General features: G+C 33.9%; 115 protein-coding genes, 1 tRNA gene and 2 pseudogenes. 39 read left to right on the forward strand and 79 right to left on the reverse strand.

Annotation, left to right across the window (positions count from 1 at the left end; all coding sequences use genetic code 11):
• Positions 1-465: 465 nt before the first annotated feature.
• From COL05_RS12695 to COL05_RS12765, 19 genes are all read right to left on the reverse strand, one after another.
• Positions 466-747, reverse strand: a complete 282-nt coding sequence (locus tag COL05_RS12695) for a hypothetical protein (RefSeq protein ID WP_098668861.1) — start codon at positions 745-747, stop codon at positions 466-468.
• A gap of 519 nt (positions 748-1,266) precedes the next feature.
• Positions 1,267-1,758 (reverse strand): dUTP diphosphatase, encoded by a 492-nt coding sequence (gene dut, locus COL05_RS12700; protein WP_098668862.1) that lies wholly within the window; start codon positions 1,756-1,758, stop codon positions 1,267-1,269.
• A gap of 12 nt (positions 1,759-1,770) precedes the next feature.
• Positions 1,771-1,938, reverse strand: coding sequence for a hypothetical protein (locus COL05_RS31305; RefSeq protein WP_180233447.1), 168 nt, complete (start codon positions 1,936-1,938; stop codon positions 1,771-1,773).
• Positions 1,939-2,005: 67 nt separating this feature from the next.
• Positions 2,006-2,134, reverse strand: a complete 129-nt coding sequence (locus COL05_RS12705) for a Fur-regulated basic protein FbpA (protein ID WP_087955511.1) — start codon at positions 2,132-2,134, stop codon at positions 2,006-2,008.
• 8 nt (positions 2,135-2,142) lie between these two features.
• Positions 2,143-2,541: a hypothetical protein gene (locus COL05_RS12710; RefSeq protein WP_098668863.1), complete on the reverse strand. Its 399-nt coding sequence runs from the start codon at positions 2,539-2,541 to the stop codon at positions 2,143-2,145.
• Between the two features lie 10 nt (positions 2,542-2,551).
• Positions 2,552-2,815, reverse strand: a complete 264-nt coding sequence (locus COL05_RS12715; RefSeq protein WP_098668864.1) for a hypothetical protein — start codon at positions 2,813-2,815, stop codon at positions 2,552-2,554.
• Positions 2,812-3,057 (reverse strand): helix-turn-helix domain containing protein, encoded by a 246-nt coding sequence (locus COL05_RS12720; RefSeq protein ID WP_142337470.1) that lies wholly within the window; start codon positions 3,055-3,057, stop codon positions 2,812-2,814. Before COL05_RS12720 ends, COL05_RS12715 begins: the two co-directional genes overlap by 4 nt.
• Positions 3,014-3,277 carry a hypothetical protein gene (locus COL05_RS12725; protein WP_098668866.1) on the reverse strand — a complete coding sequence of 88 codons (264 nt, stop codon included), beginning with the start codon at positions 3,275-3,277 and terminating at the stop codon, positions 3,014-3,016. The genes COL05_RS12720 and COL05_RS12725 overlap by 44 nt, the downstream gene beginning before the upstream one ends.
• Positions 3,278-3,291: 14 nt before the next feature.
• Positions 3,292-4,050, reverse strand: coding sequence for an ATP-binding protein (locus COL05_RS12730; RefSeq protein WP_098668867.1), 759 nt, complete (start codon positions 4,048-4,050; stop codon positions 3,292-3,294).
• Positions 4,034-4,873, reverse strand: a complete 840-nt coding sequence (locus COL05_RS12735) for a replication protein (RefSeq protein WP_098668868.1) — start codon at positions 4,871-4,873, stop codon at positions 4,034-4,036. Before COL05_RS12735 ends, COL05_RS12730 begins: the two co-directional genes overlap by 17 nt.
• Positions 4,874-5,095: a hypothetical protein gene (locus COL05_RS12740; RefSeq protein ID WP_087955518.1), complete on the reverse strand. Its 222-nt coding sequence runs from the start codon at positions 5,093-5,095 to the stop codon at positions 4,874-4,876. It abuts the gene before it with no gap.
• Entirely contained in the window at positions 5,095-5,283 is a 189-nt protein-coding gene (locus tag COL05_RS31310; protein ID WP_180233446.1) for a hypothetical protein, read from the reverse strand. The genes COL05_RS12740 and COL05_RS31310 overlap by 1 nt, the downstream gene beginning before the upstream one ends.
• A 3-nt stretch (positions 5,284-5,286) precedes the next feature.
• On the reverse strand, positions 5,287-5,913 hold the full coding sequence (locus COL05_RS12745) for a Sak single strand annealing protein (protein WP_098668869.1): 627 nt from the start codon (positions 5,911-5,913) through the stop codon (positions 5,287-5,289).
• 17 nt (positions 5,914-5,930) lie between these two features.
• Positions 5,931-6,107, reverse strand: coding sequence for a hypothetical protein (locus COL05_RS31315; protein WP_180233448.1), 177 nt, complete (start codon positions 6,105-6,107; stop codon positions 5,931-5,933).
• Position 6,108: 1 nt separating this feature from the next.
• A complete protein-coding gene (locus COL05_RS12750) occupies positions 6,109-6,213 on the reverse strand; it encodes an NUMOD4 domain-containing protein (protein ID WP_098668870.1) in 105 nt (34 codons plus the stop codon).
• Positions 6,210-6,404: a hypothetical protein gene (locus COL05_RS12755; protein WP_098668871.1), complete on the reverse strand. Its 195-nt coding sequence runs from the start codon at positions 6,402-6,404 to the stop codon at positions 6,210-6,212. Before COL05_RS12755 ends, COL05_RS12750 begins: the two co-directional genes overlap by 4 nt.
• 512 nt (positions 6,405-6,916) lie before the next feature.
• Positions 6,917-7,054: a hypothetical protein gene (locus COL05_RS31320; protein WP_001985777.1), complete on the reverse strand. Its 138-nt coding sequence runs from the start codon at positions 7,052-7,054 to the stop codon at positions 6,917-6,919.
• Between the two features lie 116 nt (positions 7,055-7,170).
• Positions 7,171-7,941, reverse strand: a complete 771-nt coding sequence (locus tag COL05_RS12760) for a BRO family protein (RefSeq protein ID WP_098668872.1) — start codon at positions 7,939-7,941, stop codon at positions 7,171-7,173.
• A 40-nt stretch (positions 7,942-7,981) separates the two neighbouring features.
• Complete coding sequence (locus tag COL05_RS12765) at positions 7,982-8,203, reverse strand: helix-turn-helix transcriptional regulator (RefSeq protein ID WP_006097390.1); 222 nt, start codon at positions 8,201-8,203, stop codon at positions 7,982-7,984.
• 130 nt (positions 8,204-8,333) lie between these two features.
• Here COL05_RS12765 and COL05_RS12770 point away from each other — a divergent pair, with 130 nt between their 5' ends.
• The gene (locus tag COL05_RS12770) at positions 8,334-8,684 is read left to right on the forward strand and encodes a helix-turn-helix domain-containing protein (protein ID WP_063222591.1); all 351 of its coding nucleotides are present in this window, start codon (positions 8,334-8,336) and stop codon (positions 8,682-8,684) included.
• Positions 8,685-8,694: 10 nt separating this feature from the next.
• Here the strand turns inward: COL05_RS12770 and COL05_RS31325 are convergent, their stop codons facing one another.
• The 3 genes from COL05_RS31325 to COL05_RS12780 all read right to left on the reverse strand — a co-directional run bounded on the left by COL05_RS31325 (position 8,695) and on the right by COL05_RS12780 (position 9,985).
• Positions 8,695-8,844, reverse strand: a complete 150-nt coding sequence (locus COL05_RS31325) for a hypothetical protein (protein WP_180233449.1) — start codon at positions 8,842-8,844, stop codon at positions 8,695-8,697.
• 187 nt (positions 8,845-9,031) lie between these two features.
• Entirely contained in the window at positions 9,032-9,262 is a 231-nt protein-coding gene (locus tag COL05_RS12775) for a hypothetical protein (protein ID WP_000110136.1), read from the reverse strand.
• 81 nt (positions 9,263-9,343) lie between these two features.
• Positions 9,344-9,985, reverse strand: a complete 642-nt coding sequence (locus COL05_RS12780; RefSeq protein WP_098668873.1) for a sigma-70 family RNA polymerase sigma factor — start codon at positions 9,983-9,985, stop codon at positions 9,344-9,346.
• A 195-nt stretch (positions 9,986-10,180) separates the two neighbouring features.
• Between COL05_RS12780 and COL05_RS12785 the strand changes: the two genes are divergently transcribed.
• A complete protein-coding gene (locus tag COL05_RS12785; protein WP_098668874.1) occupies positions 10,181-11,062 on the forward strand; it encodes a S8 family peptidase in 882 nt (293 codons plus the stop codon).
• A gap of 14 nt (positions 11,063-11,076) precedes the next feature.
• Positions 11,077-11,229 carry a YvrJ family protein gene (locus COL05_RS12790; RefSeq protein ID WP_000187390.1) on the forward strand — a complete coding sequence of 51 codons (153 nt, stop codon included), beginning with the start codon at positions 11,077-11,079 and terminating at the stop codon, positions 11,227-11,229.
• A 37-nt stretch (positions 11,230-11,266) separates the two neighbouring features.
• On the opposite strand, the gene COL05_RS12795 is transcribed toward COL05_RS12790, so the two are convergent.
• From COL05_RS12795 to COL05_RS12815, 5 genes are all read right to left on the reverse strand, one after another.
• Complete coding sequence (locus tag COL05_RS12795; protein ID WP_098668875.1) at positions 11,267-11,578, reverse strand: hypothetical protein; 312 nt, start codon at positions 11,576-11,578, stop codon at positions 11,267-11,269.
• 19 nt (positions 11,579-11,597) lie between these two features.
• On the reverse strand, positions 11,598-11,954 hold the full coding sequence (locus COL05_RS12800) for a hypothetical protein (RefSeq protein WP_257152565.1): 357 nt from the start codon (positions 11,952-11,954) through the stop codon (positions 11,598-11,600).
• A gap of 47 nt (positions 11,955-12,001) precedes the next feature.
• Entirely contained in the window at positions 12,002-12,214 is a 213-nt protein-coding gene (locus COL05_RS12805) for a helix-turn-helix transcriptional regulator (protein ID WP_000708736.1), read from the reverse strand.
• A gap of 160 nt (positions 12,215-12,374) precedes the next feature.
• On the reverse strand, positions 12,375-13,043 hold the full coding sequence (locus COL05_RS12810) for a phospholipase A2 family protein (protein WP_087955529.1): 669 nt from the start codon (positions 13,041-13,043) through the stop codon (positions 12,375-12,377).
• Between the two features lie 98 nt (positions 13,044-13,141).
• Positions 13,142-13,215, reverse strand: a tRNA-Cys gene (locus COL05_RS12815).
• A 461-nt stretch (positions 13,216-13,676) separates the two neighbouring features.
• Between COL05_RS12815 and COL05_RS12820 the strand changes: the two genes are divergently transcribed.
• The 5 genes from COL05_RS12820 (at position 13,677) to COL05_RS12840 (ending at position 16,364) form a co-directional block, all read left to right on the forward strand.
• A complete protein-coding gene (locus COL05_RS12820; protein ID WP_098668876.1) occupies positions 13,677-13,943 on the forward strand; it encodes a glutaredoxin family protein in 267 nt (88 codons plus the stop codon).
• A gap of 14 nt (positions 13,944-13,957) precedes the next feature.
• On the forward strand, positions 13,958-14,173 hold the full coding sequence (locus tag COL05_RS12825; protein ID WP_098668877.1) for a hypothetical protein: 216 nt from the start codon (positions 13,958-13,960) through the stop codon (positions 14,171-14,173).
• 167 nt (positions 14,174-14,340) lie between these two features.
• Positions 14,341-14,646 carry a DUF4429 domain-containing protein gene (locus COL05_RS12830; protein WP_098668878.1) on the forward strand — a complete coding sequence of 102 codons (306 nt, stop codon included), beginning with the start codon at positions 14,341-14,343 and terminating at the stop codon, positions 14,644-14,646.
• An 18-nt stretch (positions 14,647-14,664) separates the two neighbouring features.
• Complete coding sequence (locus tag COL05_RS12835) at positions 14,665-15,141, forward strand: stress protein (protein WP_098668879.1); 477 nt, start codon at positions 14,665-14,667, stop codon at positions 15,139-15,141.
• A 50-nt stretch (positions 15,142-15,191) separates the two neighbouring features.
• A complete protein-coding gene (locus tag COL05_RS12840; protein ID WP_098668880.1) occupies positions 15,192-16,364 on the forward strand; it encodes an FRG domain-containing protein in 1,173 nt (390 codons plus the stop codon).
• A 373-nt stretch (positions 16,365-16,737) separates the two neighbouring features.
• Here the strand turns inward: COL05_RS12840 and COL05_RS12845 are convergent, their stop codons facing one another.
• Positions 16,738-17,694, reverse strand: a complete 957-nt coding sequence (locus COL05_RS12845) for a bacteriophage abortive infection AbiH family protein (RefSeq protein WP_257152566.1) — start codon at positions 17,692-17,694, stop codon at positions 16,738-16,740.
• 302 nt (positions 17,695-17,996) lie between these two features.
• Between COL05_RS12845 and COL05_RS12850 the strand changes: the two genes are divergently transcribed.
• The 8 genes from COL05_RS12850 to COL05_RS12895 all read left to right on the forward strand — a co-directional run bounded on the left by COL05_RS12850 (position 17,997) and on the right by COL05_RS12895 (position 27,259).
• Positions 17,997-18,515, forward strand: a complete 519-nt coding sequence (locus tag COL05_RS12850) for a hypothetical protein (protein ID WP_098668882.1) — start codon at positions 17,997-17,999, stop codon at positions 18,513-18,515.
• Between the two features lie 28 nt (positions 18,516-18,543).
• The gene (locus tag COL05_RS12855) at positions 18,544-19,458 is read left to right on the forward strand and encodes a hypothetical protein (protein WP_098668883.1); all 915 of its coding nucleotides are present in this window, start codon (positions 18,544-18,546) and stop codon (positions 19,456-19,458) included.
• Positions 19,459-19,751: 293 nt separating this feature from the next.
• Positions 19,752-19,961, forward strand: a complete 210-nt coding sequence (locus tag COL05_RS31855; RefSeq protein WP_097821257.1) for a hypothetical protein — start codon at positions 19,752-19,754, stop codon at positions 19,959-19,961.
• A 510-nt stretch (positions 19,962-20,471) separates the two neighbouring features.
• The gene (locus COL05_RS12870; RefSeq protein ID WP_098668884.1) at positions 20,472-20,726 is read left to right on the forward strand and encodes a hypothetical protein; all 255 of its coding nucleotides are present in this window, start codon (positions 20,472-20,474) and stop codon (positions 20,724-20,726) included.
• 270 nt (positions 20,727-20,996) lie between these two features.
• Positions 20,997-21,428: a GIY-YIG nuclease family protein gene (locus COL05_RS12875; protein ID WP_098668885.1), complete on the forward strand. Its 432-nt coding sequence runs from the start codon at positions 20,997-20,999 to the stop codon at positions 21,426-21,428.
• A gap of 47 nt (positions 21,429-21,475) precedes the next feature.
• Complete coding sequence (locus tag COL05_RS12880; protein WP_098668886.1) at positions 21,476-23,983, forward strand: BsuBI/PstI family type II restriction endonuclease; 2,508 nt, start codon at positions 21,476-21,478, stop codon at positions 23,981-23,983.
• Between the two features lie 105 nt (positions 23,984-24,088).
• Entirely contained in the window at positions 24,089-26,074 is a 1,986-nt protein-coding gene (locus COL05_RS12885) for an AAA family ATPase (RefSeq protein WP_098668887.1), read from the forward strand.
• Between the two features lie 705 nt (positions 26,075-26,779).
• Positions 26,780-27,259: a hypothetical protein gene (locus COL05_RS12895; protein WP_098668889.1), complete on the forward strand. Its 480-nt coding sequence runs from the start codon at positions 26,780-26,782 to the stop codon at positions 27,257-27,259.
• Positions 27,260-27,368: 109 nt separating this feature from the next.
• On the opposite strand, the gene COL05_RS12900 is transcribed toward COL05_RS12895, so the two are convergent.
• On the reverse strand, positions 27,369-28,451 hold the full coding sequence (locus COL05_RS12900; RefSeq protein WP_098668890.1) for an MrcB family domain-containing protein: 1,083 nt from the start codon (positions 28,449-28,451) through the stop codon (positions 27,369-27,371).
• 240 nt (positions 28,452-28,691) lie between these two features.
• Between COL05_RS12900 and COL05_RS12905 the strand changes: the two genes are divergently transcribed.
• On the forward strand, positions 28,692-29,081 hold the full coding sequence (locus COL05_RS12905; RefSeq protein ID WP_098668891.1) for a hypothetical protein: 390 nt from the start codon (positions 28,692-28,694) through the stop codon (positions 29,079-29,081).
• Positions 29,082-29,204: 123 nt separating this feature from the next.
• Here COL05_RS12905 and COL05_RS12910 read toward each other — a convergent pair whose 3' ends face one another.
• The 3 genes from COL05_RS12910 to COL05_RS12920 form a co-directional block, all read right to left on the reverse strand.
• Positions 29,205-29,648 (reverse strand): hypothetical protein, encoded by a 444-nt coding sequence (locus COL05_RS12910; protein ID WP_098668892.1) that lies wholly within the window; start codon positions 29,646-29,648, stop codon positions 29,205-29,207.
• Positions 29,649-30,015: 367 nt separating this feature from the next.
• Positions 30,016-30,384 (reverse strand): hypothetical protein, encoded by a 369-nt coding sequence (locus tag COL05_RS12915; RefSeq protein ID WP_098668893.1) that lies wholly within the window; start codon positions 30,382-30,384, stop codon positions 30,016-30,018.
• A 2-nt stretch (positions 30,385-30,386) separates the two neighbouring features.
• Entirely contained in the window at positions 30,387-32,156 is a 1,770-nt protein-coding gene (locus COL05_RS12920; RefSeq protein ID WP_098668894.1) for an ATP-binding protein, read from the reverse strand.
• 656 nt (positions 32,157-32,812) lie between these two features.
• Between COL05_RS12920 and COL05_RS12925 the strand changes: the two genes are divergently transcribed.
• The 3 genes from COL05_RS12925 (at position 32,813) to COL05_RS12935 (ending at position 35,350) form a co-directional block, all read left to right on the forward strand.
• Complete coding sequence (locus COL05_RS12925; RefSeq protein WP_373605320.1) at positions 32,813-33,559, forward strand: ribonuclease; 747 nt, start codon at positions 32,813-32,815, stop codon at positions 33,557-33,559.
• 55 nt (positions 33,560-33,614) lie between these two features.
• Complete coding sequence (locus COL05_RS12930; RefSeq protein ID WP_098254246.1) at positions 33,615-34,532, forward strand: hypothetical protein; 918 nt, start codon at positions 33,615-33,617, stop codon at positions 34,530-34,532.
• 266 nt (positions 34,533-34,798) lie between these two features.
• Positions 34,799-35,350 (forward strand): hypothetical protein, encoded by a 552-nt coding sequence (locus COL05_RS12935; protein ID WP_098668895.1) that lies wholly within the window; start codon positions 34,799-34,801, stop codon positions 35,348-35,350.
• A 65-nt stretch (positions 35,351-35,415) separates the two neighbouring features.
• Here COL05_RS12935 and COL05_RS12940 read toward each other — a convergent pair whose 3' ends face one another.
• The 4 genes from COL05_RS12940 to COL05_RS12955 all read right to left on the reverse strand — a co-directional run bounded on the left by COL05_RS12940 (position 35,416) and on the right by COL05_RS12955 (position 37,573).
• Positions 35,416-36,171: a hypothetical protein gene (locus COL05_RS12940; protein ID WP_257152567.1), complete on the reverse strand. Its 756-nt coding sequence runs from the start codon at positions 36,169-36,171 to the stop codon at positions 35,416-35,418.
• A 339-nt stretch (positions 36,172-36,510) separates the two neighbouring features.
• On the reverse strand, positions 36,511-36,711 hold the full coding sequence (locus COL05_RS12945) for a hypothetical protein (RefSeq protein ID WP_098668896.1): 201 nt from the start codon (positions 36,709-36,711) through the stop codon (positions 36,511-36,513).
• An 85-nt stretch (positions 36,712-36,796) separates the two neighbouring features.
• The gene (locus COL05_RS12950; RefSeq protein WP_000420155.1) at positions 36,797-36,997 is read right to left on the reverse strand and encodes a hypothetical protein; all 201 of its coding nucleotides are present in this window, start codon (positions 36,995-36,997) and stop codon (positions 36,797-36,799) included.
• 231 nt (positions 36,998-37,228) lie between these two features.
• Positions 37,229-37,573, reverse strand: a complete 345-nt coding sequence (locus tag COL05_RS12955; RefSeq protein WP_098668897.1) for a hypothetical protein — start codon at positions 37,571-37,573, stop codon at positions 37,229-37,231.
• Positions 37,574-37,867: 294 nt separating this feature from the next.
• Between COL05_RS12955 and COL05_RS12960 the strand changes: the two genes are divergently transcribed.
• Entirely contained in the window at positions 37,868-38,701 is an 834-nt protein-coding gene (locus tag COL05_RS12960; RefSeq protein WP_098668898.1) for a membrane lipoprotein lipid attachment site-containing protein, read from the forward strand.
• 205 nt (positions 38,702-38,906) lie between these two features.
• On the opposite strand, the gene COL05_RS31330 is transcribed toward COL05_RS12960, so the two are convergent.
• The gene (locus tag COL05_RS31330) at positions 38,907-39,071 is read right to left on the reverse strand and encodes a hypothetical protein (protein ID WP_000377658.1); all 165 of its coding nucleotides are present in this window, start codon (positions 39,069-39,071) and stop codon (positions 38,907-38,909) included.
• 677 nt (positions 39,072-39,748) lie between these two features.
• Between COL05_RS31330 and COL05_RS12965 the strand changes: the two genes are divergently transcribed.
• Positions 39,749-40,210, forward strand: coding sequence for a coiled-coil domain-containing protein (locus COL05_RS12965; RefSeq protein ID WP_098668899.1), 462 nt, complete (start codon positions 39,749-39,751; stop codon positions 40,208-40,210).
• A 198-nt stretch (positions 40,211-40,408) separates the two neighbouring features.
• Here the strand turns inward: COL05_RS12965 and COL05_RS12970 are convergent, their stop codons facing one another.
• From COL05_RS12970 to COL05_RS12995, 6 genes and pseudogenes are all read right to left on the reverse strand, one after another.
• Positions 40,409-40,678, reverse strand: a complete 270-nt coding sequence (locus COL05_RS12970) for an LCI fold-containing protein (protein WP_098668900.1) — start codon at positions 40,676-40,678, stop codon at positions 40,409-40,411.
• Positions 40,679-41,057: 379 nt separating this feature from the next.
• The gene (locus COL05_RS12975) at positions 41,058-41,261 is read right to left on the reverse strand and encodes a hypothetical protein (protein ID WP_098668901.1); all 204 of its coding nucleotides are present in this window, start codon (positions 41,259-41,261) and stop codon (positions 41,058-41,060) included.
• A gap of 66 nt (positions 41,262-41,327) precedes the next feature.
• Positions 41,328-41,515: pseudogene (locus tag COL05_RS31860) on the reverse strand (hypothetical protein).
• A 371-nt stretch (positions 41,516-41,886) separates the two neighbouring features.
• Positions 41,887-42,366, reverse strand: a complete 480-nt coding sequence (locus tag COL05_RS12985) for a CPBP family glutamic-type intramembrane protease (RefSeq protein WP_098320399.1) — start codon at positions 42,364-42,366, stop codon at positions 41,887-41,889.
• 33 nt (positions 42,367-42,399) lie between these two features.
• Positions 42,400-43,713 carry a putative HlyD family type I secretion protein gene (locus tag COL05_RS12990; RefSeq protein WP_098668902.1) on the reverse strand — a complete coding sequence of 438 codons (1,314 nt, stop codon included), beginning with the start codon at positions 43,711-43,713 and terminating at the stop codon, positions 42,400-42,402.
• Positions 43,706-45,922, reverse strand: coding sequence for a peptidase domain-containing ABC transporter (locus COL05_RS12995; RefSeq protein ID WP_098668903.1), 2,217 nt, complete (start codon positions 45,920-45,922; stop codon positions 43,706-43,708). The genes COL05_RS12990 and COL05_RS12995 overlap by 8 nt, the downstream gene beginning before the upstream one ends.
• Before the next feature lie 187 nt (positions 45,923-46,109).
• Between COL05_RS12995 and COL05_RS13000 the strand changes: the two genes are divergently transcribed.
• The 3 genes from COL05_RS13000 (at position 46,110) to COL05_RS31340 (ending at position 47,108) form a co-directional block, all read left to right on the forward strand.
• Positions 46,110-46,301 (forward strand): hypothetical protein, encoded by a 192-nt coding sequence (locus COL05_RS13000; protein ID WP_072193171.1) that lies wholly within the window; start codon positions 46,110-46,112, stop codon positions 46,299-46,301.
• A 98-nt stretch (positions 46,302-46,399) separates the two neighbouring features.
• Entirely contained in the window at positions 46,400-46,576 is a 177-nt protein-coding gene (locus COL05_RS31335; protein ID WP_000421056.1) for a hypothetical protein, read from the forward strand.
• A gap of 376 nt (positions 46,577-46,952) precedes the next feature.
• Positions 46,953-47,108, forward strand: coding sequence for a hypothetical protein (locus tag COL05_RS31340; RefSeq protein WP_180233450.1), 156 nt, complete (start codon positions 46,953-46,955; stop codon positions 47,106-47,108).
• Positions 47,109-47,467: 359 nt separating this feature from the next.
• Here the strand turns inward: COL05_RS31340 and COL05_RS13005 are convergent, their stop codons facing one another.
• Complete coding sequence (locus COL05_RS13005) at positions 47,468-48,055, reverse strand: GNAT family N-acetyltransferase (RefSeq protein ID WP_098668904.1); 588 nt, start codon at positions 48,053-48,055, stop codon at positions 47,468-47,470.
• 1,663 nt (positions 48,056-49,718) lie between these two features.
• Here COL05_RS13005 and COL05_RS13010 point away from each other — a divergent pair.
• From COL05_RS13010 to COL05_RS13025, 4 genes are all read left to right on the forward strand, one after another.
• Positions 49,719-50,549, forward strand: a complete 831-nt coding sequence (locus tag COL05_RS13010; RefSeq protein WP_098668905.1) for a ParA family protein — start codon at positions 49,719-49,721, stop codon at positions 50,547-50,549.
• 14 nt (positions 50,550-50,563) lie between these two features.
• A complete protein-coding gene (locus COL05_RS13015; RefSeq protein ID WP_000030444.1) occupies positions 50,564-50,965 on the forward strand; it encodes a hypothetical protein in 402 nt (133 codons plus the stop codon).
• 33 nt (positions 50,966-50,998) lie between these two features.
• Positions 50,999-51,271 (forward strand): hypothetical protein, encoded by a 273-nt coding sequence (locus tag COL05_RS13020; protein WP_098668906.1) that lies wholly within the window; start codon positions 50,999-51,001, stop codon positions 51,269-51,271.
• A 346-nt stretch (positions 51,272-51,617) separates the two neighbouring features.
• A complete protein-coding gene (locus COL05_RS13025) occupies positions 51,618-51,971 on the forward strand; it encodes a hypothetical protein (RefSeq protein ID WP_098668907.1) in 354 nt (117 codons plus the stop codon).
• 263 nt (positions 51,972-52,234) lie between these two features.
• Here COL05_RS13025 and COL05_RS13030 read toward each other — a convergent pair whose 3' ends face one another.
• The 4 genes and pseudogenes from COL05_RS13030 to COL05_RS32320 form a co-directional block, all read right to left on the reverse strand.
• Positions 52,235-52,825: a DUF3967 domain-containing protein gene (locus tag COL05_RS13030; protein ID WP_098668908.1), complete on the reverse strand. Its 591-nt coding sequence runs from the start codon at positions 52,823-52,825 to the stop codon at positions 52,235-52,237.
• Between the two features lie 129 nt (positions 52,826-52,954).
• The gene (locus COL05_RS13035) at positions 52,955-53,260 is read right to left on the reverse strand and encodes a barstar family protein (protein WP_098668909.1); all 306 of its coding nucleotides are present in this window, start codon (positions 53,258-53,260) and stop codon (positions 52,955-52,957) included.
• A 224-nt stretch (positions 53,261-53,484) separates the two neighbouring features.
• Positions 53,485-53,802, reverse strand: coding sequence for a hypothetical protein (locus COL05_RS13040; protein WP_098668910.1), 318 nt, complete (start codon positions 53,800-53,802; stop codon positions 53,485-53,487).
• Positions 53,803-53,989: 187 nt separating this feature from the next.
• Positions 53,990-54,190 (reverse strand): annotated as a pseudogene (locus COL05_RS32320) (hypothetical protein); the annotation flags it as partial.
• 107 nt (positions 54,191-54,297) lie between these two features.
• Between COL05_RS32320 and COL05_RS13045 the strand changes: the two are divergent.
• The 4 genes from COL05_RS13045 to COL05_RS13060 all read left to right on the forward strand — a co-directional run bounded on the left by COL05_RS13045 (position 54,298) and on the right by COL05_RS13060 (position 57,799).
• Positions 54,298-55,563 carry a Y-family DNA polymerase gene (locus COL05_RS13045; protein ID WP_098668911.1) on the forward strand — a complete coding sequence of 422 codons (1,266 nt, stop codon included), beginning with the start codon at positions 54,298-54,300 and terminating at the stop codon, positions 55,561-55,563.
• Positions 55,560-55,901, forward strand: a complete 342-nt coding sequence (locus COL05_RS13050) for a YolD-like family protein (protein WP_098668912.1) — start codon at positions 55,560-55,562, stop codon at positions 55,899-55,901. Before COL05_RS13045 ends, COL05_RS13050 begins: the two co-directional genes overlap by 4 nt.
• Positions 55,902-56,071: 170 nt before the next feature.
• Positions 56,072-57,481, forward strand: coding sequence for a WXG100 family type VII secretion target (locus tag COL05_RS13055; RefSeq protein ID WP_098668941.1), 1,410 nt, complete (start codon positions 56,072-56,074; stop codon positions 57,479-57,481).
• An 18-nt stretch (positions 57,482-57,499) separates the two neighbouring features.
• On the forward strand, positions 57,500-57,799 hold the full coding sequence (locus COL05_RS13060; RefSeq protein WP_098668913.1) for a contact-dependent growth inhibition system immunity protein: 300 nt from the start codon (positions 57,500-57,502) through the stop codon (positions 57,797-57,799).
• 88 nt (positions 57,800-57,887) lie between these two features.
• Here the strand turns inward: COL05_RS13060 and COL05_RS13065 are convergent, their stop codons facing one another.
• The 24 genes from COL05_RS13065 to COL05_RS13180 form a co-directional block, all read right to left on the reverse strand.
• Positions 57,888-58,673, reverse strand: coding sequence for an N-acetylmuramoyl-L-alanine amidase (locus tag COL05_RS13065; protein WP_098668914.1), 786 nt, complete (start codon positions 58,671-58,673; stop codon positions 57,888-57,890).
• On the reverse strand, positions 58,673-58,879 hold the full coding sequence (locus COL05_RS13070; RefSeq protein ID WP_098668915.1) for a hypothetical protein: 207 nt from the start codon (positions 58,877-58,879) through the stop codon (positions 58,673-58,675). The genes COL05_RS13065 and COL05_RS13070 overlap by 1 nt, the downstream gene beginning before the upstream one ends.
• A 1-nt stretch (position 58,880) precedes the next feature.
• Positions 58,881-59,114 (reverse strand): hemolysin XhlA family protein, encoded by a 234-nt coding sequence (locus tag COL05_RS13075; RefSeq protein ID WP_087996047.1) that lies wholly within the window; start codon positions 59,112-59,114, stop codon positions 58,881-58,883.
• Between the two features lie 40 nt (positions 59,115-59,154).
• Positions 59,155-59,826 (reverse strand): hypothetical protein, encoded by a 672-nt coding sequence (locus COL05_RS13080; protein WP_098668916.1) that lies wholly within the window; start codon positions 59,824-59,826, stop codon positions 59,155-59,157.
• 12 nt (positions 59,827-59,838) lie between these two features.
• Positions 59,839-61,188 (reverse strand): BppU family phage baseplate upper protein, encoded by a 1,350-nt coding sequence (locus COL05_RS13085; protein WP_257152568.1) that lies wholly within the window; start codon positions 61,186-61,188, stop codon positions 59,839-59,841.
• Between the two features lie 15 nt (positions 61,189-61,203).
• Complete coding sequence (locus COL05_RS13090) at positions 61,204-61,473, reverse strand: AbrB/MazE/SpoVT family DNA-binding domain-containing protein (protein ID WP_098668917.1); 270 nt, start codon at positions 61,471-61,473, stop codon at positions 61,204-61,206.
• 9 nt (positions 61,474-61,482) lie between these two features.
• Positions 61,483-63,423 (reverse strand): phage tail protein, encoded by a 1,941-nt coding sequence (locus COL05_RS13095; RefSeq protein ID WP_098668918.1) that lies wholly within the window; start codon positions 63,421-63,423, stop codon positions 61,483-61,485.
• A gap of 11 nt (positions 63,424-63,434) precedes the next feature.
• Complete coding sequence (locus tag COL05_RS13100) at positions 63,435-64,316, reverse strand: phage tail domain-containing protein (protein WP_098668919.1); 882 nt, start codon at positions 64,314-64,316, stop codon at positions 63,435-63,437.
• Positions 64,316-67,042 carry a phage tail protein gene (locus COL05_RS13105; protein WP_098668920.1) on the reverse strand — a complete coding sequence of 909 codons (2,727 nt, stop codon included), beginning with the start codon at positions 67,040-67,042 and terminating at the stop codon, positions 64,316-64,318. The genes COL05_RS13100 and COL05_RS13105 overlap by 1 nt, the downstream gene beginning before the upstream one ends.
• 15 nt (positions 67,043-67,057) lie before the next feature.
• A complete protein-coding gene (locus COL05_RS13110) occupies positions 67,058-67,318 on the reverse strand; it encodes a hypothetical protein (protein ID WP_098668921.1) in 261 nt (86 codons plus the stop codon).
• Between the two features lie 77 nt (positions 67,319-67,395).
• On the reverse strand, positions 67,396-67,812 hold the full coding sequence (locus COL05_RS13115; RefSeq protein ID WP_001985784.1) for a tail assembly chaperone: 417 nt from the start codon (positions 67,810-67,812) through the stop codon (positions 67,396-67,398).
• Positions 67,813-67,877: 65 nt separating this feature from the next.
• Complete coding sequence (locus COL05_RS13120) at positions 67,878-68,342, reverse strand: phage major tail protein, TP901-1 family (RefSeq protein ID WP_098668922.1); 465 nt, start codon at positions 68,340-68,342, stop codon at positions 67,878-67,880.
• A gap of 14 nt (positions 68,343-68,356) precedes the next feature.
• Positions 68,357-68,758 carry a phage tail terminator family protein gene (locus COL05_RS13125; RefSeq protein ID WP_098668923.1) on the reverse strand — a complete coding sequence of 134 codons (402 nt, stop codon included), beginning with the start codon at positions 68,756-68,758 and terminating at the stop codon, positions 68,357-68,359.
• Positions 68,759-68,760: 2 nt separating this feature from the next.
• Positions 68,761-69,252, reverse strand: a complete 492-nt coding sequence (locus COL05_RS13130) for an HK97 gp10 family phage protein (protein WP_098201923.1) — start codon at positions 69,250-69,252, stop codon at positions 68,761-68,763.
• Entirely contained in the window at positions 69,237-69,617 is a 381-nt protein-coding gene (locus COL05_RS13135; protein ID WP_098668924.1) for a DUF3599 family protein, read from the reverse strand. The genes COL05_RS13130 and COL05_RS13135 overlap by 16 nt, the downstream gene beginning before the upstream one ends.
• The gene (gene yqbG, locus COL05_RS13140) at positions 69,617-70,006 is read right to left on the reverse strand and encodes a protein YqbG (RefSeq protein ID WP_098668925.1); all 390 of its coding nucleotides are present in this window, start codon (positions 70,004-70,006) and stop codon (positions 69,617-69,619) included. Before yqbG ends, COL05_RS13135 begins: the two co-directional genes overlap by 1 nt.
• 5 nt (positions 70,007-70,011) lie before the next feature.
• The gene (locus COL05_RS13145; RefSeq protein ID WP_098668926.1) at positions 70,012-70,179 is read right to left on the reverse strand and encodes a YqbF domain-containing protein; all 168 of its coding nucleotides are present in this window, start codon (positions 70,177-70,179) and stop codon (positions 70,012-70,014) included.
• 6 nt (positions 70,180-70,185) lie between these two features.
• Positions 70,186-71,115, reverse strand: a complete 930-nt coding sequence (locus COL05_RS13150) for a phage major capsid protein (RefSeq protein WP_098573746.1) — start codon at positions 71,113-71,115, stop codon at positions 70,186-70,188.
• Positions 71,116-71,136: 21 nt separating this feature from the next.
• Complete coding sequence (locus COL05_RS13155) at positions 71,137-72,147, reverse strand: XkdF-like putative serine protease domain-containing protein (protein WP_098668927.1); 1,011 nt, start codon at positions 72,145-72,147, stop codon at positions 71,137-71,139.
• Between the two features lie 46 nt (positions 72,148-72,193).
• Positions 72,194-73,120: a phage minor head protein gene (locus COL05_RS13160; protein WP_098668928.1), complete on the reverse strand. Its 927-nt coding sequence runs from the start codon at positions 73,118-73,120 to the stop codon at positions 72,194-72,196.
• On the reverse strand, positions 73,107-74,645 hold the full coding sequence (locus tag COL05_RS13165; protein WP_098668929.1) for a phage portal protein: 1,539 nt from the start codon (positions 74,643-74,645) through the stop codon (positions 73,107-73,109). The genes COL05_RS13160 and COL05_RS13165 overlap by 14 nt, the downstream gene beginning before the upstream one ends.
• The gene (locus COL05_RS13170; protein ID WP_098668930.1) at positions 74,645-75,961 is read right to left on the reverse strand and encodes a PBSX family phage terminase large subunit; all 1,317 of its coding nucleotides are present in this window, start codon (positions 75,959-75,961) and stop codon (positions 74,645-74,647) included. Before COL05_RS13170 ends, COL05_RS13165 begins: the two co-directional genes overlap by 1 nt.
• The gene (gene terS / locus COL05_RS13175) at positions 75,933-76,730 is read right to left on the reverse strand and encodes a phage terminase small subunit (protein WP_098668931.1); all 798 of its coding nucleotides are present in this window, start codon (positions 76,728-76,730) and stop codon (positions 75,933-75,935) included. The genes COL05_RS13170 and terS overlap by 29 nt, the downstream gene beginning before the upstream one ends.
• A gap of 145 nt (positions 76,731-76,875) precedes the next feature.
• Positions 76,876-77,388 carry a hypothetical protein gene (locus COL05_RS13180; protein WP_098668932.1) on the reverse strand — a complete coding sequence of 171 codons (513 nt, stop codon included), beginning with the start codon at positions 77,386-77,388 and terminating at the stop codon, positions 76,876-76,878.
• 445 nt (positions 77,389-77,833) lie between these two features.
• Between COL05_RS13180 and COL05_RS31865 the strand changes: the two genes are divergently transcribed.
• Positions 77,834-78,031 (forward strand): hypothetical protein, encoded by a 198-nt coding sequence (locus COL05_RS31865; protein WP_098668933.1) that lies wholly within the window; start codon positions 77,834-77,836, stop codon positions 78,029-78,031.
• Between the two features lie 18 nt (positions 78,032-78,049).
• The gene (locus COL05_RS13190; RefSeq protein WP_098668934.1) at positions 78,050-78,268 is read left to right on the forward strand and encodes a hypothetical protein; all 219 of its coding nucleotides are present in this window, start codon (positions 78,050-78,052) and stop codon (positions 78,266-78,268) included.
• A 156-nt stretch (positions 78,269-78,424) separates the two neighbouring features.
• Here the strand turns inward: COL05_RS13190 and COL05_RS13195 are convergent, their stop codons facing one another.
• From COL05_RS13195 to COL05_RS13205, 3 genes are all read right to left on the reverse strand, one after another.
• Positions 78,425-78,658 (reverse strand): hypothetical protein, encoded by a 234-nt coding sequence (locus tag COL05_RS13195; protein ID WP_098476713.1) that lies wholly within the window; start codon positions 78,656-78,658, stop codon positions 78,425-78,427.
• Positions 78,659-78,764: 106 nt separating this feature from the next.
• On the reverse strand, positions 78,765-79,079 hold the full coding sequence (locus tag COL05_RS13200; RefSeq protein WP_098668935.1) for a hypothetical protein: 315 nt from the start codon (positions 79,077-79,079) through the stop codon (positions 78,765-78,767).
• Between the two features lie 74 nt (positions 79,080-79,153).
• Positions 79,154-79,717: a recombinase family protein gene (locus tag COL05_RS13205; protein WP_098668936.1), complete on the reverse strand. Its 564-nt coding sequence runs from the start codon at positions 79,715-79,717 to the stop codon at positions 79,154-79,156.
• A 243-nt stretch (positions 79,718-79,960) separates the two neighbouring features.
• Here COL05_RS13205 and COL05_RS31345 point away from each other — a divergent pair, with 243 nt between their 5' ends.
• Positions 79,961-80,116, forward strand: coding sequence for a hypothetical protein (locus COL05_RS31345; protein ID WP_180233451.1), 156 nt, complete (start codon positions 79,961-79,963; stop codon positions 80,114-80,116).
• 144 nt (positions 80,117-80,260) lie between these two features.
• Here COL05_RS31345 and COL05_RS13210 read toward each other — a convergent pair whose 3' ends face one another.
• Positions 80,261-80,467 (reverse strand): hypothetical protein, encoded by a 207-nt coding sequence (locus COL05_RS13210; RefSeq protein WP_098668937.1) that lies wholly within the window; start codon positions 80,465-80,467, stop codon positions 80,261-80,263.
• A gap of 269 nt (positions 80,468-80,736) precedes the next feature.
• Here COL05_RS13210 and COL05_RS13215 point away from each other — a divergent pair, with 269 nt between their 5' ends.
• Together COL05_RS13215 and COL05_RS13220 are read left to right on the forward strand one after the other, a co-directional pair.
• Positions 80,737-80,874: a DUF3956 domain-containing protein gene (locus COL05_RS13215; protein WP_080377444.1), complete on the forward strand. Its 138-nt coding sequence runs from the start codon at positions 80,737-80,739 to the stop codon at positions 80,872-80,874.
• A gap of 278 nt (positions 80,875-81,152) precedes the next feature.
• Positions 81,153-81,359, forward strand: coding sequence for a hypothetical protein (locus tag COL05_RS13220; RefSeq protein ID WP_098668938.1), 207 nt, complete (start codon positions 81,153-81,155; stop codon positions 81,357-81,359).
• Positions 81,360-82,347: 988 nt separating this feature from the next.
• Here the strand turns inward: COL05_RS13220 and COL05_RS31350 are convergent.
• From COL05_RS31350 to COL05_RS13230, 3 genes are all read right to left on the reverse strand, one after another.
• Positions 82,348-82,509, reverse strand: a complete 162-nt coding sequence (locus COL05_RS31350) for a hypothetical protein (RefSeq protein WP_180233452.1) — start codon at positions 82,507-82,509, stop codon at positions 82,348-82,350.
• A 13-nt stretch (positions 82,510-82,522) separates the two neighbouring features.
• Entirely contained in the window at positions 82,523-82,906 is a 384-nt protein-coding gene (locus COL05_RS13225) for an ArpU family phage packaging/lysis transcriptional regulator (RefSeq protein ID WP_074619649.1), read from the reverse strand.
• Positions 82,907-83,044: 138 nt separating this feature from the next.
• Positions 83,045-83,674 carry a Holliday junction resolvase RecU gene (locus COL05_RS13230; protein WP_098668939.1) on the reverse strand — a complete coding sequence of 210 codons (630 nt, stop codon included), beginning with the start codon at positions 83,672-83,674 and terminating at the stop codon, positions 83,045-83,047.
• A gap of 101 nt (positions 83,675-83,775) precedes the next feature.
• On the opposite strand from COL05_RS13230, the gene COL05_RS31355 reads away from it, so the two are divergent.
• Positions 83,776-83,940: a hypothetical protein gene (locus COL05_RS31355; protein ID WP_001985786.1), complete on the forward strand. Its 165-nt coding sequence runs from the start codon at positions 83,776-83,778 to the stop codon at positions 83,938-83,940.
• Positions 83,941-84,384 lie beyond the last annotated feature (444 nt).

Consider the following 84,384-nt stretch of genomic DNA (forward strand, 5'->3'; position numbering starts at 1 on the left):
TATTATCAGTGTTTTTAACATTAACTTTGATCGTTGGCTATGCATTAAGTTAAATGTCATTCTTTGTGAATAAAACTAAATATTCCGTCAATAATATAGATAGGCGATAGCCTGAACCTATTTAATGAAGTCCCTAGCCTTTCTCCTAGTTCCCCCTTGGAGATGAGCAGTTAGCTTTTGCTAGCTGCTCTTTATTTGTACAAGGTACTCAATTAGCTTGGCACACATATACTATCCTGAATTCCTTTCTTTATGAATTGAAATAGTCATTACAAAATGAATCTCGTCACGAGAGCACTTTACTAAGTGCTCTTTTTTAGTTTGAAACTAAAACAAAATGAAATTTTTACCATAAAGGTAATTATTAAATATTTTATGCCCATACATTATAATGGAATAGTTATTGTATATTGGCATTAAGAGGAGCCACCTGATTAAGAGCTTCTCTTTTTTTATACAATAGCATTATTGTAATCTCCCTTTATATATCTTCTGGATCTCCAATTCACTGAATCCCTCATACACCGTAAACACTTCTGGAAACTGACTCAAGCACATGTCGATGATCATGTCGTCAGTTGTTCTAACGAAGAAGTATTTGACCTCACCCATGTAATCGTTGTGTAGGTAATAACTCCCAATCTCGTAATGATAGCCATTAGCTTCCAAGACTTCATACAGCTTACTCTTTGTTTCATCTATATCAAATATTGATAACTGCCCTTCGATCTCAACCTGTTCAATCATTTCTCCATTCCCCTTTCAAATAAAATGGCATTTTGTTAGTTCTACTACACCAACCATGTATAGACAACTATATATTAAGGTGTTAAAATATTATTATGATTCTTATATAGAGTCGTATACGACCTTTTCTTTATTCATGGGGCTCTTACATAGTAGTAAGGGCCATTTTTTATATAAATAGTTTGTTTATATATCAATTTGAATATATAGTTGTAAAAATTATTAGTTGAGTGTTAAAATTCCCTATATGCTCCTTAGGGAGTTCTTATGTAATTAACAAGAGTCTAATATTCTCGATTCTTAGCCCCTTGGAGCGCCCTCCAAGGGGCTGCAACAATTAAAATAACTTTTTTGTTCACTTTTTTGATACATTTATGAAACATTCATGTGTTATCTTCAATACGTTCTATTCTATTTATTATGTCGTGTGAGATATACCAAGTCTTGAAACCCTAGACCCCCTAACCCTAGGGTGATTTTATGTAATTACTAGTTTTCATCAACCCGATAACTTAGTAATTACATCCACAGGCTCAACTCTCTCCCTTTTGAGAATTGAGCCTTTTTTTTAATCCCCGTTGATCCGAAGCCACAGCTTCCTCTTTTGCTCTCAGACAGCTCGTCCACCTCAACGAAATTAGCTGTTTCCACTGGCGCTATGACACCTTGAGCAATACGAGTACCCTTTTCAATTACACTAGCTTGCATGTTTACTGCTTTAGGTATTTCGATGTTATCGACTAGTACTCCAACTTCTCCACGGTATCCACTATCCACCGTTCCAAGTACCACTCGTAACTTTGTATTACGCGTCATACCGCTACGCGGTCTCACCTGAATCTCATATCCTGACGGAATCTCAAAAGCCAATCCGGTGTGTACAATCTTTGTTTCACCCGGCCATATAATCGTGTCCTCTGCTGCTACAAGATCAAAACCACTATCCCCTGGCCTTGCGTATTTCGGTAATTCCACATCTTTCAATCTTTTAATTTTCACTCTTAAATTCATTTTCTCGACCCCTTATAAATAACCTTTCAATTCCTCTTTCCGATTCTTCAGCCCTTCCAAAGAACGCTTTGTTTTCCGCTTCTCGCTATCCAATCCAACCAAGTGATATTCCATCTTACGAATCTCACTTTCAATTACTTCGAGTTCACTTTGCACCTGCACCACGATTTCTTTTTTCATTACTTACCTCCCTTTGATTCGCTAATTAACTTAGTGATTTCGAATACACCATTCTCCATTGGTTGCATTACTTATCATCTCCTTTCAATAACTGTCTTAGTTCCTCGCATGACCCTTCATATAAATCACGGCCATCCGGTAATTTAAATACATGCCTATCAATCAACCGTTCTATTAACTTGTCTTGCTCACTCATGTTGCCTCCTAGCTAATTTGTATCTTCTTATACTTACGTGTTGGTTTTGTAGCAGCTTCGTATGGATCCATCTTCCTTTTAACTCTCTGGTAAAAGGTCTTATTGCTAATCCCATTCGATTCCGCTAAAGGAATGTACTTTTCGAATCCTTTTGCCGTGGTAGCTGCTTCGTATGGCGTCATGCCGTTACGTTTTCGTCTATAAAAGGTGGATTCACTAACCCCATTTTTCTCAGCTAATTTCAGTAATTTTTTATTCTTTTCATTTCCTTCCCAGCTCGTACCGACTGGTGTCGTTATAGCGCGTTCTAAACTCCAATCCAGCTCTTTCATTCGTTGGTCTACATACTTCTTATTAACACCAATTTCAGCAGCCTTTGCATAATCCTTTAATGTTGGCTTCTCCATTTGCTCCCTCCTAATCCAGTGACATAATTTCGTCTCGTGTACGATTAGAAATAGTTATCCTAATCTTCTGAACACCTTTACCATGTTCTTTCACCGTCATGCTCCATGCTTCGCCTTTCGTTTCAACATCGAACCAGTCTATTTTTTGTCGTTCATCCTGATCATAAAAGTGAACTTCATACGTTATGACGTTATGCTGTAAGAACCTATCAGCCGTGCTTGTTGCCGTATAATTAAAACTGCCTACTACATCCTCCAGTGTTAGTTGTTTCATGCCCCTAACCCCATTGGACGAGATTTGATTTTATTCTTATCAGCCTGATCTATAATCAATGCAGCGATTTCTAATTGGTGTCTTCCTAACTCTTTTGCGATTTCAAGGATTCCTTTGTTTTCCTTCCACATTTCTTGTAATCGAATTACTTCGCTTTCATCAAACACCAGGTCCAATTCTTCTAGAGCAATATATAAGTTACGACGCGATTTCTTCATGTACTTCCCCTGTTGCAATGCCATTGTGTAATTTTCCTTCTCCAAACCCGTTCCAAGTCTTGGCATCCCATTTCCCCTCCAGTTGTAATTGGTGAATTTCTCTTAGTTCCGCCATAACAGCATGACGCTTTCTATCTACCTCTTCAGGCGTTTGATTCGCCGCTTCGCAAATACATGACGCGAATTGATACATACCCGTTCCAATGTTGTTCTGAATTACTCCCGTTCCGTTACATGCACACATCTTAATTCCCCCTTTTAAAATGGCAATGCCTTTCTTCTGTAATCCTTTGTATCTTTGAAAACCAGCGCTTTAAAATTATTGAAAATACGCGATACAATCCGTTCATCATATGCGCCCTCTAGACGTTCCCCTGTGAGGTTTGTTGTGAAAATAGTAGATTTACCTTGCCTTCCATCGAAAACATCGAATAACACCCTATTAATGAAGTTTGTCGCTTTTGTATTCGCATCTAATGCCCCTAACTCTGCTCCTAAATCATCGACTATTAATACTTCTGCTCTTACTAAACTCCTTATAATTGCATCTTCAGTTAATGTGGAATCTTTACTGAAAGTACTTTTAATCTTCCGTAGTAATTCGCCAACTGTGACAAAGACAACTGACTTTCCTGCTCCTGCGAGTTGATCCGCTATAGCGTAAGCAAGATGTGTTTTCCCTGCTCCACAATTCCCGGCCATAATCGTGTTAAACACTTTCCCATTGAGATAATCCGTTACGATGACCTTGGCGAGTTCAAGGTTCTTTGCTCCTTCATCGCTAGTAGGTTTGTAATTATCAAAATTAGCTTTCTTGATGTTGCTATCAGCAATCATGCTCTGTTGGTGGAACATGAATTTCTTCTCATTCGCTTTATCTGCATCGTATTTTGCTTGCTCTTGCTGCTGAAGCTTCTTACTTTCGTTTTCTAGGAAGCATCGAGGGCAAACAACTTGTCCACCAAACTTCATCTTATTCATGCCGTGTGTATCACACACATCAGAATCCATAGTCATATTCACCTTTTTGGCTATATCGGTTGGTATTGCTGCCGCTGCTCTCTGCATTGTTTTTCGCTCCCTTTTTAGAATTCATTTGAATAGTTAGTTGATCGAATTTCTCACGTAGCTTTTTAGGAGATAAGATATTACCTTGCCAGAATGAATCCGCTTGGCACCAATCAATAACATCTTTAATCTCTTGTAATTCACGATTATCCTTTTCACGCATTAACCTAAAGTCATTAGCCCAAGAATCAAAGTTAGGCTCTTTTTGTTTAGGGTTATTACCCTTAATTTTTTCAAAAAGATACTTAGCCCCGTTAGTGTCGCAAGTTTCAAACTTGTGACGAGAAGGTTTTTCTTTTGTAGTAATCTTTGTTGTAGTCTCTGTAGTAATCTCTGTTAAAGAATTAACTCTTTCGGTAAGTTCCATTTCACCCAAAGGGGGATTTGGATTTTCCCCAAAGGTCAAAATGGATTTTACCCTTTGGGTAACTTCGGAAATATTCAACTTAATATGATTAGTAGGGGCACCATTGAATTTGAATTTTTGAACTTCCACTAGTCCTTTACTTATGAGGATTTTAATAGCCCTGTCATATTGCTTGGGTGTGATGCGAATTTCTTCTTTCCAATCCTCACGGCTTTTAGCTAACCAAAACTCTCCGTTCTTCTTAACTCGCAATTTACTTTTCCCCTGTTCGTTAGGTATGTACCAATAAACGATTTGACCTAACAAAATTCCAGCAATTAAATCTTCAGTTATATCAACATAAGCGAGTCGCACCATATATCCGCTTCTTGCAAATGTTTCTAGTTGAAATATGTTGCTACTCATTTAGTTCACCTTCTTCATCCAACATTCATAACTCACTAGATCTTCCATTCCTGTAAACCTAACCTTATCTTTACCTCTGAATTTACCTTCATGATAAAACGTTTTTTCCGCTCTATATACTCGCTTAATTGGTGTTACGTAGTCATAACCCCTTGCTTCTAAATCACGAACTGCCGTTAACATTTCCTTCATTGATCCACGTCTTACTGGAACTTGAAACATCACGCATTCTCCCTTTCGCATACCGCTATATCGCCTTGAATTTTGATGATTTTATACCCTGGGTAGCGATCGGGAGTAATGTACTTAATCGCCTTTGCTTTTACTTCTTTTTCATTTCGTGCGTCCTTCCTCACCCACGCCGGAAGGACGACTTTCGATTGATTTTTATCTAACATAGGTTTTTTCACTCCTTAGTTTATTTGCTCTACCGCTTCAATCTTTTCTTTAGCCTCAGCGATTTCTTTTTCAGCTTGTTTAACCCAATTCGTTAATTTTTTTAGTACATCTTCAGCTTGCTTTAACGTTAATTCAGCTAATTCTTTGATGCTTAGATGTCCTTTAATCGTGTCTTCGTCTACTTTCCGAAGATTAGCTAGTTTTTTAATGTTTAATTTAATCACACCGACTTGTTGAGCGGTTATCATTTCTTCTTGTACTTCCGGTAGGTCTTCGCCCGCATAGATGTATAATCCCAAGCCGTGAAGCGCTATTGCCTTTACTAAGCAACGTTGAATACTTGTGTTAATATCAAAGCTATTTGGCTCAGCAATTGGCTTGTTTTGATTGTTAAGTATTGGGTGAATCTGGCTTAATGGTAATCCCTGTACAGTTACTTCAACCTCTACAAAATAACCACAATCCGTTTTAAGGAAAGGTGCCCCATTGAATCGCTTTACTTCCCATGTTGCTGTTGGATCTACCTCACGAAGTTTTTTAACTGCCCAAGCCCATGATAAGTAATTAAAGCGGCCTTTCTTTTCGACATGTTCCGAACAATCTATTTGCGCCAATTTAGAAAAGTAATTTTCAGTTGTCATAAGAATCTCCCTCTCTTTTAAAATGGTGCTACTTCTGTTTGTTTACTAGCTTCATACACTTCAGTAAGTACCTGTAACCCGTATTCATAAGCCACAACCACTGATACAGCATTAGGCTCTTTACTTTTCTTATATCGTTCAACTAAACTCTTCATAATTTGAATTTCAGCTTCAATCTTGTTTTGTAGGCACATATCATTCACCTGCTACTTTCTCTGTAGAATAAGACTTTACATTACCTTTATTTGAAATCTCATAATGACCTTCGTAACCAGTAATCGGTTTCCATTGTTCTTTCATTCTCCAGCCACCATCTTTCTTGCGTGTCTTTCTAAAAATCCTGAGGAGCACTCCTCACAAATGAGTGATCCTTCGAATTTGTAATAAGTCATCCCAAAGTACAGCTCACCATCACAGTCTTCGCAGTAATCCATGAAGTCTCTAGCTGATGAATCGTGATAATTCCCATAAGTAATTGGATTTTCAATCATTTCCATATTCCTCCTTATTTACTAATAGAAACAAAATATGTTATAATGTAGGTAAGGATATTTATTTTGTTTCTCTAAAACCGTCCTATTGGTGGGGGCGGTTTTTTATTTCTCAACTGAATAAACAGAATTTTCAATTTTCTATCTGTCATTTCCATTGAGTTATTGATAAAATAAAATCAACCTGTTGAAACACCCTTATTGGATACCTGTGCCTCCCCGTACAGGTATTTTTAATGCTAGTTTTTAACTAGCAGATGCATTGTTCTCACCCTTTCTGATGCTTCGCGCATAGGGATATCCAGGAACCTTTCAATAAGGTGGGAGCTATCATTAGATTCCCGAATATTTCGACAAGAAAAGGCTTGTCCATGTTCATAAATTCGTAAAATCTTTATATTAAGTTTTAATAAAATTCATGTTAAACTAATTACATTCCAAGAAGTTCTTGTGGAATCGACATTTAGATTTAAATCCCTTAACACTGCCCTGCATCCTCTGTAGGGTTTTTCTTATTTAGCTAGAGTTATAAACTCCTTATGCATTTCCTCAACCTTATCTGCGCTGTTATGTATCCCTTTAGCTCTTAAATCTTTTATGATCCACAAGAGTTTCTTTTGTTCGTATTCATCTCGCTGTTGTTTATCCATTACTTTTCACCCTTCATAAACCTTTTATCTATACGTTCCATCACATAAGCGAATCCGCCTAACGCTGCGAAAAATACAGCAACCATACATAAAGAAAACATGCTTTCTTCTTGCATCTACACCGCCTCCTGTTTCTGTTCTTTCTTCAATCGATCTATGATGTAGGCTTGTCCTTTTGGTGTTACGTATGTTGTTGTCCATGTGAATGGTTCTCCGCTTGGCTTCTGTTTAACACCTTGTGCGATTTCAAAATATCCTTTTTCAACTGCTGATTGAGTTGGTTCAGTAGAACGTTTGAACATTAAATTCCATTCTCTAAGTTTTGCGAATAACTGACGTTGCCCAATTTTGATATTGTGTTTAGCTGCCAATTTAGCAACTTCACTTACTTTCAGAGATTCATTTGATTGCATACACGCTTCAGCGAATATTACTAGCGGTTGTTGCTGTACGATTTGTTGTTGCGCTACTGTAAGTTTTTCTCTCTCTTCTTTTAATTTAATGAGAAGACCAATCATGAAGTCCGGATCAGTTACCGCTTTTTCTAACGCTTGTTCTGTCATGTACGCTCCATGTTTACGGATTGTTGGGAGAACCTCTTCGAATACCCATTTTTCAAATTGTTCCGCTTGTGAAAGTTTTGATTTAACGATTAAGCGATATAAATTGGATTCATTAATGAACTTTTTTCTTTGTTTTCCACTATTAGTAGGGACTAACGTTTCGTTCATCCCTTCAGATTTACAATGATCTTTAATTGCTTTGTGTGGATTTGAATAACCTAACGCTTTAGCGACATCTATTGCCGGAAAGTATTCTTTTCCATCTTTAATAAGTATTCCTAAGTTTCCGAACATACTGTGTGAGAATTTTTTGAGTTCATCCATTTGGTTTACTCCCCTTCATTTTATAAACCCTAGGTTTACTTTAATTGTTAAAAAAAAGTTCTTTAGGATTTTCCTCAAGAGCTATTGCGATTTTTAGCGCCAAATCTATTTTTAATGTTCTTTTGTTGTTTTCGATATACCAGTAGTGCATTTTAGTGATTCCGACTTTATTGGCAACGTCTTGGCAAGACATTCCTTTTTCTAGTCGTTTTTGTTTTAACTGATGCAAGTTATTTCCTCCCTTCGTTGCCTGTAATTTCATTATAAGTAAACCTAAGGTTTATTTCAAGTAATTTTTCAAAAAAACTATACTGATTTTCAACTTGTGGTAAACACTATGTTTACTTTATACTTTATTTATCGCAAACACTTTATAAAAGGGGGCGCTAATATTGATTGGGGAAAAGATTAAAGAACTTAGGAAAAATAATAAGATAACGCAAGAGCAACTTGGTAATGCTATTGGTGTATCTAAAATGGCTATTTCTTATTTTGAAAAGGGAAAAAAGTCACCTGGGCGAGAATCATTAGAAAAAATTGCTGATTATTTCAATGTAACTACAGATTATTTGTTAGGAAGATCGGAAGATCCTGAATTGAGCGAAGAAGAAAACAAGATTGTTACTGAAGAAGGTAAGAACATAATGGCTTTAATTGAAAGTCTTCCAGAAGATGAGAGAAAGAAAGCCTGGGAACAATTAGAGATGTATGTTACTTATATGCAAAATAAAAAGAATGGCTAATCAAAGAAGACTACTTTACATGACAGTCTTCTTTTTTATGTATTTGGCTTTTCTTATAAGATTCATCTAGACATATTTTTAAAATATCTTCTGCTTTAATCGGATTACCATGTTTTAGCCCCAATTTTACTGCTTCCCTAACTAATTGCTCTTTTTTCATATCTACTTCCCCCTATATCCTCTAGAAATATATAGACGTTCTTAAAATGTTGAATTTTTGTTGTTTGGGTCAAAATGTTGCCATTTCCTTTAGAGCAGAAATGACACTATCAATTGGATAGTGTCATTTTTTATATTTACATAAATCAATATCCGTCCGGATCAATCATGTATAGAGTTGTTCTTTATTATATAATTACTTCCTTTTTAAAGATTTCTCGTTCAATAAATTCGAAGAATCCTGGTGGCTCTTCATCTAACATTTTATAGGCTTTTTCAACGATTACCATCTTTAATTCTTGCATTAAATCTTCTCTTTCTTTAAAAATAGTTTGTTGAACATGTTTCAATATTTTTAACTCTAATTGATCAATAATAGCTTGTACCTCTGCTTGCTTTTGAATGTTTTCTACGGACATAAACATCTCTCTCCTTTATATTTAATTATCCTTTAGAAGTACGTCCTCATCTTATAACTGATATATTGTAATGATTTTTCATTACAGCGAATTCTTTAGCTGTTTTAATGTTTTTTTGACCCAGTAACCTACGTTTTGCTCTGTTTCTCCCAATATTTCAGCAATCTGCCTATTTGTAAGCATCTTTTCATAACGGTAGTAGAGAATCATTCGTTGCTTATCCGTCAATGCGCGCATCGCTTTATCCAATTTCTCGTTTTCTACAGGAATAACATTTCCTTTCCCCACTCCTTCAACAACAACTGCCTCAGGTCTTTTTCCTTCGCAATCTTGTAAACTCCCAATTGTTTCAATCGCAGAAAAATCTCCTTCTAAAGCATTCTTATCAAAAATTAGCATTTGTTTTTTATTTCTATTTCTCTGTCTCTTATCGAAATCAATAGCACGGCCACGAATTAAAACAGAGCAATACCTCAGGACACGATTTATTCTATAAAATTCTTTTGATGTTTGATTAAGTAAATTGATGTTTTTTTGAGAAGGGTTTTTAAAAGCTTCTTTCATTATTTCTTCATGCTTTTTATCTTTTAAAAACTCTTGAATAATGGGGTTTTCTAATATTAAGGGTAGTTTCTTTCTTATTTCTTGTATGTACTCTAATTGCTTTTTCTCTTCGTCGTGATGATAGTTATTATCGGAATTTGAGTGAGTATGTTTCCCCATAAAAAAACCTCCTTTTTTCCATAAATTATATAAATATAAGAAAAAAATAAAAATAAATAAGAACAAGTGTTCTAATTATCTCCCAAATTAGTGCGAAAATCTAGTACTTTTTACAAAATAAAACAATGTTTATTTTGTAAATTCTTTTTAGTTTTTTGATACTTCTTTCTCTAATAAAAGTGAGGAGGTGTCTATATGAAAAGTACACAAGCTGATACTAAAATAAACGATGGAATAGACTTCATAAATGCTAAAAGGTATTGGGAAATTGGTCATTATGGGCAAGATACAGTTATTGCTGTAATTGACACAGGTTGTGACATTAACCATGAAGAGTTAAAAGACAACATTATCGGCACATTCAATTTTACAGATGATGATAACGGTAAAATTAACATAGCGACGGACTATACAGGACACGGTACGCATGTATCTGGAATTATAGCGGCTACTAACAAAAAACATTCTATCGGTATAGCTCCAAAAGCAAAGCTTTTAATTATTAAAGCCATTGGAAATACAAGTATTTCAACTCATAAACACTTAATTAAAGCTATTCGCTTTGCAACTGCTTGGAGAGGCAAAAATGGTGAAAGAGTAGATATAATGAATCTCTCTTTAGGCACAAAAAGTGATGTTCCAGAGTTAAGGAAGGCAGTTGACGAGGCATTACAAGAAAATATATTTGTGGTAGTTGCTGCAGGGAACTACGGAGATGGATCAGAACTAACCGATGAAATTCTTTATCCTGGATACTACGAGGAAGTTATTCAAGTTGGTGCTGTTGGAAAGAACCTTGTTCCCACACACATGAGCAATACAAACCAGAATATTGATTTTTTAAGTCTTGGAGAGTCCGTTTACTCAACCTACCCTCAAAATAACTATATAAGGCTCACAGGTACATCAGTTGCAACACCACACATCACAGGAGCAATCTCTTTAATCCTGTCCTATTTCAAAGCAAAGCATTTGTCATTTTCCCAAAACATTATTTATCAATATCTTCTTTCACACTCTTTTTTATTAAAAGGTTACACCAATAAAACCCAAGGAAATGGAGTTCTGAAACTATAAGGAGGTGCTAAGCTATGACCCCATTTGAAATGTTTAGCGCATCAATAGGCAATTTTGGATTTCCTATCGTGATTTCTATTTATCTTTTAATTAGGTTCGAAAAAAGGATTGAGGTATTAACGATTGCAATTAACGAATTAAAGCAAGTCGCAGAAAAAGACAAATAAAAAAGCATCAGTCATTTTGACTGGTGCTTTTAGATAATTAAACTCCAAAGAATAAAATTGCAACTACATTATAAGCAATTGGTACTAAGAACATTACAATATTAAGAATAATTCCCCATAAAGACCATGTATCTTTGTTCATTCGATAACCTACAAACCCTATTATTGCACCAATTGGAGCAATAATAAAAGGCATAATAATAGGCAATCCCTGTATTTTTTCTAACGGTACTAATCCAGTTAAGAAATTTATTACAAGTGCTGCTAAAATTACTGCAATAGCTATTGAAATTCCACCTAAAATACTGCTTTTTCCTTGTTTTTTTAATTCTACGTTGCTATTTGTCATTTTTAATTCCTCCACTTCATTATTCAAAGAACAGAAAATATAATTTCATACTGTAATAAATTACAATATTTAAGAAGACGATCAATGCTAGCGCATATACTGGATTAAACATCTCGATTCCAAACGTACCATAAAAGAAGAACAATAATGCCAAGAGGCCCATATTCGACCAACAAGTTATATAGCCTACTTTATACTTAATCATTTGATCCCTTTCGTCTTCTTCCTCTTCCTTTAACCACTTTTTACCCTTTTTGATTTGTATTGCATTAACTATTGTTAATACGATCCAAAAAATTGTGATTAATGGTAAGAACCACGATAATATTCCCGGCTCTCCAGCCTCCATTTTCCATATATTAAAAGTGGCTTCCATCAATAAAATACTAATTACTATTTTAATTAAAAAATTGTAAAGGTAATTCAATCCTTCTTCACCTCTGTAAATATGTCCTCAACTGCGCAATTAAAGGTTTTAGCTATTCTCATGGCTAAACCAACACTAGGCTCATACTTTTCTCTTTCAAGAGAAGCTATCGTTATTCTTTTTGTACCTACCCTTTCAGCTAACTCTGTTTGAGTTAAACCAGCAATTTCCCTATGTTCTTTTACCTTATTTGTGGTATAAATTTTCATTTCATTCAGTACCCCTCATTCCAATTAGAATAGCTGAATGTATAGTATTCTATACTTTCTGTGTATAGAATACTATACATTAGTTAGATATGTAAAGGGAATAATTGAAAATTACCATAAAAAAAGGCAAACCCTTAATAGGTTCACCTTTTTATCTTTCTTATTTAAATGGGTTACAAGGTTGTTTACGGAACCAAAGGCTAATTGTAATCGCCCACTCAGAACCTGCCTTTACATGTGGAGCTAAGCAATTCTGAAGGTTTTTATCACAAGAGCAAGCAAAATATCCGCGTGAACTGTAGCAACCATCATGTGTTTTACAACAAGCATCTACTTTAGAAATTGGAGCTTTTGGACCTGAACATCCTGGGCCACACCAGTTTCCATAGATACACGGTAACTGACTAACAACTTCTTCGCGCTCGGTATCTGTTTCTGGTAGTTCGCGATTTTCTAAACCTTTAAGTTCTTCTAAAAATTCATCGTCAATTTCTGTTTCAAGCGTTTTGATTACTTCGTCTTCGATAATATCATAGCCTTTAAGAACTTTTTTACCTTCTTTTTCAACAATAACACTACCTGAAACCAATTCTTCATTATCAAGTTTTGTATAAATCACTTTAATTGTATCTTCCATGTTACCTAAAATAACTACTTGAATCGAGACATCACCTTGTTCAAATTTAAATCCTTTACGATTATTAAGATCATAAGCACCAACGAATTGAGTCATTTTTTGAACCATTTGCTTTGCAGCAATCGTATTAATTTGAGCATTATCCAATAAAGTTTCTTGCTCTTCTATTGATAAAGTTTGTAATTGTGCCATTAACAAACCACTCCTTAATATTATTTTGGAGGCAGTACCTGGATTCGAACCAGGAACAAGCGAAGCATGTGTCTTTCAAAAGACTTACTGCCCTAATATGGAGATGGCAGCCGGATTCGAACCGGCGATAAAGGTTTTGCAGACCTTTGCCTTACCTCTTGGCTATGCCATCATATTAAGATTTCGTTACCTTACATTTGTAATAGAGAGGTGAGTCCCTAAAAACTAAAAAGAAATTTTAAATTTTTTATTTTTTGAATGGCAGCAGCTAAATTTGCATCAGCAATTAAAGTTTTGGGACATTTACCTTACCTCTTCCTATGCCATCATTTCAGTATTTCATTGCCTTACGTTTGTAATAGAGAAGTAAGTCCACAAAAACTAAAAAGAGTGTAAAAAAAGAAATTCGCACCTCATAGGTACGAATTTCTTTTTTTACTTTGAGAAACTGTAGGAACTCTATATTAAGTCAACTTCTTCATCACGTTCACCCAGACTTTCTTTATACCTTCATATTTAATAGGACCGTAGGTTATACGAAATTTAACACAGAAAAAAATTTATATTTCTTTTTACTTTTTTAAATCTTATTTCTCTACTACTTACGAGAAGAAAAAAGCGGAGGTATTGATTATGAAGAAAAATTATGGAGTTACTGTCTTTACTATGCCCCACTGTCCGGCTTGTATTAATTTAAAGAAATGGCTTACTAAAGAGAATATTACCTTTACTGAAAAAGATATCATTAAAGATTTACAGGCTCAAAAAGAATTTGAAGACCAAGGCTTAAAATATACCCCAACCATTTTTATTGAAAATGGCGAAGAAACTCATAAGTTTATTGGATCACCTATTAAAGAACTTGAAAAAATCTTACTATTAGAATCTAGTTCACAATAAATGAGGTTACAATCATGGATATTATTGAAGAAAAAGTTAAGAAATATAATCAAGTTAAAATTGATTTAATGAAAATTGCTCAATGTATCGACTATTGCAATGAAGATGAAAGAGAAATTTATCAAGACATTGCTCTAAACTACTCAAAACACCTTAAATGCATACAGGAATCAATCGAGAAAATCTATGGTATAGATCTTTGTAATTGTTGCACTTTACCAAAAGGATAAGTAAAATTATCCCTATTCTATAGAGGCTAATTTTTCACATATTTTCACCATTCTTACCAATGAGGGCTGCGGCTCTCTTTTTTATTTTCATTCGACAAAATATGACAATATAGTTGTAACTGAATTTGTTATGATTTCTATAAATATTATATTTGGGGGATATAAGGATGAAGGAATTTAAAGCTTATAACGGCGTTTTAATCATTGATAATGAGAAAATTACAATTAAACCTTCAAAAGTATTAGGTATGACTAAAAGGGTTATGGAAATTTATTACGAGGATATTAAAAAGATAGAGTTTGAAAAACCGAAATTACTTACTAATGGTTATCTTCGTTTCGATTTGATTAGTAGATCTGGCGCAAAAAGAACTAAATTGGAAGTGACAAGAGAAGAAAACGCTATATTTTTCACGAAGAAACAAATGAAAGATATAGAAGCAGCTAAGAAACTAATTGAAAGTCATTTATAATAAAAGGGGATTTTATTTATGGAAGCTACAGCACAAAAGAAAAAGATCATAGAATATGTCGGTTGGGGATTAGGAATAATTATTGGTTCCGTTCTTCTTTTCTTTGCACTATTATGGTTTATTAACGGTCAATCACCTGCCACAGTGTTTAAAACGGTCACAGTTGATGAAATAATAGCTGAATTCAATAAAGAAGGTTTAGATGCTAAAGACCCTACAGAATTACCTCAAAAAGAATTTGGTAACACTCGTGAGGAAGGTAAGAGGTTTCTTGTACCACATCTAGGTAAAGACCAAGGTGGACGCATTTATAAGTTTAAAAATAAAGAAGATCTTGAAAAAGCAAAGAAATACTATGATGAGCTAGGAAACAACGCTCCGATACTTTTCTCACATACATACGCTAAAGGGAAATATCTTTTACAGATGAATGGACAAATGAAAGATGATGAGTTTTATAACTATAAAATTATTATGGATAATCTAGTGAAGTAGGCAGCGGCACTCTAAGGAGTGCTTTTATCATTTTAACTTTGGAGGTCATTATGACAAATACAGAATTACACTTGAAACGTGAAACATCAGGACTTCATACACCTGCTGTAACTGAAATAAAGAACTTAGCTAAGTATATAGATTTATTCTCTAGTGGGGAATTTACAAATTATTTATTTAGGGGAGAGCCAACCAATTATGACGAAACCTTTTCTTCTGGGCTAAGAGGTGTAACACACCCTGGTCATGCACCAAAACAAGGGGTTAAAGGTGAGAAGACCTTTCTTAATATGAAAAAAGATTTTAAAAAAGAAGTTTGGCACAAATTAACACCTGATGAACGTACCCATTTTTCTGCCTTTTCTCAACATCATGGGATTCCAACAAACCTCATTGATGTAACTACATCACCATTAGTAGCACTATATTTCGCATGTCAAGATTATAAAAATCCGAAAGATGCAAAGACAGATCCGCTCGATGAAGAAAGAGGATTTGTGTATTTATTTAAAGATCAATTTGTAGACATTACAAATATTTTAACCGAATTTGAAGACGAAAATATACTAGAAATTTTTGCGACTTTTGAAAATGACATGTTCTTATATATGTATAATTTATTTTACAAATTCAATAGAGAACACCCTAAACAATTTTATCGATACTTCAAAAAACTGTATATTGATTTCCATGCATTCTTAAAGTCCCCCCCTTTATCTATTCCTTTAATAGATGTAAATAAGTTCCCTCCTTACGAAGAAGGTAGGTATGAACTTAAATTCTTTGAAAATTGGACAGACTTACTAGAATTTGATACGCAATTATTAAATTTCGATAAAAAGATAAAAAATCTTTCTTATCCGGTATTTATCTACACAGCATATCTGCAAATGATATTAGCAAATATGCATTATAATCCAGAGGCAGTAGACAAGAGCGCATGTCTAAATCTATTTCCTAACTTTAAATACGCTCCAATATTGACTTTTGAACGAGGACGTAACCAACAGGGATTATTTATATATCAAAATTATCTTCAGAGTGGTGAATTTATAAAGGACCCTTATATTGAAGGTATACAAAGGATTGTGCCCGATAAAGTAGTTGTCATTAACAACAAAGAAAAAATTCTTGAAGAACTTGATTTTATGGGGATTAACGAAAAATTCATCTATGGAGATTATGACCATATTGCTTCTTACATAAGAAACAAACGTCGGTAAAATATAGATTTTGTTCACATTCACGATACATTTATTAAACATTCCTATGTTACGTTATATAAGTCCTTTTTTAGATCATTTTCATTCTGTCAAAAAGTCCCAGTCCCCTCTAGGGCTTTTTACGTTTAAATAAAGAGGTAACGTATTTCTCAATAACTTACATTACTTAACATGGTAAAATAATATTTGGATCAGCGTCCAATACATATTATTAAAATTAAAGTGGTTCAAGTCGGAGGAAGGCACCTTAGGGTGTCTTTTTTATGGTAAGATATCAATATTTTCTTTATCTCGATTAGTGAGATTTTACGACATCCAAAGAGCTTATGTTGATATTAAACAAAAAGAATGCAATTTTTAATCTGCATTCTTTTTATTCATCCTCATATTCTTCATTTTCTTTCATAGAAAATATATCAAATTCCCCTTTAAATCCTGCTTCTCTGATTTTCCTTTTATATTCTTCTTCTGTTTCATCATATCTATAATCGAATAAATACCACGTGCATTTTTCAGTATTACAAGCCTCACAAATTCGTCTTATATATATTAGATCTACTTCCGAGAAAGAAAATCCTATAGAATAAATCTCTTGCACTGAAGATAAATCATCAAAGAAAAATTCAGCTGAATCGAGAGCGCTATTCGTATCCTTTTTTAAAAGTCTATGTATTTTTTCCAAACTCTCCGTAGCACCAATATGTAAACTTTCATATTCATCCCTTACATGACCATGACCAAAAAGCATCTTAGAATCACAGCTGTATTGTGCACCATGAATATGACAAACATTATCTTCATTAGCGTCATATATATCTTCTAGTACACATGTATAATTAAACGTAAGGAAATAGTCATCTTCGTTGTCAATTAACGTCTTAAAATTTTCAATTGGAATAGTATCAGATATATCAATTGATCTAACCCAATCAACGAGAAACTTATGAAACTTTAACATAACGCGATAAAAAGCATCTGAAGTGTCTTCATGTCTATATACATTTCTATATAACTCTCTATCATCATCTAAATCAAACATGTCTTCTTGATCACTAAGGTAATCTTCAAACGGCAAATGTGCTAAACTACTCTCAACATTCCACCAGTGTTCATCTTCCACTTGATCAATTGCGTTCCTAATAAACGCTACTGCGTCAGTATCGTCCACATCAATTCCATCATCTGTATGTTCAATTGAAACATCAAAGGTAGGTTGTAACTTTCTAGCTCTTGGATAAGTTTCCAAAAGATATTGATGGAAATCCTCATAACTTGTGGGAAGTTTATGAGCTAGATCAAAACCATTTCCTAAAATAAATAATTTACTCAAAAAATCTCTCCTCCTATATTCCTTCATATTTTATTTTTTAGGATATAAAACATTCATCGCTTCTACAGTGAATAGCCATTCTCTCCCTTAACAGAGACTTAACATACGCACAGATACATACTACTATAACCACTAAAACAATTCATAATAAAATGAGATATTTCACAAATTGGATTATTAAAAAAGGTACGTTTTACTAGCAGGAGATTACAAAATTAAATAAAGTAAAGGGGGTATTTAACTATCTACCAGGAATATCCCGTTATATAATTGTTTAGAACAATGAAACAGGAGGGATTAAAGTGAGAAAGATTGATTTAGTAACAAAACTATTAGATTTAGAAACATCAATAATGCAAGGATTAAAGCCAATTTCCGATGCTGGATTAGATGGCATTTATGAAATCTTTACTATGTTAGAAGTTGAAGATGCTGTCAATGTGTTATTAAAAGGTGTCTTTAAAGAATTATACTTAGAAAATGTTACACCTTACTGTGAAGGTTCAGAAACCGAAAAAGAGTTTACAGAACGACTAATTCACATCAAACATGATCTGGCAGATGATATTTCTCCAGCTGAAAAGTTAGAATTAATTTCCTTTCTGTTAGATATGGAACGAGAAAGATATTTAACATATATAGAGTTCTCAGATTTAGGGGTTTCCTTTGACATCTATCCTACTATGGATGCTTTATATGATTTTATTAATCAACTAATTAGTGTAGATGTGGGGGATTCACTTCATTGCTATACTAATGGTGAAATTTCCAAACAAGAAATTTTAGATTTTATATCTGATAAGTGGGCGAAAAAAATCTAATACAAAATTATATAATAAGAGGTGTGAAATGTCTGATGATCTAAAAGATAATACAAATCATAAAAATGATTGCAAAAAATTCGAGGTTAGTGAATTAATTTTTTTAATTTTTATTTTTGCTATAGTATCACCCTTCTTCGGTTTGTTGTTAGTTAAAATATTCCAATTTGATTTTGATAAATTAGGTACTTATGGAGACTTCCTTGGTGGTTCAACTGTTCCATTTTTAACTGTTGTTACAATATTATTCATTTATAGAACTTATAATCTTCAACAAGAACAACTTAACACACAACAAAGGGAGTTATCTTTACTTCAAAAAGAAATGGAAAGCACAAAGGAAACATTACAAGAACAAAGTAAAACCGCTAGGATGCAAAGATTTGAAAACTCATTCTTTATCCAAATTAATGAGTTAAGAAAATCAAAAGAAGAAATTGCAAACTATTTCTTTTCTCTTGATCTCCCTTATACATTTAATGAGTACATGGAAATAATTCGAGGTAAAATTGATAAGGCTATGGGGGATTCTATTGAAGAAAATGCCGAAATACTTTTTAGAGAAAAGGAAAATGAAAAGTATTATAAATTATATGGTAATCTCTTATCCCTTGCTATCGACAATAGTGGCATATATCAAAATAAGTTAATCCCTCCTTTCTTTCGTAGCGTTGATCGTAGCATGCAAATTATTTATGAATACAAAAAGAGTATGGATAATTGGGAGTTAACTTTTTATTTAGAGTATTTATATGATGAAATTGGTAGCGAAGCTATAAACATCATACTGTATGACATATGTATTAATAAGTATATGATATCATTTGCTAGAGAATTAAATTTTGATAATTATGCTAATAAACATTATCAAGATGCTAGAAGAAGCGATTTTGATTTTATTAAATACTTATTGTATGAAAATTCCGATTTAGATATCACATAATCATCCGATCTATTGTTGCTTTGAAATAAAGTTTGTTCAATGTGTTACTGCGAATATTGATTGTACAAGTAGGAAGGCCGTCAGGAAAATTGATTTAGCGTTATAAACCCGCATCTTCCTGACCCAATCTCAATGAACAATATAACTTAATATGGTAAAACAATATTTGGAGAAGGTTCAAAACATATTATTAAAATTAAAGTGGTTCAAGTCGGAGAAAGGCACCTTTAGGTGTCTTTTTTGTTGTAGACAAAACAATATAAATTGTATTATAAAAATAAAAGGAAAGGTAAGTGAATATCATAATTAATTTTGAACCGTTTAATCCAACTATAAATGACATCGCAATCAAGCTTGCTATGGTATTGTTTATACCGCTATTCTTAGCATTGATTATCAAAGTGATACTTATGAAATTTATGAAAGAATCAATTGCTGGCAGACTAGCATATCTATCTTGTCTATTTTTTATGTACTATGTATTTAAATTTGTTACAGAGTAGAAATGCACCACATAGTGTCTTTTCTTTATTAAACATATGTTGTATTATTCAAATAAAAAGATTTAAATTAGAAAGGAATATATTATGGATTTTCAAATAAATATACCAAGCCCCTTCCAAACAATTCCTGAGAATGCAGTGATTATTTTTTGATTTTTATCTTGTTAGGTGCAGGATTATTAATTTTCTCAAATTGGATACAAGGTGTAATTCCTTATCAGACTAAACAATATATTAAAATTGGTTTCATGGTACTGATACTTGTATTTATCATTGTAGCAATTAAAAAACCTGAATATATTATAGCTTTATTTTAAAAGTAGTTATGAGGGTATTCTTTCTTTATAAGATAACGTCAAGGAAAAATAAATTTACTATGCTAAGCCGACAACTTTTTTAATAGAACTGAACAGGTCAGTTTTTTGTTCCCTTTCGACATAATATGACAATATAGTTATAATCAGATTTGATATGATTAATTTGAAGTTTTACATTCAGGAGGGAAATGGAATGGGAGCGAAAACATTTAATAATTCTATTGAAAAACTAGCAGAAGAAATTGCAAACAAAGAAGTTAAATTCAAAACAACTGTACCAATTGAGCTTCGAGATACAGAAAATTCAATCGCTATTCTCTTATCTAAAGAACAATCAATCGAGTTGGCACATATGCTAATTAATGGAAATATGTTATTTGAGAAAGACCGTATTGTTCTTACTATCCAAAAACACTCGCAACGTAGCATGTCTGTTACAAGTTATTAGAAAGTAACACCATCAAGAATACTTAAATAGGATTCCAATACATACTATTACAATTAAAATGGTTCAACTCAGAAAAAAGACACCTTAGGGTGTCTTTTTTTATTATAAACAGTAGTTTTAAATAATAAATATGTTCAATACTTAGGAGAAATAAAGAAATTTTTTATTTTATTTAACATCTTTTTAGCTCGTTGACAATTTAAAGTTAATGAATTAATATATCAGTTACTAATATATCAGTTACTGATATATTTTTTGTGGAGGGAATGTATGGAAGCTATACAAAATCAATTGTCAATAGGGAAAAACTACATAAAGAAAATCCTGAAACGCGATAAAATTGAGTTTTATGGTCTAAAACCAAGTCAACTTCCTATCGCCCCAGGTGTGTATATTATAAGAGATAAGATTGATGACACAGTTCTATATGTTGGAAGAACTTTAAATTTACAAAGACGGATTTATACAAATCATTTACAAGGAAATTTAAGCACAGCACGTTTAAAGAAATATCTGATTGAAGATTCTTCTAGAAGTGAAGTAGTTGATTTAAACAGTGCTAAAGAATTTTTAAAAAATCAGTGTTACGTTCAATTTATTATTGTAGAAAATGATTATAAATTACGTGGTAAACTAGAATGTTTGTTTACATTTGCATTTGATACTTATTATGTAGAACCAGAGAGAGGAAAAAGAAACTAAGTATCCAAGACTAATCGGTGAATTACTAATCTAGAGTAGGTGTATAAATGAGTAACAAATTAATTAAAGGTAGTGACTTATTAAGATTTGTTGAGAGCGCATCAATTCATATAAATGAAATATCTGCAGCTACAGAAAAAAAGGAAAAAGGACAATACTTTACATCAAGTTCAATTGCTGAATTTATGGCGGAGAGAGTTAATATAAAAAAAGACACTATTAAGATCCTCGACCCAGGTAGTGGGACAGGAATACTGACTGCTGCATTTGTTGCAAGAATTATTAAAGAAGGAAGAAAAAATATTCATTTAGAAATAGATTTATATGAAAACGATGAGAAAGTGCTTCCTTTTTTATATGACACGATGGAACTATGTAAAAATTTGATGGAGAAACAGGGTAATAAACTAAATTATAAGATACATGAAGAAGATTTTATATTAGTCCATAGTCATCTGTTTGAATCCTCTCTTTTTGATGAAGAAAAACGTAATAAAAAATATGACTTAGTAATTAGTAACCCCCCTTATTACAAATTAAATAAAAGTCATATATATTCACAAATACTACAGGAATATGTACACGGACAACCAAATATTTACTTTATGTTTATGGCCATTGCTGAAAAATTATTAGTTGATGAAGGACAATTGGTTTTTATTACTCCTAGAAGTTATTGTTCTGGTGCATATTTTGAAAGATTTAGGGATCTTTTTTTTAAGAGTATTGATCCAGATCATTTCCACTTATTTGAATCAAGAAAAGGAAATTTTAAGAGTGAAAATGTTTTACAAGAGACTATTATATTAAGTGGATTCAAAAGAAAATATAAGCTTCCACATATTAATATTAGTTCATCTTTAAGCCTAAATATTCAAGAGAGCTATAGTGAAGAAACATTTAATAAATCGCTCATTATAGATTCCACAGATCAAATTAATTTAATTAGATTACCTATAAATAAAGAACAGTCCAAAGTACTAGAAATGTTTGATAATTGGAGTAATAACTTAACATTAATGCATATGAATATTTCCACTGGCCCTGTAGTAGCTTTTAGACATAAAGAATATATTAAAGATTATGATGAAAAGGATTCCTATCCATTATTATATATGAAAAATTTAAAACAACTGGAGGTAACATTCCCTTTAGAACAAAACAATCAGGGAATTATTTTTGAAGCTATTGAAAAAAAACTTGTTGTTCCGGCCAATAATTATGTACTACTTAAACGTTTTACCTCAAAAGAACAGAAAAAGAGGGTTGATTGCGGTACATATTTAACAAAAAAATATCCGTTTCAAATGTTAGGTTTGGAAAATCATTTGAATTATATTTATAAAATTGACGAGAGTCTATGTGAAGAAGAAGCGTTAGGAATAACTGCATTCTTAAATTCAGATTTGGTCGATCAATATTTTAGGATCGTTAACGGAAACACACAAGTAAATGCTTCAGACATTAGGCCTTTACCTTTTCCTGAATATGAATTTATTGTAAAATTAGGAAGGGATATTCTTGAAGAAAGAATCAGTTATTCAGATGTAGATACAATATTAGAAGAAGAATTTATAAATCAAAAAGAAAAGAATCTAGAATGCCTTGTGGAGTTGGGAGAAATGAATAAAGAAGAACAAGCAAAAGATATCTTACTGCAGTTAGGATTACCTAAAAAACAACAGAATAAGCGTTCAGGTCTAAGTTTATTAGCTTTATTAGACATTAAAGAAGATGATGAGTGGAGCAATGCTCAAAAAAGATTACTTCGTATTGTAGATATAATGGATTTTATGGCTAAGAACTATAATCAAGTCTATGCTCCTAATAGTAGAGAAACAATAAGAAGACAAACAGTTCATCAGTTTGAACAAGCAAATTTAATTGAGAGAAATCCAGATGACCCTTCTAGACCTACTAATAGTGGAAACACAGTTTATGCTGTAACTGACGAATTTTTATCTGTAGTTAGGACCTATGGGATAAATCAATGGCTAGAGAAAGTTACAGAATTTAAACAACAATTTTCAACATTATCTCAAAAGTATGAACAAAAAAGAAACAAAACTCGTATTCCAGTAAAAATTAATGAAGAAGAGTCTTTAAGCTTATCTGCTGGAGAACATAATATTTTACAAAAACAAATCGTAGAAGACTTTGGTGCTATTTTTGCGCCAGGTTCAAAGCTTTTATATTTAGGTGATACTGAAAATAAATACTTGTATATTAAGGCAGAGGAACTAGAGGCACTAAATGTTCCGCCTTTTAGTCATGATAAATTACCAGATGTGGTTCTCTATGACAAAGAAAAAAATTGGTTATTTTTAATTGAGGCGGTTACTTCACATGGTCCCGTTTCACCTAAACGTTTATACGAATTAGAAAAGGTATTAGAGAATTGTTCAGCGGGGCGTATATATGTGACGGCATTTCCAGACATGTCAGTTTTTAAAAAATATGCAGATGATATTGCTTGGGATACGGAAGTATGGTTTGCAAATGCGCCAGAACATATGATGCATTTAAATGGAGATCGTTTCTTAGGACCAAGATAAATATTATTTTACCCAAGATGTTTTGAGGATATAAAAATTTCATCAAGATGTCTTGGGTTTTAAATTATATAAAATACGAATTGTATTATTTGGAGAGTGTACAAAATGAAGTTAAAGTCATTACACCTAAAAGGATTTAAAAAGTTTTTATTACCAACAAAATTTAATTTTGAGGAAGCTCTAAATGTGAACACTATTAGTGGAAAAAATGGATCTGGAAAATCCACTATAGCTGATGCACTAGTATTAGTTCAACAAACTTTTTTTTACAATCAACTAGAGAAGACTTTTAAAGATAATCCTTTTACTATCAGAGCTAGAGAAAGTCTAACTGACAAATTGTTTGATTGCATAAGCGCTAAAGATAAATCATTAGAAATACGTGTGGAGTTTGTAGATGATTCTAATAATGATATTGTTATTGAGTTAGTAGCAATATCAGTTGGGGTGATCTTCAAACATGATTTGATAGTTAAAAAAGGACAAGAGATAATAGATGAATATTGGGATATTATGAATCCAGAGAATGTAATTGTATACATAGAATCCAGCAAATTTTATGATGAAACAAATACACCATTCTCAGAGCTAAGTATTAAAACACACTTTGAACTGCCAATCTCTCGAGAGGCGTGGATAACATTAAATATGGTATTTTTCCCAAGGGAAACATTTAATTTACTATACAAAAATTTATTGATTGACTGGGCTTATGAGCGTTTGATACCAACAAAAGGTAAAATTAACTTATACTATAAATTAGGCGAAGCATTTTTTAATTACTTTTTCCCAAATATTTCTTTCAATAACTTTTCTGCTAACAATTATAGAGCGAATGAAGTTGTAAATCTTGTGAAAAATATGGAACCAAAATCTAAATCTTATGATATGAGACATTTAAGCTCAGGTGAAAAAACTATATTTTATCTATTTTTATACATAAATCTGGTGAAAAAAATAAGTATTATAATTATAGATGAGCCTGAGAATCATTTACATGAAGATTTAATTATAAAACTCAGTATTTTGTTAGATTCATTAAGTAGTGAGAAAAGCTCATTATTAGATGTTTTAAGTGAAATCGATACGGGTGATAGTCTGAAAGAAAAAGTTAAACAAGTATATGGAACATCAAAAATCAAAAAAATTTCTCAAACATTTTTGATTACTCATTCTAAAGCGTTAATATATTCTAATTTTAATACAGGTAGTAATTATATAATCGATGATCAGTTAAGTTTATTAGATTATCAAACTTGCGAGAAACAACTACGTGAGATAGGAATAAGTACAATTAATACAAACGTTTTATTTGTTGAAGGTAAGACAGAAGTTGAAATCTTTGATTCTATTTTAAAAGGATATAATGTCAAAGTAGAAAAGATAGAAAATTGCAATAAACTAATAGAAATTTATAAGGGGATTAAGGAAGTAAAGAGATTTTTAAGAGGATGTAACTTTGTTTTTATGCTGGATAGGGATGTAATAAATGATGAACGGGTAAGGACTATAATTAATTCTAATCAAAACGATTTTATTTTACTGGATCGTCATGAAATAGAGAATTACCTTCTAGATACACGCATATGGAAAAAAACTGTGGATCAGTTTCCAAAGGATGACGATCAAGAAGAGATTACAGAAGTACATATCGAAGGAATCTTTAAAGACAATGCAAAACATTCTTTTAATCAAGTTCAAAAATTGTATTTAGCCGAAAAAATTAGGGAAGAATTAAATCGTTGGGAACAAGTTGTTAATCATAGAAATATAGAAGTCGATCAAGATAACTATAAAAAATACATTGATGAGTTATTTTCTGATTCTAACATGAATGAATTGAAAGAAAAACTTTATGGTAAATTTTCAAATTGCACAGATAAATATAGTGTAGAAAAATGGAATGAAGAATATCTATATCTATGTCCTGGAAAACAAGTATTAAATATTTCCGCTAAAGCTATAGGTGAAAAGCTTGGTATTAGAGGTGAGAAATTTATTAAAGAATTAAAAAAGCAATCTATACTTACAGCTAACGCCCCATTATATAATTTATTGCAGCAAATTAAGAAAGGACTTAATTTATCATAATAAGCAATTTACTATCTGTAATTTAATTTTCCCAAAAAATATTTACATTCTAATTTGTAAACATTGTTCTCTTGGAGTAATGAAGGATCGGCGTCGCAGTCGTTAAACCAGTACTCTATGGCTTCATTAGAGTATTCTAATAATTTTTTAAGTCGCTGAATTTCATTTCCTGAAAGTGTAATATTCTCTTTTTTCATAGGACTTAGCTCCTTCGATATTTATATAGGATCTATAAGTATTCTATGAATTAGTGCCTTGTTTTATACGTATGATATACTTCTCTGATTCATAGCATGTTTGACCAAACCAGTATAATTTTTCATTCCCTATCCTTTTTCGTTTTATAAAAGCATTAGGAATGGATAGTTTAGATTGTTTTTGCAAAAAAATTCTAGAATGGCTAGAAAAGAAATCCCTTGAATAAGGATTTCTTTTCTATTTTCTCCACACATGCATGCACCAGTTTGATATTAGATGAGGAAAGCTCATCATTAAAATTAAACTGGTTCAAGTCAAAGAAAGGCACCTTTGGGTGTCTTTTCTTTATGAATATCACAAGTAATTTGTCGAACAATACTTAATTTACTGTTAAATTAATGTTTATTATAATAAATTCAAATCAACTATTTACTTATAAACATTGATTTAACAGTATTTATTAAGTAACTTTTTGGTTTTTACTAAGTACTTAACGGAGGGGATATCATGAACGTTTATTTAATGAAAACTTTTAGAGAATGGGCAGAACGTTTTATTAATAACGAGAAGCCATTTGTAGCATTAGATGAAAATGGAATTGACCTTGATTATGGAAAGTTAAGTGACACTAAAAAAACGCAATTATTTAAAACATTAGATGAACAAGCAGAGAAAAAACGTCGCTGGGGATTAATACGAACATTCTTTGATCGTTTTCACCATGATGTTGCATTAGGCGATATCATAGTTGTTGGAACTGGCCAAACAACTAAATTTAATGTTTATGCGATTGTCAGGATAACTAGCGATGCGTACTATATAGATTCCCCAGATAGTTGGGATTCCCGCCATCGTCGTGATGTAGAAATATTATGGAGTGGGGAACCATTTTCAGTAGAAGAATGGGGATGGGCACGAAGATTAGAAGTGTTAGACACTCCAGATCGTTTGAAAGAATTCATTGAGGTATATACAAAATTGAAATAGATATCACAGGGCACCTTAGGGTGTCTTTTTTTATGTTATATGTTGTTGCATCACTTTGAACAAAAAGACCTACCATAAAATGATGGTAGGCCTTTTTCTCGCTTTATAGTTAACAGTATGCTTTAAGTAAATACTCTAACGTTATTTCAATCCCAAAACTAGATAAAACATCTTTCCTTTGTAAATATAAATTTTCTATAATTTGTAACCTCTCACTCTTTATCGCATGATGAATTTTCCTGTGACAATTAGGACACAGCGAAACAATATTCCCCGGCACATCAAGGCTCCAGGGGAAATCAAATTGTAAACTCATTGGAATTAAGTGATGCGCTTCAACGAAGTTTTCCCCGGACACATCAGATATAAACGTTTTATGACTAGGATCAATTTCACATACATAATTAGCTTTCTTTAAGGCTTCTTTTGCAATAGCTGCATCCCGCTTCCATCTTTTACCCGCGCCTGCATTCTCTTGAGGTGGTATTGATCGTGGTGTTTGTGGGGTATTAGATGGTACTACCGATTGTATGTCTGATTGATACTGTGTATCTTCTATTTCATCTAGTGTTAGTAAAAAATCGATAAATTGATCCGTGCTCTTCTGACCCATTAGGAATTTTAATTTATTGTACACTCCTAATAATTTTATAAGATCTTCCCTAAGTTCTTCATCACTAGGTAGATCATCTGCGGAGTAATATTTACCGCATACATGTGCAGCTGAATAATTTTTTGCATTATCAGTTTTAGATTTTAAATCAATTTCTTCTAAAGGAAAATCTTCTACAGAATAATCAATTATACTCCGCAGTTTCTCTGCTACCTTTTTCATTTTATCCCTTGGCTTTTTACCTTTATATTTGTTTTGCAGATACGTTGTACCTTGGTTTAATGATAAGTAGACACCTTCCATGTCCTTTCTAAAAAGATAAACTATGTAAAATCCCTTTGTAGCAGTTTCAGTTAAACTACGGTCAAATATGCTTATCCATGGAGTCTCAGTCCAGTTACCTTGTCCTACAGAGGCTTGTACTTTATATCTTTCTATATCTTCCATAAGTACATCTTTGACAAGAATATCAGGTACTTCATTTAATATGTATTTTGCAAAATTATTTTCCGTTGGCTTAAAAGGAATTTTCGACTGTGTTTGATATTCAGTAAGTAATTTATTAAATGCCTCTCTCATAAATTCCCCTCCAAAATTACTAATCTAATATATTAAGTTATATTCTACCATTTATACCTCGAAAAAGTATAATAGACATAACGGATTACTAAGTTCAAAGGAGTGGGATTAATAGAGCATAACAAAGGAGGGGGTCAGCTCTCTTTTTTATTTCCATTCGACAAGATATGACAATATAAAGATAATATGTTTGTTACCATGAGGTGAGAAATCTTACATTTTGAAGGGGAGTTTAAAAGGGTGCAAACAATAACTACTGTATCGAATAAAGAAGAATTAGAGCTTGCAATAAAAAATAAGGTGTCTACTATACTCTGCACAGGAGATATTGCCGAAAAGGTAAACAGATCTTATAAGATGAAAACTGTATCAAAATTCACTTTACCTATATTAGCAGCGGCTATTGCAGGGATACCTTTTACTGTTGGAATGAGTACAACTGCCATTATACCAGTGGCAACTTTAAGCGGATTAGAAATAGCAGCTATTGCAGCAATCATTTATCTAGGCTTCACATTGGTGAAACAAATAATTAGTGAATACGATAAGGTTTCTTTTAAACGAAACCCCAAAACCGGAAAAATAGAAATTGTTATTGAGAGAAAATGGAGAAAAACAAAAGAGGCGTGATTATGCACACCTCTTTTGTTTTTTCACGTACCTTTTCTAGATTAGCGATATCAATATGTTCAAATTTAACAATTTTCTTGTAACGGAATCCTTATTAATAACAGATTATCTTCCTAGTCATTTTTAAGAGAAATAACTCTCAGCAAAGTTTTCCATATAAGACATATCATGTCCAAGATCCAATTCTATAATGTTATTAATTCCTATTACGGTTTTTAGTGTTGTTAGAACCTCTTCTTTAGTATTCGCCCCACTTATATAATCAGTATCACAGGTAATAGAGTTACTAATAATAAAATTGAAGAGACTTTCTTCATGTTTCTGCTGTTTAAGTAACAACTCATCCAGCATTTCTTGGCACTCTATTATTTTATCCTTATCTGTTAAGTCTTCTAATGCCTCTGAGCATTCCTTGATATAATAGCCATAATGTGCAAGTAAACTGTCTTTCTTCCACACAAAAAATTCTTCACATTTAGTCTTTATTGTAATATAGTCATAACCATCTTCTTCAAACTCTATTAACGTTTTTTCAATATGTTCTTCCGTAATTTCTATTTTATCCATTGAACTCCACCTCAACTATAATAATTTTTGGTTTTAACCTCTTCTTACTTTGTAAGTTAATGGTTCTAATTGAAGATTTTGCTCCAAGTCCCCATTAAGTTTATATACTCCCAGTGTTTCTGGATGCATCATAAGCAAATATCCTAAAAGGATAATAGATATCTCTCGCACTATCAAGTAAAATGGTGTTTTTTCTTCCCTTGTTATTTCTACTCCGATATACTTCACTTGCCCATTAAGATTATATGATCGTATATCATACCTGCACCATCGCCTTCCGTTCCCTAGAAGAGATTCTAATAGCCGTTCAACACTTTAATTCAAAAGAATAAAGCCAAACGCTACTTATTAGCGTCTGGCTTTAAAACTAGGAAGCCAAGGCATTTTTCACATGAGAAGCAAAATGGCAGTAAGGGCATTCCAAACCAGTACCAGACGGCGATGCTGGATGGATAAGATTGCTTACCCCACTCCCCCGACAGTTATGCCACCATTGTGATTCTAACCAGAAAGCTTCTTGTGCATTCTTGGTATAAGTAAAAATAAAATATTCATATTCATATAGATGATTGTGTGTAAGTAATCGGCTTCTTAGACAAGTATCCGATCTGCCAACATATCCATAATCAAAACCATTTTTATCATTACCAAGCACATATACACCTGGACAGTCTGCTTTAACAACCTTCCGAATGACTTGAGGGACAAACAATTGAGGCGTTGCTACCAGTTTCATAATTATTTCTCCAACTGATTGATGGCAGTAGCAAGTATTGTACCCCATTGGGACCTTAAGTTGGTAAAAAGCATATCCTCATCGTCGAACATAGACTCTGCTTTACCAAAACTTAAAAGAAGTAACATAAATGCATCACGGTTTCTTTGCTTATCAAGGCCTCGTTGCACAACTTCCTCATTTTCACCCACCTGAAGTTCACCACATAGTGGAACAAATACCTTTTCATAGAACGGATGATTCACGTTAAGCTTGACAATAACCTTGCCAAGAATGTGTTCCGTTTCAAAGAAGATATTCTGCGGATAACTTACTGGCTCAATTTTATAAGGCTTTTGTTTAATTGCCTCTTTCTTTTCTTCACGAGCTTTTTGGGTTTCTTCAGGAGTTTCCCTTGTTACCACAGTCTCTTGTACAATATTGTCAATTTTCTTTTCTGCTTCTTCCTCAGTCATATCAATATTTTTCTTACCCCTTGGAAGAGTATCCGCTGCTTTGGCCATTACGTCCTCTGCTTTGCCAAAATCACCTGTTTCCTTAGCTTTTTCAGCTTCTACACGCTTCCAGTTATTTGTAATTTCTTTTCGTAAACTTTCAATAACAGGAGCTATCACCTGTCTGATCTTGTCACGAAGAGAAGGAACTGGCTCAGCACCGCGTTTGATGTATCTCACATGAAAATACTCATCTAATTCCGCAGGGAATGAAATCTCGCATCCCCAAAAACGGTCTCTAAAATCATACGAAGCTTGCCCACGTACCCCCAAAATATAAGGAACCTTAGCATAAAGAACTTCACGATCAGCTCTAAGGATTGAAATACCTTCATTATCAGGAATCTTTCTCTTTTTAGCAAAATCAACACGGCCGTCACCTTGACTTTTCCGCCATTCTTTTGGGAGTAAGGACATTTTTATTTTAATTTCGGCAGTCTCTCCATTTTCCGAGTTAGGAATTGGTAGGATAATTGTATCTTCACCCTTCAATTCAGCTTTTAGGTCTACACCATCTTTTGTATCAAAGACGGTTGGCCCCATCATATATAACGGATCATGGAGATACACTTTAGAATCGTTAAGAAAGAACTCAACTCCACTGAAAATATACTTTCTAAAAGTTCTACCAATGAAGGTCGTTAATCCCGCGATGTGTTGGGAGGCTTCAATTCCTTGTTCTTTAATCATGTCATATTGTAATCGGTCGCAATCCTCTAAGATAACGATAGTACCAGAAGAATCTGATAGATGCTCTGCATATGTTGCAGGGGGCTCTTTTTCAATTGGATGAGGAATTTCCATCTGCTCCTCATCACGAATTTCATTTAGGTCAATATAGGTATATAAAAAAGGAGAATTTTTGCTGGTTCTCGTATAAACTTCAATTCTCCGAGCAACGGAAATCCCCCCAAGTGTTAACCCAACACCAAATTTTCCAATTCCTTTTTTTCCACCAGCCGGAACAGAGCGTTCAGTCCAACCTAAAACCAGACATTTAGCTAAGAGATCTTCTGTCATTCCTGTACCATCATCTGTGATTGCGACTTGCTTAATAACATCAATTGCTTTTTTCTTTGTAGCAAACTTTTTATTTTCAGTCTCGATATCAATCCAAATCTTGCTTGACTTTGCTTCCACACCATTGTCAATGATCTCACCAATTCCGCTATCGAAACTGTATTCTGCATAGCGTAGTGATTCAAATAAATTCGAGGCCTTAATCAATGGCTGCTCGACGTTCAAATTACCTTTTCCTACTGTTACTTTGTTTTTCATGGGATATTCCCTCCAATAATTTTTTCGAGTCTGTTTTCAATTACCAAAACAAAAAAGACCTGCTGTCAGCAGGTCTCATTAAAAGTCAAATTATGGTAACAGAAAATCAGAAATTCGTGCCAATATAATATAAGACAAAAAATCCCTAGTCTTATAGCATTTAAAACCATTATTGAAAGAAACATACTAATGGTATGTAAGCAACGATTACACTGAACATTCTGTTCCCACGGACTTTGCCATGAGACCCTTCAGACTCGCTAATTACATCTTAAGTGAAAGGCCCAAGATTTGTAAAGGAATATTTTTATATTTTTAGTAAATTTCGAATTAAAAAACCAATACTATTTTGTTTAAAACTCCCGCCTCCCTTTAAGTTCAGTCATTTTGTTCAACCTTAATTTTAAAGAAATATTTTTTCTACGCCCCTCTTTAATTCTCAAATTGGTAATGGTCTTTGTCTTTTTGTTGTGATTGATTGATGAGGCACTCCATAAAAACACTATCAGTTTTATTTACTTCCACTAATGCATCACCAAAGTTCCTTAAAGTGCTGTTTTTTTATTGTAATTCGACAAAATATGACAATATACAAATAATTTGTTTGCTACCATGAGATGAGAAATCTTACATTTTAGATACTAGGAGGATATATTTTGAAAAATAAACTATTAATCGCACTATCAAGCTGCGCTTTAATCATGGGATTAGCAGCTTGCTCATCTAACGAAACAACAAGTACTTCTAATAACTCTAAAGCTGAAGAGAAAGCACAAAAAGAAGTAGAAAAAGCTCAGAAGGCTGAAGAAAAAGAGAAAGCGAAAAAAGAAAAGGAAGAACAGAAGGAAGCTGAAAAGCAACAAGAAAAAGAAAAGAAAGAGCAAGAAAAAAAGGATAATGAAGAACAGAAGAAACAAGAAGAAAACTCCAAGCCAGCTGCAAATGCAGATAAAGTTACATATGAAAACGAAATTAAGCCTACTATTGATGAAATGATAAAGGAATATGATGAAATTTGGAATCAGGACTGGAGACCTATTTGGGGAGAAGCGAGTAAAGACCCAGAATCTCTAGACAAGAACGCTTTAAAAGAGAAAATGGAGTCAATTACAAATCGATATGATGCACTGTCAAATAAAAATACAGCATTTAAAAGTGGCTCAAAGCTAACTGATCCTGTGTTAAAAGAAAAGATCGAGAAATTTAGAGTGGAGTTTGGACTAGCAACTAACTATAGAAGTAATGCTGGAAGAGCTGTAACTCAAGGTATAAAAGGTTTAGCACCAATGAAAGACAGAATGAATGAAGCTCAAAAATCAGTTAAGCTTTCTGATCAGAAGTTACTTAATGCTGTAGCCAGCTTAACTGAGGTAGAATCAAAATTAGGTGTTAGTCGTAATTAGACACTCGAAAGAGTGCTCTTATTACTTGAAACATTAAATGAAAGGAACAAACTACGTGAATAAAAAAGCTGTATTTCTATTTTTAGGCGCTATTATTAGCATAGTTATTTATATTTTCTTTTATGATATTTTAGAATTTCTAAAAAAATCAGATCCAAAAACCATACCAATTATTAGTTTAATAGGCGGATTCACCGGGGCGTCTATTGGTCAAGTTGTCGGACATTATTTCACACAAAGTCGAGACACAATCAAAGATACAAAAGAAAAATATCAAAATCTTTACTCTCCAATTGCACACAAAATAATATATTACCTAGAGTGTGAACAGGATTATTTCAAAAAAATTCTGATGCCAAGCTATTTAGGAAGATCAACACATTCCACACCCGATCAAGCATTTAAGAATGTTCTAGATATAGTGAATAATAATATGAAATATGCTACACCTGAAATCATTGCAATGTCCGAAGAGCTAAACAGGTTATCCAATAGTAATTGGAACGAAAATCGAAGTAAAAGAATGCAATTATGCGAATCTCTTCTCACTAAATATTTATATCTAAGTAAAAATTTAAACTCCATATTACCAACTACAGAAAAATCAGTTACAGACGCTTTATTTATATGTAAGTTTGATATTTTGTGCAAATCTTGTTATTACTATAAATTACCCGGTCATTTCTTAAATCATGGTGATATAATTAGTTCCGTCAAAAACACAAATGAATTAAACAAACAAATCGATAAAGCAAAAAAACAAATCATTAAATTAAGAGAGAAAAATAAAAAGCATAATGATAAGATGGTAGCATCCTGCTTCGATCCAGGTATTACATGCTTAAAAAACATAATTGAAACTATCTCATCAAATATTGATATTAAGGTTAATTTAATGACAGTTGCTTACAATGACGAAAAAGAGATGAATGATTACATCAGTCAGATGGATGCGCATGGTGTTGTCGGATAAAAAAAGAGTTACGTTTCTCTTTTTCGAGTAAATATAGATTCGAACCGTATTTCTCAATGAACGATATAACTTAATATAGTAAAGTAATATTTGGATGGGAGTCCAATACATATTATTAAAATTAAAGTGGTTCAAGTCGGAAGACACCTTAGGGTGTCTTTTCTTTATGCTACCCTTTCAGAATATTACTTATCTTGAAATATAAGTTCATTATAGTTCCTTTATGTTAAAATTAGGTAAAATAATGCTGCAAAAGGAGCTACAAAATGAAATTCAAATTTATTGCAATAATATTTAGTGTTTTGTTATTAAATGCTTGTTCATCCACTAATAGTAATTCAAATGTTGTTGATGATCATTCACCTACAGAAACAGTAAAAAAATATCATGAAGCTATAATAAAAAAAGATATAAGTACAGCTAAAAAAATTGGTATACATCAAGGGAGTGAATCTAGTAAAACACCTTCTGATGAAGAAGTAAAAAAATATATGGATGATTTTTCAAATGAAATTGATAAATTGGGCGGTTTAGAGAAAATTAAGTTTAAAGAAATAGAGAAAAAAGATATTAAAGAAGAAAACATCAAAAGTTTTGATGAAAAATATGATAAAAATTGGTCAATGGTAATGGTGAACTATAGGGAATTCATTGACAAACTTAAACCAAATGAAGCAAAAACAGGATCTGGATTAGTATATTATTTTCTAAGTAAGGTAGATGGCGAATATTATATCGTTAATAATACAGGTGGAAATATATCCGCTGTGGTTAAAGAGGGACGAGAAAGTAAATATGTTAAAAACAAAAAAGACTAGAATTTACTAGTCTTTTTTGTTTATTCATTTAAAATCCCTCTAATATATCGCGGATATTATTAAATTTATTGGTACTTTAATGGATCTTTCTTATCATATGTACCATTTTCCTTATCTTCTTTTATTTTTTCTTCTCTTTCTTTCTGATGTTCTTCATAAGTTTGACCTTCATTTTCTATTGTAGAATCATCTTTATTATCTGGTAAAACACCTTCAATGTATATATTAGTTAAAGGTGTTTCTTCAGCCTTTTCTTCCATAAAATTATATTTATAAACATAACCATTTTCATCTAAGGCATAGTATCCAGTAGTAACCATTCTTCCTTTATTGTTATCTTTCTTGAACGCATAAACTAGTTTGTTATCAGGCGTTGTGCTTTCAGATTTCTCTAATTCATATTCCTCATGTTTTGCGTTTTTAGGCATGAGATACTCTTTTAATGACATTTCTAATTCTGCAACACTTAAACGTCCTTCTGCATTTGATTTAGGAGCTATAAAGGTTTTATCTGTTAATTGTTTTTTCAGCTTTTCTTTATCAGTATTTGGTGACGTTTTTTGTTCAGTTTCCTTATTAATCTCTGTACTATCGGTATTATTTTGTTTTTCATCTGTTTTAGATTCTAAATCTGCATTTTTTTGTTTTAAATCTTCATTTTCTTTTTTTAATGATTCTAGTTCTTCTTTCGTATTTTGTGATTCATTATTCGATTTAGTACTAGTATTTTGTTGTTCGCTAGCTTTACTTGAAGAATTATCACAAGCTTGTAACAGTAGTATTGACGCCGTAATCATTGATATAACTATACCTTTTTTCATAAAATCCCCTCTTCTTCTATTCATTTCCACTATATACCTTATAATGTATAACTGTCTTCGTCAAACTATCTTAATATAATCTCTAACATCTATTACTAAAATTACGGTAGTTCAAGTCGGAGGAAGGCACCTTAGGGGGTCTTTTCTTTATGCATAAAAAAGCCTTATCTCCCTATAAAAAGATAAGACCTTTATATACTACCTATTATCCGATCCATCAGTTTCATAACACATTTAGCTTCTCCAAAAAGACCACCAGTGTCCTATTCTCCACCATAATACGCATACTTCCCAGGTAAACCATTATCTCGTATACTTGGATATGATTTTAGTTTATATTCATAAACCTAAACCATAACAATATAACCAGATTACCATGATTAGAATTCCCATAACAGTAACTAATAGGAGTTTACCATCCGGACCTGTAATAACTTCTTTTAGATTTTCTTTTGCTTGTTGTTTCTTTTCTCCACTTGAAAAGAGATAAATAATGAAATAAGTAACCACTAAGAAGAATGAGAATATTATATCTATCATTACTTATGTACCTCCTAATATATATGTACCTTTAATTATCCAGTAATTTTCTTGCACCTTGTATCAGCCTGAGTAACTGGAATGCTTAGTTCAATAAAAACCAAATGATAAAAATTACTCCTATAACTGCTAAAGTTCCAAAAAAACCTACCAACATTTTTCCCTCAGGACCATTAATAAGCTCTTTTAAAACTTCTTTTGCTATTCGCTGACCTTTACCACTTAAAGTTATTGAAAGAATAAAGAATATTACCACTAATACAAATGAAAAAATTATTAGTTCCATGACTTGTATACCTCCCTAATATATGTTCGTTATTAATTAACCAATAATTTCCTTATACATTATACCAACTAGGGTACATGGAAGTATAACAAATTATTTTTATAATTTAATTTATTAATAGGGATGGCATTTATACAGGATAGCTCAAGTTGGAGGAAGGCACCTTTGGGTGTCTTTTCTTTATGCATAAAAAAGCCTTATCTTCCTATAAAAAGATAAGGCCTTTATATACTACCTATTATCCGATTCATCGGTTTTATTATAAACACATTTAGCTTCTCCAAAAAGACCGCCGGTGTCCCATTCGCCACCATAATGAGCACACTTCAAAGGGGTACGATCGTTTCTCATACTTGGATTTGAAGGTGGTTCATTGCCATTATTTACAATACTACCAACAATAAATATCCCTCCGATTACAAATACCACAGCAACGATTAAGAGTGTTTTCCCATTAGGACCGGTAACAATGTCATTTACAACTTCTTTTACTTCTTGCTGAGTTTCACCTTTTGAAAATAATGAAAGAATAATAGAGATTATAAATATGAAAAATAACCCTATTATAAATACCATGAATTATGTACCTCCCTAATATATGTTAGCTATTAATTAACCAATAATTTCCTTATACATTATATCAGCTAGGGTAAACAGAAGTATAACAAATTATTTTTATAGTTTAATGTATTAATCGGGGCGGCATTTATACAGGATAGTTTAAGTCGGAGGGAGGCGCCTTAGGGTGTCTTTTTTATTTTTTTCGACAAAATATGACAATTAGTAAATGATTCATTTGCTAATATAAGATGAGAAATCTTACATTTTGCAAATTGCATTCCAGAAAAACAACAAGAATTGAGGAAAACTATGAAAAGAATCATTTTGACTATTATCACTGCAATGTTTATTTTATCCGGTTGTGGTGGACCAGAACATACTACTGAGAATTTGAATAGTATTGTCTCCGAAATATCAAAGGATAAAGAAATTAAGAATTATCTAAAGTCCGTAATATATAAAGAACTAGAAAATACAGATCCAAATGCTGAAAATCCATATTATTCTTATGACATCGTGGCTTCCCTTAACGATTCATTTGATAAATTACAACCTAAAGAACAATATGAATACTTAGTATCCATAGGTAAACTCATTGAAAAACAAGGTGGAAAACCACAAGGTAAAGATGGTGCGGGAGATCTGTACTGTGGACAAGGCATTTCATGCGAAGTGTTTAGTATTGTATTGAAAACAGAGCAACACGAATATTACGCATCTTATAGCTACCTTCATTCAGTTGGAGATGAGCTGCACTTAGATGATAAAGATAAAAGTTATATTGAAAGTAATATTATTTACGATGCAAGTGCTAAAGATGGAATACCTGTTAAACCCGTCAAAACTGAAACCAGTACTACACCACCTTCAACTGACACTTCCTCTTCAGCTAATGAAGAAGTAGAAAAGATTAAGAATGCTACTGGTAGGGATTGGGTTGATTTATCATTTGATGATAAATTTATATATGTTCAAACAGTTATTGAATCGATGAAGTCTGCAGGTAGATCAGTAACGGCCGACGCATATTGGTTTATTGATGCATTAAACGCCTACTATGGAGGCGGAAAAGACGCTAGTGCATCAGATAAAATAATTGATATTATGGCAATGTCCGGAGTTTCTGGTGGCGTAATCAAGTAAATTAAAGTGGTTCAAATCGGAAGGCACCTTTAGGTGTCTTTTCTTTTGTACATTATATCTATTACATGCTCATTGATTTTTTATGTACGTTTGATATAATTATTGTAATAGTATTACAGTAATACCTTGTGTATATAATAAAAAGAAGAGATGCGCTAACATCTCTTCAAGTAACTGCTACCGCAAGGTGGTCGGTTGCTTAAACTTATTTTTTGCGTTTAGAACCGCCCTTTCGCTTGCCGGCATTTGGGGCGGTTCTTTTATTTCGTTTACTGCTAATCTTCTTCGCCAGCTCATTCGCATAAGCTGTTGCAAATACTGTAAGGAATACCTTAGCAGCGTCATACAATAAATTAAATAAAGAATCCATTCGGTCACCTCCTTTCTCTCTAGAATCAGAGAAAGGATAGCAACCTCCCGCCCTCACAATATACAGTTACATACAGTCTATCACACAATTTTATTAGAGGAAATATCATTGGAATAATCTCAAATTACATCGAGCTAAAAATAGAATATAGATTTTTTCACTTTTACGATACATTTATGAAACATTCACATGTTACGTTATATAAGTCCTTTTTGGATCATATTCATTCTGTCAAAAGGCCCTAGTCCCCTCTAGGGTTTTTTACGTTTAAATAAAGAAGTGTACTGTATTTCTCAATGCACAACATTACTTAACATGATAAAATAATATTTGGATTGGCGTCCAATACATATTGTTAAAATTAAAGTGGTTCAAGTCGGAGGAAGGCACCTTAGGGTGTCTTTTTTTATGATTTTACACAGATAAAAAGCCCCTTTAGGGGTAGTACTAACAAAACGCGAATTCTGTACGTTAAGGTTAAATCCCTTGATATAACAATGTTTTCGTTATAAGTATCAAAAACGAACGTTTATGGGATTATGTTTCCTCAACTAACGTATGCAGCTTAGTTACGAAATAATATAGTATAATCTGGTAATATGTAATTATAAAATTAAAATCCTGTTATAAGAAAAATAAGAGTATTAATAAATTAAAGATGTAATGGGGGGAACAATATGAGCCGAAAATCAGAACCTACAAAATTAGATATATTTAAAGTCGATACTCATGAGGGTGAGATAGTTGAACGTAATAGTTCAACTATTAGTCCTACTGCCAGTAATAGGTCAATCGGAAAAGAAGTTGCAGCTACAGTAGTAATAGAAATTATTAAAGAAGCAGCACCAGTTGTCATAGAAAAGATAAAAGGAAGAATCGATGATGATCGAGATGAAATAAAGAAAATTAGAGAGGATAGAAGGGCAATTCTGCAAAGGGACTTCAATAACTTAATAAAAAATATTGAAAAAGAAGAAGCTAAGGAAGATTACAATCAAGAAAGAATTGATAAATGGTATGAACGGATAGATAAGATAAAACAAGAGCTTAATGATATGGAAGAAAAGGCAGATGGTTTTGCAAAAGGATTGTTAAAATCATTCAAAGGATTTGTATCATCGAGATTAGGAAGCAAATAAACAGTATAAATAAAAAGGACAGTATATTACTCGTGACAGAGTATTTATACTGTCTTTTTTATTAGAAGTAGATTCTTTAACGTACAGGAAATCGACTTTTTAGGTTGAATCTAGCTTAGGGTTAGGGTACAAAATTTCCGAAATGTTGGTTGTACCCCCTTTATAAAGAGGCTTTTTATTATAAATAGATTTTATTAATTAATACCATCCTTCAAAATAACCTGTCCATGTGCCATCCGATTCTTGCCATGCGTCTTTCAAGTACCACGTGATACCATATAGTACAGTTTTGCTCGGTATAGAATTTCTTGAAAAATAACCTGTTAAAGTTATACTTTTCTTATCCGCTGCCATAGTAACCTTTTCCGTCTTTGCGCTGTCAGTATTAGGTGTTGCAGCCATCGCTCCACCTGCACCAGATAACATGATTCCAGTTGCTAATGCTCCAACTACTAATTTCTTGAACATAATAAATCCCCCTTAAATATTTTTTATAACTTGCATCTTAAATGTATCACTTTTGTGATTTCTGTAAATATTTTGAATTTGTAGAAATATTTATTTAAATTTTATCAATATTTGTAATGCATTTTATCAAATGGAAAATAGAGGGATTTATTGTGGTATGTAATAATGCATGTTCATTTAGAAAAAAATCGTGATAAAATCTAAGCACCTGTTCTATTTTTTCAGTTAAAATGGAAACCTTACTTCTTATTTACCACAACAAGAGAAGACACCTTAGGGTGTCTTTTTTTGTACATAAAAAAACTCACCATCCTACACAAATGGCGAGATCCTTATATATTATTTAATATCTTGTTTTCTCTAATGCTTTTCTTCTTAGTTAAAAATTTATTTGCATCATAAACCAATAACCAAAAATTATTACAGCCAGTCCCATAGCAGCACCTAATAGTATTTGTCCATCAGTATCAGTCCAAAATTCTTTTAAATCTGCTTTTGCCTTTTTCCTATTTTCGCCTGTTGAAAATAGATAACGAATAGAATATATAACTAGTAAAAAGAATGACGTGATTATATCTATCATTACTTATGTACCTCCCTAATGCGTGCTATTAATTTCCTTATACGTTTTAAACTAAGATATCTGAAATCATAATGTTAATAAATATATCCCCCCGATTAAAAGTGCCGCAGCAAAGACTAATATTATTATTCCATCAGGACTATTAAGAATTTCTTTTATATGTTTTTTGCTATTTGCTTAGTTTCTCCACTTGAAAAGAGATAAACAATGGAATGGAGAATTAGTAAGAAAAACGCCGTAACTACCTCTATCATGGTTTATGTACCTCCTAATATATATGTACCTTTAATTAACCAATAATTTCCTTATAGGCCCAATACCAGCGTAGCTAAGTTTAGGGGCAAAGTAGCTTATTTTGTAACAAAAATGAAGGATTAATCTTACAAAATTGATTAGTAAGATTAATCCTTCATTTGGACTAAGAAAACTCGTTGTTATCATGCATATAGTTGTTTTACCAGAGTAACATGGTCCAGGTAATCTAAAACGTTAACCACTACTATTTTGGAGTATTTTGTATTAATATCACTTTTCGGGGGATGGGCAAATATTCTTCTTAATAATTTGAGTCATCATTTATCCAACAAACCAATATAAGCGATCTATATAATAAAATTATTATTTATTAAAAAACATTTGCTATAACAACAATAGAGTTATGTAATGAGTGAATCAAAAAAACAATCCAAAAAGCAGATATAGTAACTTCAACTTTTTCATTCTTTTTTTGATATAACCAATAAGCGTAGTTATATAATACTCCAATTATTGCTGTAGCGACTATATAAGTAATACCCTCTGAATGACTTAATCCGAATATAATTGATGCTATTAAAATGATAAGATAATCACGATCTTTAATAAGAGGAATACAACTTAATACCCAAAATAAAAATACCTGAAAAATTACTGTTTCATATACAGGTGCCGCAAATACTCCTACTAAAATCTGTATAATAGCGGGGTCTTCCTTTATCGGATGTTGTTTTATCGCTGGTAAAAATAAATCTAATGGTATCACAAGTAAAAATGATCCCAATACTATAAGTAATACAAACCAAATTATAGGTAAATCAAGCATAAATCTATTCAATTTCGCTAACATATAAGTATTCACTCTCGCTTTTATCAAATTCTACTAATTGGAAGTCAAATCTAATCTTCTCAATATAAATTTCCATATAGGTTCTTCTCCTATCACGACAGAAGCTCTACCTATCATCCCTGTATGCAATTCATATAATTCTTTAGTATCAATTGTCCCCTCTAATTCATATACATAAGTTTTTGAATCTTTATCAAAAATTGGATGTGCTGATAAATATATTACTTTTCCTATTTGCTTATCCGTCTTTTTCAACTTAAATGAATACTGGATTCTATCTCCCTTTTTTATCCCTTTTATATCTTGAGCTGACAACAAAATTCTCACCTTTTTTTCATCTTCTTTTGGAATAATTGATACTACCTCTCGACCCGATTCAATCAAATCACCTTGCTGTATAATAGAAGGGAATTGTACAATACCATCCCTTTTCGCTTTTATAGTTGTCGTTTCATTTTGGTTGTGTAATCCATCTAAATCTTGTTTTTTTACAAATATTTCTTGTTCTAAAGATTGAATTCGTTGATTAACTGAGATAATAGCATTCTCTTTATATTGATTTAAATTATCTTTCTTTTGTTCTTGTTTACCTTTCCTAACAATATCAACCTTTTTTCTTTCATTCTCTAAATTTCCCTTTCTCTGTTCAATTCGCTTTTCAATACTACTTTGTTGAAATTTTAGAGAATCTTCTTTATCATCTAATGATTGTTTTTGTTCTTCTAATAAATTCTCTCTCTTTCTTTGTTTACCAATAGATTCTATTTCTCTTTGAATATTTTCTTTTTCTGCATTTAATTCTTGTAGAATTTCATCTTGTTCATTTGATAATTTACTATTCTCTATTACCTCTATTTCATTTTCTTTTTCATTTTGCAAAGATTGATATCCCTGTTCATAGGTTTTATATTCTTCCCTAATTTTTATATCTACCTCATTAGAAAAGGAAAATTGATGAGATTGAATACTCTTCTTTAATTGTTCCAACATCCTCTTTTTTTCTTCCAAATATTGTACGGCTTGACCCGTTTGATTTTGTCTATTAGTTAACTCTTGATTCTTTAATTGAATCAAAGTATCTCCCTTTTTTACCTCATCTCCAGATTTAACCACAACATTATCTACAATACCTGCAATTTCAGTTCTAGATACACTTATATCTGTTTTACCCTGTATTATTGCAGTTCCTTTACTAACAACATCAAATTTCCCAATATATGCCCAAATCATAAAACCTATTAAACTTAAAAAAAGCAAAGATAATAATAAAGCAATAAACCGAGGTGGTTTTTTTTCTAATAGCTCCACACTATCTGTTAATTGATCAAAAGAATAGATTTTACTCATATTGATCACCCCTCATTGCATAAAATTGTTGTTCTATATGCTCTACATGAACTGTTTGATTCTTCCAAAGACGATAATATTCACCTTTTTTAAATAATAATTCTACATGTGAACCCTCTTCTATAATATTACCCTTTTCCATTACAAAAATTTGATTTGCATGTTCAATTGTACTTAAACGATGAGCAATCATAATTACTGTTATTCCTTGTAAACCTAATTCTTTTAACATATCTGTAATATGTTTTTCAGTTGTAGAATCTAAATTACTTGTTGCTTCATCTAAAATCAATATATCTGGTTTTTTCAATAAGGCTCTCGCAATTGCTAAACGTTGTCTTTGTCCACCTGATAAATTCGAAGCATTTTCCTCCAGAGGGGTTTCATAACGCAAAGGTAAATCACTAATAAAATCATGAACACAAGCCTGTTTACATACTTGAATAATTTCTTCTAATGAAACAGAGTTGTTAAGTCCAAATCTTAAATTATCATAAATAGATCCACTAAAGAAAAAAGATTCTTGTGATACATACGCAATTCGTTCTCTCAATGCTGTTCGATTTATCTCTTTAATATGATAATCATCATAATATATTTCACCTTGTTGCGGTTCATAGTAGGACATTAATAATTTTGAAATTGTTGTTTTACCTGAACCACTTTCCCCTACAAAAGCTACTTGACTACCTGGTTCAATAGAAAAACTTATATTATTTAAAACATTCTTACGTGTTCCATAGCGAAATGTAATATTCGAACACTTAATTTTCCCAGATAAATACTTTGGAAAAACTTTATTATGTTCTTTTTCATCTTTTTCTATATCCAAATCAAATATTTCATTTAATCTTTCCCCTGCAACCAATGCAGATTGCATAGTAGGTTGAATTCCTATTAAATTTTCAATAGGGTTTAGAAAATATGCCAAAAGTGCATTATATGTAATCAATTCACCTATTGTCATATTACCCTTTAATACTTGCATAGCACCCACCCAAAGAATAATTGTACCACCAATCAATTCAATTCCTGTCTTAATAGAACCCTGTAAATTCAATAACATTCCTTTTTTAAATATATATCTAAGTAAATTAATAAATCGACTTTCTGTTTGATAAAACACTTCTTTTTCAGCGTTATAAGATTTTACAGTTGCAATCCCATTTAAAGACTCTATTAAATACGATGTTAACTTTGCATTACTTTCCATTTCCTTACGATTAATACGTTGATATGGTCTATGAAATACAAATATAATTCCTATATAAAATGGAATTAATAATAATGTAATTCCAAATAACATTGGACTATGTGCATATAATAAAATTGCACCTAATAAAACCATTACAGTATCAATCATTAATGTAATAGTTACATTTGATAAAGCATCACGTATTTTACCAGCATCCATAAATCTTGAAATAATTTCACCTACTTTTCTGGTCTCAAAAAAATTCATAGGTAAATTAATTACATGACGATAATATTCAAGTACTAATTGAACATCAATCCTTCGACTCAAATATAAAATTAAATGTGTTCTAAAATAAGAAAGTAAAACTTTAAAAATATACAAAACAATAACTCCAACAGAAATAATATGAAGTGACTGTATTAACTGATTAACTACAATATCATCTATTAAAAATTTAAAATAAAACGCTCCCAATAATCCAAATAAATTTAAGAAAATGGATGCTAAAAATATAGGAAAAAGCAAAGACTTTTGTGTTTTTAGTAATACTAAAAAACGTGATAATGTTCCTACATCCTTATTTCCCCTTTGAAAATTTTGACTAGGAACTAATAATACTAATATTCCAGTCCAAATTTTGCAAAAATCATCTTTCGAATATACCACTAACCCTTCAGCCGGATCAGCTACATATATTTTTTGCTTTTTTATTTTATAAACCACTACATAATGAAGTAATCCTCCTGGCATAACAACATGTGCAATTGCTGGTAAAGGAATTTCATTTAATGCCTCTGAATCAGTTGCTTTAACACCTTTTACCTCAAAACCTAATTTTTCACCAGATTCAATTAATCCTTGTACATTTGTCCCTTCTAAATCTGTTCCAGCAATTTCTCTAATTTTTGATATAGCTACAGAAAGACCATAATAACGGGAAACCATTGAAAGACAAGCTGGCCCACAATCTTTTAAATCCTGTTGTTTGACACAAATAAATTTTCTTTTCAAGTTATATCCTACTCTCTTATTCCTATATAAAATTTAATAAATAAATTATATAATTATAAAATTTCCAATTTGAAAAATATGCAAAATTGCATATCAAATTCAATATATTAGGATATATAATTATTATTGTTATTAATTTCAAAAAATTGATGCATTTTTCTACACATTACAATTAGGAGGAAATATCATGAAACTAAACACAGCAAAATTACAAGAAATGAACAAAGAGGAAATTGAAAAAGTAAATGGTGGAGTAAGTCCTTTTGATATGTATACAATTGGATCAGAACTTTGGAAACTTGCTAAGGACTATGGAAAAGGACCAGGTCCATCAATGGAAATGCAATACAAACATGGCATGCCAGGCGGTAAATGGTAATAATAATTAAAAATATCCCTATCAATTTATATAATTGATAGGGGTATTTTATAAATTAGAACATATAAAAAATCTATATAATAAGGGGAATTTTAATCATGGAACTAAAAAAAACAAAATTAAAAAATCTTAATAAAAAAGAAATAGAAAAAACTAATGGCGGAGCTATAAATGTTAACAAATGGATACGTGAACAATTCGAATCATACACAAAAGGACCAGGTCCATCAATGGAAATGCAATATAAACATGGTATGCCAGGCGGTAAATGGTAATAATCCCTCCATCAATCATATAACTTTAAGAAAAAATACTAATATATGGCCTTTGTGTAGCAATGGAACAGGATAACGCAACAAGCATTAGCGGACATCAGAAATGATAAAAATGCACTTTTTATATGAAAATCGTTTAGATTTAGATACATTTTCATTCTTATGAAACAGAAAAGTTCAGTTTTGTAAAAAGATCAAAAGCATATTTTACTGGTAATGTCCTATAAGTATCATTAGCGGACATCAAGTTAATAAAAGTAGCTATTTTATGTCCACTAATATACGAAATAACCCTTAAAATGAATGTCCGCTAATACTTATTGCGTGATTTGGTTCCGTTGCTACACATACCCCTATATTAAAAGGAGAAATAAAAATGAATAAAAACAAATATACTCTACTTTCAAAAAAAGAATTATTAAACACGAATGGTGGTAAAACAACATTTGTAACAACTTCAACTAATGCATCTTATTATCCTATAAAATGGGGTAAAGAACTTGGACAATGGATTGGATCAAAAATCAAATAATAAAAAGACAGCAATAAATCAGCTGTCTTTTCTTTCTTAGGTATCATCTATGTATTATAAAATATATAAAATGAAATAAGATACCGATAGTATCAAAATAAAAAACCTAAAATCGAAGTTCTTTTTCTCATTCTCCAAAGTAAACTTTTGAATATTAGTTTACTTTCATATCCTTTTAAACATTACTTTTCCACTGAATCCCTAATATCCCCAACTTATACAACAAAAATATACATTCAAATTACAATAAATAAAGAAGATTTTCTGGACAAATGTCTCTTAACGTACAGGAAACACTTGAAATGTGTCCAAATTGTGTTTAAACGTACAATTTTCCCGAAATGATATGGTAACCCCTATTAAGTTTCGACACCAGAATCACAATATTTATACGTCATTCGATTTGATTTAGGAGAAATATTCTCAAACCCTAATTTACGATAAAATGAAACTAATTCATCTTGATTTAGCGCATTTCCTAGTTTGTATACAGAAGTACAAGCAGTTAAATGTAATTCTGAAAATCCCTGAGATTCCCCCCACTCTATTGCTTTTTTCATCATATATGTAGCAAATCCTTGATTTCTGTATTCCTCAATTACACCAAGCCTTCCTATCTTTGCCTTACCATCACTAATTGATCCAAATTCTAGTTCTCCAATAATTTCAGCAAAACTTTCATCTCTAAGATCAGATCCTAAATCAAACATCCATTGCTCAGCAGGGCGATTTAGCTTATAAATATAGATTGCAGTAATACGAATGTCATCCAATAAATCAATGATGATATAATTATTAGTATCTTTTAACAAAATACAAGGATATTCCTTACAACTTATATTACTTCTTCTTTGTTGTACATCTCTTTTTTTATAAAAAGAAAGTTCTCTCTTTAACTCATCTAATTCTCTCTGTAACTCATTTAATTTAGTTTTACGACAAAACATCAATGTTTTCTCCCTTTTATAAATTAAAATTCAAGTTAAATTTCACGTACTATATCCGTTGTGTAAAACCTAATTCCGCAATAAGGCCTATTCTACCATGCATCCCCTTATCCTCTAACCAAGTAAGTTGTAAATCCTTTATTTATTCCTCTATCTTAGTGAGTCATCCCCCCAGGTCTTAAACAATCTCATTTTTTTCATCTTTTCTTCGCAATTAAGCTTGACTGAAGGTCTTGAGGGTTTTTATCATGTGGGAATGATTATGGAACACGGCTGGAAGGCAGATTTATCCCCTACTTTGAAAGACTACAAAAAAAGTAATCGATCAAAATAGATGGATAAGCGTCTTGGTTTTCGCCATGCGGTCACTTATAAGGTATCCGTATGTATAGACCCTGTTCACTCAGCGATTTTCACCGCATACATCCTTTTTCTATGGCTTGTCCTTGTAATATCGTCCCTACACGACAAGCTGAATGTACTCCCTAGCACCGTAATGCTAACGATAACCACCCGAACCTTTTAGAGAATCGTCCCTGGGCAAGTTCTCGCCCACCCTCACCAGAAGAACAGGATTCTAATGAGGGGTGCTGTTTTTGTAGGCGCATACTCTGTACCCCCTGCACGACCAACAGCTAGCCACGCACGTAACACGTTCCCTCTATATAGAAGCACAGAATTACGGCTTATCAGTTTTTATTTACGTGGTTTCAGGCAATTCCACGCGAACCAAAACAAAAAGGCATCCCAAATTCCTAAATGGCCTGTACGATCACAAGACTTCTAGGATTAGAGATGCCCGTTATATATCTTTTGGAATATAAATTAATCAAAACTAGTATTTACTAGTTGATATTTATCCAAACAATAGATAAAATGGGTATATCAAAGAAGCCTCGTGAAAAGGCATAGTTGTTTAAGGTTAGTGGTGGTACACTTCTTAAACGTTAACACTGTCGGTTAATACAGTTTTTTCTAGTCAAGTGGTGGTACACTTGCTAGAGCAAGTCATTCCCGCTAAAGGTTGGTAGCCAATAGCATATGGGAGTGGCTTTTTGTTTTGTGTTCATATTCAATTGTCTTTAATCTATCTCGTTCGATCTTCATGATCTTCGTTTATGTAAAATATCAAATTGTGTTTTGTTTTGTAGAATGTTGCTTGTTGTTTATTACGTTACAACAAGCTTTTTTGTTTGTAAACAGCGAAATGACAACTTAAAACTACGCGTAAGTGGAAATGTATACCTACGAAAAAGTGTAAAAGTATACTTTTCTACCATACTTTTAAATTTGGTATACTGTTTCTAACTTACGCATAAGTAGAAATGTATACTTAGAACCTCATATTTAAAATTGATCCCTTCTTTAAAATTGCAATTAACCCTTTATTAACGGTATATATAGACAAGACTCCTAAACTACGCATAAGTGGAAATGTATACTTTTACACCTTTAAAATCGCCTATTCTATAACCTACGTAAAAGTAGAAAAGTAGAAAAGTATACTAAAAAATCTTACGCTTAAGTATACTTTTCTACTCTTTCGATAAATTTGTTGAAAAATATAAACTTTTCTCCGGTATACTATTGCGAATATTGTATGTAGATGTTACATTTTACTCGAAGGTATACTTATTCGGAGTTTTATGGAGGAATGTCGAAAATGACTAGACAAGCAACTACATACGTAATCGGTAACTTTAAAGGCGGAGTTGGAAAAACAAAAACAGCTACAATGTTAGCTTATGAAGCAGCTACTGTATTTAACGAGAAATGTCTTTTAGTGGATATGGACCCTCAGGGTAATGCTACAAGAGTACTTGCTAAAACAGGTGACATTGAACAAATAGACAGGTCTATTACTGATGGATTTCTAAATCAAAATTTAGAGAATGAGATTATCCCAGTTATCGAGAATTTGGATATCATTCCATCTAATACTTCATTTAGAAAGCTTTCGAAAATCCTCTTCGATATGTTCCCAGAGGATGAAGTTGCACAAATTACATATTTAAAGAAGTTACTAGAACCATTAAAAGATAAATATGATCGCATCTACATTGATGTACCACCAACAATCAGTGACTACTCAGATAACGCTATGATAGCAGCTGATTATTGTATCATCGTTCTACAAACACAAGAGTTATCTTTAGAAGGTGCTCAAACATACATCGCTTATATGCAGTTCTTAGCAGAAACATATGATGCAGACCTACAAGTTCTAGGTATTATTCCAATGATGTTACACCAGGGAAAACGAGTGGATAATAAAGTATTACAACAAGCTCAGGAAATGTATGGCGGAAACGTTCTAGATACAATTGTGAGATATCAAGAACGCCTAAAAGTATATGATATTGAAGGGATTCATAAAAACGTTAACGTTAGCGGTAATATTGATATGTGGGATGAAAAAGCACATCAGCTATTCATCGATGTTCTTAGCGAACTTAATGAGCATGAAAACTATTTCGCTACTATTAACGCTTAAGGAGGAAGTTCATAATGTCTAAAGCACCATTTCAACCTATAGTCACAAAACCTGGAAACACTTTGAATGACAAAGGTGTACAGATAAAAGGAACTAACGATTTTGGCCGTAATAGTGAGCCTGTTAAAAAACAAGTTATTAAGCCTATTATCAATAAAGGAAAAGTAACTGCTCCTGAGAAGCCTGATCAACGTTTAGTTCCATCTAAAACAGCTAAAATTTCACCCGCTGTTTTATTAAAGCTAAATACCCTTAAACCATTTATTAAAGAGCAAGAAAGCATGGATAAAGCATCTATTAACAGTATTATCGATATGCTTCTTGAAAGCTATGTAAATACTAAATTAACAACGAGACAATCTGAAGGTTATAAAGGGATGTACAAACACCTTTATGAGATGTTAGAGAAGAAATAACAAAAATAAAAATTTCTGATAGGAGTGGCACCTGTGGAGAATAAGAACAATTCATTTGTAGTAACAGTTACGCCTATTAACGACAACTCAGATAAGGAAATACAGGCACCTGCGAAAAAGAAATTTAAAAACCAACAAGGAAGTATTAAAGTTTCTAATGAATCAAAAGTAGAACTTGAAGCGCTAATGAAAATTACCAAAAAGAAATTCACTCATGAAATAATTGATTTACTTATTAATAATTATGTAGAAAAAGAATTAACTGTAGAGCAGAAAATGAAATTTAAATTACTGACTGAAATATAAAAAGAAGTATCCCTTTTTCTAATTAGGGGTACTTCTTTTTATGAGGTACCTCCAGTATTTCATAAAAAAACAACGCTAAGAGTATGCAAGATTTTATACGATTTTTCGGGTAATCCAGTAACAAACGAGAACCCGAAAACCGAGCCTTAATAGAAATGTATAAAAAGACGAATAGATTTATAGAAAATAAAAAAGTGGATTCCTTCTAAGAGTAAGGAATCCACTTTTTCCTTGCTACCGATAATAGGACGTTATGTTAACTATATATGAATATCATATTCATCCAAAATAGCCCTGATTGATGGTACAATTAAAGTCTTGGAGGGATATTATTTGGAGGGATATTATGGGGATTTATTATGTATTACTATTTCTTATATTCGGCACTGCAATATTCTTATTTTTCTTATCTAGTTCATCAAAAATTAAGGCTAAAAACCTATCATTGATAATCGTCTGTTTAGGGATAAACCTACTCATAAGTCCAGTGGCTTTTTTTATAGGCGGGATAGCTGATTATGCAGGTGTGGTGGCTAATTATGGAGCTTATGTTGCGGGTGATTCGGCAACAGCTCCTCCTCTAGTTAGTCATGTGCTTTATTTTTTAGGAGGATTTCTCTTCATTCAAGGAATACCGCTCCTCATACTACTTTTAGCTTTTTGGAAGTTTACAAGAGCAAAGAAAACAAAAAAAGTATAAAATACATAACGAATAAGTGGATGCCTTTTTAGAGGAGAATTGAACCTCTCCAATCAGGAGAAGTTTAAAATAACTTCCAATAACGAATTTTATGTAAATAAGCTGTCTATATGGACAGCTTATTTTTTTGTTGCTTAGCTTTTTTTTCGAAATGCTGACGATACCACTTTATGTTAAAAATACAATAATAAATACATCTTCCTACAAAGTAGAAAAGTAGAAATGTATACTTTTCTACTTTCGCGTAGTTTTGTAGAAATCCTTTACCAGAACCTCCACCACGGCTTCTTCTTCTCTTTCGCAGCAGCAATCTCATCCCGAAACTCCTGCATCATTCTCTTCGTTTCCTGCATCTCACGTAGTGTCTTCATAAGCGTCTCATCCCGGGCTTCCAATCGTTTTTCCACTCGTTCATTATGCGCTTCTACACTCGCTTTGATTTCCTCGTTGCTTTGCTTGGCCTGCTCACTTAAGCGTTTCTCCATCGCTAACATGCTTTGTTTCATTTCTTGCGCCATAACGCCGTACTGTTCCTGCAATTGCTGTTTAATGTGGAATGGCACTAAGTCCGTTTCCTCAGCTTCTTCTTGAATCAGATCCGGATTAACCTTCTCTATTTGCTGCGCAATCATCTTCGCTGCCTTCTCTAGCGTCATACCGTCATGCTTACTCAGTTCAATTAATTTCTCAATGACCATAATGTCACTGTCTGTGTACTGGCGTCTGCCACGATTATCTTTCTTTACTGCGAATCCTTCACGTGACAATACTTCCATGTACTTTCTAAGGGTGCTATCGGATATTCCTAGTCGTTTGTATACTTCACTAGCAGAATAAACAATTTCGTCCGTCATAACGTCACAACACCTCCTAGTGACAGTATTCCATGATGGTTAGCAAATTCCTGCATATAAAAAATCCCCATTTAGGGATTCTTTTTCTATATTAAGATTCTTACTCACATCGTAAATATTTCCTGTTATTTAATTAAATAAGAATTCACTTTTCCATTCAGGATCCTTTCTATCCTCTTCATTATAATTAAGAAGACACTCTTTCATTATTTTTGTATCTATCGGTAACCTTTTTTCTAACTTTGACCATCCTTCGAAGATCATTTTGTTTGGCAAAGGAAACACAAACCCTGTAATACAATCCCAAAAGGCATCCCAATTTTCCCCGTAAAAATCAGGAAAATCAAGCTTCTCTTTAAGAAGTAAATGCAATTCTTTTGCACTATAAATTTTGCTTACATCTATGACCATAATTGATTCCCGTTCATTACTCAATTTATACACCCCATTAACACATTAAGCTTATATTTCATCACTATTTTACAATATACCACTTATTCCTAGCCGTATATATACTTCACTAGCAGAATAAACAATTTCGTCCGTCATAGCGTCACAACACCTCCTAGTGACAATATTCCATGATGGTTAGGGAATTCCTGCAAAGAAAAAAGCTCTGATTATACAGAGCTTTTAACTTAAGTATTCTATTTCTTATGTTATTCAGTCACTAGAATTGACTTTCCTTTTCCATCTACTACTATACCACCCGTGCCTGGATTTAAACCTTTAACATAATACTTTCCGTTTTCTATCGTTAATTTAAAAACACTTCCGTCTCCAAATTCAGAATAAGCCCAACTTCCAGATATTCTTTTTTTCTCCCCTACCTTAAGTTCAATGTCGTAACTAGCTACTTCTTTCTTTACTTTACTATCAGCTAATGAATTTGATTCAAATGTAGTTGCCGAAGCTCCAATTCCTCCAGTTAATACAATACCAGTTACTAGCGTTCCTATTATTAACTTTTTAAACATAAAAAATCCCCCTTTTTATAGTTTTATAGCTTGCCACCTAATCATATTTTTAAAAATAACCATTGTAAATATATAGGATTTTTAGAAATATAAAACAGTTAATTTCGAATGTTTAGTTAAGATATGTTGTTTGTTAATAACGATAAACAGTTATTTTTATATAAAGAACAATACTTGTTAGGGACAACTAAATAGCTTTAGCAATTTCAACAAGTAATCGCATAAACAACGGTATCATTTGCACCACTATATAACCAATTCCTGCACGGCTTATTAAGGAGAATCCCCGTTCCTGGCTACCTACCATAATAAACAAACCACCGCATAGCGCTACAACGGATGCAATTAGTTAGGATACTACTTTAATCCAAAAGATAGTTAGCTCAAAACCAATTCCTTATAGTTTGTTTTATTTTTTTGAAAAAACCTCTTCATAAAAGAACATACATTCGCATATAATAAGAACTAACGTTCTGTTATTTAGGGGGAATAACGGTGTATGACTATTCAATATTGCCAAATCGAATTGTTTTATGTGTAGATCTTCGTTCGTTTTATGCCAGCGTATCGTGCATCAAAATGAGATTAGACCCACTTCATACTAAATTGGCTGTAGTTGGTGATGTGAATAGGAGTGGGTCAATTGTTTTGGCTGCAACTCCACCATTAAAAGCATTAGGTGTTAAGAAAATGGCGAGATTGTATGAGATACCACGTCGTAAAGATATCCTTGTGGTAAATCCAATTATGAGTACTTACATAAAATGTTCTAATTTCATTACTAAGTTGGCTCTACAATACGTGCCAATTGAGGATTTCCACCAATATTCCATCGATGAGTTCTTTATGGACATTACGGATAGTATTCATTTGTTTGCAAACGATCCGTATGAGTTTGCATTGAAATTCAAACGAGAGATATATGCGAAGACGCGAATTGAATGCACGATAGGAATTGGTCCAAACCCTTTAATGAGCAAGGTTGCCTTAGATGTAGAAGCGAAGAAAACGAAAGATTGCATAGCATACTGGAAGTACGAAGATGTACCCATAAAATTATGGCCAATACGACCGCTGAGTAAGTTTTGGGGGATTTCGGGTAAAACAGAAGCGAAGTTAAACCGAAAAGGGATTCATTCAATCGGAGACTTGGCACAATATCCACTCAAATACTTAAAGCAAAGCTTTGGGGTCATTGGCGAAGAACTACACTTACATAGCAACGGCATTGATTTTAGCCGCATATCAGAAAAATACGTTCCAGCAACAACTTCTATTGGTAAAAGCCAAATACTTATGCGTGATTACACCATAGAGGAATTCCCAATTATTCTACTGGAACATATCGAGGAAGTTTGTTATCGAATGCGAAGGCAAAACAAACTAGCTCAAACCATCCATTTTTCCATTAGTTACAGCAAAAATTACGCTGGTGGTTTCAGAAAAACTCACACTATGAACCGACCAACCAATTTAACAATGGATATTTACAAGATTTGTACATATTTTTTACACGAGTTTTATACTGGGGAACCCATTAGAACCATCAATGTTTCTTTAACTAACTTAATCAATGAAGGCGAAGAACAAATCTCACTATTCGATAATGTAATACAACGAGAAAAAGAAATGAAACTAACTAAAGTAATGGACGAAATACGCACTAAATTTGGTAAGAACAGCATATTACGAGGGATTTCGTATACAAATAGTGCAACAGCAAGATACAGAAACACATTGTTAGGGGGACATAAAGCATGAACAACGCTAATATGCCAAAAGGACGAGGAATGGTTAAATGGACTCCATTCGCAGCGATGCCAGAACAATTCGCAGGTATCCGTGAAATTGTTAAAGACAAGGCAAAAGTAGAACGCCCTACATTAACCCAGGAAGAACAAGAACGTATTGAGAATATGCTTTTATGTTCGCTACTTTCTGAAGAAGAAATATTGATTACATATTATGAAGATGGTTTTTTACTTACTAACTATATGACTGTCGTGGATATTGATCCGCTGAATAAATCTATAATTTGTACGGATGCATTTTACAATAATATGACGTTGAAATTTATTGATATTATTGATGCAAAATAAAAAACCGCTCACAATCGTGGCTCTTATTGTTACTTTACATACACATAAGCTTTATTTACAATTAAACAGATTTTATTTCACATAAATATTATTATACTAATCTAAAGTTTCCATATTTACATTTTTTTCTTTTTATCTCATAATTTTAATTGGGGAAAGGGAGGAAAAAAATGGTTCAAATCAAAGTAACACCTGAAATGCTAGAAGACGTCGCTAATCGTGCGAATAATACCAGAATCGCATTAGAATCTATACATAATAATCTATGTAATGAAATAGATCGTTTATGTTTTCAATGGATTGGTGCCTCTAATCAACAATTCATTCAAATGTTCAATGATGCGAGACCAAAAGCTTTTACAGCTATCAATTCAATTATACAAGTGGAAGAGGATTTGAAACGAATTGCCGAAAAATTCCGTACCACAGATGCTTCATATGACGGAAATCTTGAAGAAGGAGCAATGTGTGGTAAGTTAAATAGTGAGAAAAATGATGGATCTTTACGTGACAAGGTTTGGCATGGTCTCAAGGAAACTTATGAGGATCTTAGTAAAGTAAAAAATTCCGATGAGTCTTTATATGATAAATTTAAACATGGTATCGATGTAGCTTATAAAGATGTGAATAAAATAAAAGACACTATAGATGATGAAATCGAATCTGCTTTTGAAAAAGCTGGATTAGGTGTCCCCTATCACTTAAAAAAGGGAATGGGCGACGCTATAGGTGATGAATTATTAGGACTTGCAGATGCAGTTATCCATCCAATTGACACATTTAATAACACGATTGAAGCCGTTTCTCACCCAGTCGAGACGTTCAATGCGATAAAACAAACAATTTCTGATTCTTGGAATCGTGATGTTACCAATGGTAACTCGTATAGTGGTGCAGAATGGTATGGAAGCGCGGCTGGTCATACTATATTGGCTGTTGGACAACTATTCGTAGGAACAAAAGGCGTGGATAAAATTGCAATGTTGAACCCTGGCACAAAATTAGCTGAGATTTCACGAACTGCTAATCAAAGCATGCAAGACGCTGCATCCTTATTCAATCGTAATCGCAATGAGTTTGCTTTAGCTGGTGGAAATAATATACGCTCTGCATTTGATACACCTGATTTTAGAAAAGCTGAAGATACTATTTTATCTGCTCAAAACATAGATAGATCAACTCAATATAGTCCACGTGTATTTGATGGTGATTTAAAGCAACACGAAGACAAAGGTGGACATTTAATGGAAAAGCATGTTGAAATATCTAATGAAGCATTGGCTCAACGCTTAAAAGACGATCCCGATATCACAGGGTCTTCATCTTTTAATAATTTAGAAACAGCCCAAAAAATTGCTGATGAAGTGTTAACCAATCCTCGAAATATACGTAAAATAGAAAGATGGTTAGATGATCCCTACAGCCCGCCAACTCTAGCGTTTAGGTATAGAGGTGATGAAGTTATTGGTCGATCTATTGTAAGAGGATCTGAAAATATTTTAGAGGTAACTAATGCTAAAATTATCTTAAAAAAAGACGGACAAGGAAGTTATATTCGAACAGGATATCCCGTAAGATAGAAATTTAGGAGGATACTTATGAATGATAAAGATTATATGTATGAAGAAGTAAGTGATTTTTTAGACGGAACATTTCATCAAGATATGGGAACAGTAGAAAAAGCCTTAAATGAATTTATAGAAGAAGCTCACAAAGTGTGTATAGAAAATACTGTAAAGTACATAACTGAATTTTTAGAAAGTGATTTATCCACGCAAGAAAAAGAAGCGTTCATTGAATATTATACTGAAATTTATTTTCCTTCTTTAAAACTTAATCCTATAGAATGGCTTGAACAAACAGTTGAAACGTTAAAACAAGCATTAAAAAATCATTAGTAAAAATCGACCGCCTGTAATAGGCGGTCTTTTCTTCGTATTACATAACAAAGCCGTCCAATTAAGGGCGACTTTGTTATACATCAAACTATTCTTTTGTATAGAAGTATTTAAGCCCTTTAGCGTCTAACCATGCTGTTGCTCGATCTAGTTCATTACCTTGGCGGTAATTTGTCTCATATCTTACTAGACCTTGCTTGTCCCCGCCAGAAATGATACGAGATTCATAACCTAGAGCATCCATCATTCCTAACATCTCAGGTACTAATGCTGTCCCAAATTCATACGTAACAACTTTGTTAAATTTATTCATGCTAATCGCCACCCCTTCATTATTTACACTTGATTGAATTGTTTTGCCAACAATAACCTCAGCTACCGCTTTAGCTGCCTTGTCAAAGTTAGCGCGATATTTTTGCATATCTGTTTCATTATCGATAAAGCAAATTTCAGGAAGTAATCCAGTCTTAGTTTTATTAATCCAACCTAATTCAGTTGAAAACTTGATACCTCTGTCTTTTAATCCGAATGCATTAGCCATTGCTTTTGAAATCGCTGCCGCTAATTTTCTGTCACCATACTCCGGATGTAACCAAACTTCACAACCTGTACCTCCTGGAGTAGCGTTTAAATGAAATTGTGTGTCTACAGTGCTATCTTTCACGCGTAAATGATTGTTGGCTGCATTACTCCAAACTGCGGTTTGTGTTGTTCCAACTTCATCAGAACAATTCACATACTTCCATCCAGCTACTTGTACATATTTAGCAACTGCGTCAAGAAACCTTCTATCCTCCACATGTTCTTTCCCATAAATGCTATTTGCACCTTGTACGATAGAGTTGTGACCACCTGAACCAGCTAATTTACCCATTATTCAACATCTCCTTTTTGATTATCTTCATGATCAGACCAAATACCTAAAGCAATACCAACAGTAAATAAATAAGGTGCCAGCTCATCTAAGAAACTCTTAGCTTCCGGCACACCAAACTTTGTAAATAAAAATCCAAGCAAAGAAAAAACCGCCAACCATGTTTTCCAGTTGCGGAATCGTTTTTTGATATTTTCTTTCGACATATTACATGCCACCTTTCATTAGTAATCCAATTAGCGCTGTTACAATCGCCCCAATGATAATACGTAGTATCCATGTAGTATTGGCACTAATCTTTTCAAGCTGTTTATTGATATTTACAATGTCCTTCTCATTGACAGTAGTGCGTGTTTCTAAGCTACGAATGTCACGCTGCATATCCTTTTGATCTGATTTAATCTGGAGGATCTCTTGCTTTAAATCTTGAATTTCTTGCATTGGTTCATCTCCTTTTAGGCAATAAAAAAAGACCAGATAATTACACCTGCTCTGTGTTCTCTAAATTCGCTATTCTACTATTTAAATCATCAATTTGTTCTCCCAAATCCGGAATGACTTGCTTAATTTTATTAATTTCATGTTCATAATCTGGTGTAGCTTGTATAGGTGCTGCAAATGCTATTGGCGCTTCTGTTTCATCAAGAGTTGGTGGCTTCTGATTTTTGATATCCTCGAGTTCTTTCTGAATATCAGCTAATTGTTGTTTTATTTTTTCTAACTCTGAAGGTTCTTCTGGTTTTGGTTCTTCTGTTTTCGGTTCAACAGTTTTAACCCATTTACCGTCTTTAAATACTGGATCATAGATTAAATCTGGACAAACTTCTAAAGTGCAATTTGCAGGAATGTCAGGCTCATAACCTATAATAACATCTTCCTCATATGGCACTTTAATAGTTTCGTACTCTACATGTTCCATTACACAATCAGGACAATCATACTTACTGATTGGAAAATCCTCATCCTCTTGAGCAGGCTCATAAGTACCGTCCTCAATGGATTGATGAAGTTCACAAAGTTTCTCTTCTATGACAATTTCTTTTGGTTCTTCTCGGAAGAAAGTTTGTTTCTCATAAATCGGTTTCTCTTCAATCGGAATCATCACAGTAAATTTACCTTCCTCGTTATAACAATAACCGTAGTATTTTGCCATATATTCCCCTCCTTAGTTGCAGACATAAGTAGCTAATATTCTATATCTCTTACCCGCTATATCTAGGTGTATTTCTCCGTTGAACCTTATAAGGACCCTAGAAGGGGTACCATCTGTAGCAATTGCATCAAATGTATAAGAATCTACTGGTGTCATATCTGATGGTAAAGTTGTTACAATTGCACTAGTTGAACCCGCGTTTCTCATAAGATCAAGACTTAATGTCACGGTGTTTCCTCTACGAGTAGCTAATTGCGGATTAGAACTACCTGCTGTAGCATCAGCTGTCAAGGTTAGAGCAACTCGTCCATCTTTTGCTTTGGTGACAATATCATCATAGTTAGCCATCCTCACCCACGGAGTCCAGCCATTAGTATCCCGTTTTCTTCGTACAAACCGTTCATTCAGAGTAGCATTGAGATAGGTAGCTTCCTGCATAACATATCCCGCTACACTATGTTGTTGAACTTGTACATAGAATACACCCGACGAGTATGGAGCATTTAGTAATGCATTACCTACGTAGTATCCGGAGGTCTCAATAGTATTCAAATCTGTACCAGTAGTTAAACTGATAGATCGTCCGCTAGGTTGTACAAAATTAGGATATATATCGGATTTTTTTACGAGGTTCGTCTCCCCAGTGATATCTGTAGGGTTAGTAAAAATAAGCCTTGAACCATTCCATGATAGGAAGGTCTTGCTGTTTCCTCTATCCCAAATATCAAGTCCTCCACCCGTTTTAGGAAACATTAGGATGTCTGTACCAACGTCACCTTTAAAGTTAATACGAGATAGTTTATCCATAACGAGGTTACCCGTCATAGTACCACCTGTTTTTGGTAATGCACCATCCGCTTTCGCACCAGCTGCAATAATCCCATCAATATCTATACCTTCAAGCTTCTTACCCGCTTCAATAGCTTTTTGGATTACTGGAAATTCATTTGTAGACTTCATCGCATCGTCAGACATTATCGATTCATCTACTGTAAATGCAAATTTACAGGTTTCAATTACTTTGTTATTTGGGAAAGTGAACCTCAATTGTGCAATGACATTACCATAGGCAATCAGAGTTTGTGTACTTAAAACAACATAGTACTTACCCTGCATTTGATTTACGTTCTGTACATCTTGGAATACCCGCTTACAATCTGGCTTTAAAAACGCAATTTGCACGCTTGTCGCTGATGAAAAATCTGTTACTACTTTGTCGTGAGTAACATTGATTAATAGTTTGGCAGAGTTTAAATCATTCTGGTAAAACCGGATGAGCTTTAGTTCCTCTTCTTTTATATTGAAAACCTTGTGTTGCATCGTATCAATTGTTATTTCTCTTATTTTAAGTATTTCTGCCAAATCGACTCACCTCTTTTATTGTTGTGATACTTGCATTGCTTGTTGCTGTAAGTTAGTTAAACAATCAGAGCATACATTTAAAGCGCCTAGCTTATGCAAGTGAGCATTCTTTTTGCACAACTCACAAAATGTATCTGTTTTACGTAAATAAACCTGGTCATGATCTGAGAAAATCTCAACTACATCACCAGGTTTAACGCCAATATCGGCTAATTTATCTAACGGTACTTTTACTGTCCCATCTTCAGAAATCGTTACTGTTACTCCTAAGTATTGATATGTCATAAATACCTCCTATATTGAAATGTTCATAAATGCCCATCCGTTTGTACCTATATGAAGATAAGCGCCCCATCCTTTACTTCCATTCATGTATTTGATAGTTCCTAAGGCGTCAGGACCGCCACCAGCAATATTTACTCCTTGTGTACTTACTTGAGTATTAAACGAAACTGCCCCACTAGTATTGAAGGTTATTCCGTTTGTTCCTCTTACAAATAAACGATCTCCTGATAAAATGTCCATATTACCAGAAGCATCTAAACGGATAAGGCTTGCAAAAGTACTTACTTGTCGAAATGAACGAAAATCTATACCCATTTCACCCGTAATTGTTGTCTTGTTGTCTCCATATAGAAGGGCATCTCCACTTGAATAAAGATTTATTTTGCTTGGATAGTACGGGTCATCCGTAGATGTTACTCCTTTAACTACCCCCATACTTGCCGCATAAGAAGTTCCTAGATTTTGTTGCGAAATTGCAAATGTTCCATCAGAAAACCTACTAGTATTAACATTCTCATGAAGCAAAATTGTAGGTTGCATTCTTCCATCTTTATTCCAGTAGTACCCGAAATACATTCTTGTTAAATTCGATTCCATTAAGCGTATAAATTGTTTTTCGATATGAACGTAGTTAGATCCACTATCAGTGCGCAGTGTAGAACCTTTAATTTCTCCTGCTAAAATCCGTTCTGCCACAATACCTCTGCCTGTAATCGCGTTCCTAAAGGTCATTCCGCCATCAGTGCTTACACCTAATCCGGCACTATTCAAAACTACAACATAATTGGGATTATTCTTATCCTTCGCAATTAACCCTTGTGGTGTGATATCTAGTTCACTAGTTACGCCTAAAATCATACTAGTGACATTTGCAACTTCTACTGCCATCGCATTGATTGGGAGCTTTTCTCTCCCCTCTATCAAATCATTAATTGTTTTAGTGGCATGATCTAAATTAGACTGATACCTTTTGGTAATGTCTTGATTCCCAAAGGTCAATTGAACATCCAGTATATTCCCGCGCCAATCACGTAATACACTCCGATTTACAACACGTACTTCAGCATCCAATCCAATTCTTTCATCAATAAGAAATACCCGATCACCAAGTCCGCTCTGAGCAATCGGGTATTTCTGTTTCGTTAAATTGTGTATATCAGCAGTTACACTAATTTTTAAACTCTCGTTCACAATCTTTTTTAAACCGCTATCCATTGTTGCAGATAATTTTATACGACCGTCTTTTAAAGGTGGAGCATGACGTACACCAATTCCAGGAATACTGGCAAGCGGTGATGTATACTCACGGATCAATTTAGCGCCTTGCCATCCATCTTCTTCTGTGAAATCGCCATAACCTTTAGCGTGTGTCCAAAATCCTGATGCATCAACTTCTTGAACTATATTAGAAGCATTCAATCTATGGCGGTACATGACGTTTAAGTCAACTCCGATTTGCGGTTCAATGGTTACAACCTTGCCGAGCACCTTAAATTCTGCCCCATAACGATTCAATGCATCTTTAAACATTTCAAGTCGGGTAGACCCACCACCAAATCCTTCCCATTGTAACGAGTTGTAACTTCCGTTTAATTGATAAACATATCCACTTCCATTAAAAATGGTTGCAAAACAGGCATTCGCAGTAAAAGATTGATTATATTCTTCATACACACGGCCACTGTCGAAGTCATCATAAAATTTTGGTACCGCTTTTATCTCAGCAGTTAACGTTTGCCCTTCTCCCTGTTTCTTCAGGTAAACAACTTTGTATTCCGTTTCATTATCATCGACTAAAGTCCACATTTCTGAGAGTCTATTAAGAAATGTCAAATTCACTTTATTGGGTGATATCTTTGCAGAAAACACACAATTCCCATTTAATTCTTCTTCAATTAAATAAGTTGTTTGTGTGATATACTCTATATTTTCTAAATCACGTACATACATATCAATTCACCTCACTTGTAGTAAAACCTAAAATCGAATTCTATTGTTGCTGAGGTGCAATTAAACACTTCTAAGGTATTCCACCCTGGTACAAGCTCAATGAAATCCTTCTTTGTATTCCTTAAAAAAGATAACCCGTTCCTACCTATATTCGGACCTGAGTAAATAATGGTGTCTGTAATATATAAAGCTGATGTTATTGTTGCAGTGCTAAGGTTTGTATGATTCTTAAGCATAAATCCTGCTGTACTACCTGCTACATCACTAATTGTTATTTTTAATTCTTGTTCAAAAGGATGAACTGGAATGTTACCAGGATTAAAAATTTGAAATCGTTGACCTGCTATGGCTTTGTGTTTATATATCCTTGACGCAGGATCACTGATAATTCCCATCCCTGTTCCCCATAATCCACTCCCTGGATTAACTCCATCACGTTGAATATCTGATGACTTGCCAATCGATTCAGCAAATGGTAAGTCTGCTGTTTCAAATTCTAATTCACCAAATCCATATTTGAGTTGCTGATTTATATCGAATGTAGACGAGATATTTACTTTATATCGTTTGCCACTAACAATCAGATTCTCTCCATTTTGATACTCTAATCGTCGTAATTCACGAATATAGAAAGGTTCTGTACTTAGTATCATTTCAAATAGTTTATCTCGCGTTATTGCTACATCTAATAAATCCTGCGCTTTAAAATAAAAGGGTACGGTTATAGTCCGTACCCCATAAGTAGATCCTGTGCTAATTCTTCCGCTTGCTCCCTCTACATCTATATAGGTAGGACGCATTTCAATCGATCCCACACGAAAGTCTTGTGCCTGGACGTTTATGTCAGATAGTTTCATAGTTTGTCCATTTATTCTTGTGATTTGTACGTCCATTAGAAATACCTCCTTACTGTGTTTTCGACCGCATTCCCTTCATTTACATGAGGTCGTACAATACGTCCTACTGTTTCACCTTCCATAACAACCTGTAGATTATCTAATTTGTCACCTAGATTTTTAACTGCAGCTGCCACTAATCTAGTATCATTTTGACTTGTGACATTATCTGATTGAGAGTTAACCATTGCTTGTTGCCCAAAATCTGATGATGAATTAACACCTGATACATATGATGGTGCTTTGTAACTTCCTGAAATAGAAGGAATTACAGGTGCCACTACATCACCTGGGAGAATATCGCCCATCTGAATTGAATCTGTCAAACTTGAAAACCCATCTTTAACAGCCGATGCCATGTCTAATGCAGTACGCACAAGAGGATTTATCATACTATCCATTCCCTGATCTAAACCTTGACCTACGTAAACCCCTATATCCCTCATCACACGTGAAGGAGAATGAATACGGAAAAATCCAGTAATAGTATCTTTTATAGAACGACCAATATTAAACACCTGATCTATCAGTTTATTGGCGTAACTATAAATACCATTAATCATTCCGGATATTATTTGCTGACCAATTGTGAAAAAGTAGCCTACAAAACGTTGGACTGTATTTACTGCTTGTCCTAGTACCCAACCAATCGTTGAAACCACACTGTTCATTTTGCTCTGTATTCCGCCTATAATAGCATCCCAAATTCCAACAAAGAAATTTTTGAACATACCGCCCCAACTTTGTGCTAGACGGGTTATAGTTTCTAGTTTTGAACCAAAAAATACATATAAATCTGCAAGAGCATCATTCCAAACTTCCTTTATATCTCCCCAAAATTTACCGAATAACCGACCTATATCATCACCGAATTTACCAAGCCACTTCAGGACTTTCCCAACACCCCATAATTGCAGGTAACCCCAAATCGCTTCTAGTGCTCCGAACCAAATTTCCTTAACCCCTTCCCAAACTCCAGCCCAATCGCCAGTAAAAAGGGAAGAAAAAACTTTTACGATTCCGAGTATAACTCTTAGAATTCCTTGTATAAAATCACGTATCGCTTCTAGCGTTCCAATCACAATTCCCTTAATAATAGGCCACGCAAATTGGAAAACCGCAACTATAATCGGCATTACCGATTTTATTATTTCACTCGCTACGGACCAACAATCGGAAAAGGCTTGTTTTATCTGGCTACCGTTTTCTAGCCAAAACTGGGCTATTTGGGTTCCAATCGCAGTCATGAAGGACCAGATTTCGCTTAAAAATTCGCTTATTGCCTGCTTGATAGACGATACAGTATTAACAACTGTTGTAATTGTTGCCTGATTCATTCCTAACGATTTTAATAATGCTGTTCCGTTTTCTTCATCACCTGCGAACAACGCAAAAATGCCTTGCATGAATACTGCAAAGCCTGAAAAAACTTGTTTAATTGTTTCAATTACCCCTCGAACTGTTTCACCAAATGATATGATCGCTCTAGTATTCTCTGGTGACATTCCTAGTGAAGTGAGCATACTAACTGCACCATCACTATTTCCTTGTAAAACTTGCCAAAACGCTTTAAAAACGGTTATCACGTTATTTATTGCGTTCCTAAATGGTTCAATATTTTTATAAGCATAAGTAAATCCTAAAGCTAAACCTGTTATTGCAGCTGCTAGCGCCCATGCTACGGGACTTGCCATAGCTAACACCATTACTGCTGGTTTAATAATCATCCATAAAGCAGCAAACGCCGCCCTATACCCTTTTAATAATCCCATTCCTGCACCTAATGGCAGCAATAGGAGTGTTAAGGCTGGAACTAACATCATTGTCCCTTGGATGAATTTTGCTAAAGTAGGATGGGCTTCATTAAATGCGATGACCATTTTTGCCATGGTGTTAACAAAATTATAAATAGGTATCATTAAAGCAGCAAACGCATCCCTCATTGGCTGTAACGCTTCAGTAAGTGACTCCATCATGTCTTTATATGCTTTTGCGTATTTAGGGTTCATCTCCATATTAGCTTTATGCAATTTTCCATAAAACATAACTGCTCCAGCACCAACGACTAAAAATGCTTGTCCCATTCCCATAACAGATTGATTAATAATACGAATTTGATCATTTAACTGCTTCATATTCGCAGTAGGCCCAAGAAATTCTATAGCTAACTGCGCAGCGCTACTTCTATTCGCCAATCGTTCCATTGCATTTGTTGCTGCTAAAGCACCTCTAGAAACGTTATATAATGGATTTCCCATACGTTGTAAGTTACCCTGTAGTTTACTTGATGTTGTAGACATATTGTTCAACATGCCGATGGTTTGCAAAATACTGGCTTGTTTCATTCTGTCTAGTTTCATAATTTCATCATTCGCTGCTTTTTCTGCCTTACCAATTCTGTTAACTTGAGCAATTAAATCCTGGGCGCTACCAGAGTATGTTGCCATGCTCATAGCAGCATCTAAATAAGCGAGTTTAGTTCGTTTTAGTTCTTCAATATGAGGCTTCATAGCTTCTCGTTGTTCGTATTTCATCTGCCTTAATCGACGACTATATTCACTGTTAGCATCTCCCATATTTTCAATACTACGCCGATATTGTCTGGAGCTTCGACTGGTTGATGTGACAAAATCGTTCATTTCACGACGCATCTGTTGAATTTCACGACGCATTTGATCCGTTTCCGCCCTAAACTGAACAACCAATTCTTCTTGTGTAGCCAAATCTCTCCCTCCTTTCTAATTGAAGTTGAGATTTTGTAAGAACTGCATATGTTCTTGCGCTTTTTGCATTTTTTCTTCAATAGTTAACTCTTGATTATTTTCTCCATTCAATTTATTACGGTCGAATAAATCAGTTGATTTCAATTTCTTTTTAGGATCGTGATGATAGGCAACACGCATCATAAGCGCAAACACGCTATTTGTTTGCAACTCATCAAGGTGTTGCTCATTCCGACCTATCATCATATTTTCAAATTCACGAGGGGTAAGTTCCATAACCTCGTTAGGCAATAATTTTAAATATCTAAAACCATCTTGCTGGATTTTATCTAGGTCCTCGCGGGTAAATTCTCTTACTCTTCGATCTTCCCGAACATTTCCTCTACCATTTCCATCATCTCTGGATTCTCCGCTGCTTCTGGATTCTTCGCTAGATACTGCTTCTTCATTTGTTTTCTCAACTTTTTTGTTGTCTTTTGGTAAAAAGTACTTTCTGCTACCACCTCATTTAAAAGTTCTTCAATAAACTCTTGAGAGATTTTCCCCTCTTCAAATTGTTTTTCGATGTTCTCCATAACTTTATCGCGTGTAAATCCTTCTTTTGTATGCATTAATCCAAAGTAGATCGCATCAACAAACAACTCTAAATCTCCTTGCATACAAGCCATTACAACTTCGTTTGAACCGCCTTCGTATTTTTTATTTAGTTCATAGATGTTTCCAAAAGTTAGTTTCAATTCATATTCTTTTTTATCGATTTCAAAACGCATATATATCAATCTCCTTTTAATTGGATGTTATTTTCAAATTTAAAAAGAGCGGCAAAAACCGCTCTTTACTGACCTGCACCTTTAGGAATTGTAGTAAGTGTTTCTGTCCTTACAGATCCGGATAATTTTACTTCAACTGAATAAGAAACAAATTCACCGTTAGATGAAGAACGTTCAAAAGATGTAATCATATAGCTACCAGATTCTGCTTCTTTCGTTCTCATATTAATTTCATAAATCTCCATATATTCACCATTTCTAATGGCAGCTTTAACAGCTGGATAATATGGATCTCCTTCTGCTAACGTACAAGAGAATGAACGAGTTTCTTTTCTTTTTCCATAATCGGAATATGATCTATCTTTAGACTCTGCTTCAATTTCATCAGCCTCAATATTATGAGAGTCTTCGGTTTGGTCAAATGGTCTAACTAATATGGATTGATTGGTTTGATCCTTGATTTTAGCAGCGATAATAAACTCATCACCACGGTACATTTTGTTCTTAACTGTTCCAGCTGTTTCAGCCATATATTTCACGCTCCTTAATTTACATAAGCTTGTTGGTATTCAAAAATCATTGTTAATTGCGCAGAACCAACTCCACTTGGAGCAGTTGTTACTCTCCGAAAATAAATCGTATCAATCGATTCACTACCATCCTCATTTCGAAGATGTACTGTGTAACCGTTGCTTCTAATTTTATTAGCGACCTTTTCTGCTTCTTGCATCGCCTTATCTGTCGTTGCATTAAAAAACCTTACTACCATCGTATATAGTAAGGTGTAATGATCTTTTGAAGTTTTATCATCATTTATAGATAAAATCGGATAATATACCGATGGAATAATTAGTTCTTCTGGAACTTGATCATGATAAGCAAATATATTAGTAGGTAAACTGTCATATACAAAAGCTTTCATAGAGCCATGTATTTGCTCATACATAATTATCTCGCTCCATTCTGTACCCATTGCTTAAATTGGCGGTCAAATGAACGTTGGAACATGCGCTCATATATCGCTACTGCATTATCCCAATACGGACGGCCCTCTATGAATTTTGCAGTAAGCATCATGCCAGTAGGTGCATGCGGATCATATTCAAAATTATGTCCTTCCCATCTACCAGGAACAAATCTTCTTACCTGCTGCCAGCCATCATTTTGTAATTTTGCATAGCTTAAGTTGCTACCAATCTCTAATGTTAATCCACCATCAGATGAGCGCCACACGTTTCCATCTCCGCCCTTATCAAACGAGTTTAGCAGTCTTCTTGTATCCACAACCGCTAATGAAATGATTTGATTTTGCACCTCTTCTAGAAATTGAAAACCGCTAGCTTCAAGCCATAAAGCAACGTTCCGATCTAATCCGTTTGCCATGCGATTCAACTTTGCACTGAACTCACGGAATCCCCTAGTCGTTATTTGGCTAGCCATGGCTCACTCTTCCTCTCTGCAATGGCTTTTATATGTGAAACCTCACCAGTGTGTGGATTCTTTACTGGAAAGGGATTGCGTATATAATAAGTGACATTCGTATCTTTTTTGATTGCTTTGTCATTATGCTTAACATCAGCATCCGGCATAAACAATACTCGGATTTCTTGACTGTTTAATTGGTTTGGTACTGATTGTATAGAGGCAGTTGTACCTTCTATAAAGTAGCAGCTTTGTTCTGCTATATCTGGAGTATCCTTGTATGAATACACATCTTCTCCTGGTTGCCCATACTTACCTGGCTTTGTTTCCTTCTGCAAATGGTAAATATCACATTCATGGACCATCATCCCTTGCAAAGACATTAAATAGTCCTCATTTTGAATGTGATTTTATTTTTCCCTTTATAATCCATAAACTTTTGCAAAAGGTATAATACAGAAGGTTTTGTGATGCCGGAACTATCCTTTGTATAAGAATAGTCACCACTACCAATACTTTCAGACTTAATACCCTTCATTGCAGTTGTATCAGCGTTTGTATAAGCGTAATACTGTGCCAATTTCTTACACGCTAACTTCACTTCTGCTGGAACCCCAGGATATTTCGTCTTATCACTAAAATCTATTTTAGAGAGATTATAAATCTCTGTATCTGCTTCAAGTATGTCTTGCTCCAATAGAGGAACAGGACGATTCTTTACTTCGGGTAGTACAGTGTAATCAATCAATTGTTGAGGAGTAATAAGTGCCATACTTATCACTCCTCTCCTTTAGATTTACTACTTTCTTTCCGAACTTCAAATTGTTCATTACCATTTAGATAATCATAGGTTTTCTTTGTAACCTTCTCTTCTTGGTCCAATAAAAAAAGACGTTCATGGACGTCATATGTTTTACCAACAATTAATTTAACGTAATAATTCAAAAGTCATCACTCCTTAACTTTGATAACTTTTGCAACTGCATCTTCCTCTTCGAACTTCACATCAACCTTCGCAGTTAAAACAATAATGAATTTACGAGCACGAATATCCTTATCTACCTCAATTCGAATATTACGGCTCATACCTGTCACAATATTTTTAGGTGGCGTTAATAAAATATCAGATACAGTATTTTCTCCATCATTATATGGTTGTAACATAGCAATCCCCTCTACTGGAACGCCATAAGCAGAAGCTAAACCACCTTGAAGTGAAACATCCCCTAAGTTAGTTTGTCGCATCGCTACTTGGTCTTTCCATTCAATTTCTAAACCATGCGATGTGTAAAACTTCCAGTCCTTAGGGTTACGTAGGTACTTAGCAGGAACAGCTTTATAAGCCTTCTTAAATACATCTTTAGTAAATGTACCTGCAGCACAATCTACAACATGCGAAGTTGCTTGTTTGCGAAGCCCATCTAATAAAGCTAAATATGAATCTGTAGACGCTATATCACCATTCAGAATTAGCTCTTCGATATCTAATGCAGCACGATCTGCTATCATCTGCATGATAGTATTTTGAAGATTACCGCCCTCAATATTGTTTTCCAATGTATCATAAGTAATATGCACTTCTGCAATTACTTCTTTAGCATTTAACGTAATTGTGCTAGTTGATGGAGCAGAGCGATCAGAATCTTTTAAAGGTACACCTTCAACACCAGGGCGAAGAATACGGGAACCAAAGCCGATTTTTTCAATTTTAAGTGTGTCTGAAGCCATTTGAACAAAACGTGAGTCCTTTAGAATAGTAGGAGAATTTTGTACCATACGTAAGAATGTATCAGCTTGTTCAGGATTCATTAAACCACCACTAGCTAATGTGGCAAGAGTAACGTCCGCTTTTTCAATAATTGTTTTGTTATTAAGTGTCATATATATTTTCCTCCTTCAGGCTTACAGTAAGCCATTCCATACAGATTTTTTAACTTCTGATTTCTCGATAACATCAGTATCTTGCTGATTACTAATACCTTGAGATTTCTTTAATGCTTCGATCTCTTGGCGTAAAGGAGCGGTAGCAGCTTCAACAGCTTTTTCCACCTTAATATCTTCTTCTGTTTTTTCCTCGTCGAGATTAAGGTGTTTCTTAACATTAGCTAACTCTTCCCTAATTGGGCCAACAGCCTTTTCTACTGCTGAAGTTAATGTTTTTTCTAATTGTTCTTGGTTAAACTCCATATTGTTTCCCTCACTCCCTGCGCCTTCCATTGAAGGTGTGACGCGTGTTTTTAGATTTGTTAATGACTCAATAGCAGCATCGATATCCGCCATATTTGGAGCACTAATTTTCTTACCTGCTTTTTCTACCACCGCAAGAAATGTTTCCTCCTCTTTAACAACTTCAGCTTGTTTTTGCCCATTAAAAAATCCCTTCAATAACTGAAAAAGGGATTCTTTCTGCTTCTCTTCAGTTTTTGTTACTGCTTCCTCAATCACTTCTGTTTCTGCGACCCCTGCAAGAGAATACCCTTGGAACTCCCCTTTCTTAATAGCTTCCCATGTTTCCTTGTCTGCTTTTGTAGTAAGAATCCATGTCCCCTTCTTTACAGTTTCGCCATTAAGACTCATATCAGCAGGTGCAATATATGATTCAACAACTTCTCCAACTCCTGCTACAAAATCGTGATTCTTATCGATTTGGCGGTACTTAAGCATAAACTCATGTGCTGCTTTCTCAATAGTTTTAGCATCTGCGAAATCTCCGTGAGCATCAATTGTATCCGGCTCATATACAATTCCATAAACAAGACGTTCTGCTTCATCATCAGACTTAATCACCTTCACAGGTTTCTCGAAGTTTGGTTGTTCTTCTGATTTTGTTAAAAAGAACTTGCGTTGATTTGCTCCATTCTCTACAAAAGAGACGTGTGAAACCTGTAAATTCTTTAGCTTACGTTTTTTCATTTATTCACCTCCTTTCAAATATAAATCAGCGTAGTTTTAGAAATCTTCATTTCCTACTCAACTCCTTCAAAGTTTCTTCCCTAATCTTCTTCTTCTCTTCTTCAGATAGACCTAATATGTTGTTATCTACTACCGGCTGAAGAACACATTTGCAATTCACTCTTTCTTTCGCACTTAACGAACTATCACGAGGAAACATACATTTCTCACCAGATCCGGGCAGTTTAAACTCTTCCTCTATCGGAACCGTTGTGCCGTCATACGCAACATGATTATCGCGTGGCTGGTTATTCTTTGCACCGCTATGACGCCACTTCTTACCAGTAACCGCAGGGGATTGGTAATATGATTCAAATTGAGAAGCGGAACATGCTGCAAGGACTTCGGTCTGCGCTGTCCTCTTCGCTCTTTTACGGTCGAATTCCGGAAGCTTCGCAAGCTCTCTTGCTATTTCACGAATACCTTTTCCTTTCTCTAATCCTTCGTTTAAAATCCGCTCTACTGCTTTGTGAGAGTTAATCTTCATAATCTTTCCTAATTCATTAGCCCAACTGTCAATCCACTTTGTAGTGCGTTTTGAGAAGATATTAAATTGAATATCTGGGTCAATCGCATCCATAAAAGCTTTTGTCATGTCCTTCATCGTATAATCAAGAAACTTCCTTGCTGCTTTGCTCAGACTTTTAGCAAAGGTATCCGCCCCAAATAGGCTACCAGTGACAAAGTCGATAATGTCCTTTATCTTGATACCCTTCTCCACACCATCTTTTCTCGTATAGTTCTTAATTCCATCAAAAAAGTACTTCTTCTGTTTCCGAAGCAGTTTAGCAATTTCTTTTTCAAATTCCTCAACGTATCCTGGTAACATGTCCAATACTTCTAGATCCGTAGGCAATGAAGCTATGAAATCGTCTGTATCAGCCTTTGCAATCCATTCATTAAGAGAAACTAATAGCTTATCAATCTTCTGCATTTTGCATCGACTCCAGTACGTCACGTAGGTCTTTCATTACATTAACTAGTTCCTCATTTGAATTGCTATCAGCTGACTTCTGTAGAGTTTCTCCTAATCCTTTTTGCCAACCACTTACTTTACGATGTCTTTCTAAAACTAAAGCAACCGGTTGATCTGCTTCAGGAATATCATAATCAGAGAATTCTTTGTTTAGCATATTACCAGCGATATTACGTATATCTCGGAATGTTAAACCGCCCTTATCAGCCAATACCTCAATGGTTTTAACCATATCTTCAGTATTACTAATCTCTGACTTACGTAAGTTCACATATACGTGTTTTAATCCATACGGAAGCAGTAGAACATTATTGATAATGAACTCCAAGTTATTACGCTCAGGCTCAAATACCTGCTCCTCTGTAATTTCACGAACAGATTCAGCAGTTGCTCTGTTAAAGTCTCGAATGTACCCGACATATACGTCAGGCAAGCGGAATGCTGATTGTACCTTTTGGCGTGATTTCTCATCGTATTCAAGGAATAGAGCATCGTTTTGCAGGATATCAGCCAAAGATTTAAGTTCAATATCGACTGGCGTTGGAGTATCACCTACAATACCTTCCTCAGCGCTTTCCACTTGCAACAAGAGATATTTATGTTGATTATCCTCGCCTTCAACATTTGAAACATAATCAGTAATCGCCGCTTCACTTTCTTCTGATAAAATGCCGTTCTTTAATAGAATAGCCATTGGGATATGTCTGCCTTGTTTAAAATAACGCAGGTTTAATTCTTCTGCTTTTCTAGCACCTACCATATGAACAACATGCGATACCCAACGTGGAATGCCATATGGTCCGTTTCCAATCTTCAAATGGATTACTTCAGTTGCATTTTTCTCTCCTAACGAAACATCAGAAAACTCACCAGTCTCTTTATTTAAGAAACGTGGATCGCCAAACTCTTTGAAATAAGTATCTACTGATCCTACTCGTTGTACATATCGACGAAATCTCTTTTTTCGTTTGATTTTTTTTCCATTAATTAAGTATGTTACTTCTTGAGGTTTGTCATCTTTACGTGTCACTCGCATGTATTGCGGTAACATATTTATTAATTCTGCAGGTTTTCCCTCTAAATTACGAATCGTCTCAATATAACCATTACCAGTCGTTTCTTTATCATCAATACCCGTTTCAAGAATCTCCTTGAATGGCTTTTCGAAGCTAAATAACGGAATAATTTCAGTATCAACTAACGTCCACTCTGCCTTCATTTCAGGAGTTTCTTTGTTATCATCTTGCTTATACTTCATTTCATGACCAAACCCAGCTATATTACGCTTGTACGCATCAATACATTGCCCAAGAATCGTACTATTTTCTCTAATCTGCTGCAGGTCTTCTATTCTATAAGGCGGTTCAATGATGTCATTTATAGCATACTTCTCATCTTCGCTCTCTTGCTGGCGAGATAATACTTGAGCACTTGGTCCTGCTGCCTTAATTACCTTCGCACTCACTTTCCTTTTATTCGTCATTAAGCTGCTTCACCTCTTTTCTTTTTCTTCTTTTTACGCAATCCGTAAATAACTGTATTAACAAAGTATCTCGTTTCGTCCATGTGGTGATCGTTCTCTTTTAGTGGCTTATCTTCACCACGTTCTACTGATTTCTCATCCCATATGTAAGAAGCGAACTCTTTAAATGTTTCGTTACAGCAGTCGTTAAAATAAATAATGCCCGTGTTAAGCGCAACACCGACATTACCAATACCCTCTTTAACATTATTTCGGGCCTTATATACTTTTCGTTTGTTCCTAACTAGCAAAGCTATAAATGAAGCAGCGGACGGGTCAACTACTGTACCACGGATTGGCAAATCTTCTACAAACTTCTCAAAGTCTTCGTAGTATTCCTGATCTGTTTTCTGCTTTTCTGTTTCTCTACCGCTATAACGGTACTCTTTCACCTTGTACCATACTTCTTCACCTTTTTCGATGCACTTACCCCACAATCCATATACCATGGCGTTCTGCGTACCATAGTCACAAGAGACAAAGTATTCCACGTACTCCCTTTGAATCGTAGGAACTTTATGCTTATTTTCATCAAACATATCGAATATAAGTCCAGAAGCAGCTGCCCATTCACCTTTGATATATCTACGATAGAATACGCCACTATACATGCGATGATATCTTCTTTTCGTCTTCTCATCTAATGACAAATTATGATCCATGGAGAATTTAAGGTGCAGTAGATTCTTTTCTTTCTTTTGATCCAACCACTTCTCTTTAAACCAGTGATACGGGCCTGCCGGATTACAGTTGAACCACATTTTCGAACCAGTTACAGACAAACGGCCTGTCGCTTGGTTAACGAAACTTTGTACCATAAGTGCCACTTCATCAAAAAACATGCCAGCGGCAGTGATTCCTTGGATCAAATCCTGGGAACTTTCATCTTTACCACCAAAAATATAAAAGAAGTTTGTTACGCTATCTTTAGTAATGGTAAGCATATTCTCACTTCTATGATCTTTAACCCTATACCCGCGTGACTTCAGCATCTTTTTAAGTGGTGTTATAACGTTACGACGGTGTGATCCAATTGTTTTACCACACATACCAAAGTTCTCGCCTTCAAATGATTCCATTGCCCACATAACATAGGAAAGAGCCATCGATACTGTTTTTCCCGCACGAATAGAACCATCGCAAATAATCCCGTCATAATCTTTAACGGGACTGTTAGGCTTCCACCAGGTTAATACCTTCAGCTGCTTTTTGGAGAATGGCTTAAATTTGAATGGAGCAGGTTTCTTTTTACGCTTCGGAATCGTCGTCATGGTCATCCCACACTTCCTCTACCTTTCCTTCTAGCGCTTCTTTGAAACCATCATCTTCGTACTCATCGCCATCTTCCCCCTTAATACGTGCAGTGTCAGCTTTTGTTTTTTCAATGTTAACTTTCATCTGCTCTAACTTCAATCGTCTCTCATCATCAGCATTTGCTAACTTATCGAACCTCTCAATCATAGAGGATAACGCTGTCATAGCGCGCGAATAAGCTGTAAGTAAATTAGCTTGTTTATCCCATGCAAACTGCACTGTGTACGCATCTCCATTCAGTGATTCGCTAATCCGCTCTTTTGACATATCGTTTTGACTGCGAACATGCATAATACGTTGTGAATTAAGGATATTGAAGTATTGCAGTTGAATAGAGTGGAATAGCATATCTAATTCAGTATGGTTTTGTATTTCATCTAGCAATTCCATTGCATGCGGATCGTCACTCGGGATTATCTTCCTAAACAATCCATGCGTCATAGCGTTATGGTTCCCTTTTGGCGGGCCATGCCCTACTGCATTCTTGTTCCCATACTTAGGATTCTTGTTTCCCGGATTACCCACTGCATTCTTATTCCCAATGGGTGCACCTGTTTTCTTGGTTTGGGTGCATCCTTTTTCATCTTTTGGGTGCACCCCTTTTCGATTCCAGCCATGCCTTTTTCTCCAGGACTTAATTGTATTAATACTGACCTCATATTTCTCAGCCAGTTCCTTATACTTCATACCTTGCATGTAATCTTCTTGAGCCAACTCGTGTTTTTGTTTCACTCCATATCACCCACCACCTTCTATATAATAGGAAGAAACTCGTTCATTTCTCCCTTCGAATAACTTTTTTACAAAGAAAAAAGACCTTGTAAATTACAAAGTCTTTTTCTTCTATATAAACTTACAACTTTCATATTAGAATTAGTTAAATCCCTCCACCAGACTCTGTGTTAGCAGGTGCTCCGCCAGTATTTCCATGTGATTCTAACTTGGGTGCAGGTGTATCTCCCTTATTGTAAGCAGGCGCCCCTCCTGTATGCCCCTCCGAACCTAACTTTGGTGCAGGGTAATGTCCATGAGTATAAGTTGGTGCTCCTCCATGATCTCCATCAGCTTCTAACTTAAGTGAAGGAGTATCTCCTCCATTAAAAGAAGATGTTGGATAGTCTCCATATCCATAAACTGTTGCTCCTGTATGCCCATGAGTATAGGAAGGCGCTCCTCCGGTATGTCCATGTGCATAACTCGGAGACCATCCCTCTCCATGAGTATAAGATGGTGCTCCGCCATGATTTCCATGTGCATATGCAGGTGCTCCTCCGTGATCTCCTACAGAGTCAGCTTTAACAATTCCTCCGCCATTTCCATGATTAACACCAAAAATTCCAAATCCTAAAACAGATAAACTTACGACTACTGTACCGATTTTTCTTTTCATAATCGCTCTCCTCTATGTGTATTTCATGTTAATTGAAATGAACATATTATGGATATCAGTCATGATGAAAATTCGACTCATTTCATTACCATATATTTATATTTCTATGTATTTTTTTGTAAAACCTTCTTGGAATATGAAGGAAATAGTTATTTTTTGTAAAATTTAAAATGTAGTAACAAATTATTCCCTTTACAATTTAAACTTCGTTTCCTAGCTATATTCACCACCTTGCATTAATCCCTAATTTAGTATTGAAATTCTCTAAAACTCGATGTATTATATTTTTGTGTTTTTCTCAGTTCCCAAGCCGAGAATACATCATCACTTCTGAAAAGGACCCGAACTCCAGCGGGTTCTTTTTTTATTCCCTCTTCTTGTAAATCCTTTTATTTAAATGTAAAATTATAAGTAAGTTCTAACATTTTGAATTGAGGTGAAAATCATGAGAAGCTTTGGCTCATTAATGATCTCTACTGTCTGTTCAGTACTTCTTATAATTTGGAATACCTATTCCTTCTATAGCGGATACACAACAGGGCGTACATACTATTGGATTAATGGTATCGCAGCTGTTATCTTCCTCCTATTCTTTATCCTAAACATGCGTGATTTCAAAAAGAAAAACTACAGAACCTCATAACAATAGGAGTTGATACGTATGTGGGAAAGATATAAAAACTATAAATATTCCTCAAAAGAATTAAAGTTCATGCTTTGGTTATTTGGTATTACTTGTTTTGTACACTCAGTCGCTTTCTTTGGCGGATTATTTTCTTCTGAATTCCTTTGGTTTAAAGGCCTTTGTGCTATAGGAGCATTGTTAGCTTTTATGGATATTAGAAAGAAGCATAAAAACAAAAATTATAGCGCGGCTTGAATTACCAAACACTCTTGAACTCATTTTCGAATTATTGTATTATATTTTCGGGTCTTGCTCCATAAATCATTATCAGGAGAATCTGCAGGTTTGCAGGTTCTTTTTTTGTAAAATAAAAAAGCATCCTAATTTAGATGCTCTCTGCAATTAAATTTTCTATATTATACTGATCCCCATTGTCATAAGGCTACCTAATACAATACATACTAACCCTACTAATATAAAAAACTCCGGTAAATCAAAGTGATCAAAAATCATACCTAAAATTAATCCCACAGGGAATACCAGGACTTCTTTCCAACTTATCCCTCCATTTTCCCTTGCTATATAGGACGTAGTTATACCAACAATTAAAATCCCTAATACAATTAAACTTAATCCTAATATCATTCAACCACCATCTTTTTTCACTCATATTACCATAAATAAACAGCCATTATAATCAATTCCTTATAAAATAAAAAAGCAGCTGTTAGGCTACTTAAAGTTTGGTTTATCACCAAATAAAATGATATATATATTCTCCCATTATACTTTCATCAACTCCTGCGACCCTAGCAAATCGCATTACGTCAGCACCCTGAAGGAAATACATTGTTAGCATAACTGGCACCCGTGACCACATAAAACGATAAAGCTCATCTATTCTTTGCTTAGTCGTAACAATTAAATCATTCGCCGGTCCATTTATCCATGCAGTAGTCCGAACTGAAGTAAACGGAAGATCTTTCCCATTAACCACTATTCTCGCTATAGTATGTGTTATATCCACATCGATCCCCTCATTCCAAGAATCAAATCTGTTTTCTATATTTACATAAGTATTTTTAGCTATAAGAAATGTTTAAAGTGAATTTTTTATAAAATAAAAAAGCAGCGGATTCGCTACTTTAGTTCTTTTGCTTTTGCATAAATAGTAGAACGCGGAACCCCCGTCATTTTTGAAATGTCATTTACACTTAAGCCATTTTCTTTCCTATTAAAGAATAAGTTCATAGCTTGTTTCACTTGCTTTTCATCCTGCCCTTTACGTCCCATATGTTTACCCATCGCTTTAGCTCTTTCTCTGCCCTCAGCTGTTCTTTCATTAATTAAATCTCTTTCAAACTCAGCAATAGCTCCTAGCATAGTGAACATTAATTTACCAGCAGGTGTAGAGAAATCAATTTGTTCTTTAAGAAATACCACCGCTATTCCCCGATCAGCTAATTGATTTACAATCTTATGCAAATCAAATATTGATCTAGCTAAACGGTCTATTTTACAAACAACAAATTTATCTCCTTCTCTCATGTATTCTAATGCCTTTTGCAATTCTTCTCGATCACTATTAGCTCCACTGTACTTTTCAGAATATATTTTGTCGCAACCATATTCTGTTAACCTTTCAATTTGTGCATCTAAGTTTTGATCTTTTGTACTTACCCTTGCATAACCAACAATCGCCATCCAAATCACCTCAAAATAGTCTAAAAGTATTAAGAATTATATACTTTTATTTTAGACTATCTTTTAGACATTAACAACTATCTGTTTACAAAGTTTTTAACCTATAAATTTTAACTGTACAAAAGGGTCAACTTTTAGACATAGAAAATGAAACACATGTCTATTTTTTGGACATTACTTTCATAAACTAGTATCTGTATGATCTAATGTAATGACACGACATTTTAAGAGGGAGAACCATATATGAAACTAAAAATAGAATTTAAATCATCAAACGGAAATAAACTGCAAGTAGATATGGATAAGAAACAGCGTAATTCCACACCACTAGAAAACATCTACTTTTTAATTCAAATCCTCTATGTCCTTATTAAATTGGTACAAGCATTAGTTAATTAACTGGCGCTTGTATCTTCATTAATTGTTTTCGTTTGTTTTGTTAGATGTTCAATCAAATTGAAACTGTATCCTTGGCGTTAATAAGTAATCATAAAAACATAACAAAAAAGAGTGCGATTAAGATATGCACTCTTTCGAAAGATTTTACCAATCTCGATGTTCACCATGATCATGATCACGATCGTGGTCATGATTACGTCTACGACGACACTCGTCACAATCGCAATCGCGTCTACAATGACAGTCATTAAAATCGTTTCTTCTGCGTCTACGACCGCATCCGCAAAATACTAAATCATCCCAAAAGCTATTACAATCTCGAGAATGCCCCAAATTATTATTCCATCCCATAGATATGATTCCCTCCTCTAAAAATAGAATTCATCATATTCTATGATTAAAAAGGGAAAACAGCTTGTTTACTAGTCTATATTTTGTGTTTTAGACTAATAATATTTCTATTTGCGAGTCTATCTTCCCCCTCTATTTTCAATCGTTATGTTCGTTTGTTTTGTTTAAATGGGCTAATCTATCAATTCTATTAAATCAATTAATCTAACTATTGCATATTACCGTTTCATTCATATACTATAGTAGATTGCTAGAAAGGAGGCGTAACCATGGATAGTTGCGTTTTGTTTGTAAATGGACAACCTTTTTTAGTTCTCTCAGTAGCTGGTATTGAAATTGCTAGATTAGAGATTTCTCTTCAAGTAGCATTAGCTCTAAGAGTTCTCGGAATACCAATCTGCGATTAATTACCACATTCCAAAAAAGAGAGCATTAGCTCTCTTTTTTTCCCCCTTATCTTTCCTTAACAACAAACAAGACGCCACCCAAATCACGGCAGCGCCTGCTCTAATTGCTATACACATGTTTGTTCTAAAAATAAAACATCCATAATGGACACATCATAAGATTAGTAACCATATTTTTTGTTCGTTAATTATTACGTTTATAGGCCTAGATTGTGCACATCTATATTAAGTGAACGCATACCCTAATACATGAATACTACTTTAGGAGTGATTATATTATGAATCCTTTAACGATGAGGATTGTTGTAGCTCCAGCTTCATCTTGGCAACATTTACCTCAACATCCTTCATATGGACAATATGGTATGCAACCTGTGCACATTCCCTTTACTCCTACAATTCCGCCTTATCCCGTAATATACCAATATCATTACCCTTTTCCAACATTGTATTTCCAAGAGTTTCACGGTACATTTAACATTTAATCTAAATAGAAAAATATCTGTTATCTGTACCAGTATGAGTCAATTCACATTATACCTAAAACAGTATTTAAATACGTTTAATATGTAATTTCTATATAACAAAGAAAAAGCCACCACCGAAGTGACAGCTTTCTTTCAAGGGGATGGAAGAGAGAAAACAAATGGAAAAGTTTCTCTTAGTCCAAGGCTGAGTACTCTCAACCTTCTCCAAGCCACCGCATCAACTAGTATGGCTACACGCCCTGTGTTCGGTGACCTGGAGAAGAGCAAGAGTTTCCATAATCTCTTTCAACCGACGACGTTCAGTAGGTGCTCCATGCGTAAGAGCTGTCTCGCCTCAAAGAGAGGTAGGCACTCTCTTATAAAGTTTTTTAATTTTATATCAAGACGTATGCGTTTCTTCCGACGCCTTGTTTGAACCAATACACTAGAGAGACGGAAGGGGAATGTTTCCGCTGTATTGGCTCAAACAAAGAGTGGAACTCTTTGCCCTCGTTTTGGTCATTAATAAGAATCGTGAGTAATTACTAATGTACGAGATCACGTATACTGTTTTAGATTTTTAGAACGGCATTCATTCAATCATGAAAACCATCCCCATTCTTAGAAATCAACATAACAGGAATATTGAATTTTATATCAATATTCAATACAGAAGGTGGATTCTGTACTGATCGATTGATACAAATTAGAAACAGCATGACGAATGCGAGTTATCTCACACCCGCCACACTGGAATATGTCATTGTAATACATTCATTGGTCTTTTCGTCTTTTGCGGGTTCGTACCGCCTTGCCCGCCCTACTATGCGGTATACGTTACCGTGACATTCTCGCATAAGAACGTTTCACTTATAGGTGTACTAATCCTCTTCGATATGCGGTTGTCAAAGGGCTGTCCAAAAGCTCTTGAATGAGCTTGTAAGATAATAATAATTTGAAATACGCATTTGCTTATCCGCCCCTTTATCGTTAATTTATCCGCATTTTATCCGTGTTTTTTCTCTGATTTCAAAACCTTAAAATTTGCTTCTTCTTTCCCATACATATCGCAATTCACAATATAATCTGTTATCAAGGAATTAATATGATCTTTTGAACCACATCCATAATACTTACCGTTTAGAAATAACAGATAAATAACTCTCATAAATTCATCCCCTTTATATAATTCTTAGTGCTGTAGCAATCGCCATAATTGCATTCTTCTTTTGAGCATAGAACCAATTGTTTTCTAAAAACATTTGAGCTTTCACATTCTTATCGCTTACCATTCCGTTCTTCAGATATTTCCGCTCAATGATCTCCCTTTGCTCTGGATCTAACGCATGCTCCAACGCTCTTTTAATCTGAATATATTTGTAATCATTGATTTTCTTAGTGTCACGTAATTCAGGGAACAAGGAGATATTTTGATTTGAACATTCTTCCTGGTTCTGCATACGGACCCTTAGAACTCTGTAACTGAATAACTCCTTTGCTACTTCTTTTTGTATTAATTTGTACTCTTCATTCGTGATTTCTGGAAAGAATGCTAATTGCTCCATCAATAATCCCCCTATTTCGAATTTGTCTTTTTACATTCACATCAGGTACGTGAAATTTTACTATCTCTTTGTTGAATAAGGGAAACATGCTTAGTAAAGTAGCCCCCACCAATCTACTCTGCATGGTTCCGCTATCCATTAAGCCTTTAATAACTTGCGTTTCTTATTAGACATCGTCTCTCTTGCTGCTTCAATGTTATTAGCTACCTTCTTATGGTCCTGATCAAACTGAATCATTCCATCAAACATTACTGGTGCCACCGCTTCATCTACATATTGCAAGTAATCCACTGGCGCTCGTTCCGTCTGTTCTACTAAGTACCCATAAATATCAAAGTCCGCTCTTGGGATAGACTTCTTACCTTTTGGTTGATGCGACATCCTTACGTAAGATTGAATGACTGATAGTGGTACCGCGAATACCGACTTATCCTTACTAAACTCTATAAGAAAGAAGCAAATCGCTCCCATCTTCTCAGCTTTCTCCAAGTAATCCAATTGATGCTGCGCAATGTTCTTTAAATCAAATCGTGTAGCATTCTCTGTAGATTTCGCTTCAAAGGCAATAGCTCGTCCCTTATACACGCCGTCATAGTCTACGGTGCTTTTAGCTTCATAGAATCCATTTAGTACACGGCCACCTTTACTTTTTAACACCTTCACAGGAGTCGGACGCTTGTTTATAAGCGCTACTCCATCTCTTTGATACATTTCATTCACCAGATTAATAAGCATTTCAAATGCCATGCCACGGTTTCCTATTCCCATTGTTATTCCTCGCTTTCTATTAAAAGGATTATTTTATTAAGTTTCTATAAAATGGTAATTAATATATAATTAAACTATTCAAATCTTAGGTGGTGATGCAAATGACTGAAACAATTCGAATTGCTCTTTTTACTCTTGTAGGAATAAGTGCCATATTTTCTGTAATTAAAGAATTTCAAAAACCAGAAAAAAGAAAGTTTTGGATTACATTCGAAGCTTTAATTCTGCTCGGAGCAGCCTGGATGTTAATAGGACTTCTCATGTAATCTACATAATTAGTACACCCCCGATGAATAAAACTCAATATTCCGTCAATAATATAGATGACATTAGATTTTTCTCCTTGTTCCCCCTTGGAGATGAGCAGTTAGTTTTGGCTAACTGCTCCTTTATTTATAACAATGATAAAATTATTTAAAATGATTCTTCTTTATTTCTCAATATGAAGAGCCTTGGATTTCCTTTAAAAACCTTGTAGTATATGAACAAAGAGTAAGGTAAGAGTTACTCTTTGCCATTTTAGGAAAGGTCCTGTTGGAGACAACGGGGCCTTTTTTTCGTAAAAGGATTATTTTATTAAAAAATTTATTTCAAATTATAATCACTATCTTTTTCTTTAATTTTCCAGTAAAATCAAATGTAAATATTTTAATTACATAGGAGAAAGCAATGAAACATAACATTAATCTATGGTCCTTTATTTTTTCTTT

Source organism: Bacillus sp. AFS059628, assembly GCF_002571225.1.
In the GTDB taxonomy this organism is placed as follows: domain Bacteria; phylum Bacillota; class Bacilli; order Bacillales; family Bacillaceae_G; genus Bacillus_A.

Excerpts from the sequence above, each read along its gene's own strand:
- COL05_RS13005 (WP_098668904.1), bottom strand. The coding sequence starts at position 48,055 with ATGTTTTGTCGTAAAACTAAATTAAATGAGTTACAGAGAGAATTAGAT.
- COL05_RS12880 (WP_098668886.1), top strand. The coding sequence starts at position 21,476 with ATGAGTAACAAATTAATTAAAGGTAGTGACTTATTAAGATTTGTTGAG.
- COL05_RS13000 (WP_072193171.1), top strand. The coding sequence starts at position 46,110 with ATGAAACTAAACACAGCAAAATTACAAGAAATGAACAAAGAGGAAATT.
- COL05_RS31325 (WP_180233449.1), bottom strand. The coding sequence starts at position 8,844 with ATGAAAAAAGAGCAATTAGTTAGGGAAGCAGTAAAATTGGGGCTAAAA.
- COL05_RS12825 (WP_098668877.1), top strand. The coding sequence starts at position 13,958 with ATGGATATTATTGAAGAAAAAGTTAAGAAATATAATCAAGTTAAAATT.
- COL05_RS12900 (WP_098668890.1), bottom strand. The coding sequence starts at position 28,451 with ATGAGAGAGGCATTTAATAAATTACTTACTGAATATCAAACACAGTCG.
- COL05_RS13090 (WP_098668917.1), bottom strand. The coding sequence starts at position 61,473 with ATGACATATCAATACTTAGGAGTAACAGTAACGATTTCTGAAGATGGG.
- COL05_RS13010 (WP_098668905.1), top strand. The coding sequence starts at position 49,719 with ATGACTAGACAAGCAACTACATACGTAATCGGTAACTTTAAAGGCGGA.
- COL05_RS12765 (WP_006097390.1), bottom strand. The coding sequence starts at position 8,203 with ATGAAATTACAGGCAACGAAGGGAGGAAATAACTTGCATCAGTTAAAA.
- COL05_RS12935 (WP_098668895.1), top strand. The coding sequence starts at position 34,799 with ATGAAATTCAAATTTATTGCAATAATATTTAGTGTTTTGTTATTAAAT.
- COL05_RS12955 (WP_098668897.1), bottom strand. The coding sequence starts at position 37,573 with ATGGTATTTATAATAGGGTTATTTTTCATATTTATAATCTCTATTATT.
- COL05_RS12725 (WP_098668866.1), bottom strand. The coding sequence starts at position 3,277 with ATGTGTGCATGTAACGGAACGGGAGTAATTCAGAACAACATTGGAACG.
- COL05_RS12870 (WP_098668884.1), top strand. The coding sequence starts at position 20,472 with ATGGGAGCGAAAACATTTAATAATTCTATTGAAAAACTAGCAGAAGAA.
- yqbG (WP_098668925.1), bottom strand. The coding sequence starts at position 70,006 with ATGGCACTTATTACTCCTCAACAATTGATTGATTACACTGTACTACCC.
- COL05_RS31305 (WP_180233447.1), bottom strand. The coding sequence starts at position 1,938 with ATGAAAAAAGAAATCGTGGTGCAGGTGCAAAGTGAACTCGAAGTAATT.
- COL05_RS13025 (WP_098668907.1), top strand. The coding sequence starts at position 51,618 with ATGGGGATTTATTATGTATTACTATTTCTTATATTCGGCACTGCAATA.
- COL05_RS13095 (WP_098668918.1), bottom strand. The coding sequence starts at position 63,423 with ATGTATGTACGTGATTTAGAAAATATAGAGTATATCACACAAACAACT.
- COL05_RS12730 (WP_098668867.1), bottom strand. The coding sequence starts at position 4,050 with ATGACTATGGATTCTGATGTGTGTGATACACACGGCATGAATAAGATG.
- COL05_RS13115 (WP_001985784.1), bottom strand. The coding sequence starts at position 67,812 with ATGCGTTTTGAAATCGATAAAAAAGAATATGAATTGAAACTAACTTTT.
- COL05_RS13220 (WP_098668938.1), top strand. The coding sequence starts at position 81,153 with ATGAATCCTTTAACGATGAGGATTGTTGTAGCTCCAGCTTCATCTTGG.
- COL05_RS13225 (WP_074619649.1), bottom strand. The coding sequence starts at position 82,906 with ATGGAGCAATTAGCATTCTTTCCAGAAATCACGAATGAAGAGTACAAA.
- COL05_RS13050 (WP_098668912.1), top strand. The coding sequence starts at position 55,560 with ATGAACAACGCTAATATGCCAAAAGGACGAGGAATGGTTAAATGGACT.
- COL05_RS13135 (WP_098668924.1), bottom strand. The coding sequence starts at position 69,617 with ATGTCTTTGCAAGGGATGATGGTCCATGAATGTGATATTTACCATTTG.
- COL05_RS12800 (WP_257152565.1), bottom strand. The coding sequence starts at position 11,954 with ATGGAAGCCACTTTTAATATATGGAAAATGGAGGCTGGAGAGCCGGGA.
- COL05_RS13210 (WP_098668937.1), bottom strand. The coding sequence starts at position 80,467 with ATGGGATGGAATAATAATTTGGGGCATTCTCGAGATTGTAATAGCTTT.
- COL05_RS13125 (WP_098668923.1), bottom strand. The coding sequence starts at position 68,758 with ATGTATGAGCAAATACATGGCTCTATGAAAGCTTTTGTATATGACAGT.
- COL05_RS13170 (WP_098668930.1), bottom strand. The coding sequence starts at position 75,961 with ATGACCATGACGACGATTCCGAAGCGTAAAAAGAAACCTGCTCCATTC.
- COL05_RS12970 (WP_098668900.1), bottom strand. The coding sequence starts at position 40,678 with ATGTTCAAGAAATTAGTAGTTGGAGCATTAGCAACTGGAATCATGTTA.
- COL05_RS31350 (WP_180233452.1), bottom strand. The coding sequence starts at position 82,509 with ATGAGAGTTATTTATCTGTTATTTCTAAACGGTAAGTATTATGGATGT.
- COL05_RS12745 (WP_098668869.1), bottom strand. The coding sequence starts at position 5,913 with ATGACAACTGAAAATTACTTTTCTAAATTGGCGCAAATAGATTGTTCG.
- COL05_RS12805 (WP_000708736.1), bottom strand. The coding sequence starts at position 12,214 with ATGAAAATTTATACCACAAATAAGGTAAAAGAACATAGGGAAATTGCT.
- COL05_RS12790 (WP_000187390.1), top strand. The coding sequence starts at position 11,077 with ATGACCCCATTTGAAATGTTTAGCGCATCAATAGGCAATTTTGGATTT.
- COL05_RS13075 (WP_087996047.1), bottom strand. The coding sequence starts at position 59,114 with ATGCAAGAAATTCAAGATTTAAAGCAAGAGATCCTCCAGATTAAATCA.
- COL05_RS13205 (WP_098668936.1), bottom strand. The coding sequence starts at position 79,717 with ATGGCGATTGTTGGTTATGCAAGGGTAAGTACAAAAGATCAAAACTTA.
- COL05_RS12885 (WP_098668887.1), top strand. The coding sequence starts at position 24,089 with ATGAAGTTAAAGTCATTACACCTAAAAGGATTTAAAAAGTTTTTATTA.
- COL05_RS13055 (WP_098668941.1), top strand. The coding sequence starts at position 56,072 with ATGGTTCAAATCAAAGTAACACCTGAAATGCTAGAAGACGTCGCTAAT.
- COL05_RS12990 (WP_098668902.1), bottom strand. The coding sequence starts at position 43,713 with ATGAGTAAAATCTATTCTTTTGATCAATTAACAGATAGTGTGGAGCTA.
- COL05_RS12840 (WP_098668880.1), top strand. The coding sequence starts at position 15,192 with ATGACAAATACAGAATTACACTTGAAACGTGAAACATCAGGACTTCAT.
- COL05_RS13110 (WP_098668921.1), bottom strand. The coding sequence starts at position 67,318 with ATGGAACTTACCCCTCGTGAATTTGAAAATATGATGATAGGTCGGAAT.
- COL05_RS31315 (WP_180233448.1), bottom strand. The coding sequence starts at position 6,107 with ATGTGCCTACAAAACAAGATTGAAGCTGAAATTCAAATTATGAAGAGT.
- COL05_RS12705 (WP_087955511.1), bottom strand. The coding sequence starts at position 2,134 with ATGAGTGAGCAAGACAAGTTAATAGAACGGTTGATTGATAGGCATGTA.
- COL05_RS31335 (WP_000421056.1), top strand. The coding sequence starts at position 46,400 with ATGGAACTAAAAAAAACAAAATTAAAAAATCTTAATAAAAAAGAAATA.
- COL05_RS12780 (WP_098668873.1), bottom strand. The coding sequence starts at position 9,985 with ATGGGGAAACATACTCACTCAAATTCCGATAATAACTATCATCACGAC.
- COL05_RS12835 (WP_098668879.1), top strand. The coding sequence starts at position 14,665 with ATGGAAGCTACAGCACAAAAGAAAAAGATCATAGAATATGTCGGTTGG.
- COL05_RS12785 (WP_098668874.1), top strand. The coding sequence starts at position 10,181 with ATGAAAAGTACACAAGCTGATACTAAAATAAACGATGGAATAGACTTC.
- COL05_RS12945 (WP_098668896.1), bottom strand. The coding sequence starts at position 36,711 with ATGATAGATATAATATTCTCATTCTTCTTAGTGGTTACTTATTTCATT.
- COL05_RS31865 (WP_098668933.1), top strand. The coding sequence starts at position 77,834 with ATGAGAAGCTTTGGCTCATTAATGATCTCTACTGTCTGTTCAGTACTT.
- COL05_RS12915 (WP_098668893.1), bottom strand. The coding sequence starts at position 30,384 with ATGAAACTGGTAGCAACGCCTCAATTGTTTGTCCCTCAAGTCATTCGG.
- COL05_RS13160 (WP_098668928.1), bottom strand. The coding sequence starts at position 73,120 with ATGCAGAAGATTGATAAGCTATTAGTTTCTCTTAATGAATGGATTGCA.
- COL05_RS31355 (WP_001985786.1), top strand. The coding sequence starts at position 83,776 with ATGACTGAAACAATTCGAATTGCTCTTTTTACTCTTGTAGGAATAAGT.
- COL05_RS12760 (WP_098668872.1), bottom strand. The coding sequence starts at position 7,941 with ATGGATGAACTCAAAAAATTCTCACACAGTATGTTCGGAAACTTAGGA.
- COL05_RS13230 (WP_098668939.1), bottom strand. The coding sequence starts at position 83,674 with ATGGGAATAGGAAACCGTGGCATGGCATTTGAAATGCTTATTAATCTG.
- COL05_RS12940 (WP_257152567.1), bottom strand. The coding sequence starts at position 36,171 with ATGAAAAAAGGTATAGTTATATCAATGATTACGGCGTCAATACTACTG.
- COL05_RS13070 (WP_098668915.1), bottom strand. The coding sequence starts at position 58,879 with ATGTCGAAAGAAAATATCAAAAAACGATTCCGCAACTGGAAAACATGG.
- COL05_RS31340 (WP_180233450.1), top strand. The coding sequence starts at position 46,953 with ATGAATAAAAACAAATATACTCTACTTTCAAAAAAAGAATTATTAAAC.
- COL05_RS12740 (WP_087955518.1), bottom strand. The coding sequence starts at position 5,095 with ATGTTTCAAGTTCCAGTAAGACGTGGATCAATGAAGGAAATGTTAACG.
- COL05_RS12975 (WP_098668901.1), bottom strand. The coding sequence starts at position 41,261 with ATGATAGATATAATCACGTCATTCTTTTTACTAGTTATATATTCTATT.
- COL05_RS12695 (WP_098668861.1), bottom strand. The coding sequence starts at position 747 with ATGATTGAACAGGTTGAGATCGAAGGGCAGTTATCAATATTTGATATA.
- COL05_RS31345 (WP_180233451.1), top strand. The coding sequence starts at position 79,961 with ATGAAACTAAAAATAGAATTTAAATCATCAAACGGAAATAAACTGCAA.
- COL05_RS13065 (WP_098668914.1), bottom strand. The coding sequence starts at position 58,673 with ATGGGTAAATTAGCTGGTTCAGGTGGTCACAACTCTATCGTACAAGGT.
- COL05_RS12750 (WP_098668870.1), bottom strand. The coding sequence starts at position 6,213 with ATGAAAGAACAATGGAAACCGATTACTGGTTACGAAGGTCATTATGAG.
- COL05_RS13165 (WP_098668929.1), bottom strand. The coding sequence starts at position 74,645 with ATGACGAATAAAAGGAAAGTGAGTGCGAAGGTAATTAAGGCAGCAGGA.
- COL05_RS12875 (WP_098668885.1), top strand. The coding sequence starts at position 20,997 with ATGGAAGCTATACAAAATCAATTGTCAATAGGGAAAAACTACATAAAG.
- COL05_RS12715 (WP_098668864.1), bottom strand. The coding sequence starts at position 2,815 with ATGAAACAACTAACACTGGAGGATGTAGTAGGCAGTTTTAATTATACG.
- COL05_RS13180 (WP_098668932.1), bottom strand. The coding sequence starts at position 77,388 with ATGAAAAGAAAAATCGGTACAGTAGTCGTAAGTTTATCTGTTTTAGGA.
- COL05_RS13100 (WP_098668919.1), bottom strand. The coding sequence starts at position 64,316 with ATGGACGTACAAATCACAAGAATAAATGGACAAACTATGAAACTATCT.
- COL05_RS13155 (WP_098668927.1), bottom strand. The coding sequence starts at position 72,147 with ATGAAAAAACGTAAGCTAAAGAATTTACAGGTTTCACACGTCTCTTTT.
- COL05_RS13215 (WP_080377444.1), top strand. The coding sequence starts at position 80,737 with ATGGATAGTTGCGTTTTGTTTGTAAATGGACAACCTTTTTTAGTTCTC.
- COL05_RS12720 (WP_142337470.1), bottom strand. The coding sequence starts at position 3,057 with ATGGCATTGCAACAGGGGAAGTACATGAAGAAATCGCGTCGTAACTTA.
- COL05_RS12950 (WP_000420155.1), bottom strand. The coding sequence starts at position 36,997 with ATGGAACTAATAATTTTTTCATTTGTATTAGTGGTAATATTCTTTATT.
- COL05_RS13130 (WP_098201923.1), bottom strand. The coding sequence starts at position 69,252 with ATGGCTAGCCAAATAACGACTAGGGGATTCCGTGAGTTCAGTGCAAAG.
- COL05_RS12960 (WP_098668898.1), top strand. The coding sequence starts at position 37,868 with ATGAAAAGAATCATTTTGACTATTATCACTGCAATGTTTATTTTATCC.
- COL05_RS31320 (WP_001985777.1), bottom strand. The coding sequence starts at position 7,054 with ATGGATAAACAACAGCGAGATGAATACGAACAAAAGAAACTCTTGTGG.
- COL05_RS13195 (WP_098476713.1), bottom strand. The coding sequence starts at position 78,658 with ATGATATTAGGATTAAGTTTAATTGTATTAGGGATTTTAATTGTTGGT.
- COL05_RS12985 (WP_098320399.1), bottom strand. The coding sequence starts at position 42,366 with ATGTTAGCGAAATTGAATAGATTTATGCTTGATTTACCTATAATTTGG.
- COL05_RS13190 (WP_098668934.1), top strand. The coding sequence starts at position 78,050 with ATGTGGGAAAGATATAAAAACTATAAATATTCCTCAAAAGAATTAAAG.
- COL05_RS13150 (WP_098573746.1), bottom strand. The coding sequence starts at position 71,115 with ATGACACTTAATAACAAAACAATTATTGAAAAAGCGGACGTTACTCTT.
- COL05_RS12775 (WP_000110136.1), bottom strand. The coding sequence starts at position 9,262 with ATGTCCGTAGAAAACATTCAAAAGCAAGCAGAGGTACAAGCTATTATT.
- COL05_RS12755 (WP_098668871.1), bottom strand. The coding sequence starts at position 6,404 with ATGATTGAAAATCCAATTACTTATGGGAATTATCACGATTCATCAGCT.
- COL05_RS13080 (WP_098668916.1), bottom strand. The coding sequence starts at position 59,826 with ATGGCAAAATACTACGGTTATTGTTATAACGAGGAAGGTAAATTTACT.
- dut (WP_098668862.1), bottom strand. The coding sequence starts at position 1,758 with ATGAATTTAAGAGTGAAAATTAAAAGATTGAAAGATGTGGAATTACCG.
- COL05_RS31330 (WP_000377658.1), bottom strand. The coding sequence starts at position 39,071 with ATGGATTCTTTATTTAATTTATTGTATGACGCTGCTAAGGTATTCCTT.
- COL05_RS13030 (WP_098668908.1), bottom strand. The coding sequence starts at position 52,825 with ATGACGGACGAAATTGTTTATTCTGCTAGTGAAGTATACAAACGACTA.
- COL05_RS12895 (WP_098668889.1), top strand. The coding sequence starts at position 26,780 with ATGAACGTTTATTTAATGAAAACTTTTAGAGAATGGGCAGAACGTTTT.
- COL05_RS13060 (WP_098668913.1), top strand. The coding sequence starts at position 57,500 with ATGAATGATAAAGATTATATGTATGAAGAAGTAAGTGATTTTTTAGAC.
- COL05_RS13015 (WP_000030444.1), top strand. The coding sequence starts at position 50,564 with ATGTCTAAAGCACCATTTCAACCTATAGTCACAAAACCTGGAAACACT.
- COL05_RS12855 (WP_098668883.1), top strand. The coding sequence starts at position 18,544 with ATGTCTGATGATCTAAAAGATAATACAAATCATAAAAATGATTGCAAA.
- COL05_RS12965 (WP_098668899.1), top strand. The coding sequence starts at position 39,749 with ATGAGCCGAAAATCAGAACCTACAAAATTAGATATATTTAAAGTCGAT.
- COL05_RS12710 (WP_098668863.1), bottom strand. The coding sequence starts at position 2,541 with ATGGAGAAGCCAACATTAAAGGATTATGCAAAGGCTGCTGAAATTGGT.
- COL05_RS13040 (WP_098668910.1), bottom strand. The coding sequence starts at position 53,802 with ATGTTTAAAAAGTTAATAATAGGAACGCTAGTAACTGGTATTGTATTA.
- COL05_RS12830 (WP_098668878.1), top strand. The coding sequence starts at position 14,341 with ATGAAGGAATTTAAAGCTTATAACGGCGTTTTAATCATTGATAATGAG.
- COL05_RS12810 (WP_087955529.1), bottom strand. The coding sequence starts at position 13,043 with ATGGCACAATTACAAACTTTATCAATAGAAGAGCAAGAAACTTTATTG.
- COL05_RS12820 (WP_098668876.1), top strand. The coding sequence starts at position 13,677 with ATGAAGAAAAATTATGGAGTTACTGTCTTTACTATGCCCCACTGTCCG.
- COL05_RS13120 (WP_098668922.1), bottom strand. The coding sequence starts at position 68,342 with ATGGCTGAAACAGCTGGAACAGTTAAGAACAAAATGTACCGTGGTGAT.
- COL05_RS12795 (WP_098668875.1), bottom strand. The coding sequence starts at position 11,578 with ATGACAAATAGCAACGTAGAATTAAAAAAACAAGGAAAAAGCAGTATT.
- COL05_RS12735 (WP_098668868.1), bottom strand. The coding sequence starts at position 4,873 with ATGAGTAGCAACATATTTCAACTAGAAACATTTGCAAGAAGCGGATAT.
- COL05_RS12910 (WP_098668892.1), bottom strand. The coding sequence starts at position 29,648 with ATGGATAAAATAGAAATTACGGAAGAACATATTGAAAAAACGTTAATA.
- COL05_RS12920 (WP_098668894.1), bottom strand. The coding sequence starts at position 32,156 with ATGAAAAACAAAGTAACAGTAGGAAAAGGTAATTTGAACGTCGAGCAG.